The sequence below is a fragment of the Treponema porcinum genome (assembly GCF_900167145.1).
GTDB lineage: Bacteria > Spirochaetota > Spirochaetia > Treponematales > Treponemataceae > Treponema_D > Treponema_D porcinum.
In genome coordinates this window covers 1-114,671 of the sequence record NZ_FUWG01000007.1, presented here as the reverse complement: position 1 = coordinate 114,671, position 114,671 = coordinate 1, and the positions used below count along the sequence as shown (strand labels likewise).

Below are 114,671 nucleotides of genomic sequence, written 5' to 3'. Positions count from 1 at the left end.
TCCGGAGAATTGCAATTCTGACACCTGGTATATGCTTATTACCGCAGAAATGTATGCCGGAGAGTACAAGTCTGCATATCAGGACTGCGAGATGTTTCTGAAAGACTTTCCTGACAGTCCGTACCTTTCGTATGTTATGTATCACAAAGGGCGTGCCTTGTTCTGTCTTGGTGAATACGAACGTTCCGTAATTCAGCTGAGTGATTTCTGTCATTATTATCCTGACCACGAGATGTATGCATCCGCGTTGTTCTGGGTGGCAGAGTCTTTTTTTGCCGCTTACAATTATTCTGATGCGGAAATTCTTTATTCCCGTGTCGTAAGCGAATTTCCAGATGATGCAAAGGCTGCGGCGGCACAGTACCGCATAGAAACAATAGCTCAGAATGCGCGTGAAGAAAAACTTTTGTATCTTCTGAAAGAAACGGGCGAGGAATATCTTGCGGCAAAGGAAGAATATGAAAGGCAGCTGAAGCTGTCTGGTTCGGACAGTGCCGGAGAAGCGCGCCGCAGGATTATGGAACTTCAGCATGCGAATGCGGAACTTCAGAAGAAGATTACCTTGCTTGAACAGGAAAAAAATGATTTGTCTGCAAGGCTTGATGAAGAAAAACAGATGAACAGCACTATAAAAAATGAGAATGAAGATATGGTGTCTTCATTGAAGCAGAAGGCGTTGTGGACGCAGGAGCTTATGAAGGCAAGAACGCCTAAGGATGGAAAATAATGAGAGCTGGGAAAATCAGTGCAGGGCTTGCAGGAATTTTGTTTCTTTGCTGTACGGCGGCTTTTTGCGCAGCTGCGGATGAAAGTTTGCCGACAGGGGATGAATTTATAGAAATTCAGGAGCGTGTAACGAATGCTTCCTCAAAAAAGGCATTGAAAAGACAGGAAAAAGAAGCAAAACGTCAGTCTGAAAAAGCGAAAAAAGAGGCAGAGGCGGCGCTCAAGAAAGAGGAAAAAACAAAACAGAAGGAAACTGAAAAGTCAAAAAAAATAAATATTGCCGAATTGATAAGCAACGAGGGAATTTTTCAGTCAAAGACAGTTGAAAATCAGGTAGGTGACATACGCCTTCTTTTGAAAGGAAATGTCGGAAGTTTCCAAATCTATACCGTTAATAAAGAGGCGATGCGTCAGCCTCTCTTAGCCGGATATGACGAGTTTACGTCTTCGTTCTTTTCCCTGCGTGCCGGTAAAAAAGAGTACAAGCTGTCTAATAACATAGGAATCGTAATCGGAACAAGAAAAACTGATGTCGGTGCACAGATGGTATATGTCGTTCCTAAACTTGCACGCGTTCTCGTTCGTTTTGAGTGCATAAAATCCGGCGAGAACGGAAATGCCGATATTCTGAAAGTAAATGCCGTTGTCCGCAACAGAAGCAAGCGGACGGAAGTTTTCGCATTGAAGAATGTGCTTGATACGTTCCTTGGAGAGCAGAAAGGTCCTCATTTTTCTACCGCCGATGATATTGCCGTAAACAGCGAAATGCAGTACCGGAAATTTGACAGGATGAAATGGATTTGTTCTGCAAACAGCAAGGCTTCTATGCAGATTCTTCTGCACGGGGCTGACATTACGCCTCCGGAAGTCGTATCACTTGGAAACAAGGATCTTCTTGCGCTTCCGTCCTGGATTCCGCAGGTCGTTCGTTCCCGCACGTTTGATTCCGTGCTTTCGTATAATAATTCTGCGGTCTGCATAAACTGGGAAGAAAAGCGTCTTGCGCCGGAAGAGGAATTTTCCTGCACTTACTATATTGCAATGGCTTCTGACGGAGAGACGCCTGCCGGCGAAGAATTTATTGCCACTTTGGAAAAACGCCTGAAAGCGGAACAGTCTTCTTCTGCGGAAAAAGAAAAGGCGGTCAAAGACAGCATTACGTTTATAGATACGGATTCCATTTCTCTGTCTCAGCAGGATTTCGGAGTGTATGTGTCTGAAAAGACTGTTTCTGACGTGCCGGAAGTTGTTTCGGGGCAGACGGAAGCGACATCCGGTTCCGGAGAATTCGTGCCGTTTGACATTGAAACAATCGGTGCGGAAAAACTGAATTATCAGTATATTCAGAGTCTTATCGACCGGATAAATTCTCTTGAGGGCGATGATCAAAATCTTGACAGAAATGAACTTCTCAGGCTGAATGCGGAACTTGACGCAATTCTTGAGAAGTTAAGGCAGATGTGATGGCCCGAGATACGCTTGAAACCGCCGCCGGTTTTATGCGGTTCAGAAAGTTTGACAAGGCAATAAAACTTTTGGAAAGCCGCGCCTCTATTTATGAAGATAATTTTGACTACTATCTCATGCTTGGAACAGCCTGCCTGTATGCAGGTGATACTGGTTCTGCAAGTTCCTATTATCAGCGTGCGCGTTCCATAAAAATAACTGATAAAAATCTTTTGCTGGGGCAGGCGGCCTTGTATTTGCGGCGCGGCGATACGGATCGGGCAATAAATTATTATGTTGACATACTTGATAATGATCCCGGTGATAAAAGGGCGCTTTCTGCAATGGAGTTTATCAGGATGCGCGGAGATTTTAATACGATATGCCGTTGGGTCGATACAGGAAAAATCGAACAGTTTTATCCGCCTGTCGGTGCAAATCCGTATAAGGCGGCAGGAATTATTGTTCCCGTGATTGCCTGTGCTCTCGGATGTGCGCTTGTTCTTTTTCTTTCAGGCATTCATTCTCCTTCGGACGGAAACCGTGCTGATTTAAGCTCTTTGGTACTTACGGTGAACGAGCAGAAAAATGCGCAGGAAACAGATTTGTCTTCCGGGGCGTTTGCCTATATTCTTTCTGCGCAGCAGATTTCCGGTTCGTACGAAAAAGCGCAGCGTTATTTTCAGTCTTACAGGGATAATCTTGCCCAGATAGAGATAAACAGAATTCTCAATTCAAATGCGTCCGTGGCAATAAAGCAGAAAGCTCGGCTTCTTATGGAATATCTTGAGCCGCCTACGTTTGATACGCTTAGTGATAATATAAGCTATTCGCAGGTGGCAAAAGAACCTGCACTGTATCTTGACTGCTGGGTTGCCTGGTCGGGGCGCATTTCAAATGCGGTTCAGTCAGAAAAGTCTTATTCCTGTGACCTCCTTGTCGGCTATGAGTTTGGGGAAAAAGTTGACGGAATAGTTCCTGTTGTGTTTACTGTTCCGCCTGTTATTTCTGCTGATAAAGCTGTTACTGTTTTGGGGAAAATTTCTACGGAAAACGGCAGACTGTGTCTGCGCGGGAAAGCCGTTTATCAGAGCGTAAAAGAAAATAATTGATTTTTTGTGCAGAAACTTCCATTTTTGTGCAAAAAAATACTATATACTATCTGGGAGAACAGACTGCCGGATGCGGCTGTTTTTCCCGAAACAAACGAATTGTGATTTTTGGAGGAAATTATGGCTTCAAATACGCCTGTTGATAAGGCAGAGAAGGAAAAGGCTCTGGAAACTACGCGCCTTCAGATTGAAAAGCAGTACGGTCAGGGGTCGCTGATGAAACTCGGAACGCAGAGCAATACTGCCGGAATAGATGTCGTTCCGTCCGGCTCGATTATGCTTGATGAGGCGCTGGGAATCGGCGGTTATCCGCGCGGCCGTATTATTGAAATGTACGGACCTGAGAGCTCCGGAAAGACTACGCTTGCGCTTCACGCAATTGCCGAGGCGCAGAAGCTTGGAGGAATAGCCGCGTTTGTTGATGCGGAGCATGCGCTTGATCCTGTTTATGCAAAAAATCTTGGAGTTAATATAGATGACCTTTGGGTTTCTCAGCCGGACAGCGGCGAACAGGCTCTTGAAATTACGGAAAGTCTTGTAAGAAGCGGTGCCGTTGACATTATCGTCGTTGATTCCGTTGCAGCCCTTACTCCGCAGAAGGAAATTGAGGGTGATATGGGCGATGCGCAGATGGGACTTCAGGCGCGGCTTATGAGCCAGGCGTTAAGAAAACTGACTGCTATTGTCGGAAAAAGCAACTGTATCGTCATTTTTATAAACCAGATTCGTATGAAAATTGGCGTTATGTTCGGAAATCCTGAAACTACAACCGGCGGTCAGGCGCTTAAATTCTATACTTCTGTCCGCCTTGAAATCCGCCGCATTGAGTCAATTGACGGAAAGGGTGATGAAGAAGCTGTAGGAAACCGCGTACGCGTAAAAATCGTAAAGAACAAAGTTGCGCCACCGTTCAGAAAGACGGAACTTGACATTTACTTTGGAAAAGGAATTTCAAAATCCGCGAGCCTTCTTGATTCTGCGGTTAAACACGGTATTATTGACAAAAAAGGTGCCTGGTTTACGCAGGGTGATATAAAAATCGGTCAGGGACACGAAAATGCCGTTGCCTTTGTAGAGAACGATCCTGAATATGCAAAAAAACTTGAAAAGCAGCTTCGCGATATGCTCTTCCCTGGACAGGTTCTGAAAGATAAAGAAGGAAATCCTGTGAATGTTGAGCAGAAAGAAAAAGAAACGAAGAAAAAAGAGGCAAAGCCTGCTGCACCAGTTACGGAGCAGGAAGGATTGTTCTAAATGATTCGAGTTGTGCTCGGACTTGGCTCTAATGCTCCGTATGGCGCACTGGAGCCGGTGGAGCTGCTTTCCGGTGCGTGCAGGGAATTGAAGAAAATTCTTGCTGCGCCGGTGTTTTCATCGCTGTATGAAACGAAGGCTATGTACTACGAAAATCAGCAGAATTTCTATAATATGGCAGTAACGGGATTTGTTGATGATTCTGCATCTCCTTTTGAGCTTCTTGACGAAATACACCGGATTGAAGAACAGTTCGGACGTAATCGCAGTAAGGAAATTCGTTTTGGTCCGCGTTCCCTTGATATTGATATTGAAGAATTCGGAAGCCTTGTTTTAAATGTTCCTGACCTTATTCTTCCGCATCCGCGTATGAATGAAAGGGCATTTGTTTTAATTCCTGTACTTGAGATTTTAAAAAAATCTGCCGATTGTAATAAAAAGGAAGCGATTTTTTCTTCTTTGAAGAAACTTCCTGAGCAGGGCGTCGTGCAGTGCAGTAAGACGGTGCAGGAAAAGTTTTTGTCTTTAACCTGCTGATGCCTCTAGTCTGGATAAAGGTGGAATGACAGTATGGATGCAAAAGCTGTAGAAACATTAACGGTGGAATCGGAGTCTGCGGAAAGTGCAAAGCGCAGGTTTGCGGCAGGTGAATTTGAAGGACCTCTTGATTTACTGTGGTTTTTGATTCATAAAAGCGAAATCAATATTTATGATATTCCGATTGCGCAGATAACGGAGCAGTACCTTGAGTATCTGGACTATGCGGTTCAGACTGATTTGGGCGATTTGAGCGAATTTTACAAATGGGCGGCAATGCTTTTGAATATGAAAAGCAAAATGCTTCTTCCTGTTGAAATTACTTATGACGATGAAGAGATTGAAGATCCGCGGCAGGAACTTGTTGACAAGCTTATTGAATATCAGAAATTCAAAAAACTGTCTGAATTGATGGAAGAAAAGGAAGAATCTGCGGAATGGAGTTTTGAACGCAGTAAAATTCAGCGTGTCCTTCCGTTTGACGAGCGCGAAAGTGACTGGGAGCAGATTGATACCTGGGATTTGCTCCAGCAGATGCAGAAACTCTTTAAGAGTATGGTGAGTCAGTATTCAAATGAAAAAATTTTGAATATGTACGAAGAGATTTCTGTAAATGAAAAAATCACGCTGATGAACGAGCTTTTTGAGAAAAAGAATGAATGTATGTTTACGGATTTGATTACCCGTGAAGGTAATGAGATGGATATTGTATGTGCATTTATGGCTATTCTTGAAGCCGTCAAATTTAAAATGATAACAATCTTTCAGAACAAGCTGTTTGGCGATATAAAAATCTGCAAGCGGCTTGATTCTGGCGAGTCTCTGCAACCGCTGGAAATTACGATTGATAAAGCTGCTCCTGTTTCGGAAGAAAATAAATGACCTAATGCAGTTTGCGGAAAAATACTGTATATTAAATATTGTAAAATATATAGAATAAAATGTGGATGGAATAATGGAACTGGAAAAAGAAACTGCGCTTGTTGAAACGATATTGTTTTTGGAGAGCGAGCCTGCTACGGAGAAGGCGCTGTCTAATATTTCCCGCCTGTCGGAGGAAGTTGTCCGGCAGTGCATTGAAAAACTGAAGGAAAAGTATCTGGCTGAAAATTCCGGTATTGAGCTTACGATGATTACAGGCGGCTGGTCGCTTGTTCCTAAGCAGGAATTCTGGGAAGTCCTGCGTGAACGCTACGGAGAAAAGAACAGCGCCAGGCTTTCTCGTTCTGCGATGGAAACTCTTTCCATTATTGCATACTCCCAGCCTGTTACGCGCGGAGAAATTGAATCGATACGCGGAGTCAGCGCAGATAATATGATACGTTTGCTTCTGGAACGTAACTTGATAAAGGAAGTCGGACGGAAGGATGTTCCTGGAAAACCTGTTCAGTTTGGTACTACAAAGGAATTCTTAAAATTCTTTCATTTGAACAGCATTGCTGACCTTCCTAAACTTGATGAGGATGAGGAACAGAGGTTTGAACTTGCAAGATAATGATTCTAAAATACGCCTTCAGGTGTTTCTTGCACACAGCGGAGTTGCAAGCCGGCGCGCCTGCGAAAAAATTATTGAGTCAGGTCGTGTTTCTGTAAACGGTTCTGTCGTAACGGAACTTGGAACAAAAGTTTCTGCACAGGACGAAGTTCTTGTTGACGGAAAAAAAGTGTTTCCGGAAGAAACAAAACGCTACGTTCTTTTAAATAAGCCTGCCGGCTATGTCTGTACACTCTCTGATGAAAAGGGAAGACCCGTTGCCGCAGAACTTCTTAAGGAAGCGTACAATGAAAGGCTGTATAATGTAGGCCGGCTGGATATGTTCAGTCAGGGACTTATTATTTTTACAAATGACGGCGATTTTGCGGCGGCACTTTCTCATCCTTCTGCAGAAATTGAAAAAGAATATATTGTTGATACGAGCCTTCCGCTTCCGCGTAATCTTGCTGAAGAATTCCAGAGAGGAATCCGGGTGGACGGTATTTTTTACAAATGCAAGAGTGCACAGGAAATAAATGCTCGTCGTATGAAAATCGTTCTGATAGAAGGCAAAAACCGCGAAATTCGTAATGTATTTAAATCAAAGGAAATCGGCATAAAAAAACTTACTCGGGTGAGAATCGGCTCTGTTACAATAGAGGGACTTCTGTCGGGGCAGTTCCGCGAACTTTCTCAGTATGAAGTGCAGGGGCTTTTAAAACTCTGCCGCAGTAAAGCAATTTAGACAAAATGGAGTATATATTATGATTATCGCAATGGACGGACCTGCTGGAACAGGAAAAAGCACTATCGCTTCAATTATCGCAAAAAAACTGAACGTTACGTATCTGAACAGCGGCAGTTTTTACCGTGCGCTTACGCTTTCGCTTCTTGAGGCAGGCGTAAATCTTTCTGACGAGGAGGCTGTCATTTCATTTTGCAGGAAACAAAAACTTGAATATGAAAAATCCCGCCTTGTTCTGAACGGAACTGACGTTGAGGACAGGCTGCACGATGACATTGTGAGCAAGAATGTTGCGCAGGTTTCGGCTATTGTACCTGTCCGTCATCTGGTAAACGAGCGGATGCAGGAAATTACAAAAAGCCTTGACATTGTATGCGAGGGCAGGGATATGACGACAGTTGTGTTCCCGAATGCTGACTATAAATTCTACCTTGATGCGTCGCTTGACGTTCAGGCACAGCGCCGTTTTGACCAGGGCGTGAGCAATATGACTCTGGAAGAGATAAAAGAGGCGATAAGAAAACGTGATGAAATCGACAGGAATAAAGCAGAGGGTGCGCTAAAAAGAGCGCCGGATGCAGTATACATTGATACTTCTCGCTTGACCATAGATAATGTTTGTGAGATAATATTAAATCAAATTCACAGAAAAGGTTTTACAATGGAAGAAATGGAAGTGGAAAAGGAAGAAACCCAGAACTCCAAGGGTAATTTCCAGACACAATTAGAGGAATCTCTGAACAATTTTAGCAATCCTGAAGAAGGACAGATTATCGAAGGAATCGTTATTCAGGTTACAGACGAGTATGTTTTTCTTGATGTAGGCTGCAAGTCAGAGGGCAGGCTTCCCGTAACGGAGTTCGCAGGTGATCTGCCGAATGTCGGGGACAAAGTACAGGTATTCTTAGTAAAAAAATTCGGCCGCAACGGTCCGGAAGTTTCTAAGACTAAAGCAGATGCAAAACGTATGTGGAAAGACGTTTCACAGTCGTTCAAGGACAAGGCTCCTGTATCTGGTACAATTAGCAAAATCGTTAAAGGCGGATATGAGGTTAATCTTGGCGGTGACATTCATGCATTCCTGCCAATCAGCCAGTCAGACAGTCAGAAAGTTGAAAAGCCGGAAGCTTTGCTTGGCATAAAATCTCAGTTCTATATCGAGCGCCTTTATTCAGAAAATAAAGCAAATGTGGTTGTAAACCGCAGAAAATATCTTGAAGAACAGATTGATGAAAAACGCGATGCATTCTTCGAGAACGTAAAAATCGGTGATACAGTAAAAGGTACTGTGAAGAGCTTTACAAGTTTCGGTGCTTTCATCGATTTGGGCGGATTTGACGGTCTTCTTCATATAAATGATATGAGCTGGGGACACGTAGCACGTCCGAAGGACTTTGTAAAGAAAGGTCAGGAAATTGAACTTAAGGTAATCCGCCTTGATCCGGCTGAAAAAAGAATAAATCTTTCACTTAAGCATTTTACGGAAGATCCGTGGATTCACTTTGAAGAGAAATTCCATGTAAATGACATCGTAAAAGGCAAGGTTACGAAACTTACTGATTTCGGTGCATTTATTGAGCTTGAAGAAGGCATTGAAGGTCTTGTTCATATCAGCGAGTTCTCTTGGACAAAGAAAATCAACAAGCCGTCTGATATGGTCAGCATCGGTGATGAAGTTGAGTGTATGATTCTTGGCTATGATATTCAGGCAGGACGCGTTTCACTTGGAATTAAGCAGGTTACTGCAAATCCTTGGGAGTCTATTTCTGAAAAATATCCTGTCGGAACAAAAGTTACGGGAAAAGTTGTAAAACTTACCAATGCAGGAGCATTTATCTCTCTTGAAGACGGTATAGATGCATTCCTTCATGCAGATGACATTTCCTGGACAAAGAAAGTTAAACATCCGGGAAGTGAACTTGCCGTTGACCAGGAAGTTAATGCTGTTGTAATCGCCTGCGATGCTGAAAATCACCGCATAAAAGTCGGTATCAAGCAGCTTACTGACAATCCGTGGGTACAGTTTGCAGAGGAATACAAGCCGGGTTCTACCCTTGAGGGTGAAATTGCTTCCATTACTGAATTCGGTGTTTTTGTAAAGGCTCCGAACGGAATCGAGGGACTTGTAAACAAGTCAAATCTGTGTGATGACCGCGAAACTCCGTATGAAGAAGCTGTAAAGAAGTACAACGTGGGTGATAAAATCAACGTATTTGTAGTTGATGTAAATACAGAAAAAGAAAAAGTTTCTCTTTCTGTACGTGAATTCAAGAGAAAGCAGCAGCGGGATGAAATATCTCAGTATATGTCTACGTCTAACAATGAGGATGACGGTGCGTATACACTCGGTGATTTCTTGAAAAATCAGAAAAACTAATTGCTGAAGGGTTTGATGAATCAGTTTTCACCGGAAACATTGAAGACTCTCATCGAACTCGGCAATTCTATAAATTCGGATTATTCTGACAAAGGCGCATTGCTGTTTCGTATATTGCGGGCGGCAATGCGCCTTGTTAAATGCGAATTGTATTCTTTCCTTACGTATGAGCCGGGAACGAGGCGTATAAAAATCGTTGCTTCTCTGGCGGGCGGTGAGGAAAAAAAACAGGATGTCGAGCTTGACGGCAACTGCGCCGAACATGAGGTTTTTATAAAAGGCAATGTTCTGTCTGCAGAAGATATAGAAGATGATTTATACTATGCGGAACGTATAGGCGAAAGACTTTCTGTCCGCGTTTCTTCTTTTCTGTGCATTCCTGTTTTTATCGAGAAAAGACCTGTCTGCATTCTGGAACTTGTAAATAAAGATCGCGGACTGAAATTTTCTGATTACGATGTATTGATGCTTGAAAGCCTTTCGGCTGTTGCCGGAAATGCGCTGTGTTTTTGCGAAAAAAACATTTTGCAGACACGGCAGATTATGGCTTTGAAGCAGAATATTTCTTTTAATTCTGCAGGAGCGGCAAAATTCCATGAGTTTATTGCGGAATCACCGGCAATAAAAGATTTGATGGATATTGTGCGCAGGGCAGCCGTTACAAATTCTTCCGTGCTTTTGACGGGTGAAAGCGGTGTCGGTAAGGAGCTTTTTGCGGAACAGATTTATCTGAACAGCAAACGTTCTTCGATGCCGTTTGTGCGCGTAAACTGTGCATCGCTTTCGGATACCCTTATGGAAAGCGAACTATTCGGTCACATAAAAGGCGCATATACAAGTGCAGATTCTGCGCAGAAAGGGCGTTTTGAAATGGCTGACGGTGGAACGCTTTTTCTTGACGAAGTAGGTGAGATTCCGCTTGCCCTGCAGCCGAAACTGCTTCGCGTCATACAGGACAAGCAGTTTGAGAGGGTAGGTTCTTCTGAAACGATAGACGTTGACGTGCGGATTATTGCTGCTACAAACAGAAATCTTGCGGAAATGGTAGAAAAAGGTCAGTTCCGGGAAGATTTGTTTTACCGGCTGAACGTGCTGCCAATAAGAATTCCGCCGCTTCGTGCAAGAAAAGAGGATATTCTGCCGATTGCAAGGCGTTTTCTGCACAAATATTCTGTTGAGTCAGGGAAAAACTATACTGATTTTTCTGAGTCGGCAGTGGCGGCTCTGGAGTCGTATCGCTGGCCGGGAAATGTCCGGGAACTGGAAAATGCCGTTGCACGTGCTTGCATTATCGGTAATCCGCCTGTCATTCAGTCGGCGGATTTGCGCCTGTATCCGGGCGGAGATATTTCGGCATCGTGCGGTATATCGGAAGAGCAGACTGATGAACTTGCCGGCGTTGTTGCATCTGGTGCTGGCGCTGACCGTTCGTTAAAAACTGCCCAGGACATATTTAAACGGGCGTATGTCATTAAGATTCTGGAAGAATGCGGCTGGAATCAGACAAAGGCAAGTAAAATTTTGGAAATTCAGCGGACTTATCTATCTCGCTTGATGAGCGAGTTAAATATCCGTGAAAATAAATAAAGAGGTTTATAAAATGGCTACATTTGAAAAAGCAACAGTCGGCGAAAAAATTTCTAACTATGTGGAAAATCGTCAGAATGTTCTGATTGCAATTCTTGCGGTTGTTGTGGCTGCTGTCATTGCCTATACGGTTGCGGTTACAGTGACTTCAAAGGCAAATACGAAAGGGCTTGCTGCAATCGACACGATTTCCTATGTAATGACTCAGGAGTCTGCTTCACTTTCTGAAGAAGAACTTGAAATGCGAAGAAACAAGGCACTGGAAGATTTGTCTGCATATCTTGAGAAAGGCGGAATCGTTGGCGTTCGTGCTAATATGCTGGCTGGAGAAATCTACTATTCTGTCAAGGATTTTAAAAATTCTGCAAAATGCTGGACTTCTGCTGCTGCAAAAGGAAAAAAATCATATACTGCACCGCTTGCATATTTTAATGCTGCCGTTTCGTATGAGAATATAAACGATCTGGACAATGCAGAAAAATATTACAAATATGCTGTTTCTGCTAAAGATTTTCTGATGGCATCCCATGCAGAATTCAGTCTTGGACGTGTACGCGAGGCTAAGGGTGATACGGACGGTGCAATAGAAGCATACCGTTCTTTGCTTGGAAAAAATCCTGACACTTCCTGGGGAAATCTTGCAAAGACCCGCCTTATTGCTTTAGGAGCAGAGTAGACATAAACCTGTAAAAATGTTTTTCATTTTTACAGGTGAAACAGTAACTTTTTCCTGAAATTTTCATTGTTTATATAGAGGCAAATATGAGAAAGAAACGGTATATTTATATTTTTCTTTTATCTGTTTGCCTTTTTGTATTTAACTCCTGCGGTCTTGATGTTGTGTATTATTTGCAGGCACCGCAGACGGCACATAATATTCCGACTGCTTCTACAGAGTATGATAACCGCTATTTTGAGTTTACGACGAATAATTCTCAGGGAAATATTGCCGATGATTTTGATTTTCTGGGAACAGCAGTTTATTACAAGATTTATAATAATTCGTCTACGATGGCAAACAATATTTCTACGCTAAGTTCGTTAAGTTCATCGGCGAATGAGTCTGCGGCGGCGACAAAACTTATTGACGGCTTTAAGTATAAACCGCTTGGAACAAGCAATGGTACAAAAGATCCTCTGATTGGTGCTGAAAGTTATAATCAGCGTGTATACATCCGTCTTTCAAATTATCAGGAAAATGTTTCTGGTGAATACAAGGCTGTTATAAAAGTCAGGAGAAATTCTGATGGTGCGGAATGGGAAGAAATCGGCATTCCTTTGCGTACTGGTAACCGTTATACGTTTGATTTCGGGCGTGATGAGGATAAAGTTCTTGATTCTCTGGCTGCAAACAAAGTAAAAAATGCCGTTCCTGCTGAAGATGATTCATCTTCTATCGGTGACGTCACTTATTCTTCCACCTTTTCTGATTCGGATAAAAAACTTTGGTATGTAGATATGTATGCCGTTGCAGTCGGACAGGATAATTCTTTTACGCCGTATTACAGCAATATCCTGCATTTAGGTTCTGTAACGATTGACCCGAATGAAGAAAATAACTGATATTTTGTGCGTAATTTGCTTACATAAAATGGCATATTGCTTGCAAAAATTGTTCTTTTATACTATAGTATTTGCACGGTCCCTTAGCTCAGCTGGATAGAGCACATGCCTTCTAAGCATGCGGTCGACAGTTCGATTCTGCCAGGGATCAAAAGTCTGCAACTTTTTGCAGACTTTTTTTATGCCCTGAAAATTTGTGTGATTTTTTATGTAAGCTGATCAAAGGCATATCTTATAAGATTTTGAAACTGCTGCCGAAGAATAGGCGGATATGATTTTTTTTCTGCTGTTTCGTCAAAAACTGCAACCGCTTCTTCTGAATATTGGGCTGTCATTTTTTCGTTTAAAGGCAGTCGGAGTCCCAGAAGTTTGTTTTCAATGGCAATGCATCTGAATGTGATTGGTCCGCTGAATGCAATCCTTATATTTGTTATGATGTTTTTTTCAGAATCGGCAAGAAAGGCAAAGCCGGCAGAATTTTCCGTAATTTTATTTGAAGGTCCAAGCCTGTTGTAGATAGAAACGTCCCAGTCATTCAGAGGAATACGAATATTAGTGAGGACAAAATCTTTTGGAATTGACTTGAAATTTTGCAGGGAAATGTATGATGTTTCTGACGGAGAGCGTAATTCAAGCAGTGTATCAAGTGCAAGAAGCGGCGCGAACAGGGAAAGACGCTGCGGTCCGGCACAGATGTTTCCGCCGATAGTGGCAATATTGCGGACGAACGGGTTTGCAATTCCACAGACCGCCTGATAGAGAATTGACGGAATGTGCCGTTCTCCAAGAGCCATAATTTCTGCAAGAGTAACGCCTGGTCCGAATTCTATAAATCGTTCGTGTTTGTGAATTTGCCTGAGTTCCGGGATAAGAGTAGTTGAAATGGATTTTTCAGGCAGATGTTCAAGATGAGTACACGCGCCGATAACCTGAAGCGCAGAAATAGTTTTTTTCTGGTAGAAGAGTTCCTGTATATTTCGGGCAAAGAAAACTTTACGTTCTGTTTCGTTCATAATTCATTCCTTTTGTCTGCTGAGCGTTACTGACCTTTTTTATTGTGGATTTCAAACGCGTAGAGAATGCCGTTTATCAGTGTATCCTGGTCTGTACAGCAGGGAGAAAGATTTTGAGTGTATTCTGCTATTTTTGCGCGTGTAGGGCGCGCAGATGTAGAAAGAATTGCTTTTGCTGCAAAAATTTTCCCGGAATTGCAGTAGCCACACAGTTTTATTCCGGCTTTTGTAAATCCTTTCATAATGCTTATGTACATTTCGTCCTTCATAAAATGTTCAAGCGTTATTATTTCCTTGTTCATTGCGAGTGCTACAGGAATTTTGCAGGACGGGACGGGCTTGTCATTCATAAGGACTGTGCATGAACCGCATATTCCAAGTTCGCAGCCGCGTTTTACCTGTACCAGTCGCTGTTTTCTAAGTACGGAAAGAAGAGAGGCGTCTGCCGCAGACTGAACGAGTATTTTTTCATTGTTGATTATCATAGGAATGTTCATTGCTGTTCCTCCGTTTGCGCCTGATTTCCGGCGTTTTCTTCCTGCTCTTCGGCTTTGTTTTCAGTTTCTGTCAATTCGCCGGCTTCTGCGCTTTCTTTATATTCCAAAGTCGCATCAAGCTGCCGCTGCTTTTCCAGCAATGTAAAAATCTGTTCGTCCGTACACGGTACTTCTGAAATCACTTCCGAAATTGCCTGTGATGTTGCGGAGGCAAATGCGGCCGGAATAAGGTTATGGATTAGCGAGCCAAGCTGGCACGGCGGATTTGACGATTGTATGAAATAGATTTTTATCATATCGCAAGAAATGCTGTCGTCTTCCGTAAGATGCTCAAGTTCCTGCCGTATGGAAAGTTTTACCGTGTTTTCAGCGGCTTTAAATGAGAGAATTTCTCCGCAGTCAATTGCAATCCAGATACCGTTGATTTTCTGCTTGTAGGTATACGGGTGAATTTCAACTTCAACGATTGCTGTTCCGAATGATGTTGAATAGAACGGATAGCCGGAAAATTTTTCCCTGTTCCACTGGCGTTTCATTGCAGGAGTCGGGCTTTTTTTTGCGGTAATTGGCAGCGGATTTAAAAATCGTTTTTTCTGGATCTCGCCACAACATCGTTTTAAAAGCGTTGTCATAAGGCTTACGTTGCTTGAAAGACTTTCCGGCAGGGAATTCTCATCGAACTGGCTGGAATTTTCATCTGCCGTAATCGTAATGTTTGAAACATCAATCTGAAGGTTTTCCGAAACGATTTTTTTCCAGATTTCTGCTATAGAATCAGACGGTATCGGCGAATTGATTGTTACAGAACCGTCAAGTTCCAGCGTTACTTCCATTTTCTGCTCGGAAACAGAAAGCGTCGTGCCGTAAAAATACGCTCCTTCATACGCGCATGTCATAGCAATTCCGCGTTTTGGAAGGGAGGTGAAAATGCGGCCGTTTTGCAGTCCGTCATAATGCGTGGTCAGCCGGAACGTCGCATATTTTCTGGAGAAATCACTTGCCTGAACGACTGCTTTTACGGCTTCTTCGTATTTTATGTTCTTGTACTTAAAAATCGACTTTTCATTGTTCATATTGATGAAGCGAAGTTCGTCCGGGTGTATTCCTGTTAAATGCGCAATATGATTGAGATGATTTTCAACGGCAAAAAAAGCTCCGGAATCAATAGTTTCAAGGGAGATGGACGTAGGCGGATTTGGCGAGTTTTTTATCGTGGTGCAGATGTAAAGGTTTTCCGGGCAGTAAAAATTTGCACAGGCGATTGAAAGTCTGTCTGCGATTTCTTTTGCAAACGGATTTGTATATCCTGCGTCGCCTTCAATAAAGACCTGCATTGCCTTTATATGACCTTCTTTGTCCACGGCAGAGCGTTGTGTTATTGTAACGCTGATTCCAGGCGCATTGAACAGTTCCTGCTCTTTTCTTGTAAGAAGAAGTTTTACCGGGTGGTCAGAAAGAACTGCGGCAAGGGCGGACTGAACAGCAAGCGTCGTCGTGCGCCAGGTTCCGTTAAAATTCTTGCTTTGGGAAAGCGTTTTGCGTATTTCTATGCGGTTTTCGTCAATGTTCAGAGCATTTGAAAGCGTTTTCTGAAGGTGCGCCGGCCATTGCGTTGTAGAAAGAACGTTCAGCGTTGAGCCTTCCATATAGCTGAGCGCGCCGCTCGTTTCTATCCATACGGGAGATTTTTCCCTGTTTGTCCAGACATCGGAAACGTAAAAATCTGCATTCTTGAAAAAACTGTCCGTTTCTTTTTCATCGCGGACATTTTCAAAAAATCCGGTTCTTATTTCGCGTTTTGCAAGAACAGCAGATTCCGTGCGGTGCGGAGTTATGCTTTCTATTACTTTTGTAATCTGCTCAGGCGCAGTGTAGCTTGATTTTTCTGTAGGTGCCGGAAGCGAGTCGAGCGACGGCAGAATGTTCAGGTCATCTACGATGTCGGCGATGGCACTGTCTTTATCAGTAACGTAACCGGGAAGTTCAAGAAAAGGGCGTTTGTATATGCGCGAAAGATTTTTTGCTACATTTTCGATTGTACTTATGTCAAAAGTAAGCTGAATTTCAGATGCAAGTTTCCGTACTTTCTGTATGTCCGGACCTACAAGAATTCCTACCGGTTCGCCGGCGTAATGCACTTCTTCCGTGCAGAAAATCTGCGTGTCTGTGTCCAGCGTGTGAATTACGTTTTCGCCCGGAATGTCGCGCGCTGTGTAAAGATAGTAGCCTTCCGGCAGGCTTGTAATTCCGATGTTCGTAATTTTTCCGAATGACGACGGACTTCTGACCAGCGCACCGTAGTACATACTGTTCTTCGTGCAGTCAATAAGAAAATCTTTCAGAATGTATGATTTCCGCAGTTTTTTTATACGTTTTGTCTTTCGTTCAGACATGGTATTCCTTTCCTATTGCAATTACGGCATTTATCACTTCTTCTGCCATTTCGTCAGTCATATCTGGCCATAGCGGAATGCTTACAGTTCTTGACCAGGCCGATTCTGCGTTCGGAAAATTGAGCGCAGTAAAGTCAGGGTAGAGTGATTTCCAGTACGTAAAATGAAAAAGCGGAATAAAGTGAACGGAAATTCCTATGCCTTTTTTCTGGAGCGCTTTTGCAAAATCATCCCTTCCGATTTTAAGTTTTTCGGGAACAATGCGCAGAAGATAAAGATGCCAGCTGTTTCCTTCTCCGTCCGGCGGAAGCTGCACAAAATCAAGCGTAGAAAAAGCTTTGTTGTATTTTTGCACGATTTTACTGCGTTTTTCAAAAAAACTTTCTGCGCGTTTTAGCTGGCAGCAGCCGATTGCGGCAAGTACGTCAGGAAGGTTGAATTTATAGCCGGGCGCAACTATGTCATATTCCCAGCTTGCACGCGGAGATGTGTATCTGTCCCATGTCGTCCTGTCCATACCGTGCATACGCATAACAGTCATTCGTTTTGCAAGTTCCTGATCGCGCGTGCAGACCATTCCGCCTTCCGCTGTGGTGATTGTCTTTGTTACATAAAATGAAAATACGCCTATGTCGCCGATTGTTCCTGCATATCCAAGCTGTGTTTTTGACGGAAACGCGTGCGCAGAATCTTCTATTACTTTGACATTGTATTGTTTTGCAAGCGCGCACAGTTTTTGCATATTGCATACGTTTCCTGCAATATGAACGGGAACGATTGCCTTTATTCGCGGTTTAAAAGAGGCAGCATCTTTTTTTAGAAGTGACTCTACGGCAAGTACGTCTATGCTGTAGGAATTTTTTTCAATATCTGCAAAGAATACATCTGCGCCAAGGTGACGTGCGCAGGCTGCCGTTGAAACAAAAGTATATGGTGTCGTGATGACGGCTGTTCCAGGAGCAACACCGCAGGCTTCCATTGCAAGAATCATTCCGCTTGTGTTCGAGTTTACGGCAAGGCTTATTACGGGGGCTGAAGAAAGTCCTTCTTTTTCCCTGTTCTGCCTGATTTTTCCGCTCTCGTCTTTGTTCATAAAGTGCGAAAAATCGTTTTCAAACTGAAGGGCGTATTTTCCGGTTGTAAGCCAGCCGGAGCGCATGACTTCAAGGACGCATTGCTCTTCTTCCTGTGAAATTGACGGTTTTGTAAACGGTACTTTCAGTGAATCTGCATCAGACATTGTTTTCCTCGTAAAATTTTTTTAGCGACGGCACATCCCTGCAAAGAATGTCCGTCAGGTATTCTTTGTTTCTGAATACGCCGTTTTGGGCAGGATTTTCTTCCGTGCAGAAGCAGACTGGAAAAAGAGCTTCAAGCAGGGAAGAAAGGCGTTCGGAGTCGTATTCAAGGTTTTTCAGTTTAAGGATTTTAGGGTAGGCTGTTTTCTGCGGAGATTCCTGCGAAAGCCACAGCGGTTCTGTTGCGCGCTCTCCCTTTCGCTTGCCGATAATTTTTATGTCGATGTCTTTGTAAGGCTCAAGCCCGGAGAATTTGATAATCTGTTCGGCAAGGTCAACGATTTTTATCGGTTCTCCCATATCAAGCAAGTAGGACTCGCTGTTCTTTCCGACTCCGCCGGTCTGGAGTACAAGCGAACACGCTTCCGGAATTGTCATAAAATAACGCTCCATATCGCGCGACGTTACGGTTACAGGACCGCCGTTTTTTATCTGCTCCATAAACAGTGGAAGAATTGAGCCGCGAGAACCTAGAACGTTTCCGAATCGTACAAACATAAAATCTGAGCCGGCGTGTGCTTTTTTTGCCGCATCTAGCACAAGTTTTTCGCACAGCATTTTTGATACGCCGTATACGCTTACCGGTTCAACAGCCTTATCAGTAGAAATAAGGACAAAACGCTGTACGTTGTGTTTTATGCTTGCGTCAAGAAGATTTTTTGTACCGAACACATTGTTTGCAATTGCGGCGACCGGGTTTTCTTCCATAAGCGGAACGTGCTTGTATGCGGCGCAATGGAATACTACGTCGCAATGCGTATGACCGATTATGTAGTCGGTGTAGGCACGGTCAATCATATCACCTATAATCGGAACGATTGTTGCCTTTTCGCCGACGCCTTCTGACTGGAGCAGCCGCAGTTCGCGGTCTATCTGATAAATTGAATTTTCGCCGTGCCCGAAAAGATACAGCCGTTCTGCGCCGCCGGAAAGAAGCTGTCGCGCCAGCTCCGAACCGATTGAACCGCCGGCACCTGTGATAAGGACGCGTTTTCCGCGCAGATATGAAAGGCTTTCTTTTAGGGAAATGGTAACAGGTGTTCTTCCAAGAATGTCAAGCGGATCGATTTCACGCGTCTGCACCAGATGTGCGCTGCCGTTTACTACCTGCGAAATTCCCGGAAGTATTTTGATTTTCGGAACGCCGGCTTTTTTCAGCACTTCGTAAATTTTTCGTATTTTTTCTACCGGCGCGCTAGGAATTGCGATAATGGCTTCGTCCTGTTTTTTAAATCGCAGGATTGAAGCAATGTCTGCAATCGGTCCGAATACAGAAACTCCGTCTATTGAAGTTCCTATTCGTTCCTTGTCGTCATCAAGAAAAGCGGCGACCGTGCCGAATACTTTTTTTCGCTTGATGTCGTCGGCAATAGTCTGCCCTGCAAATCCAGCTCCGATAATATATAATTTTTTTTCTTCCTGTGTCATATATGCCCGATTATTTTAAACCTGTCTGGAAATAAAAATTCTTTTTTTATTATACACCAATAAACTGTTTTTTTTAACTGCTTATGCGCTTTCTTCTATAATTTGCGCTTAAAAAATGCAGGCTTATGCAGAATTGTACCGTGCAGAAAAAATATACTAAACCTGAACTTGTGAAATTCCGATGATTAGAAAGAAGTTAGAAAAATACTGAACGGGGTGGTCTATGGGGAAAAAAACATTTTGTGCGCTTCTGTGGCTTATGTGTGCAGTCAGCGGTTTCTGTGCAAGCGTTTCGTTTCAGATTGTGCAGCATAATGACAGTATGAGCAGCGTCTGTAATTCTGTGCTTGTGATTGAGGACGAGATTTTGAATTCCTTTTTTAATTCAGGATATATCGTTTCAAATTCGCCTGCGTCGATGTCTTCTTCTGCCGCACAGGATAAAAAACTGTGGAATCTTGGCTATTCAGAAGCAATTGAAGGGTCTTTTGATGATTTTATTCAAATTCATTTGTATTTTAACGAGTCTACGGCGAAGAACACGCAGACTGTAGCACTCGGTATGATAGATAAAATCGGCTGGAAAATCGTTTCGTTAAAGAACGGAAAAACAGTCGAAGAAAAAACAAAGAGTATAAAAAAAACGATGGGCGCGGACACTGAAGATAACGTAAGGCTTTTTGCAAAAGATTTTGCGGTATACATTCAGGGCGTGCTTAGAAAAAAATAATTCAGCGTACGAATTGCGTACCACTGTAAATGCGGCGCGTGATTTTAAGGAAGGAATATAATATGAAGAAAATTTTTGCGATTGTATGTACAGTGCTCTTCTGTGGATTGATTTTTACGTCATTCAGTCCTTCATTGGACGGAAGGGCTGTGGTTGCTGAAGACGGCGTTATGCCGCAGGGCGTTTTTGCACGGACGGTAGGCTATCTTCCGGGCGACAGTATCAGCGTAACGAATCTTGCAAAAAAGACGACGGTCGATATTCTTGTAATCGGCGCGCTTGATCCTTCTGAAGGCGTTGCAATTCTTCTTTCCCCGGAGGCGGCAAGTCTTCTCGGGCTGGAGAAGGGCGGAAATAACGTTGTAAAAATTACAAAGCGTTCCGGTCAGCTTGATGAAACTGTAAGCGGAACTGCGGTTATCGGAGATTCAATTGAACAGGAGCCGGCGGCGGAAGAAACTTATTCTGCTCCTGAGACTTCAGTACCGGCTGTAGAAGATGAACCTGAGGTAGAAACTGTGCCGGCTATGGAAGAAACTTCGGAAAGTCCGGAAGATTTGATTTCTAAAGAAACACCGGCAGGGGAAGAGGTCGAAGCACCTTTGGAAACTGTTTCCGAATCAGAACCTGTTTATTCACCGGTGGAGGAAGCCTCCATTTTTGTGCCGGAGGAAAATACTTCTTCTGAACCGGCAGTCGATGAGCCTTTTGAAGAAATTACGGCAACGGAAGAACCGGAGGTTGTGGAAAAACTCCAGGAAACTGAACCTTTTGAAGAAACAGTAACGGAGGAACCTGCTGAAGAAATTGAATCTGAACGTATAGATGATGAGTTCCCTGCTGATGAAATTTCTGAAGAAACTCCGGCTGAAGCAGAAGTGATTTCTGACGAAGTTCCGGCAGAAACTGTATATGAAGAGCAGGTTGAAACATCTGTTCCTGATGAGGACTGTATTTCTCTTGAACCGTATTCCGAAGAAATCCCGGACGGAGAAGAGGCGGATGTAGAAAAAGCAGAGTCAGACATTCTTTCTGATATTCCGGCTGAAAGTGCAGGTGTCTCAGAGGCACTTGAAGACGATGAAAGTCCTGTACTGGAAGAATCTGTTTCTCCTGACGAACTTTCTGAACTTGCGCCGGAAGTTGTGGTTACGGAAGAAAACGCTCAGGCAGAAGAATTGTCAGAAGAAATAGCTGAAGAATATGAACCGATTGTACTTGTTCCGTCAGAGCCGAATCCGCCTGTGCAGAAAAGTGCCGTAGAGCCAGAACCTGAAGTTAAAGTTCTTGAATCTGTGCCGGTTGAGGCAGAAATCGCTTCTCCTTCTGCAAAAACTGGAAAGAAACCAACATCAGACGGATATAATTTTGATAAATATACCGTTCCGAGCCTTAAAAATCTTAAGAGCGGAAAATATTACGTTCAGATTGGAGTTTACGGCGACAAGGCAAACATAAAGGCAATAATTGATACTTATGCAGGAAAATATCCTGTTACGCTTGTACCGCTTGCAAGCGGAAAAGCAACGCAGGTTCTTATAGGACCTTTGAGCGTTGACGAGTACGGAACTGTACTGAACCGCTTTAAGAGCTACGGCTATAAAGACGCGTTCCTGCGTAAAATAAAATAGCAGAAAATGATGTAAAAAGGTGCATCTGGAGACAGGCGCACCTTTTTTTTTGAGCGGCGTCTTATAAAAAGTCCGTGCAGCTTTTCATCTGTTTTTCCCTATTTAAACTTTTTATAAATAGTGATACATTTAAGTAAAATTAAAGCCGAGCTTAATGCGCGACTATACTGTGAGGTTTTAAAATGGGTAAGAAAAATCTTGATTGGGCGAACCTGCCGTTTGGTTACATAAAAACAGACAGGCGTTTTGTTGCGAATTACAAAGATGGTGCGTGGGATTCCGGAAAGCTTATCAAAGATGACAAGGTAAAGATTTCTGAATGTGCCTGTGTCCTTCAGTATGCGCAGACTTGTTTTGAAGGTCTTAAGGCTTATACAACAAAAGACGGAAGAATCGTAACGTTCCGCCCGGATTTGAACGCCGAGCGTATGGAAAGCAGCTGCAAGCGCCTTGAAATGCCTGTTTTTCCGAAAGAACGCTTTGTAAAGGCCGTTATTGATACTATAAAAGCAAATATCAACTGGGTTCCGCCGTTTGGAAGCGGTGCTACGCTCTATGTCCGTCCGTATATGTTCGGCTCGAATGCCGTTATCGGCGTAAAACCTGCTGATGAATATCAATTCCGCATTCTTGTTACTCCTGTAGGTCCGTATTTTAAGGGCGGCGTAAAACCAATAACTGTCCGCATTTCTGATATTGATCGCGCAGCTCCTCACGGAACTGGCGATATTAAAGCCGGACTGAACTATGCTATGAGCCTTTACAACATCGTTGATGCACACAAAAACGGATTTGCAGAAAATATGTACACTGACCCTGCGACTCATACCTATATCGAAGAAACCGGCGGCGCAAACATTCTGTTCGTTACAAAGGACGGAAAACTTGTAACTCCAAAGTCTGGAAGCATTCTTCCTTCCATTACTCGCCGCTCTCTTGTTCAGGTTGCAAAAGATTATCTGCACATCGAAGTAGAGGAGCGCCAGATTAACAAGAACGAACTTTCTGACTTTGTTGAATGCGGCTTGTGCGGAACTGCGGCTGTTATTTCTCCAATCGGAAAAATCAATGACCACGGAAAAGAAATTCTATTGCCGTCCGGAATGGAGGAAATGGGACCTGTTCTTTCAAAACTGCGTGAAACGCTCACTGGAATTCAGATGGGAGAAATCGAAGCTCCGGAAGGCTGGATTTACGAAATAAAATAATAAAATCACCTCTGTGAATTATGCGGCTGCTCAAAAGGGCGGCCGTTTTTTATCGGTGAATGATTTTCCAGTCAATCTGCCCTGTTTTTGATTTAAAGCAGCGTACTTTGCACGGAAAGCGTTTTGCGTTCTGTGCAAAAAATAAAATGTCTGCGGCATAGGGACTTATTAAATCGTCCGGGTGGAATGAAAGTTCTGCCGTCTGCTCAGTACCGTCTGATTCAACACGGCTTAACGCGCCGTTAAAAAGTATGAGTGATTTTATAACCGGTTTTGAAATTGCGCTGTCTTTTCTTACTGAAAGTTTTTCGCATATAAAGTCAATCTGCATTTTTTCTATTGCCGTATGTGCTCGGCATTCTGCGCCGTTTTCCATAGCGCGCTCCTTGTACCAGCGGTAAAAATCTGCAAGAAACTGTGACGGACGCATATGAAAATACCGGCAGACAGCATTGAACCACGGAACTGCCCTTCCGTCATTGTAAAAAATTGTGCAGGCTGTAGAAAGTTCCTTCGCTTTCTGCAGGTCTTTTTCAGAAAATGCATCAGTTTTTATGACATTATACGGCGGCACCCTGCTGAATACTGAGCCTAATGACAATGCCGTTTCATAAAGTATCGTTCCGGGAAGTACGCTCAGGCAGAACGTTTCTACATTGTTCGGATACAGTCCGAGTGCAAAATCAAGGCTTTTTTTGAATCCTTCAAGCGTATCTTTCGGAAGTCCGTATATCAGGTCAAAGCCGAATACTGCGCCTTCTTCGTTCAGTAAGTTTATGTTTTTTACGAACTTTTTTTTGTCAAGCGAACGGTGTACATACCGCAGGATTTCCGGATCTGCGCTTTGAAGTCCTATCTGGATTGCGCACGGAATTTGCGTAAAGGCGCGGGCAAGTTCCCTGTCTATGAATTCGGCGCGCGCTTCAAAATAAAAGAACATTCCGGGCGCTTTCTGCCTGATAAGGCGGAGAAGCTGAAGCGCGCGTTTTTTGTCTGCGTTGTATGTCGGATCAAGGACGAATATCTGGCGCAGCTTTTTTTTGTTGAACAGTTCCAGTTCTTTTTCTATGCGTTCCATCGGAATGTAGCGCACTGTTTTTTCGCCTTTTGACTCGTAACAGTACGAACATTTGAACGGACAGCCGCGCGCAAGTTCCCAAAGCGCACCTTCATAGGCGGAAGGATCGAGCGTGCCGTCAAGATACGGGGAAGCAAGTTTTTCAAGTTCAGGCGGAAGAGCACGTGGAACAAAATCATTTTTTTCTTTTCCGGAACTGTTTTCATTTGCGCAGAATACACCCTGCACAGGCGTCATTTCTTCCGTTCTCCCTGCCTTCTGCTTTTCCAGAAAAAACAGAAGGTCCGGCACTGCGCATTCTCCCTCTCCGGCAACGCACCAGTCAAAATTCTTGAAAGATTGCGGCGAAGCAGTTACTTCCGGTCCTCCTGCAATAGTGATTAGCGACGGAAATCTTTTTTTCAAAAGTGCCGCAGTTTCTTCAAGTTCATTCCTGTTCCAGACGTAAACGCTGAAGCATACGTAATCCGGTGCGTCATTTCCAGTAATTTTTGCGGCAATAAATTCTTCCGGCTGTTTTTCGGGATAGCCGGACTCTTCCCTGCTTAAAGTCCTCAGTTCAACGGAAAATTTATCCTTAGTACGCGCATCGTTTTTTATTGCGCTTGCAATACAGGCGGCTCCAAGCGGAAGAGCCTGTGGCGAGTTTTCTATTAAAAGGGTAGTGCAGATTACAAGCGGCTTTTTCGTATTCATAGATTTTTACCACCGTTCAGCCGCTGCCCGGCACGCTTTTTCCCCGTCCATTGCAGAAGAAACAATGCCGCCTGCATATCCGGAACCTTCTCCGCAGGGAAAAAGTCCACTCAAAAAAGGGCTTTCGTACGTGCGTTCGTCGCGCAAAATTCGTACCGGCGTACTGGTGCGCGTTTCACTTGCAATCATCAGCGCTTCCCTGCTTATAAAGCCCTTCATATTTTTTTCAAAATCAAGAAACCCTTGTGAAAGCCGTCCGCTGATTTGCTCAGGAAGCCATAAATCAAGTCTGGACGGAACAAGTCCCGGTGTGTAGCTTGAAGGAACGAGTTTTTCAGAATCTTTTCCGTCAAGAAAATCTGTCATCATCTGAGCCGGCGCTTTCTGTCCGTTTCCGGCACGTTTTGTTTCCTTTTCTATATGATGACGGAAAAAAAGTCCTGCAAGCGCACTGCAACCTTCTTCCTCTGCTTTTTTAAAAAATTCTTCAGGAATGTCCTCCTGGCGGGTTTCAACCACGAAAGCGGCATTTGACCAGTTTGAATTCCGTCCTGATGCGCTCATTCCGTTTACGACGATAGAATCTTCCTCTGTCTGTGACGGTACTACAAATCCTCCCGGACACATACAGAACGAATAGACTCCGCGTCCTTCTATCTGTGCTGTAAGTCTGTATTCCGCCGCACCCATTCCTTCTATTTTTCCGTGATATTGAATTGAGTCGATTAGTTTTCGCGGATGCTCAACGCGGACTCCTATGGCAAACGTTTTTGCTTCAAGTGCTTCCGGGCAGATACTGGCAATAAGCGTATAGATGTCACTGGCAGAATGACCTGTAGCAAGAATGACTGAGTCTGCTTTGAATTCAGCCTGTTCTCCTGTGATGACGTTTTTTGCCGTTATTCCGGTGACTTTTTTTGCGCCGTCCAGTAAAAATCCGGTGCATTTTGTATGGAAGTGAAATTCTCCGCCCATCTCAATAATAAATTCTTTCATTGCATTTATGACAGCCGGAAGTTTTTCCGTTCCGATATGCGGATGTGCATCAGTAAGAATATCGGGATTTGCGCCGAATTTGGTAAAAATCTGAAGAATTCTGGTTATATTCCCGCGTTTGTTACTTCTCGTGTAAAGTTTACCGTCGGAAAAAGTACCTGCTCCTCCCTCACCAAAGCAGTAGTTCGAGTCCGGGTTTACGATACCAGCCGTACTTATTTTAGCAATGTCTTTTCTTCGTCCGGTTGTTTCATCACCTCTTTCAATGATAATAGGGGTAATCCCATATTCAAGCAGTGTGAGCGCGCCGAATAAGCCGGCCGGTCCTGCGCCTATAATAATGATTTTTTTGCTTCCGTCTGCTTTTTTCCATACCGGAAGTTCGCTTGTCCGTGTGTCGGCCGGCGTTTCCCCGATATATGCTTTGTAACGAAGGTGGAGCTTAAGCTGTCCGTGCCGTGCGTCAATTGACTTTTTTACAAAGACAAAAACTGTGTTGTTTCTGTCTGCTGAAATTCCGTTCTTTTTTAATTCCTTCATGCAGGACGCTTCTATAAAATCTTTATTTTTTTCGTCCTTTGGAAAGACTGTTATCGTAATTTCCTTAATCATTCGTTCAGTCTAGCGTTTTTTTTGCTTCCAGGCAATGAAAAAAATAGTAAGGAAATCCGCGGAATGATGCACTGTTTCTTTTTATTGCAATCTGTTAATATGGAAAAAAGAAAAATCAGTTCTGGACTGAAAAATGCAGGATGTCTGAAAAATCTGCGTTTTCATAAGTATTAAGTGAGGTTTATATGAAAAAATACGCCTGTGTAAAAGCCTTCGCATTCTTTGCGGCAACATTTTTTTTATGCACTGTTCTTTTTTCCTGTGGAAAAACGTCTTCCGTCGGAAAAGCCACTGAAAAAGAGAAAGCTGTTTATTCAAACTCCGCACCTGTTCCGCGGACGGCAAAAATGATGTCAGCGACAGCAGATTATCCCGTATATGCTGATATGCAGAATGTTTTTTTGCCCGAAGGTCCTGAAGCGGATTTTTCATCTGACGAAGCAGCGTTTTCTGGCAGTCCGGCTGATTTACAGGAAAGAAAGCTTGTTAAAACCGGTTCTGTAACGCTTGAGGTTGAAAGTCTTTCTGCGGCAGATTCTGCCATAGAAAAGTGGTGCGCATCTTTCAACGGATACATATCAGATTCATCTTCCTGGCAGACGAATGCAAACTATACGGTGAAAATTCCTTCCGGTCGTTTTGACGATGCGATGAAAACTGCTGGCAACCTTGGAATCCTTAGGGAACACAGTATTTCTACGAAGGATGTGACCGAGCAGTTCTACGATTTGCAGACGCGTCTTTCAAATAAAAAAGTTATGCGTGATAATCTTCGGAAATATCTTTCGCAGGCAAAAGATGTAAAGGATATGCTCCAGATAGAAAAAGAACTAAATTCCGTTCTTTCTGACATTGAGTTTATGGAAGGAAGAATGAAACGGCTTTCAAATCAAATTGACTATTCTACAATATCAGTTTCCGTGCAGCTGCCGTACGGAAAGACCGAAACAGGTTTTTCTTTTCCTGATGCAGGAGAGGGAACAAGAAAATTTATTTCCAACACCGTTTCGTTCTTTTTGCTGTGCATTACCAGCCTTTTCTATGTGATTGTTTGCGGAATTCCTGTTCTTGCCGTACTAGGATTTTTATTCTGGCTTCTCTGGGGTAAAATCGGGCTTTTGAAAAAACTATATCGCTGGCTTTCAAAATAAAAAGTGCAAATTTTCACACCCTAAGGTATAATAACTGTCGGGAGGCATGCTGAAAGCGGCCAGGGAGGTGTCTTATGGGTGGAGAATTGACTCTTGATGTGCTTTACAATAATAAATTCTGTCAATATGTGAAGCATCACAACAGATTTTTTGACGTTGTCTTTAATGACCTTATTGCACAAATCCGCAAAGCTGGCAGTGACGAAAACCTGATTGCGGAAAAATGCAACGGTCATATTTTTTATGATAAAGAACCGCTGTATGATTATGATCTTGTAACCGTCTGTCTTTATGGCATAAGGTACAGTGATTTTATAGGATATCTGTCTGGATGCCAGGAAGAGGATGTAAAGGAATATCTTAAGAACCTTAGAAAAGAAGCTCTTGAGGCAATTTCTGTCGTTGAACTAGAATATTATACAATGCACAATGCTCATTATATTTCAAAGGTATTTTACTGCCTTCGTCCTGGTCAGACAGAATATTCTGCTGAGGATATCAGAGAACTTGAATCTTACGGAGTGCTGACTACTGACCGTATCAGGGAGGTTGTTTAAGGGAACTGTTGCGGATACGGACTATATCGACTGTAGAATTGTAGAATTTTTTATTTTCGGGCGACAAGAACTGCCGTTCGTGCGTGTTGATTGTACGGAGCGCCGTCAAAATCCCCGCAGATTTCTACCGTTTTAAATCCTGCTTTAAGCATCATAGTACGAAGTTCTGTTGCAGAATAAAGGCGCTGTACAAATTCGTGAGTATAGGAATTTCCTTTTTCATCTGTAACTGTCCAGTTTGAGCAAAGTCCTTCCCAAGCGCCTTCTACGTAAAAATGCGTTTTTACGTTAAGACCGTTCCGTTCGAAGTCTTCTCCTTCTGTAAAATACAGGATTGCAGTTTCCCGGCAGGTAGTTTCCAGTATGAATGTTCCGCCTTTTTTTACGGCGCGTGCAATATTCTTTAGAATGGAAAAATCTTCTTTTATTGTGCTGCAATACCCGAACGAAGTAAAAAGATTTACGGCGCAGTCGAAGCGATGCTGCGGTTTAAAATAACGCAGGTCTTTCTTCACAAGCGTTATGTGCAGTCCTTCGTCGTCTGCGCTTTCCTGTGCGGCATTAAGTTCGCTCTGGATAATATCTACACCTGTTACGTCCATTCCAAGCGCGGCAAGTGAAATAGTTATTCTTCCCGGACCGCAGCCTGCATCAAGAACAGTATTTCCTTTTTCAAGGCGTGCGATTTTTACGATATGTTCTGCAACGACAGGTGCTTCTGCCCAGCGTGAGCCGTCGAACATTACCGGAGCAAATCGCATCCAGAATTCTTCGTTTTCAAACCACTGTTTTTCAGTTTTTTTCATGAGGAAATACTACCACTTCACAAGTTTTCATTCTATACCGTAACGGCTGTCAGTATATAGTTTGAGTAAAATTCTGTGCCAGAAGGCTGTAATGCGAACTGATACGGAATTTTTCTAAGAATTAAACATTATAAAATCCGGTATTTTCATTGTAAGCGAATTGTTTATGTAAATACGTTTTTTAGGCTCGCCGGAAAGTACGATTTCGAAAGCATGTGAAACAGTCTGATAGCCAGATGCTTTTGCCTCTGCCGTAAATGTGAACTTCCGTATTTCATTTTCTTTTGAAGCAGGTATTGATTCCGGCCAGAAAGAGAACGAACCTTTTGTTGATTTGTATGTCCTGCAAGGATTAGGCCAGGAAAAATCCTGCATAATTACAACGCCGTTTTTTGATTTCAGAGTAATTTCTGCATCAATAACCGGTTCGAATGTAGAGCCGTCATAAACGCTTCCGTTAAGCACCGGAAAATTAAAGAACGGCTGCTGTTCGTTCTGACTGGACATTGCAATAAGATTTGAAGAAAGCTTATGGTACGGGCGCTGTACTGAATTTATTATTCTTATCGCTTCGACGGCAAGTGCGTCTACGTCTGCCCTGAGCTGGCTGTTATTCAGTACCTGTGATGAATAAACAGCGCCTCTTCCAGACACTACGTAGTGAGGTGCAACCCGGTTCAGAACGTAACTGATTGAATCAAGAATGCAGCTTTCGCAGCTGCAGGTAAGCCAAGGCGATTCTTTTTCCTTCAACTGCCTGTATATGTCGCGTACCCTGTCTGACACATATTCTTCCATCTGATTATGTACGTTCATAATGCACTTGCTCCTTTTATACATAGAATTAGATTTGTTTTATTATACCACTGTTTTTGAAAAATCGCATTACAGGATAAAATAATTGTTCTTAAAATGCGTAAAATATGGTATACTGTTCCGTATGCGACAGAATTTATTGATAAAAAGTATCTGTGCAGTCTTTTGCATACTGCTGTTTTTTTCCTGCTCAAATTCACAGAGCCTTGAGGCTGCTAATTTAACAGAAGAAACGCTGAAAAATGCTGCCGCACAAAAAGACAGTGAACTTCTTTGGACTCGTGAACTTGAAAGTGTCCGGCTTACGCGTGATTATTCAAAAAATGTTGCTGCTGCAAAGAATTTCAAGCTTTCTCCGGGAGCAATTTCAGTTGCGAATACAAATGCAGATTCCGTTTATCCGTGCCTTCCTGATTTCGGCAGTCTGGATAATTCTTCGCTTTCAACAGAACTGACTGCTTTTCTGGAGTCGTTTTGCAATGAAATTGCGCTGTGGAATTTAAATGCGGTGAAAATGGAACAGGATTCAGAATTTTCCCTTGTTCTATTTAAATATGACGTGGAGGGAAACTGGCTTTCTGTGTACGGAAGGCCGTTTCCGGTGGCGAAGCCTGCGGTGGCGGAAAACAGTTCGGAAGTTCCGGATGGTGGGAGTGCATCGGAAGAGAAAAAACGGCTGTTTTCAGACTGGCTTTATGGAATGCCGTTTTTTGACGGAGATTCAGTGCTTGTTCCGATTAGGTTTACAAGTTCTTTCGGAACGCTTGATGTGTCCGTGTATGTATGTACCGGTTCTGCTTTTGCCGTCCGCCAGATTGAAATACAGAAAATGCAGTAGATGAAAAAACGTTTTGCAGGACAGAAACTGTTTTTACAAAGGTGCGCTATATAAAAAACGCTGAAACGGCGCATCTTTAATATAACTGAAGTTTTCGTTGCGAACTTTAGTATCAACTGCCGCTTTCGTTGGAAACTTGCGTTGCAAGTTCATTTCTTTGCTAAGCGGCTTAAAATGGGAGATATTTTATGGAAAAGACAAAACTTTCCGGCATTGAAAGGGAACTTGTACTTCAGTATTTGATAGACGGTAATGTTCCCGTTACGATAACTCCTGTTGAAAATTCCACTGCGGAATCGGACGGAAAAATTCATCCGCTGAATTCCGCTGTTTTTCCGGTGGCTTTAAATGCGGGGCAGATATCTGTTCTGAAAGAGGGAATTATTCTCTTGAAAAATCCGCCTAAGACTGTTTCCGCATTCCTTGATAAAGAAGTAAAGGTTGAATTTTATTTTAACCGCGTCGGACTGTTTTTCATTACAAGACTGAAAGCTGTTTCTGCCGGTTCTGCGCTTGTAATTCCGGCGGAAATAAATCGTATTCAGGATGTTGAGGTTCAGCAGAAGTATGATTTTTCTGCCGTTCTTCATTATGCGGTTCAGAACGGAAGCATTCAGGAATTTTCCTGTGTTCCGGCTCAGGGATTTCAGCTTTTTTCCCGCCCCGTATGGAGTTCAATCAGCCTTGAAAATCAGAAAAAAGCAAAAGAATATCTTGAATTATTTGTATCGTCTGCAAAGGAAACCGGAAAAGCAGGAAACGGAATTCAGCTTGTAAATGTCTGCCGTTATGTTGCGGAGGAACAGCCGGAAGTTTTTGAAGCAGTGCAGGGCAGGGTGAAGCCGTTTGACATTCTTTTTGTAAATCACGAACGAATTGTGCTTGGCTTTCGCAAAAATGAAGCGGTGCAGCTCAGCGCAGGCTGTGAATATGACATAACGATGAAATTCTCCCTGAAAAGTACGCCTTCCATTACTCGGGATATTGCCGTTTCCTGTTGTGCTGATTTTGTGTATTCCGACAGTGACGGAACGAAATTCTGCGCGGACTGCTCGTATACAAAACTTCAGGAGGAAGACTGCCGCTTCCTGTATGAAAAAGCTACTAGCCTTCTTTTCATATAATGCTATAATTCCGGAACTATGACTTTTCCTGCACGCAGTTCTTTTGGATAGACAGTGATTCCCAATTTTTTTTCCAGAAGTGCGTAATTTCTCATTTCGTATTCATCTCCGATAAGAACGTTTATGCCTTTCTTTCCTGCACGGGCTGTCCGTCCTGCGCGATGGATAAAAAAGTCTGTGTCGTCCGGTAAATCCATCTGGATGATATGCGTTACGTTCTGAATGTCAAGACCGCGTGCGCTCAGGTCACTTGTAATCAGGATTTTTATTTTTCCGCTCTTAAAACGGTCTATTGCCGCCTTGCGAAGCTGCTTGTCTGTTTTTGCATGAAGAGCCGTACATTCGATTTTTTTATATTTGAGTTTTGAATAGATGTTTTCTACCTGGTCAGCGCGGCTTGTAAAAACAAGAGCCTTTGAAGGATTTTCTGCAATGATTAGTTTTCGGAGTGTTTCTATTTTGTCCCGGTTTTCTGCGTAAATTGCCCAATGCGTAATGTTCTTTGTAAGTACGTTTTCTGCAGGGAGAAGCAGCAGTTCACAGTCAGAAAAGAATTTTTTTGTGCTCGAATCGACTGTCGCCGTACATGCAATTTTCTGTACGTTCTCCGGCATTGAAAGAACCAGCGAGCGTGATTCGTCATATAGTTCCTTTTTTACAAGCCGGTCTGCTTCGTCAAAAACTATTGCAAAAATATGCTGCGTTTTCAGTTTCTTCAGCCGGATAAGCTCAAGCAGGCGAGCCGGCGTTCCGATTACAATCTGCGGTTTTTCTTTAAGAGTTTCCAGCTGTCGTTTAATCGGTGCTCCGCCAATGAAAAGTGCTGTTTTTATGTTGCTTACAGCCATTGCAGTCTGCTTTATTTGCGAAGCAAGTTCGAAAGTCGGCGCACAGATAATGACGAGTACCGGGCGCTCGTTCGGAGATGTTTCTGCATTATTTTCTATAATTCTTTGTAAAAGTGGCAGAAGATACGCAAATGTTTTTCCTGTTCCTGTTTCAGACTGAAAGACAATGTTTTTTTTTGCAGAAACAGCCGGAATTACCTGCTCTTGAACTTTTGTTGGAGTTGTAAACGAAAGCTGCTCAAGTTTTTCCTGTAGTCCGGCAGGCAGCGTATTGAACGGAGTTTTTTCTAACATATTGGTAAGTATAGCACAGGCATTTTTTTTATGCTATAATCAAACGATTATGAAAATTGGAATAGATACTTTTGGCTGTGATCACGCCCGTTCCGGTCTTGGAACGTATTTGTTTTCGTTTGCGGCTCATTTATCAGAAGCTTCTGACGTTCAGACTGAATTATTCGGTTCGCAACTTGACCGGTTCACCTATACTTCTGGAAAAGATATTTTGTATAATCCTGTGAATGTTGCAAACAGCCTTCATTCTGAACGCCTGTGGCATTTTACTTCCAGCGGGAAATTTTTTGCTTCACAAAAATATGACGCCGTTCTTTTTCCTGCACCGGAGCGCGTTCTTCCCGTTTCATTCAAGACTCCGGGTGTTGCCGTTGTGAACAGCATTCTTTCAAGTCAGATAGAAGGAAACTGTGACTGGACTCAGAAACTGCAGATAAAGCGCGGATTGTATAAAATCCAGAAAATCATTGCGGCAAGTCATTATATAGCTTCTGATTTAGTAAATCACGGAGTCAGTGCAGATAAGATTGAAGTCGTTTATAATGGAATTGACCATAAGCTGTTCTTCCCTGCCATTGATTTTGATGATGATATTGTTGACATCAAGCCGTTTGCCATCCGCCGTCCGTACTTTATTTACGGTTCGCGACTTTCCGGACCTGAAAAAAAGCACGTTGAGCTTATCAAGGCATTTTCTCTGTTCAAGGAAAAGACAAAACTTCCGCATCGCCTTGTAATCGCCGGAAGTGACGGTCCGTATTCTGCGGAAGTTCATAAAGCTGCATTTGAATCTCCGTTTGCATCTGATATTTTCCTTACCGGCTATTTTCCGCATGAAAATTTTGCGCAGCTGTATTCAGGTTCAGACGGCTGTATTTTTCCGTCCGAAGCTGAGGGAGTAGGGCTTCCTGTTCTTGAAGCTATGGCGACCGGCGTTCCTGTTGCCTGTTCGTCTGCGTGTGCGCTTCCGGAAATTGCCGGCGATGCTGCACTTTATTTTAATTCAAACAATATAGAAGAAATTGCGCTCTGTATGGAAAAAATAGTTTCTGATTCTGCACTGAAAGCTGATATGGTAAAAAAAGGTCTTGAACATTCAACCTGTTTCAGCTGGGAAAAAACAGTTTCACAAACATTTGATGTAGTGCGCCGTCTTGTCGGAATGCAATAATATTTCTGTAAGCTGTAAGATGCTGAAAAAAGGACTGCCGGACATACAAAGTATGACCCGGCAGTCCTTTTAATTTAACGTTTAATGATAAAATGATTTAAGCAATCTGCTGTACTTTTACAAGGGAATTGACGTTCAGCTTTTCTTTGGATTCAACTACCTCTTTTGTTATAGTAAGCGATTTCTTTCCTTTTATGCTTGGTATTTCGTAGGAAATGTCAAGCAGGAATTTTTCTACGATTGCACGAAGACCGCGCGCACCTGTTTTCTGCCGGATAGCTTCATCTGCAATAGCTTCGATTGCATCCGGTGTAAATTCCAGTTCAAGGTCATCAAGCGCAAATGATGCCTTAAACTGTTTGGTGATTGCATTTTTCGGTTCTGTAAGAATGGAAATCAAATCATCTTTTGAAAGTTCTTTCAGGGCAACTGTAATCGGCATACGTCCGATAAGTTCCGGAATAATTCCGAATTTTACCAGATCGTCCGGTGTAACCTGATTGAGAAGGTCCATTCTCTGTTCCTCTGTAATTTCTCCGATGTTAGAACCGAATCCCATAGAATGTTCTGCCGTGCGCTGTTCAATAATTTTATCAAGACCGACGAATGCTCCGCCTAAAATAAATAGAATGTTCGTCGTATCTATAGTAATCATTTCCTGATTAGGATGTTTTCTTCCGCCCTGCGGAGGAACGCTTGCTGTAGTTCCTTCAATGATTTTCAAAAGCGCCTGCTGTACGCCTTCTCCGCTTACGTCACGGGTGATGGACGTATTTTCGCTTTTTCTCGCGATTTTATCAATTTCGTCAATGAAAATAATTCCGCGCTCTGCCGCAGCAACGTTTCCGTCCGCAGCATTGATGAGCTTGAGAAGAACGTTCTCTACGTCTTCTCCTACATATCCGGCTTCAGTGAGCGTCGTTGCATCTGCAATGGCAAACGGAACGTTCAGTTTCTGTGCAAGCGTTTTTGCAAGCAGTGTTTTTCCAGAACCCGTAGGACCTACAAGAAGAATGTTTGATTTTTCAATCTTTACTTCCGCATTTTTCTGCTCCGCTTTAGGCACTGACATACGTTTGTAATGATTGTAAACTGCAACAGAAAGTACCTTTTTTGCAAGATCCTGACCGATAACATACTGGTCAAGATATTCCTTGAATTCTTTTGGAGTAGGAACGTCCGTCAGGTTTATCGGAGTAAGGTTAAGTTCTTCCTCGTCAAGAATGCTCTGGCAGACGGCGATACAGTTGTTGCATATATGAATGTTCCCTGACGGTCCTCCGACAAGCCGCCGTGTTGAATCAGCTGGCTTTCCGCAGAACGAGCAGTAGTTCGTATCATTGCCAAATCGTTTCATTATTTCTTTCTCCTGTCCATTACGTGGTCAACAATGCCGTAGTTCAATGCGTCCTGCGCAGTCATATAGAAATCACGCTCCATATCGGCGGCAACAACGTCGGCACTTTTGCCGGTGTGCTCGGAGAAATGGTGTATTGTAAGTTCTTTCAGACGTTGTATTTCCCGTGCCTGAACGGAGATGTCGCTTTCCTGACCTTCTACGCCGCCCCACGGCTGGTGAATCATCACTCTTGATGACGGAAGCGCATACCGTTTTCCTTTTGAACCGCCGGCAAGCAGAAATGCTCCCATTGATGCGGCCTGACCAAGGCAGATTGTCTGAACCGGACATTTTACGTACTGCATTGTATCATAAATTGCAAGACCAGCCGTTACTGAACCGCCCGGCGAATTGATGTAAATACTGATGTCTTTGTCAGGATTTTCTGATTCAAGGAAAAGAATTTGTGCAACCACAAGATCAGCCGTAGTGTCATTGATTTCACCGTCAACAAATATGATTCTGTCTTTTAAAAGCCGTGAAAATATATCATAGCTTCTTTCACCGTTTCCGCTGCGTTCCACAACATAAGGAACTAAAGTATTCATTTTTTCGTTCATATTATTTCCTACATAAAAATATAATACAAAAACATCATTGCGTCAAAAAAAGGAATGTTCCGTCCGGATACATTCCCTTTGACTTGCCTTTGCTTTTTTTTTTACCGTCAGCGCATTGCGCAGGCAGACAGGCGGGTGCAGCAGAAACGGCAGACGGTATATAAAACAGTACTGTGCTTATTTAGCGGCAAAAAGTTCTGCAAAAGAAGTTTTGTCACCCTTTGTGATTTTTACTTCTTTGTACAGTTCTTCGTACAGCTTCTGCTCTTTCGCATCGTCAATAAGGTATTCCTTTGTACGAGGATCAGCATAATGCTTTTTCACTTCTTCAACAGTGATTCCGCCTTCTTCCGCAATCTCTGCATATTTTGCTTCGATTTCTTCCGGAGTTATAGAAACGTTCCGTGCTTTTATAAGACTGTCAACGATTATTCTGCTCTTGAGCATTTTTTCGCTGTCGCCAGTCCACTGTGTAAGCATATTTTCCTTTGTCTGACCGGAAGCAAGAATCATCTGTTCAAGCTGTTCCGGTGTTGTCTGGAACTGCTGAGCCATCATTCTCCAGCGTCCGTCAAGTTCAGCTGCAAGCATTGAAGCAGGAATTTCAAACGGATTTTTTTCAACAAGCTGCTCAAGCAAAGACTGGCTCTTTATTTCCGCAATCTTGCGTTTTTTTGCAACTTCCATATTGTGCATAATGTCTTTTTTCATATCATCAAGCGTCTTGTATTTTTCGCTTACATCCTGTGCAAGTTCATCATCAATTTCCGGCAGCTGGCGTGTCTTTATGGCAGTTACAGTTACGCTGATTTTTTTTGTTTTTCCGGCAAGTTCTTCATTCGGGTCTTTCTTGTCGTATTTTTTTGTGATGACTTTTGTATCGTTCTTTTTCATACCGATAATTTCATCATCAATTTTATAGATGTTCTCGCCTGTTCCTACTGTGAATACAAAACCTTCGCGCTTTGAACCGTCGATTTCTTTTTCGGCGTCATCAAGTTCGGAGTAGTTGATTGTAACGATATTGTCTTTTTCTACGGATTCTCCGTCTTTCTTGTCCATTACAACGGCATTTCTTTCCTGAACGGCTTTCAGTTCTTCTTCAAGCTCTTTGTCGCCGATTGTTACCTGCGGTTCCTTGATTGTAATTCCGCTGAAATCTTTTACGTCGACTTTCGGGAATACGTCGTAAGTTACGGTATAGACAAAATCTTTTGCTGTGTCGAATACCGGCATTTCGTCCATTGAAGGCTGCTGGTACGGAAGAGGTCTGTTCTCTGTTTCTTTTTCAAAAACTTCGTTCAGTGATTTGTCGATGAGTTCGCTCATTGCATCAGCTTTCAGGGAGTCGCCGAATTTTCGTTCCAAAATGTTTGCAGGAACGTGTCCTTTTCGGAAGCCCGGAATCTGCGCATTTTTTACGTATTTGGAAAGTGTTGCAGAATATGTCTCCTGGACATCCTTTTTGGCTACTGTTACTGTCAATTTTACAGCTGATTTTTCAAGACTGGTGAATTCTTTTGTGAGTTTCACTCTTTGGCTCCTTAAAATGGTTTAAAAAAATAAAGCGATTTAGTTGCCCCTAAATCGCTTCTTGAATTAGAGCGGAAAACGGGAGTCGGACCCGCGACATCCACCTTGGCAAGGTGGCGCTCTACCACTGAGCTATTTCCGCAAATACTGGCGTTTTTCGGCCATTCGTTAGAGCGGAAAACGGGAGTCGGACCCGCGACATCCACCTTGGCAAGGTGGCGCTCTACCACTGAGCTATTTCCGCATAAATTATTAACCAAAGAATTGTGCGAGAGAAGGGACTTGAACCCTTACGCCGAAGCACTAGATCCTAAGTCTAGCGTGTCTGCCAATTTCACCACTCTCGCAAAACGTTTGAGCTCAAAATCAGCCGCCCAATCCATTCTTGGTTGGTATGTGCTATCTTATAGAAAACTTGTTTTTTAGTCAATACTGATTTTTCAAATAAAAAAAATAAATGCATTTTTTTTCTGTTTTTTTTTAAATTTGCTATTGACGAATGCGCCCGTTTTTTGATATAGTGCTTTTCGTCGATAACTTGGTGCCTGTAGTTCAGTGGTAGAGCGCCAGATTGTGGATCTGGTTGTCGTGGGTTCAATCCCCACCAGGCACCCTAATCCGATAGCGCTTATCCGCTGCCGGAATGCGCCCGTAGCTCATCTGGATAGAGCTCCGGACTTCGAATCCGGTGGTAGCAGGTTCGAATCCTGTCGGACGCATAGTTTGTTATCGCATAATTATATGGGCCATTAGCTCAGCTGGTAGAGCAACAGACTCTTAATCTGTGGGTCGCAGGTTCGATCCCTGCATGGCTCAAAAGGTTGTCCAAAAAGGGCAGCCTTTTTTATTTTAAAATGTTTTTCTCTTTTCCGTACATAAAAAATCCTTAAGTCTTTTTTCTATATTCCGATAAGGAAATGAGGTCAAAATTTTTTTGACGAAAGCCGGTTTTGACCTTGAATGGAGCCTTGTACAGGCGTGCAGGCGCAGACTTTTTTACGGGAGATGTCTATGAACGGTAAATATCGTGATGTTCTTGTGAGTGAAAATAAGTTGATTTCTGACGTGCTGTGCAGGCAGCAGGCACTTCGGGATGCGGTAAACAATAAGGACTGGACTGCACTTATGGATGCTGCCGGAGATGTAAATGAAATGATGGATGCGTTCAATGAACTTGACAAGGAACGTGAAGAACTTGCTCTGGGCGGACTTCAGGAAGATGCGGAAACATACGGTCTTCTTGCCGAAATCCGTGGAAAGCTTGTGAAAAGCCGCATAGAGAACAAGGCGCTTGCTGATTATATTTCAATTACGCGTGAATTTGTAAAAGGCATTATTGATACGGCTGTTCCGCAGAGCCGAAACAGGCTGTATTCCAGAAATGGATATGTCGTTCAGCCACAGCCGGAAAGTGTTGTGGTGAACACGCTTTTCTGATTTTTTTATTTATTGAGGTAACGGTATGGGATCAACATTTTCTGGAATTGAATTAGGAAAACGAAGCATAATGGCGCACACAGACGCCATTACTACAGCAGGTCATAACATTTCAAATGCAAATACGGAAGGCTATTCACGTCAGCGTGTTCAGCTTAAGGAATTTGATCCGCTTTATAAACCTGATTTAGAGCGTGCAGAACGCTCCGGAATGATAGGGCAGGGAATGGACTCCCAGAGTATAAACCGGGTTCGCGATGAACTGCTTGACCAGCGCATTACGGAGCAGCAGCACTCAGAAAGTTATTGGGAAACGCGAAGCAAATACTACACTATGATTGAGCAGATTTATAACGAGCCGGACGATGTTTCTATCCGTTCAAATATGGATAAATTCTGGGAAGGATGGCAGGAACTGTCCGTTCATCCGGAAAGTCAGGCTGCAAGACAGGCTGTTGTAACGCGCGGAGAATCCCTTGCAGATTCCATTAAGACAAAATGGGAAGCCTTGATGGGTGTAGGAAATCTTATAAATGGTGATATTGAGGCGACTGTAAAACAGGTAAATGATTATACACGGCAGATTGCATCACTGAATGCAGAGATTGTCCGTTCGCGCGGTATGGGTGATAATCCTAATGATTTGCTTGACAGGCGCGATCTGCTTGTAGACAAGCTTTCAAAAATAATAAATATCACAAGCGACATGCGTGATTCTGATGAATTTATGGTTCATTTAGATGGTCATGTGCTTGTTCAGGGCGGTGTTGCAAGAAGTTTTGATCTTGAAACGGTTGTTGACAATAACGGATACGATAAGCTTGTATGGAAAGACACTGGAAATGAGGCCGTTATAAAAGGCGGTACGCTCGGTGCGCTGATAGAGCTTCGTGATGTTGATATCCGCAGTGAAGTTCAGTCGCTGAATACAATGACAATGAATTTTTCAGATTTGGTTAATGACATCCATAGAAACGGATATGGCGCAAACAATGTAACCGGTCTTGATTTCTTTACGCAGCATTCTTTTGTAGAAAATGTGAACGGAAACTATGACCGTGACGGCGACGGAACTCTTGATCATTCGTATATTTTCAGGTTTACGGGAACTACAAAACTAAATCCGCAGGAACAGATTGGTCTTGAAGGTGTGATGACGCTGTCCGGTTCTGGCGGAAATGTTCAGGTTGCCTATCATCCTACTGACACGGTGGAAACTGTCATAAACCGTATAAATGATTCAAACGGTGAGGTGAAGGCATATCTTGACCGCAACAATAATCTTGTTCTGAAAGGAACGACTGCAAGTGCAGTGGAAAATCCTGATTTTGTCATTCGTCACGTTGAGGATTCCGGATTTTTCCTTACGGGGTATACAGGAATTCTTCAGGCAAGCGGAGCTGCTGGCGCGTATGATTATGCTCAGGCAGATGCAGTTCAGGCTCTTGCTGGTGCTCAGTTTGCGGTATCTCCGGTTTTAAATCCTGCCGGTTATATCGAAGTAAATCAGGCATTGAAAAACGATGTTATGAGCGTTGCCGCCGCCTATAAAGATAATTCCGGAAATGTGAATGCCGGAGACGGTCGCGCGGCTGTTGAGATTGCTGCAATAAGAAATACAAAAGTGATGATTGGTCATGAACGCACTTTTGACGATTATTTTGCAGATTCCGTAACGAATGTCGGTTTGAAAGGCGAACAGGCGGAAAATATGCATCTTAGTCATTCGGCAGTAATGGAAGATTTGCGTTCGCTTCGTGATTCTATAAGCGGTGTGAATATCGATGAAGAACTTGCCGACATCATAAAATTCCAGCACGGATACAATGCTGCGGCAAAGTTCGTAACGGTATGGGACAGTCTGCTTGATACGATAATAAACAGGCTGGGAGTATAAACGTCAGGTCAATTTGATGGAGTAATATATGAGAAGAATAAGTTCTGCAATGAATAATATGGATACACAGAGCGCGCTTCGCCTTCAGGAAAGCCGCCTGAACCGCGCAAACAATCAGATTGGAAGCCAGCGCAAAATTCAGCAGCTGCGAGATGATCCGATTTCCGCTGGTCATCTGGTGCGCTATCAGTCTTATTTGGGACGGGTAAACACATTTGAGAAAAATGCCGCAACTCTGACTGATCAGTTTTCCCTTCGCGAAGGTTATATGACCAATTCCCTTGAGATTATGCAGCGTGTTCGCGAACTTGCCATAACAGGGGCAAACGGCATATATACTCCTGAAGATATGAAAAATATGGCGATGGAAGTTGATGAACTTTTGAAAGAACTTGTGCAGAATGCAAATGCAATCAGTTCTGACGGCAATTCTATTTTCGGAGGAACGAATACAAAATCTACTGCATTTGAAGTTGAGATGGGAATTGTTGCCGGTTCGGGAGTTGCCCTGATAGAATCTGTCCGCTACAACGGAAATATTGATACAAACAGAATTGAAGTTGACGAAAATAAGTATATGGATCTGGATAATGCCGGAAACCGTACTTTCTGGGCAGAACAGCAGCAGATTTTCGGCGGACGTGATGCGCTTAGCTGGCAGGCTTCTGCTGATTCTGTAATAAGCGTTGACGGCGTTTCTGTTTCTGTAAATGCTGGTGATAATGTTCATTCGCTTGCCGCAAAAATCAACGAGAGTGGTGCTGCCGTCCGCGCTTCCATCGACCCTGTAACAGGCGGCTTGAATTTGGAAACAACTGATGCAAGGCAACTGTGGCTTTCTGACATAAAAGGCGGCGTTTTGAACGAGCTGGGCATTATAAAGGATTCCAGTCAGAAGCCTCCGTATAACATCGGAAATTCAGTGCGTGTTTCAGGCGGTTCACTGTTTGATACGGTGATTGCGTTTAGGGATGCGCTTTTGAAGGGTGATGTTGAATCTGTTGGCGGACGGGTACTCGGTTCTTTGGACAACGGCATCAGCAATCTTGTAACGCGCATTGCAAAATCCGGAAGCGAATACGAGCGCGCACAGCTTGCTGTTGCCCGAAACAGCGCTACTGCTCTGAACGTTACGCAGCAGGTAAGTTCCGAAGGAGATCTGGATTTTACAAAGGCTGTTACCGATATGAAAATGCTTGATTATGCATATCAGGCTACGCTGAGCAATGCCGGAAAAATGTACAATAATACGCTTCTCAATTATATGCGGTAGGACTTTGCAAGGGGATAAATAATGGATGTAATGACTAAGACAAACGGACTTGTTTCTGTTGAGGAAAAACAGCTTTTGAAATTCCCTGAGGGGATTATGGGATTCGAGGAATTTCATAACTATGCACTGATTGAGTCGGAGTACGAGCCGTTTATCTGGCTTCAGTCCGTGGATAATAAAAATCTGGCATTTCTTCTTGTAGATCCGTTTTTGATTTGCAACGAATACGAGGCTGACATAGACGATTCTGTTTTGAAAACAATCGGCGTTGAATCTCCTGAAGATATTGTCGTAATGACAATCGTAACGATTCCGCAGGACAATTCTCCTATAACAGCTAATTTTCTTGGTCCTATCGTCATAAACCGCAGGAATAATACGTGCGTTCAGGTTGTTCTTAATGACAATCGCTGGACGACTAAATTCAATATTATTGATTCACTGAAAAAGAAGGGGGAATAATATGCTTATTCTTTCCCGAAAAACAGACCAGCAGATAAAAATCGGCGATGACATTACCCTTACAATTATAGAAATCAGGGGTGATCAGGTAAAAATCGGAGTTGAAGCACCAAAAAGCATAAAGGTGTTCCGTCAGGAAGTGTTCTCTGCCATAAAATCAGAAAATACAGCTGCGCTTAACGTAAACACCGATTCTATCGGGGCACTTTCAAAAATGCTTACGCATTAAGCTTTACTTCTGCTTCGCTTGCACGCAGATATACAGGACCGTCAAAATCTTTTAATGGCGGTTCTTTTTTTTGTATTTTTTCTTCTGTGAGCGCAAAAAGTGCATCCGTAGTCATAATGGAAAACGGAACGGTGTATATTTTTCTTCCTGTAATTTTTTCTTTTAACTGCGTTTCTAAAAGCGCCGCATCAGAACCGCAGATAAGAATATCGGAGCGGCTGTTTTTCTGAATACTGTCTGCAATCTGTTCAGGTTCCCAGTCACCTTCTTCCAGTATTGTTTTATTCTGTTTCGTTGCCTTTGCATAGAAACGGTCTTTTTTTGCATCTACGGCGCACAGGACTGTGAACGGCAGTTTTTGGTAGGGGTAAGCGTATGCATCAAGCGTTGAAATTCCGTAGAGCGGCTTTTGTGATGACATTTCAATGGCTTTTAATGCGGCAAACGCAAGTCGGAGACCTGTAAAGGAACCCGGACCTTTGCATACTGTAAGATAGTCAAGTTCGTTTGCAGTAAGTTCTGCTTTTTTTAGAAGGGCATCAATTGCAGGAAGCAGGGTTTCTGACTGTTTCATTCCGATGTTGTAAACAAAAGTAACTGTATGTTCATCATTCTTTGCCGCAATCGTAAGCTGCGTGATTGCAGAATCTATTGCAAGTGCTTTCAATTTATTTCTCCATACTGCCAGTTATCAATCGTGATAATCCGTGAACCGTCATTCTGCGGCTCTATCTTCAGTATTATTGTTTTTTTTGGCAGTTCGCTCATTATTTTTTCGCTCCATTCGATTATGCAGACGCCTTCACCGTAAATCATATCGTCTGTTCCAAGGTCTGCAAAATCTTCCGCGCCGCCAAGACGGTATACGTCCATATGATAGAGCGGCATTTTTCCTGAATATTCGCTTATAAGGCAGAATGTAGGACTTGTTATATTGTCTTTTATGCCGAGCGCTTCTGCAATTCCCTTTGTGATTGTCGTTTTTCCGGCGGCAAGCGTTCCCTGCATTGCGATGACATCACCTTTTTTCAGCATAGCGCCGATTTTTTTTCCTAACCCTACAGTTTCTTCTGGTGAATGAGTTGTGAATTGCATCACGGGAGTTTTCCTTCTTTGTCTTTTTCCAATATAAAATCTGCAAGCGCTTTTTTTACCGGCAGAACCGGATAATTCAACTGTTCTCCTACATTCACGCTGATTTTCTTTGTGCCGAACGGGCTTGTTTCTATGTTAAAGGAAATCGGTGTTTGCAGCGTATCGCCCGGAATTTGTATTAGAGCAATACCCGAAAATTTCCGCATATAATATATGTATCCGTCTTCCCTGTTTAGATTTTTTAGTTCTAAAACTTTCATATAAATGCAGCTCCAGTCAAAAAAAATAATATGAATTGCCCTATAAATACGTCTATTTTAATCATAAGAATAGACTTTAGCAAGAATTTTATTCTGAACTTCAACAGAAATATTTATGAAATGAATGTGAAGGTTATATACGCCTTCCGTCAGGGATTTTCTTGTCTTGACAATTTTTCCTATAGCCGGATAGCTTCCGTCGAATAAATCGAATTCGGTATATATAACCTGTCCTTCCTTTATAGGAAGTGATGAAGAGATGCAGCAGCCGCCGCCGGAAATGTTAAGCAGTGTTGTAGAAATTTTGTTTCCGGTAGGAATGTATGCCGTTACGCCGTTCTTGTCTTTTTCAGTCTTTACGGATGCAATGCGGCAAGGTTCTTTTACAGACTTACGCTTGAATGAACGCTGCGTTTTTTTGATTAAATCAGTGGAGTGGGAGATAATCATCAGTTCTCCATCGTCCTTTTTTTCATACCTGATTATACGGGTGATGAATGCATACGGCATTCCTGTTGGTGAGTGGAACGTAAAAGCTGCTTTTTCAAGAGGTTCCGGACGTTCTTTCGAGTTAAGGAATTCCTGCGGCAAAGAAACGGCAATGTAGTCTTTTGCATTGTCTTTGACAGTTCCGCCTATTTTTGTACCGTTCTGGAGTACCAGCGACAGTTTTGTATCTGCTGAAAGTGCGGCAGTTGACGAAATGTTTACGGACTCTGCAAAAATTTTATCAAGTTTGAATTTCAGCAAAAAAAGACGGTTTATTTTCTGTTCCTGTCCGTCGATTTTAAAATCGTTGTATGCCTGTTTGAATACGCAGTCCAGCTCGTCAAAGCGTTTTATTGAATAAAACAGGTTAGGAACCTGATACGTTTTGCAGATTGCCCACAAAAGCGGAATGTCATTCTGGTTTATTGCATAAAGTTTTGAAAGCCGTATGATGTCGCTGTGTTTTGTCGGACGTTTTTTTTCTGCTTCTATCCATTCGGGATTTTCCTCTGTTTTTTTTTTCATCAACATAAGAAACCAGACAGCTGCGCATACTGCTATAATGACAAGTGCAATAAGCAGGACTGCGTAAATAATTGGATTTTGTCTGGATGATAACGGGGTCGTGCCCGCCCGAATGTCTAGACTCATACAATGTTCTCCAGTGTTTTTGCTATTGCCAGAAGACGCGGACATATTTCATATTCCGCAAGGTCACCTACGCTTACTGTGTCGTTTGCCTTAAGCGCCTGTTCAAAGTCATTCAGAACCGGCGAAAAATCTGCAAAAAATTCTTTGAACGGTTTTCCGTCTATAGTAATGTTCGAGTATGCTTCAAAAAGGGATGCAAGCGCGGCGATGCGGCAGAAATCTTCTATGCTGTCTGCAAGGTTCTTGATTACAGTATTTGCCTGCTTGTCCCTTCCAGTCTGAAGAGCAACGGGAATGTCCTGCATACGCTGGGCAAGTTCTGTAAAAAGCGAAGAAAGTTTTTTGAAAGAATCAAAAACTGCCTGTTTTGTTATGATACTGAATTCAAACTTTGCATCTGATGTCAGCGGCTTGAGGGATGCTGCGTCAAAAGAATCTGCCGTAATTTTTTCACCGTTTACAGTTATTCCGATGACAGCGGCATTATTCTCTTCACACGTCATTTCAAATGATTTAAGAACATCACCTACAGTCTTTTCGTCTTCAATCGTTGCATCTATTTTTTCGTCATTTACATAAAATTCCATTTTTTCCTGCCTTTGTTTTTATTTTTTCTATATATTACTCTTTGTTTCCCCTGTTGGAGAAGTTAGAGAGTGTTGTCTGCTGGTTTTCAAGGCTGTTCAGTGCGCCTTCCATCTGACCGTATTTATTCCGTAAATCAGCTTCTTTCTGTTCCATCTGGGACTCAAGACGCGTGATTTTCTGTTCGGAAGCTTTGATTTTTGTATCAAGACCCGATGTTTTTAAGGCAAAGATTCCGCCTGTCTGTACATACGCAGTAAGCTGCTTGTTAAGCTTGTATCCGATTCCAGAGTCTATAATCAAATCGCCGTCAGTATCATATCCAAAAATATTCTTTATGTCTTCAAGATGTTTTTCAAGTTCCGCATCGAGTTTTTTTTCGTCAATTTCAAGATAACCGCGCAGTTTGCTTGGCGTATATCCTGAATAGGAAGAAGCGTTCGTTGCAATTCCTATCTGCGAAAGCATTGTGATTTCTGCGTTTTCATTGAACGGATAGCGGGCCTGCGTTATCGCCTGTACATTTGACTTTAAAGTGTTCAGTGAAGAATCGCTCAAAAACATTCCAAGTTTTTCCCGTTGTGCTTTCTTTTCCTCATCGGTAAAATAATCCATTTCATCTATCAATTCTTGTTTATTCTGCGACAGTATATTGATCTGTCCGATTGCCTGATTGTATTTTCCTACGAACGTTATAAGCGCATCTTTTGCAGACTCTACGTCAGGCTTTACGGAAATTTTTGCGGTTTTTTCAGTTTTATCCAGAATGTTCAGCGTTACTTCCGGAACGACATCATCAATTGTGTTTTCCGGACGGCGGATTGTTATTCCCTCATATTTTATTATCGCATCTCCTGCCTTTGTTATCGGATGCTGCGGAATGAATCCAAGGTTTTCATTCGGATTAAAGGCTTCTGTTGATGAAACTGTAAATGTTTTTCCCGTGTTTCTGTTTCTGAATACAAGAGCATCAATTCCCCTGTAGTCAGAAAGATTAAGGTCGATTTTTGTTTCTGAATCAGTGAGAATGGAATCTGTCGGTATCAGTTTTTCAGAACCGTCATTCATAACGGCAAAAAGGACGGCTGATGTTTCTATTGGATCTAGCGGTTCTGGCTTTACTGCAGGTTCTGGCGGAAGGGATGCATCTACCGGCGCATTGCGGATTGTAATATCCCTGAATGATGCAGAACCGGATTCCGGAAATACAGGTGCAACCGGAGTTTTATTCAACGAAACTGTAATGTCCGGCGTGTCTTTTTGCATTATCGTAAGAGTCAGATGATAATTCGGCAGTTCTTTTACCGAATCAGGAATGGAAATTTTGTAGCCGGCCCTTGGAGGAACAGTTATTGTTTCTCCGCTTACCTGAATATCTTTCATAGAGATTGCCGGCATTCTTCTTTGTTCCGAAATTTTGTCTTCCGGCGGAGCAGAAAGTTCACTTCGTGCCGTTCCAAAAGATATTGTTTTCGGTTTTACTTTTATTATCATTCCTGTTGTTTCTGCAAAAGTCTTTGCATCATCTTCAAAGGAAAGTTTGTTTGCTTCTCCGGTTTTCAGAGATTCTATTGCCAGCGTTTTTTTTCCGCGTGTTGCACCGATAACTCTGGTTTTTATAAGGTTGTTTCCCCTGCGGTTCAGGGAATCTGAAAATTCCTGTAGTGAGCCTCCTTTCCATCTCATCGTGACTGTTTTGTCGGCAATTTTATATGTGTATGTTCCTGCCGGAACCTTTGTGTCTTCGTCAAGTTCTGCCGTTAAAAAGCGGTCGGCTGTTGCTGCCTGAATTACATCAATATTAAACGTGTCATACGCTGCATTTCTTGTTGCCGTTGCAGTAACGGCATATTCCTCGGTAGAGGAGGTGAGTTTATTATTAAAAGGATTTTCAAATGAATAGAGTGACTTTACACTGTCCCTGAGAGAAGATACTTTTCTGTTTACGTCACGCCAGGCGTCCTGCTGTTTTTTGTAGGTTTCAAGCGTCTGCTGTTCCCTTGTCAAGGGAATACGCTCAATCTGCATAAGTTTTTCTACAGTTTCATTTGTCTTGTACTTATCAGTAACGCCTGGTATGCTAATTCCTGCCATATTTGTAAGTCTGACTGAGCATACAAAACTAAATCATATCATCAAAAATAACGCCGATGGCTTTTCTAATGTTAATTTTAAGTTTCTGTATATCTGCAGACGGTATCTCCTTTATAACTTGTTCAGTGTTCGGGTCTACTATCTTTACTACGATACTTCCTAACTCTTCATTTACATTGAACCGAAGTTTCCGCCCCATAACCATATCAGATAATTTCTGAAGTTGCTGGGCGTCAGCTTTTACATCAGCCGCGTTTTGTGCAATATTTTCTGCTACTTCCGAACCTGTAGGAGCTATTAAAATTTTCTGTACATCTGAACCTGTTTTATGCAGTGAGGTTGTATAGGAAGATGCAGCATTGCGAATATTCTGGCCGTCCATGGCCGCAGCCTGTACAAATGAATTTATTGTATTCATAAGGCTTCCTCCTGGAAAAAAGAAATGGGAGAGGGGCGCACCCCTCCCATCTCACGTATTGGTTTTAAAAGATGACATCCAGAAATCTCTTAAAACCGTTGCAAATCTAGCTTAACAGTGCAAGTACGTTCTGCGACTGTGAATTAGCCTGTGAAAGCATTGCAGTTCCAGACTGTGTGAGAATCTGGTTCTTGGTATACTCTACAATTTCAGAAGCCATATCTGTATCGCGGATGCGGCTTTCTGCTGCCTGAGTATTTTCTGCTGCAATGTTTACACCTTTCGCAGCCATTTCAAAGCGGTTCTGGTATGCACCGAGATCTGCGCGCTGCTTTGTAACTGTGAGCAAAGCTGCGTCTACAGAACCAAGCGTTGCATTTGCAGTTTCCGGGTCAGCAATTGAAATTGATTCCTCGGAACCCTGTGCTCCCTTCAATCCAAGAGCCTGTGCTGTCATTGTTCCAATGAATACACGGGCACTCTGATCCATGTTTGCTCCAATTTGGAACTGCATGACTTCAGTTGAATTAGCACCAAAACGTCCTGTAAGCATATTCATTCCGTTGAACTGAGCCTGGCTTGCAATTCTGTCTACTTCAGCAACAAGCTGTGAAACTTCTACCTGAATCTGCATGCGGTCTTCATCGCTGTAGATTCCGTTTGCAGACTGTACTGCAAGTTCACGAACTCTTTGAAGAATATCTGTTGTTTCTGTCAGATAACCTTCTGTTGTCTGAATGAATGAAACACCGTTTTCGATGTTTCTGCCAGCCTGGTTCAAACCGCGGATCTGTGAGCGCATTTTTTCAGAAACTGCAAGTCCTGATGCGTCATCTCCAGCACGGTTGATTCTTTCACCGGATGAGAGTTTTTCGATGTTTTTCATGATACCGTCATTAGAAATGCCCAGTACACGATCCGCATACAAAGAACTCATGTTGTGATTAATAATCATAGTTGTGCCCTCCATGCCATTTTTAGCGGAACTTCATGTTCCGTAATTTCTGTCTGTGTGCGGGCAAGGTAAGGATTGCGCCCCCTTATCTTGTTTCAGACCCTTACAGCAGAAAAAGTAGGTTTTTTTTATGAAACCGACTTTTTCTGCCGTCACGCAGCATAACGGCATGCAGGCACTTTTTCAAAGAACAAAAGCACGTCTGAAAACGTGCTGAAATAATGCATTAGAAATGTTCGGTGAATGAGTAGAGTAGGAGAGTTGAATTGCACCGCGCATTATTTGAAGAAGCCGTAAAGCTTCTTCAAATAATTATAATACACTATCTCAGTAAAGACAAGACATTCTGTGACATTGTGTTAGCCTGAGCCAACATAGCAGTACCTGCCTGCTGAAGTACAGAATTCTTTGTGAACTCAACCATCTGGCTTGCCATATCAGCATCGCGGATGCGTGATTCTGAAGCCTGAAGGTTTTCAGAAGAAATATCAAGTCCCTTTACTGCGTATTCCATACGGTTCTGGTAAGCGCCCAGGTCTGCACGCTGTTTGTTGATTTTCTTAAGACCTTCATCAATGGTACCGATTGCGCGGTTGGCATCTTCCGGTGTTGCAAGCGAAATTTTTGTTTCAGAACCGATTTCACGGATTCCAAGTGCCGTTGATGACATTGTTCCGATGTAAATCTGCATTCTCTGATCCATGTTAGCTCCGATGTGGAACCACATAGAACCTGTAACAACATTTTCGCCAGTCGGCTGGGCAAAGCGGCCTGTAAGCATATTCATTCCGTTGAACTGGGCTGAACTTGCTATGCGGTCAACTTCTGATACAAGGGCAGAGATTTCAACCTGAATCTGCATGCGGTCTTCATCGCTGTAGATTCCGTTTGATGACTGAACTGCAAGCTCACGGATACGCTGCATAATATCAGTTGTTTCCTGAAGGTAACCTTCAGTTGTCTGAATGAAACTGATACCATTTGAAGCATTCTGAGATGCCTGGTTCAATCCGCGGATCTGTGAGCGCATTTTTTCAGAAACAGCAAGTCCTGAAGCATCATCGCCTGCGCGGTTGATTCTTTCGCCGGAGGAGAGTTTCTCCATATCCTTAGAAATTCCGAGTCCTGTAACTCCTAGCTGACGGTTGGCATACATTGCCGACATATTGTGGTTGATGACCATAGTATTCCTCCTTGGAATATATAAAAGGTAACATCCGTGCTACCTGAATTTTGCAAAAATGTGCCTATGTGTTTACAAGGCTGCATCTGCACACTTTTGCAATAGAAATGCTTGTTTTCAAACTAGAAAACAATACCACTTCTATATCTATTTTCGGCTGGAGTATAGAAAATCTTTAATTTTTTTTGAAAAAAATCTAATCTTTATTGTTTATGTATATTCTGACTTTTTGTTTATGCGGAACTTTTTTTTCCGATGCGGTTGCATCGGAAAAAAGATTATATGTTTTCAATTCCGTTTATGATGCGGACAAGCGCCCGTGTTGCCTTGCCTCTGTGGGAGATTGCGTTTTTTTCTTCTGCGGTAAGCTGTGCCGCCGTTTTGTTATACTGCGGAAGAAAAAATATAGGATCATATCCGAATCCGCCTGTTCCTGCTGCATCTTCAATTTTTTCTACTATTGTTCCTTCCATTGTTTCCTGTGATATGAACACACGGTCATTTCCGAGGTACAAAACCATTGCGCAGGTATAATGTGCTGAGCGCGGACCATTCTTAAGCCTTGAGGTATCTGCTCCTGCTGCAAGCGCATTGTTAAGCTGGGCTATGAGAAGCCTGTTCTGTTCATCCTGCGGAATTTTTGTTCCGTCGGGGCGTCCTTTCGGGAATTCCGGACCTGCATATCGTGACGAGTAAATTCCCGGAATTCCGCACAGCGCATCCGCAGTAATTCCGGAATCGTCTGCAATGACAGGGCAGTGTACGATTTCATAAAGGGCTTTTGCCTTTATTATGCTGTTTTCGTAAAAAGTCGTGCCGTTTTCGACCGGGTTAAAATCAATGCCCTCGTCTTTTGGAGTGATTATTGTGTGTCCGGAAAGAATCTGCGTCATTTCCTTCTTTTTGTTCAGGTTTCCTGTTGCCAAATATATTTTCATATAGTTATTCTATCAGATTGAAAACGACGCGTCCATACAGGAGAAATTCCTTGTAAAAGAACGCTGCTCCTTCTGAAGGACGCGTCGTCTGGCTTCTGTCTTTTTGCTTCAGGCTACTTTTTTTCTGTTTTGCGGAAAGACATTCTGCCATCTGCCACTGGATTTTCAGTCATTAGTTCCTTCGGTATGGAACAGCTGCTTTCCGAAGTGTCGTCATTTTGCCGCACGAGCTGATACAGTTTTTCCCTGGATTCTATATTTTTCAGATAATAACCGACTTGCCGCTGGCATATTCCAAGTGCCTGCGCAATCGCTTTGTTTGTAGGGCAGACAGTTCGCGTTTTTTCCTTGAGTGCATTATTAAGCTTGCGCCAGCGCTGTTCGTGGACATTAAGAAGATATGAAAAGACTTGTGTTTTTTTTGAAAATGTATTTGCCTGCAGCAGTTCCCGGAATTTTTGCATAAAAAAGTATTCCGTGTTCCTTCTTTCTTCAATCTTTTTGTATGCGGCGTATTTTTTTTCGACTGATTTTTTTAGAATTTTTATTGCATTTTCCAACCTCTTTTCCTCTGTCTGACAGAATTTACTGATTTTCTTTATCTGATTTTCAGAAAGAAAAGGACTTGATTTCAGCGTGAGTATAATGACTAGTTTTCCTTCTCTGGAATGCGGTTCGTAGAAATAGTCAAAAATAATGTTGTTTTTTGCCGAATCAGAAACAGTCTGCGTTTCTGGCTGGCGTCTTTTTCTTTGGTAAGGGGCGCATTCTGTTCTGTCAGGAATGTAGGGAGTGTAGTGTACGATTTTGTAGGAGAATTCATCCCTGCTGTATTTTTCCTGACGGTCTTCTTCGTCGAGTTTTGACAGTCCCGTATAAGTCCTGTTCTGTACGTTTTCATAGAACTTTTCACGGTGTATGGTCAGCCGCTGGTAACGAAGGTACGATATAAGATAGTTTCTGAATTTTCCGAACTCCTTTTTGTAATGGTCAAAAACAAAATAGCCGTTCTTCAGAAATCTGAATACCAGTTCGCTTTTGATTTCATCATTTTGCTTTGAAATGAGAAACAATCCGGGGTTGCGGTGAATTTCCTCTGCAATAAAATTTATTGCCTCTTTCCGCGTTAATTTTCCTTTCTCGATGAGTTCCGGCAGCTCATTGAGCTCGAATCCTGCTTTGTTCATAAAAGCCTCCTAATTTTTATCGTTTGACTTTTACAATGCAAGATTCGTGCCAAGAATTATTTTTTTTGAAAAAAAAACTAGTTGATTACCCTCGCAAATTCCTTGACGATGGCCGGTATCAGCGTATCCAGCTTTCCTTCCGTACTCAAGCCGGACGCGTTTTTGTGTCCGCCTCCGCCGAATTTTGCGGCGATTGCGCTTACGTCAATGCTGTCACGTGAACGGAAGCCTGCGGTGCAGGTTGAGTCTGTTTCCTGCCGTGCAAAAACGACTGCCTCAACGTCCTTTACCGAAAGAAGCGATGAGTACAGCAGGTCAGAATCACGTCCGTCCTGACCGTATTTTTTTGTGTCTTCCATCGTTTCGTATGTAACGATGAGCCTTCCGTTCAGATATTTTTCTGCGTGATTTAGCATAATGCCGAGCAATTTTCGTGTGTTGTACGATTTTCCGCTGGTAATGTAATCGTAAGTTTTTCGCGGATCTGCTCCTGCCTGAACAAGGCGTGCGGCTGCCGTAAGAACGTCGGCATCTTTTGAAGAAAGAAAGCGGAAGAAACCTGTGTCAGTCATAAGTCCGAAAAACAGGATTTCTGCAAGGTCTTTTGTAACTGTGCCTGAAATATTTTCATACAGCAACTGGATAAGAACGGATGCTGCCGGCGCGTCCGGGGCGATGATGCATTCTGCGTTTTCCGGACAGTCAGCCGTTTTGTGGTGGTCAATGATGAACGTATCAAGATTTTTCAAATCGCCGTCAATTTCACCAAGTCTGTGAAATTCTGAGCAGTCGCATATCAGAAGTCCCGTTTTCTTCCTCTCGTTTTCAGAAAGAAACGTCATTTCGTTTGTAAAATACGGCTCGTATTTTTGAATTTCAATCCGCTTGAACGGACCTGCGGAAAGCAACTGGTACGGCTTTTTGTAATGTTCGGCAATTGCCTTAAGTCCAAGACAGGAGGCAATGCAGTCTCCGTCCGGTTCTTTGTGTCCGATAATGTAGAAAAAATCATGCTCCTGCATAAATGTCCTGAATGCCGTGATTTTTTCAGGAGAAATTACGTTCATTGTTATTCCTTAAGTTCTGTTGTATATAGTTTTTTTATCACCTGATTATACTGATAAAAAAAAGCTGTTTCAATTGAAACAGCTTTCATTGTTTTATTTAAAAGTCGAATTTTTATAATTCGATTTCTTCAAGAACATCCTTGTCTATGCCTTCAAGTGTTTTGCCGCTTGCAACGACACCCCAGATCGCATCAGTCTTTTTAGCAGGAATAGAAAGAATGACGTTCTGGAAATTTCCGTCATCTTTTACTATTGTCATAAAAGGCTTGAGTTTTCCGCCGCTAAGATAACGGATTCTGAGCTTGCGCGGTTCTTCTTTTGAACCTTTTGCCCATTTCTTAGGAATTACTGTTTGTCCTACACCGTACTTATTTTTCTGATAGATAACGACATAGCCTTCTCTTGAATCAAGAATTTTCAGAATAGGAACATTCACATACGAAATCGAAGACCAGTTTTCTTCGTGCGTTTCATTGTGCTTTGTTGGAACTGCAAACACAGCTCCTGCAACAATAATGGCAGCAAAAAGCGCGCAGAATAGTTTTTTCATATTGTTCTCCAAAAATCAGGCAGAAATCGTATTTTTCCGGCTGATTTGCAAGCTGCTTTTCAATATCTGAAAAACAGCAGTTGATAAAAAAGTTTGCAACGCAAACTTGCGGATAAAATTCTGTTGCTGCTTCAGGCAGCATTTTTGATACGGCTGCTGTGCATTGAACTAAATCAGCCCAAGCATAATAGCCTTTATCGTATGTTTTCTATTTTCAGCCTCATCCCAGACGCGGCTTGCCGTACTTTCAAAAACGTCCTCGGTAACTTCCTGACCTTTTACAGCCGGCAGACAGTGCATAAATATCGTATTCGGCTTGCCGGTTGCATTCATCAGGTCAGCGTTAATCTGGAACGGAGAAAGCAGCTTTATGCGCTGTTCTTTAAGGTTTTCTTCACCCATAGAAACCCACACGTCCGTATACAGTGCATCCGCACCTTTTACAACATCTATTTTATCACTGATTTGAATTTTTGCACGGGAAATTTCAGCAAAAGGCTTACAAATTTCAATAATATCTTTATGAGGAAACAGTTCTTTAGGACTGTAGACGGAAAAATCTATTCCCATTTTTGCGCAGATAAGCATAAGGGAGCGCGCAACGTTGTTTCTTCCGTCACCGCAGTATGCAAGATGAAGCCCTTTGAGTTCTTCAAAACTTTCTTTTAAAGTCATAATGTCTGCAAGTGCCTGAGTAGGGTGGAAATCATCCGTCAGTCCGTTTATGACAGGAATGCCTGAGAATTCCGCAAGCTGCTCAACGTGCTCCTGCTTAAATCCTCGGAATTCGATTGCGCTGAACATTCTTCCAAGAACGCGCGCCGTGTCTTTTACTGATTCTTTTCCGCCGAGCTGTATATCGTTCGTTGACATAAATACAGGATGACCGCCTTCTTCTCCGAATGCGGTTTCAAAGGAACTTCTTGTGCGGGTAGAACGTTTTTCAAAAATAAGTGCGATTGTTTTGCCGAGAAAACGCTGGTGGATTTCGCCGCGGTGCGCTTCTGCCTTCACCTGAAAAGCAAGGTTTAATAATGTTTCTATTTCACTTGGTGTCCAGTCAATCCAGTTCAATAATGACCGGCCTTTAAATGGTGCTTTGAATGTTTCCATAGACCTATAATAATTGTTTTTCATTTCTCTGTAAATAGATCGGATGTGCTGTCCTGGCGGAAGGAAAATTAGTGTCATTTCATTTTTTTTATGAAAATTTATTGTTTTTTATATAATTTTATATTTTTTTATAAAAATTTATAAATGAAGAATGAGTGAAGTATTTTGGCGCAAAAAAAAAGCTTGCATATATATGCAAGCTTTCTAGGGACCATAGGGATTGAACCTATGACACTACGGATATGAGCCGTATGCTCTACCGACTGAGCTAGGTCCCCAAGTGATGTTTTGAATATTATCAGAGAGTTTTTTTTGTGTCAAGGGTGATTTTAAATTTTTAGCGAAAGGGTTTGTTTTTGCGAGTTTTATTTTAGCGGAGCGCCGCGTTTTGAATAAGGCTTTTTGCAATTGCTTCAAGTTCTTTAAGACGTTTGTCAGGGAAGGGTGAAATCTCATTGTAGGAAGAATTAAGGCAGCTTCCGTTCTGGAACTGCGCGAGCATCCAGCAGGCATCTTTTGGAAGAAGCTTTGATATTTCGTACAGGTCGTTTTCTTCAACAAGGCCGGGAACAAGAACCGTACGGAATTCCCTCTTATCTGCCGGATATTCTGCGATTATTCCGATCGATTTTGAAAGAAGAGAAACGGCGTCTTTTCCTTCGAAAAACGTTTTTCCGCCGCACAGTTCTGCATATCGGCCGGGTGCAGTTTTTATGTCCATAGCAATAAAGTCAGGGTGCGTTTTCGGGTTTTCTACGATATTCCGGAGCCTGTCTGGAAGCGTACCGTTCGTGTCAAGTTTTGTTTTATATCCGAGCGATTTTGCATAGGCGAGGATTTCCGGAAGCCGTGGATTAAGCAATGGCTCTCCGCCGCTTACGGCAAGTCCTGAAAGTACGTTTTTGCGTTTCTCAAGGTGGGAAAACAGTTCTTCTACCGTGATAAAACCGTCTTCCATTCCGCCGGCAGACACAAGTTCCGTATTGTAGCAGTAGGGGCAGCGCAGGTTACAGCCGCGTAGAAAAAAAGCGCAGGCAACTGTTCCCGGAAAATCAACGAGCGTTGTCTTTATAAGAATTCCGGCTTTTTCAGTACCCGCGTTTGTATGTTCTCCTGACATTGTCAGACTGTTTCTTTTACAAGAATAGAGTCAAAAATCGCCGTAAGTTCTTCTACGTTGTGACCGCGGGCAATTTCTGCTCCGTTTTCGCCGTATACAATGACTGTAGGGGAGGCAAATACGCCTTTTGACGCTGCGGAAGAAAGTCCTTCTTCCGTATCTACGTCTATTTCTGTTCCTTCAAGCGGGATTGCCTGCATAAATTCTTTTACTGGCGGACAGTTCGGGCAGGTTCTTCTTGTGAAAAGTTCGTAGCGGTTGCCTGATGATGCAGTTTCTGTATTTTCATACTGTTCCTGGCGGATGACAGCCTGTATTTCTGAGCACTGGCACGGAGAATCGGCGGAAGAAATGGTATATTCGCTGCCGTCAAGCGTAAACAGTTTGCGGTGAGAAAATTCGTCTTTCTTTCCTTTGTTCCAGTTTTTTACGGCACGGTAATAGCCTACAATCCGGGCGTACACTTCTGTTTCTGTTCCGTGAACATCCTCAAGTTCTGCCTTTGTTTTTGCAATTTCTTTTTCAATTGCTTCAATAGTTCTTTTTTCCATAAATCGTTTCTCCCATCTCTTTTTTTATAACTGTACCTTTATGTATATGCGATGTCAATAAACAGTCGTATTGTTTTTTTCCAGATTTTTTATCTGGCTGCAAGAAGCTTTGCCTTTTCTGCTTCAAGCTTTTTCAGTTTTTCCCTGAGCTTGCGTTCCTTTTCTTCCTTGCACTTCGGACATTCAAACTGCTGGCCTGAAAGATAACCGTGTACAGGGCAGATTGAATAGGTCGGCGAAATGGTGAGGTACGGGATTTTGTAGTTGCTGAAAATTGTTTTTACAAGTTCGCTGCATGCTTTCCAGTCCTTTATCTGTTCGCCCATAAATATGTGGAATACTGTTCCGCCTGTATACCTCGTTTGCAGGCTTTCCTGGTGGTCAAGCGCTTCGAATACGTCTGAAGTGAAGTCGACCGGAAGCTGCGTTGAGTTCGTGTAGTACGGGGCATCCTGTCCGCTTGTGATGATGTCCGGAAACTGCTCCTTGTCGTGGCGTGCAAGCCGGTAGGATGTACTTTCTGCCGGAGTTGCCTCAAGGTTGAACAGTTCTCCTGTCTTTTCCTGATAGTCAGCAAGGCGGTTCCGCATATAGTCAAGGACACGCTCTGCAAACTGCTTTCCTTTTTCCGTTGCTATGGAAACACCAAGGAAATTCAGGCAGCATTCATTCATACCGCACAGACCTATTGTATTAAAATGATTGTTCAGCGTTTTAAGGTAGCGGCGCGTATAAGGGAAAAGTCCGCCGTCGTACAGTTTCTGTATGACTTTCCGCTTTATGCACAGGCTTTCTTTTGCAAGATCCATAAGATAGTCAAGGCGCTTGAAAAATTCCTGTTCGTTGTCTGCAAGATAACCTATCTGCGGTAGGTTTATGGTGACGACGCCCAGAGAGCCTGTGAATTCATCAGAACCGAAAAGTCCGCCGCCGCGCTTGCGCAGTTCGCGCTTATCAAGGCGAAGGCGGCAGCACATTGAACGCACGTCGCCCGGGTTCAAGTCGGAATTTATGAAATTCTGGAAATACGGAGTGCCGTACTGGCTTGTCATTTCAAACAGAAGTTTTGCATTTTCGCTGTTCCAGTCAAAATCTTTTGTTATGTTGTAAGTAGGAATAGGATAGCCGAAGCCGCGTCCGTTTGAATCGCCTTTAAGCATTGTCTTTATGAAAACACGGTTTATTATGTCCATTTCTTTCTGACAGTCGCCGTAGGTGAAATCAAGTTCCTTTCCGCCGACGACAGCCCTTTTGTTCTTCAGGTCGTCAGGACACGTCCAGTCAAGCGTGATGTTTGTAAACGGTGCCTGAGAACCCCAGCGGCTAGGAGTGTTTATGCCGAATACATAGCTCTGTATGCACTGTTCGACTTCCTGTTCGGAAAGACTGTCTGCCTTTACGAACGGTGCAAGGTACGTGTCGAACGAGCTGAATGCCTGCGCTCCTGCCCATTCGTTCTGAAGGACGCCCAGAAAGTTTACCATCTGGTTTACGAGCGTTGAAAGATGGCTTGCCGGTTTTGATGTTATTTTGTCCGGTACTCCGCCGAGTCCTTCTGCAATCAGCTGGCGCAATGACCAGCCGGCGCAGTAGCCGGAGAACATTGACAGGTCGTGGATATGGAATGCGGCTTTTTTGTGCGCATCCGCAATTTCCTTTGTATAGATATTGTTCAGCCAGTAGTTTGCCGTGATTGTTCCTGAATTGTGCAGGATAAGTCCGCCGAGCGAGAAATTGACGTTTGCATTTTCATTTACGCGCCAGTCGCTCTGTGCAAGGTAGCCGTCCATAGTCTTGTTGATGTCGAGCATAAGCCGTTTTGTATCGCGGACTGCTTCGTGCCGGGCGCGGTACAGAATGTACGCTTTGGCAACTTCAACTTCCTTGTTTTCGATGAGTACGCTTTCCACAATATCCTGAATTTCCTCAATTGCAGGAATGGAGTGTGCACGTTTTCCTGCCATCTGGATGCGCAGGATTTCCTCAACTTTGTCGGTGAGTGCCGAGGCTCTGTCTGGGTCAGAGTGCATTTCTACGGCGGTGATTGCCTTTCCGATGGCGCTCTCGATTTTCCGGCGGTCATACGCTGCTATTTCGCCGGAGCGCTTGACGACTGACTTAATGAAAGACTTTGTTTCTTCATCAGCGCTTGAGCCTAAAAAACTTTTCCATTGCGGAAAGACAGACTGTTCATTCATTATTTGTTCCTCTCTGCATTTTTTACTTCGGTGATAAATTCGTCCAGTGTTTCAAAGTGCTTGTATGCTGACGCAAAACGGATATATGCAACTTTATCAAGCTGGTACAGGTGGGAAAGCACAAGTTCGCCAAGGTCGGAAGTAGTAATTTCCCTCGCGGACTTTCCTTTCATAATGGCTTCGTCTTCGATTTCGTTCACAAGATTTTCGATTGTGGCTGTTGCAACGGAACGTTTTTCCAGCGCCCGCTCTATGCCTTTCGCAAGCTTTGAATGGTCGAACGGCTGCCTTCGTCCGTCACGCTTCACAACCATAAACGGTTTTTCTTCAATCCGTTCGTAGCTGGTGAACCGGTAGCCGCAGGCGATGCATTCTCGTCTGCGGCGGATGCTTTCACCGTTTGCCATTGTTCTTGATTCTATAACTTTATCGTCTAGACTTCCGCAGTACGGACAGCGCATTTTCCCCTCTATATGGCGTTTTTTTTATTGCTGCTTAACTATAAAACACAAAATCTATTAAGACAAGGGAGATTGCGCAAATTCCTTAAAAATATTTTCCGGGGCGTTTGCCTGTTCACCGTATGTAAGGAATATGGAACGTCCGTTATTTTTTATGGTGCTTTTTTGTTTTTGCAAGTTTCCTGCGCTCGGAAGATACTTCTGTATTTTTGTTTCTTAGCGCCAGCATAAAAATCTCAAAGATTGTGACAAAAAGTGCCGCCGTATGCGGAAGCCAGTTTCCGAAGCGGAGGTAGACTGTTTCCTGTTTTTTATACACCGGTACTTTGCAGAACAGGGCGGCTTCTTCAAAAAGCGGCATATCGGAAAGGACGTTGCCGCGCGCATCGATGACGGCGGAGTAGCCGGAATTTGTTGAACGGACAAGCGTTGTCCTGAGTTCTATTGCGCGGAATGCGGAGATGACGAAATGCTGGTACTCGGAAGATTTTGTCTTTGACCAAGAATCGTCGGTAATGTTCATAAATACTTCCGAACCGTTCGCCGCAAGAGGACGACATACGTCCGGGAACGCATCGTCAAAGCAGATAGGCGTAGAAATGCGCACGTACGGTATTTCCTTTTCTTCTGCGGCGCGCGGTTCATCTGCAAGTGAGATGACTTTTACGGCAGGTTTTTTATATGCCGGAGAATACCGTCCGGGAACGTCGAAGAATACATACTGGTCACCGGGCGTCCATCCTGCCGAAATGCCTATTGTTTTTTTCAGGAATGCAGATACTGCCGGAATATCTGAAAAAGGCAGGACTTCTGCGCACGGTACAAGATGGTTTTTTCCGTATGCGCCGCGCATTATTCCGTCTTTGTCGAACAGCATTGCAGCGTTTATGACTTTTCGCGGAGAATGATTTTGTACATACGAGCCCCCGAGTACAAACGGAATTCCTGTTTTCTGAATGAATGGAATGAGCGGCTTTTCCGGCGGAAAGTACGTGTAGTGATTTTTTGCGTTCGGAAACGAATATTTAAGGCATCCTTCGCTCCAGACGATGAGGTCTGCCTGTTCTCCTGCTGCCTTTGCTTCTTCAAGCTTTTCTTCTGTAAGTCTTTCTGAAAGCAGGATTGTGTCGTTGTCGTTTTTTTTCTTCCACGGATCTGCGTTCTGTTGTACAAGGATTGTGTTCAGGTATTTTACCGGTTTCATTGGTTTGATATATCTGGATGCTCCGTAGCAGAACGAAAGTATGAAAAGCGCTGTCCATACGCAGCAGACGTGAAAAAATCCCTGTGCTGCACTTGTACTGCATCCGTTCATTCGTGCTTTCAGGAAAATAAAAAATCCTTCCGTCAGAACCGCGCCGAACATAACTGCAAGAAACGTTACTCCGTATGTGCCTGTAATGTCTGCAATCTGAATAAAAACATTCCATCGGTAGAACGCGCTTGAGACCGTTCCCCACGGATAGCCGAACCATCCTGTTGATTTCATCCATTCGTAAAGGACATATACCGTGCAGAACCAGAGTATGCGGAACGGAATGAATGCTCTGTATGAAGGAGATGCGTATATCCTGAGTTCCGTATGTTTTTTGTACCTGTGGAACGGCGAGTATAGGATAAGCCCTGCTACTGCGCCGATAACGCCTGTTCCGAGTGCAGATGCACCGAGCGTAAAGACTGCAAAATCCTTGAAAAATGCAAGCCAGAAACTTGACATAAGGTGAACAAGCATTGTATTCAGTCCTGTAAGCAGGGCCGCCTGTTTATAGGAAGAAAAATTTGTGTATGCAAAATAAAGCGGAATCAATGCCAGCATAGCAGCTGCTGGCGAACCGAAATGCAACAGTTCGTTTGGGATTGCAAGTGAAAGCATTGCTGCGGAAAAAAAAATATAAAAAACTTGTAAAAATCGGTTCATTCGTTTAGTATATTAACCATATTATTATAAAAACGCAATAAGTGATTCATTTTGTGCTGCTGCGTACGGAGTAGGTGGGAACGTTTTTTATGAAAGTAGTTGATGATGCTCATAAAGCTGAATATGGTATAAAGCCTGATGTTGTTGCAGCAGCTCCAGGCAGATTTCATTTAATCGGGGAACATTCCTGGTTTTTCAAGGACAAAACACTGTCGATGGCAGTCAATCTTCCTGTCTATGTTGCACTTTCAAAACGGACGGACAGTTCGTTCCGCTTTTATTTCAAACAGCTTGACGAGCGGAAACGCGCTAATCTCAATTCCCTTAAGTTTAAAAAAGAAGACCGGTGGGCAAATGCAATAAAGGCTGTAATATACGGTTTTACTTCCGGAGGATTTGATCTTGACGGCGGCGCTGACATAACTGTATACAGTGACATTCTTCCTTCGGCAGGATTTGGAATTACTACTGCCATAAAAGTTGCCGCCGCACTCGGGATACGCCGGCTGTTCGGACTTAGGTGTGACGACAATGCTTTTCTTCAGGTGATTGAGAGGGGAAACAGGCTGTTCCTCCAGCAGCAGAACTATAATTCCGATATTTTTTCTGCAATGTTTTCAAAAAAAGACTGTCTTATCGTTACCGACCATACAAAAAATTCTTATGAGAATGTTCCTGTTCCGTTTAAGGATAAAAAAGTTCTGCTTGTTGATCTAAGCGTACCGCGTGTGTCTTTATGGAACGAAGAATCGCTTTTTGAGCCGGAAAATGCGCTTCTTCTTGGTGATATGCGCGAAACGAAATCTTCTGTATTCGGTGGCTGGCAGTATATTTCGGACGTTACTGACGTGAACGAAGAACTTTCCGTTGTGAGCGAGGATACGCGCCGGAAATTACTGTGCATTATGCGCGAACATGGTGATGTTCTTGAGGCTGTGAAGGCGCTTGAAAAAAATGATTTCAGCCGTTTTGCGCGTACTGTAAATCACAGTTACGAAAGCCTGCGCGATTATTATGATTTGTCCTGCCCGGAAATAAACTGGATTTTGAAGAGGGTGGCGGAGATAGAACCTAATCTTGAGAGTATGAGGGAACCTGTTTCGTGCGGTCGCATAACAGGCAAGGGGTTCGGAAGATGCGTGTATACAGTCCTTCGGGAACAGGACGTTGATAAATTCAAGGAAAAACTTGTTGAATATGAGCATATTTTTGGTTTTCATCCGTCCTGCTACGAAGTACATTCCGCTGACGGAGCGCATATCGTTGAGGGGTAGGCATTTTTCCTGCCGGCAGAAAAGACCGTGTGGTGTTGAAAAAAATGAATGTTCTTATAACAAATGATGACGGATATGACTCGGACGGCATACAGATTCTTGGTTCTGTGCTGAAAAAAGCCGGGCATACTGTATATATGGTTGCGCCGTCGGAGAACCGTTCTGCAATTTCCAGCGGCATTACGATGACGCGTCGCCTTGACATCAAGAACGTAGGAGACAGGTACTGGTCTTGCTCTGGTACTCCTGCGGACTGCATCATTACGGGGCTGAAAAGCAATTTAATAGAAGAGTCTGTTGATGTTATCCTGTCAGGAATAAACGACGGCGGAAACATCGGAACTGACATTATTTATTCCGGAACGTGCGCGGCTGCCAGGCAGGGAGCATTGTATGGTATTCCGAGCATTGCGCTGAGCATTTCATTCGTGCACGGTAATGCGGAAAAGCGAACCTGTTTTGAGCGGCTGGCGCAGTTTGCCGCAAAGAACCTGCCGTCGCTTGTACTTCTTGCAGGGAAGAACGGATGCGCGTCTTTCGTAAATGTAAACGCGTTTTCATTCAGCAGCTGGAATGGGGTACGGCTTACAGGTTCGCTTGCGGTGAGGCATTATGATGATTCGGTGGAGATTGTGCATAAGCCGGACGGAGACGGTATGCAATCATTGTTTTACGGAAAAGAGCCTTTGTCTTCCGGAACTCAGGATTCTGACTATTCTGTTTGTGCCGAAGGATATATTTCTGTTTCCGGCGTGATGGTTGAGCCTGTTCATTCAGAACTAATAGACGGTATCAGTTTTTCATTATAATATATATCATATTTGACATAAGGCGGGTGGGAAAATGCCAGATTCAAATGTTTTGTCACAAGGAATTGAGTTTTACAATCAGAAAAAATATTCGGACGCGCTGACGTTCTTTTTGGCTTTGTCTTCTGAAACAGGCGCGGACAGTCTTGACGTTGCTTACTATCTTGGGCTGTGCTATGCAAAACTTTCCCGCTACGAGGATTCGCTTTTGTATCTGGAACAGGTCGTTACAGCAGGGAAGGATGAAGAGCGCGTCTTGCAGTGCCGCCTTATTCTTGCCGTAATATATTCGCTTTCGGGACGAAAACGCCTTGCGGCTTTTGAACTGAACAAGCTGCTTGAGGCGGAATACAAGCCGGCTTCGGTGTATGCGGCGCTTGCGTTCGTTGCGTGGGAGCAGAGCGATACTAAAAAATGCCTTGATTACTATGAAAAATCGCTTGATGCAGACCCGGAAAACGTTACTGCGCTTAACGGAATGGGCTATGTTCTTGCCTGCGAGGACAAGGATTTGACAAAAGCCCTTTCGTTCTGCAAAAAAGCAGTCAAGGCTTCTCCGAATTCTGCTGCCTGTCTTGATTCCCTCGGGTGGGTTTACTATAAGCTCGGGCTTTATGATGATGCAAAAAAATATCTTGAGATGGCAGAAGCGATTGACGGTAATAGCGAAGAAATTGCAAACCACATAAAAAGCGTTGTGCTTGACGGAGATAAAAGATGAAACACAGAACTGCTGTCCTTTTTGCCGTGTTTTTCTTATGTTCTGCTACAGGCGGATTTTTATCTGCGCAGACTGTTTCTGCGGGGCTTTATCCTACCGGAGAATACAGAAGTGCGGAAGAAAGTTTTGCCGCTCAGGAATTTCGCCGCGGCGTTCAGGCTTTTTACAGAGGTTCTTTTAATGAAGCTATCCTTCAGTTTGAAAAATCGCTTTCATATCTTCCTGAAGATAATCTGATTCTTGACTGGCTTGGAAAAGCATACTATCACTCCGGGCTTGAAGGAACGGCAATTCAGGAATGGTCTAAGGCTTCCCAGTCAGGGTACGGCGGACTTCTTCTGCTTAATAAAATTGAAGTTGTAAAGGAGCGGCGTGTTGCCGTTTCTGAGGACGAAATGGAAATCCGATATTCAGAATCGGGTAGTTTTCCCGGTGTTTTTAACGGAGAAATGATTTTTTCGGCGCCTGTTTCAGTGCTTCCGAACAGCAACGGAACTGCCTGGGTGCTTGCATACGGTTCAAATGAACTTCTGCGCCTTGACGTAAACGGCGTTGTCATTGACAGGGTTACAGGTCCTCTGAACGGTTTTGACCGTCCGGTTGACATTATACGCCTTTCAAATTCAAATATGCTTGTGAGCGAAAGTGCCGGCGACAGGCTTGCGCTTTTGAACGGTAACGGACGGTTTATCCGCTATTTCGGGGAGAAAGGGCGCAGTGCAGGGCAGATGGTAAGTCCTTTGTATCTTGCGCAGGATTCACGCAGCAATATTTTTGTTACTGATTACGGCAATATGAGGGTGGACGTGTTTGATTCCGACGGTAACGGACTGTTTTTTTTCGGACAGGAATCTGCAGGTTTTGAAGGTCTGCGCGGTCCAACCGGAATTGCCGTCATCAACGATATTGTGTATGTAGCTGACAATGTAAAAGGCTGTATCTATGAATTTGACCTTGCAGGCAATTTCCGCCGTGCGCTTGTTGAAGAAAATACGTTCCGCCACCCGGAATCTATGAAAGTGTGGCAGGATTATCTTGTTGTCTGCGACAGTAACAAAGTTTTTTCCGTTGACGTAAATACCGGTGCAGTCTATGAGAATATGAATACGGGAAATGCTCCGTCAAGGCTGACAAGCGCAGTTCCTGATATAAACGGCAATGTCCTTGTGACCGATATTCAGGCGAATGAAGTTTACGTGATGTCAAAAATGCAGGAACTTGTCGGCGGTCTTTTCGTTCAGATTGAAAAGGTGAGCGCAGAAAAATTCCCTGAAGTTACGCTTGAGGTAAAGGTTGAAAACAGGCACCGTAATCCTGTTGTCGGACTGAAAGAAACGAATTTTTATTTTACAGAGGACAAAAGACCTGTTTCAAAGTTGAAATTTAACGGTTCTTCCTATGAAAATACATATGCGGACATTACGCTGCTTATAGACAGAAGCGTTCACTCCAGAAAATTTACTGAAGACGGTGGCATTGAAACTGTCGTCCGGTCTATTGCAAAAAGTATGCAGGGAAAAGGAACGCTTCGTGTTGTCTGTGCAGGAAAAATTCCTGCCGTAGAATACGCCGGTTCTCCGGAAGGTGCGCTTCAGTTCAGCGCGGAGGGACTTCGTACGCCGTATTCTTCATCCGTCCCTATGGATCTTGCAATACGCCTTTGCGCAAATGATTTGATTAATGCGGCAAAAAAGCGTGCCGTCATCATTATAGGAGCAGGAAAAACGACGTTGAATGCGTTTGACAAATACAACCTTTCTGAAACGACGGCGTATTTGAGCAATAATTCAATTCCCTGCCTGTACGTAAAAGGTTTTGATAATTCTGACCTTGACGAAAATCTTGATTACCTTATAAGAACGACTTTCGGAAGCGAATATTTTGTATGGCAGGCAGAAGGACTTGACGGTATTGTTCAGGATATTCTTGACATTCCGTCCGGTACGTATTCATTTACGTATACTTCCGCTTTGTCTACGAATTTCGGGGAAAAATATCTTCCTGTTGAGGTGGAAACGTATCTTATGAACCGAAGCGGCAGGGATGAGACTGGCTATTTTGCTCCGCTAAAGTAATTTTTTCTTTGCTAGAATTCAAGTTTTCCGCCGATTGTCGCCGTTATTCCAAGAAGCGCTGCATTGTCCTGTACGTCTGTGTAAGAGACGGATGCGCCTAAGTATATGGAAAGATATGAAAGAATTGTTGCATCAAGCCTGTGGCTGATTTCGTATTTCTGAGTCAGTTTTTCCGTGCTGTCGGAGAATGAAAGCGAAAAATCAAGACTGTCTGTTCGCGTGAGTTTTATTGCGCTGATTTTTTCTGCCGCTTTTTGAGGACAGAACAGTTTTATAAAATACGTTACCGGGCTTGACTTGCAGCGCCGTTTCCACAATGCGGTGTACTGCGTATTCCAGGAAGTATCTGTTTCAAGCTTGAATTGCGCCGCCAGCTTAAGAACGTCGGAGTCATTCATATAAAAACCGCCCTGCGCATACGTAGAAATGCTGAAAATCGTATTTTCCGGTGAAGAAGCTGGAATTTTTACAGCGCCTGTAAGTGAGAATGCAAATTCGTCAGTCTTATACCATTTGAAAAGGCGCAGACGGCTCTGGCTTCCGAAAAGATTGAACGGCGTATTCAGTACAGTTGCTTTTAACTGGTAGATGTCGCTTTCCGTGTCCGTTATGATGATGTCGCGAGCGGCTGAAAAATCAACTGATGAAGGAATTAAAAGGTCTTTTATGCCGGCGGACAGTCCTCTTTTCCACAAAAAACTGTAAGTTCCTGAATACGAAAGCTGGTTTCCGGCAGAATTTGCGGCTGTTTTCCGCATTTCATCTGCAAGAGCCGCGCTGAATAAATCGTAGAACGGTACTGCCGAAAAATAATATGTTCTTTCGCCAAGTTTTTCAATCAAATTTTCTGCATCATTTTTATAGTCACCGCCTTGTGTGCATAACGCTTTTCCGCCGCCTTCTTTTTTGTATTTAAATGAAAAACTGTTTTTTCTTATGCGGAACGGTATTTCTGCTCCGGCTTCGGTTGTATCAGAGAAAACTGTATCGGTGGTGCAGGCGTATTTGCCTTCTGTTTGGAAATTTATGGAAGGCGATAATGCTGCCGGGCTTATTTTGGTAAGCATTTTTGCAGAAAACTTTACGTTTCGTGAGGTGGCGTCGTTTTTTCCTGCGGAAAAGGATTCCCGCCCGGCCCGGCAATATTCCTCAAAGTAGTTTTTTTTATCGGAATTTTCGCAGGAAGATGAGGCTGTTCTTTTTTGGGAAACGTCTGCATCCGCCGTAAGGCTGAAAGACCAGCTTTTTCCACCGAATTCAAGCGCAGATTTTGCCGTTCCGCTCTGTCTGTATGCCCAGCGGTCGTCGGAAAAACTGTTTGCGGCAGAAAATGCAAGCGGAATGTGAAGGCGTTTTAGGTTCAGTGCGGCTGATGACGTTTTTTCCGTAGATTGGTCTGCCGGGTAATAAAGAAATCCGTCGTCTGCGGAAAATATGCCTAAAAGTGGCGCGCTTGTTTTTACGGAATGCCCTGCCGATGAAAGTGCGTTTTTTTCTGCGGAAGAAAGCGACGCTTCCGTATGAATTTGAATTCCTGCAACAGTTACTTCTGCCTGCGTACTGTTTGTAAGAAGCTTGTCGCCAGGCTTGTTTCCGTCTGTCTGAAGGGAAATGCCTGCATCTGTACGGGAAGAAAACGAAGCGTCCTGTATGAGTGTAACTTTTCCTATTGAAATGACAGTTCCTTTTTTTTCGGCTTCGATTTTTGCCGTATTCTGAAGCAGAAAATACGGCGATGTTCCGTCAAGAATAAGCTCGTCAATGGTAAAAGTTCCTTTCTGGATTACGGAAAGCGCGTTTTCTTCTTCTCCGTCGGATTTTGAAACGGCAGGAAGAAACTCTATTTTCATTCGCGACGGAACGACATTTTTATTTATGAATACGCTTGAGTCCGACCCGGAAACTGTATTTCCGTCTATCAGGATTTTTTTATTCTGTATGTCAATTTCCATAGTGTGAAAGGAATTTCCGCGGTTTTTCAGGTACGGTTCGAACGCACTTTGCGAAAGGACTGCCTTTACCGCAATTTTTCCGTTTTCTTCAATGCTTTCTGCGTTTCGGTCAAGAATAAAAGTAAATCCGCCGTTTCCGTCTGCGTGCATAGTGTTTTCCTGCGCAGAAGAAGAGTAATCTTCCGTGTCAAAGCGGAATGAGAACTGTATTTTTTTGTAGGACGAAATGTCGGCTTCGTTCAGGTATTTTGCTGCCGTAATTCTGCCGGATTCGCCGCCGTTTCCCGTGTATGACCAGCTGACTTTCTGTACGTAATTGTCATCGTTTCTGTCGTAGGATTTTTTTATGGAGTTGTCTTTTTCCTGACTGGTTGTAAGTTCAAAATCGCTTTCTGCTTTTGCAAAAATTCCCTGACTGATAATTTCATAAGGACCGATGGAGATTGAGCCTGTTCCGTCAGAATCGCTGTTTTTCCCTGCGGCAATCAGCCTGAGTCCGCTGTAAGCAGAAAGCCTTGCCCTGTCAGAGTCTGTCAGGATTACTGTTACTGTCTGCCAGCCGTCTGCATTCGCGGAAGAACCGTCTTTCTGAAACGAAACGGAAACGTTTTCTGCGCCGGAGTCAGAAATGTTCCAGGTGGGAATGCGCGTACTGTATTCTATGTCCGGATCGTCATCCGTATCAATGCCAAGCTGAAGGTATACGTCATATTCAGTGAATGACGGATTTTCTGCCTTAAGTGCAATTCTGAATTCTGTTGCAGATGTAAGGCTGCTTCCGTCTGAAAGGTTTACGTTAATTGCTGACCATGGAGTTTCTGAATGTATGCCGGAAAAACTAAATTCAAGTGGAATTTTGTATCCGGTGATTCCGGAGTCTTTTAATCCGTCTTTTGAGGATGATTCAATCGTGCAGTTTTCTTGCGGAGAAAGCTGTTTTGAAGAAGAAAAATCGCGGCTGTTCAGGCATGGGGCTGTTCCTGACGGCAGAAAACTTCCGGCGTTCTGTCCGAGATATACTGTTTTTGGTTCTGCATCGTCAAAGGCGCACAGACGGTAAATACCTGTCGTGTTTACGGAATTTACGGAAGCCGCTGCCGCATTCGACAGCTTAAGCTGTTCTGTATTCCAGGAAACTCCGCCGGAAATTGCCGCATAGCCCGAAACTGGTTTTTCGTATTCGGCATACGTAACGTACGGAGAAAGCGGCCATACAGTTGAAACGGAAATATCCGCTGCCGCCCGGCTGTTAAAGTTGTACAGCCAGGAAATCTGCGCCGCAACAGAGCCGCTTTCCGTGCCGGCGGAGTCTTCGTTCCAGGTAATATAGATTTTGTCATAGTCAGAAACAGATGTGCTTAGCGTAACTTCTCCAGACTCCTGATTGTATGTTGCGCCGTAATCAAGAAGTCCGTTCCGGTAGACTTTTACTGAACCGGCAGAAACGTTTGTTCCGATGTCATATCGTGATACAGGCGTATATTTTTTTACGAGCAGTACAAGGTCTGTCTGTGCTGAGTTCGGGGAAATATAAACCTGCGGATTTTTGTCTGCGGCAGGAAAACGAACCTGCGGTTTTGTAAAGGAGTCCGTACCGGTCGTTTCTGCGCGTGTTATTGATGCGAACGTATGCTTTTCGTAGAAAAAATCGTCGGATACAAACGTTGTTTGCGCATCTACAGTTTGTGCGGAATAAAGGCTGCTCTGTTCTTCCGTGTACTGTGAGGCAACAATAACATCTGCATCGGAAGAAAGTCCGCAGTCGTAAATGTTTGCGCACGCAAACGGAGAAAATCCTGCGGATGACTGCAAAACAAGCACTTTTTTTCCGTCTATTGTTTCTGAAAGCGGACAGGTGTACCGCTCTAAATCAACTTCTGAAACGGAAGAAAAATAAGACTGTACTGCACCAAGAAAAGTCGTTTCGTCGCTGTAAGTTCCGCAGGCAGAAACAAAATCTTCTCCGCCGGAAAAACTGACTGCAACGGAAGGAAGTTTTCCTCCTGTGCGGTACGTCGCCGCATCTTTTGAAATGATAATCAGGTTTTGCACGGATTTTATCAGGTACTGGTCAGACGGAATTTTTTTGTAAGTCCGCCCGGAAAAATCTTTGTACGTTCCGTTTTTTGATTCAACATAAATTTCTGAAACAGCCTGTGTAAGCTCCTGCGTCGGAAGTACAAAAAACTGTCCTTCAACATAATTTGAAAGGCTGATTTTTTTTGTCTGAACGCTGTTTTTGCCGTAAAAAACTGCGTCTTTCTGTTCAGTTATATCGTAGCGGAATGCAGCGTCGCCTTTCCATTTTGGCATTTCATTTTTTGTGTCCTGAAAATGTGCCTGAAGTCCGGGTGCCTGATTTTCTCCTCCTCCTATTCCAAGATTGAACGAATCAATCGAATATCCTGACGGAACGATTATTCCGCGGTTTGCGATTTTAAATTCCCTGAGCGGATTATTGTCCTTTCCGTAAAAACCTGCGGCGACTGTGTTTTTTGTAAATTCATCTGCAAATGACGTTTTAAAATACCACTGGCGGTTCAGCATAAACCAGAGCGACAGGTCGACTTCCTGCTTTAACACCGGAACGGAACTTGAAGAGCCGGCAGAAGAACCAAAGGAAAAATTCGCCGTGTTTGAAAATTCTGCCTGCCACCAGCCTTTTGCAAGAAATTCAATGCGGCTGTCGTTTATTGTATAGTCGAACAGTGAAGCCGGCGATTCTTCAACCGGAAGCGTAAGCAGCGTTGAGGGAAGGGCGATTGTTCCGGCTCCGCCTGGAGAAACGTTTGCGGTTGAAGGAGGCGTTTCTGCCGTTGCCGTTTTATTCGAAAAAAATGAAAGCAGGAACAGAAGGAAAAGCGTGATTTTTTGTTTTTTGGGAATGTCAAGCGTCCGTGCTTTTTTTATTTTTATTTCAGGGTGCTTTTCATTCAGGAAAAGAATGGCGTTTTCCACTGCCTGTTTCTTTTTTTCTCCAAAGTCAAAAAGCGTCTGCTGTCCACCTGCTTTTTCCGTTTCGACATTCTCTGCGCCTACACCGAGCAGGCGTATTCCTTTTGTCATATCTGCTTTTTTTTCAAAAAGCGCGCAGGTCCGCCTGTACAAATCGTCCGCAGACGTAATGTATTCACCTGAAGTTTCCTGAACAGTTACGGTGGAAAAATCTTCGTATTTTATTTTTACCATTACAGTCCGGCTGTAGGATTTTTCGCGCAGAAGGCGGAAGTAAACGTTGCAGCACAGTTCCATAAGCGCAGTTTCTGCCGTGTATCTGTCCGTAAGGTCGAACGGAAATGTTGTTTCGTTACTGACAGAATGAGTCGGGGCGGAAAAAGATTCCGTTTCCAGTCCGCGGACTGCATTGTAAAGAAAAGTTCCTGTTCCCGTGCCGAACGCAATGCACAGAAGTTCTTTCTGCTTTTCAAAAATCTGTTTTGTTGTGTAAAAGCCGGCTTTGTGCAGCCGCTCAAGCGTTTTTTTTCCGATACCCCATACTTTTTCCAGCGGCAGCGTCATCATAAAATGTTCTTCCGTGCCGGGTGGCACAATAAAAAGTCCGTCCGGCTTTTTGATTTCGGATGCGATTTTTGAAAGATAACGAGTCTGTGCAATTCCGCATGAAACTGTAAGTCCTGTTTTTTTTGCGACCTGAGCTTTTATCTTTCTTGCAATTTCTTCCGGTGGTCCGAAAAGTTTTTCCGTTCCCGTGATGTCAATGCACGCTTCGTCAATGGAAAGCTGCTGTATGTCCGGCGAAAACTGCGAAAGGATTTCCATAATCTGCGCAGAAATTTCTGAATAGCGTCCCATCCTGCAATGCGTAAATATTCCCTGCGGACAAAGGCGGTATGCAGCCACCGAAGGCATTGCAGAATGAACGCCGAATTTCCGCGCTTCGTAGGAAGCCGTAGAAACAACGCTTCGCCTTTCGGCAGGAAGTCCGCCGACAATTACCGGTTTTCCCTTCCAACCCGGATGGTCGTGCTGTTCCACCGAGGCAAAAAATGCGTCCATATCGACGTGCAGAAAACACTTTCCTGTTACGTTCATAATGCTCCGCCGTTTTCCGTTCTTCCCGGAATGAAAATATCTTTTTTGTATAATTTATAGGAAAAAGTGAGCGTTTCTTCTTCCGTCTGGTACGGAATGAGCGCAGAAACTGTTATTGTAGAATCTGTCGTGTTGTCGGCAATATAGCTGAACTGCATTTTTTTCGGCGGAAAGATTGTCAGCCGGAACGAATCTGTGTTTGTTTTTGTGTCGGAAATGTACAGGTTGTCAGAATACAAAACCGGCTGCGAATTTTCGCCCTTTATGCTTACTGTGCACGATTCGCATTGTTCCGCCGTTTCTATAAAGATAATCCGCGCCGTTTCGCCGAAAAAGCGGTAGTCTGTAAAGGAAACGTCAAGCAAGTCTTCCGTTCCCTTGCGTATGAATACAGTTTCTCTGCTTTTTTTCACCGTCTTGTATTTTTCAGGAATTAGAAGGCTTACCGTAATGAGAATGACGGCGAAAATTCCTACCGCGCTTGCAACGGCGGCGATGTTCTGCTTTATGAAACGCTTTGTGTCAGCATCTGATTCCGTCCATTTTTTGTTGAGCCGCGTGAGAATTCTAAGCCAGATGAATTCAAACGGCAGAAATCCGAATGCAATAATCATATTCATAAAAAAAGAACTGTTAATGAGGCGCGGCAGTGCAGACGGACTTATGTATTTTATTAACTGGACTGAATACGGCATAAGCGGAACGAGAAGCAGCAGGAAGAAAAAAGCCAGTATATACGTTTTTTTTACCGGTCGCGAAAGATAGATTATTATATATTCCGCTGTGAACAGGTAGAAAAGCGAAATGTCTATGCAGCTGAACAGAAAAATATTTATTATTCCGGAAAGCGTGACAAAATAGGCGTATGCATTTGACACAAGAATTCCCTGAACTCTGATTATCAGCAGAAAGTAAAGCGAAGTGAGCAGGAAACCGGAGAACAGTTTTACTGCTATTTTAGTAAAGCTGTCGATGAAAAACCATTTGTACAGCAGGGAAGACAGTTCCTGACCGATAATGAATGACAGCGTGGTTGCGAGAACCGTAAGCGGAATAAGATACCACAGGTGCATTACGTCTTTCGTAATGTTATTGCGGCTTCTTTTTCTTAAAAACGAAAGTTCAGAGAGGGCAAGCAGACTTGCAAACGTGACGGCAAGAAACAGGATCGTGGTGATTTTTTCCCTTATCCAGATGATTTTGTTTCCTATTACAATCTGATTTGTGTGGCTGTCCCATTCCGTTGTGTCTGCCGGATTGTAGGACGAAACTATTTCCGAAAGAAAAGCTGCCGTTTCCTCTGCGGAAATTTTTTCCGGGTTAAGTTCTATTCCTGCCGCCGGAATTTCAGCTTTCAGAAATCTTGAAGTTTTTTCATCATTCTGGAGAAAATTAATCCTGTACAGGGAACTTATTATTCCGCCTTTCAGTTCATAGAAAATTCCCTGAGAGTAAAAGGCATTTGCCGCAAGTTCCGTAAGCCAGGACGGAGTTGTATTTCCGTCGCCGCCGGGAATTATTGCGTTTTTTCCTTTTGTAAACTTTATGCAGAGTGCGCTTGTCCTGTTTTTGTTCATTATGGATTCTAAAAGGACTTCCGTGCCGGTGATTTTATCCGGAATCTGGAGGCGCGAATAATCTCCGTAGGTGAATGCAATGCGGACGGTGCATTTTTTATGTACTTCAGAAATGGCTTTTGTAATGGCGGAAATGTATTCTTTATGGAGCAGAGCTTCTTCAACAGTAAATGAAATTATAAAGTCCGTGCGGAAATCCTGCTGTTTGTACAGTTCGGTACGGTTTTGCGCTTCGTCCGCCTTGAATTCAACGGTAATGTTGAACGGAAAATTATTTCCGTCCGCAGAAAGAAGCGGCGTTTCTATGGGAACTGCGTTCTGCTCTGAAAGAAACGCAAAAAGTTCCCGGCACATTTCATATCCTGAAAGTTCCTGCGCCGCTTCGTTTGAGTAAGAGGAAAAACAAGTAAAAAGAATAAGAAAAATGAAAAAAAAACTGTTTTTCTTCATATTTAATGATTATAATGGAAACTGTTTACATTGCAAATAGCATAACAATAGTATATAATTAAAGACACATTAGGAGAATTGTATCGAATGTGCGCATCAGGTAAAAAATTGATGTTGGAGCTTCCGCTGAAAGTCGTTTTGACGGAGGAGGGCGCTTCAAATTTTATCAGCCATAAAAAAAGGCTGCTGCGGTTCCGGCTTGCAGACAACATAGATGAATACGGCATCTCCCTAAATAAATTTTCTCCGCAGTCTATTCAGAGTATGCTCCTTCTTGATTATATTTCCAAGATTGAGATGTCAATGCCTGAATTCGTATCATCCCGTCAGGAAGTGATGGATCTTTCTAAAATCATCGTTTATTCGCTTCTGTACAAACAGTTTGACAGGGATATTTATAACGCCATTCTTCAGTGCGAGTGCGTGCGCAGCTATAACCGCAAAAATCCGGCGCATCTTATAGACGAACGGACAAAAATGAGCGAAAAGCAGCTTCGCGGTATCCTTATTAACAAGGACGACGTTATCAGCGCAATCCGCAAGGAAATTCTTGATCCTGTGTGGGAAGCAATCCGCTCTAACAAAGACTATTCAATCGAAGAAAAAAACGTATATATGCTTATGTCCGAAAAGTTTATGAACAGAATGGGACTTATGAACTGGTACATCATTACGCTTTTTCATAAGGCAGACGGTTTTTCTGATATGATAGTTTCAATCCGTAACCTGCTTTCATCTTATATGGAAAAATCAAAGGTTGCAGAATACATTTCGGTTATGGTTATGGAACTTGCGCTCAACAACGAAAACGCAAATATCCGCAAGGAAGCAAAGAATATGTTTCCGAATGTTGATGACATAAATGCGCTTCTTCTTGAACCTGAAACACGTACAAAAATCGTAAAGGAATTGCAGCGCAAGCGCGTTCTTGTATCTGTTTCCTGGAAACTTGGCGGTGGTTCTACTTCCATAGGAAAGCAGGGGCGGCTTCAGATTACGCTGTACAATAAAGACGATGAGTTTCAGGAAGTTAAGGAAAATATTGAGTCAAAGATGTCTGCCGATACGCAGAAGCGGACGCTCATTGACTTTTACCGGGAACTCCCTGACGGTCAGGAAGGTACGGATCTGGGACTGTACTATCTTTCCTATCTTGATGACGCGTGTAAAAAAGTAAACGTAAAATTTGAATCTTTGGTAAATCAGTTTTCTGCCAGTGACCTTACCGTCATCAACCTGATTTTTAACTTCTAGTATGAATGATTGTCCCGCGCTGCTAAAAATAATTTTCTCTTTCTTATGCGCGTTTTTTGCGCTTTTTGCGTCCGGCTGTTCTGACTCCGAGCCGAAGCTTTCATCCGTTGAGGGAATTGTAGTTTTTGATTTTGAAGACGAAACTTCTGCGCCGGATGCACGCCTTTCCGTGTTTGCCGAAACAGAAAGCGATGCGCACCGCGTAGAAAAAATTACAGTTTCCAGCCGCAGTACTCAGTTTGAGTGGACTGCATTTGAACCGGTAATTATTGCAAACGAAAAAAAACAGTGGGCAGGGTATACTGATTTTGTCTGTCCTGCTTTCCGAAAAATTCCTGCTGGTCTGTACCGGCTTGTATACACTGACGGCGAAGGGCGCGAAGTTGAGTCGTCCTTTTCTATTGTCTATCCGGAAAAAATTGGCGCTGCTTCAGCAGCAGATATAAAAAACGTTCTGGACGGTGAATTTTTTGAGCAGGTTGCTGTTTTTGATGAAACTGATGCGCTTTTGTATTATGGTCTGAAAAAGGAAAGCTGGGCAGAGGACAAAAAACTGTTTTCTGCAAACAAAGGTGCTTCTTATTACCGGACGTGTCTTGTGGTAAAAAATGCCACTGCCGTCTGTATTCTTCCGGCTGTTTATAAAGACCAGCGGTCTTAAAAAATACGAAAAAGGTTTATATGAGTAGTGATATAGTATATGAAAATCAAGACGATGCCGGCGCGGAAAATCCGTTTTATCGCGCGGTAAAAACGTATGTTCTCCGAAAAGGCAGGATGACTGCCGCGCAGGAGCGTGATTACAACGAACTTTCTCCGGTGTGGTGCATACCGTTTGAGAATAAAAAAATCAATTTTGTTGATATTTTCGGAAACACAAATCCTGTTGTCGTGGAAATAGGCTTTGGAATGGGAACGGCAACTGCTGAAATCGCCGGGCGCAATCCTGATATTAATTATATTGGAATTGAGGTTCATACTCCGGGAGTGGGGCGACTTTTGGGTGAAATACGTAAGCGTGACCTGAAAAATCTTTTTATAATTGAACACGATGCGCTTGAAGTTCTTGAGTGCATGATTGTTGACGGTTCAATCAGCGGTTTTCATATTTTTTTTCCTGATCCCTGGCAGAAAAAACGTCATCACAAGCGCCGTCTTGTACAGCGTCCGCATACTGATTTAATTGCAAAAAAACTTGCTCCGTCAGGATATTTGTATTTTGTTACGGATTGGTATGAATACGCCGAATTTGCGCTTTCCCAGCTTACTGATACGCCGTGTCTTCATAATAAATACGAATCATTTGCAGAAAGTCAGTCCTGGCGTCCTGAAACAAAATTCGAGCGGCGCGGACTGAATGAGGACAGACCTATTACGGAGTTGTATTTTTTGAAAGATGAGTAACAGTTTGTTTGACGTTGAAAAGCTTCAGTCTGAAAATGACAGGTCGCTCAGAATTACAGAACTTTCTGCGCTTATACAGCGCTATCAGAAGTCATATTACAACGGTGAGGGCGAAATAAGCGATGCGGAATTTGATGCATTGTGGGATGAGTTAAAATCTCTTGATCCTGACAACGCTATTCTTCATTCCGTCGGTGCTGATTCCGGTAATTTTGAGAAAATCCGGCACATTATGCCTATGGGAAGCCAGGAAAAAGCCGCCGACCCGGAGCAGTTTCTTGCCTGGGCAAAAAAACATTCGTATCCGGAATATCTTGTGGAATATAAGCTTGACGGCGCTTCTCTTGAACTTCAGTACGAACACGGACTTTTGCGCCGTGCCGTAACGCGCGGAGACGGTTCTGTCGGAGACGATATTACTGCAAACGCGAGGAAAATGAACGGCGTTCTTCCCGTGCTTCTTTGCGACGGTAAAACTGTTGACTATACAGGCGGAATTCGCGGCGAAGTGATTATGACGCATTCGGTACATAAAAAGTTTTTTTCCGACAAGGCAAACTGCCGCAATGCCGCAAACGGACTTATGAAGCGCAAGGACGGCGAGGGCTGTGAAAAACTGACTCTCATAACGTATGATGCGTTTGCTTCAGATGGAAAACAGCCGTTCAGCGACGAGGAAGAAAAAATACTCTGGCTTAATAGATGCGGTTTTACTGTCGTTCCGTTAAAAATCTGTACTGCACCGCAGGAAGTAATTGACTACCGCGCGTCCGTAATGGATATACGGAAAACCCTTGAATATGATATAGACGGTCTTGTCGTAAAGGAGCGGACGATTCGCTATGAAGATGCGGCACGCGCGCGTCCTGACAGGCAGATTGCGTTTAAATTCAGCCTTGAGGAAGCCGTTTCTGTGTTGCGGAAAGTTGAATGGAGCATAAACGGCGGAACGTACACCCCGGTTGCAGTTTTTGACGAAGTTTTGCTGAACGGAACGACTGTTCAGCGTGCGAGCCTTGCAAATCCAGACACAATGCGCGCTCTCGGCGTAAAAATCGGCTGTAAGGTCGTTGTTGTAAAGCGTGGCGAGATTATCCCGAAAATAGAAACTGCAATTCACGAAAACAGCGGAACGGAAAGCGAAATTCCAGTTCCTGAAAAATGCGAAGTGTGCGGCTCGGCTCTTTCTGACGAAGGTTCTCGCCTTTTCTGCCCGAATAAAAACTGCGGAAAACGCATTCTTCACCAGCTTTTAAAATGGGTGAATGTCGTTGACATAAGGGATTTGGGTGAATCACTTGTAGAGACGCTTTTTAAAAGCGGCCGTGTACGGTGCATAAGCGATTTTTATACGCTTACTACGGCAGAACTGACACCGTTTTTCCTGAATGAAGAAAGCATTGCCGCAGAAAAAAAATCTCTTGGCGCGGAGAAAGTAATAAAATCGATAAAAAGCAGGGTGAATATGAGTCTTTCCGTCTTTGTTGCAGGCTTTGACATTGAGGGAATAGGCGAGTCTTCCTGCGAAAAACTTGTTGCCGCCGGTTACGACACCCTTGACAAGCTGCTTTCTATGACGGAAGAACAGGCGGCAGCCGTATACGGTTTTGCCGACATTATGGCGCATATCGCCGTTGAAGGGCTAAAAGAAAACGCAGAAGAAATGAAGTCCCTTGCTTCTGGTACAATCACCATTATTGCCGCTGCGGAAGGACTTTTTTCCGGAAAAACGTTCTGTTTTACAGGTGAACTTGTTTCTATGAAACGTGCTGATGCAGAGCAGATTGTGCGGAGTCTTGGCGGTTCCTGCAAGTCTTCCGTTACAAAAGATTTGTCATATTTAGTAACGAATGATACCGAATCCGGCTCGTCTAAGAATAAAAAGGCGGCGCAGTTTGGAATTCCTGTCATTACGGAAAAAGAATTTCTTTCACTTGCTGGGAAATAGGATATGATGAGAAAATCAGCGCGTTTTTTTACCGTTCTGTTTAATGTGATTTTCTCTTTTGTCCTGTTTTTCTTTGTTCTGAATGCCGTTCTGTTCGGGCTGTGTTTTCCGGCTGGCACAATGCTTCCGTTGCCGGAATATCAGATTTTGCGTGTAAATGTTTTGAGTAAAAGCCGGTCTTTTTCAGGAAGTTCTGTGAGTGCAAGAATTGCTATTCTTGATATGCAGGGAAATGACTGTGCCGTAATCGAACGCAGCTGGAACGGCGACTATCTGTATGTAACGTTCCGGACAGCGGAATTCAACGGAAAAACGTTTTTCTTTCCTGAAAAAATATATGGCTCTGAATCGGCAGTGTTAAAAAAATCTTTCGGCTCGCACAAGCGCGGAACAAACCTTCTTTCATATTATTTGGAAAATAACCAGTGCTTTCTGACTGGAAACCGCAGTTCGTACCTGCACAGAAAAAATATGTTCATTCTTGCGCGGTTTGCGTTCAGTCCGATGGCGGCCGTTGCATCAGGTTTTTCAAGCCGGTATACCGTAAATCTTTCCGAATGTGAGCCTGAAAAAGATTACGGCGTTTTTACCGGCTCTGAAGACGGACTTGTTCTCCGCCTTCAGTAATGTTTCTGTTTTTATTTTTGTCCGTCAGATGACGAAAATGTAAAATCCCTCATGAAAAAGTCCGGCGTTACGGCCGCGGCATTAAGGCGTACTTCCCAATGCAGGTGAGGACCTGTTGCAAGTCCGGTAGAGCCGGAAAGTCCTATTTTCTGTCCCTGCCGTACAAAATCATTTTCCTGAACGTCAGGCGAACTCAAATGGTAGTAAAGGCTGTATAATCCCGGAAGATGCTCGATGACGATGCTCCAGCCTGTAGAAATTCTGAATTCTGACATAACGACCCTGCCGTCTGCGCAGGCGTAGACATCCGTTTTTTCAGGAACGCCGTAGTCGTGTCCGTAATGATATGAAGTTTCGCTTTGTCCGTCCGTGTATTTGTAGACGCGCTTGTCTCCGAAATATGCGGTCATTCGCTCGGATTTTACAGGATGTACGAACGGTTTTAGCGAATAGATGTCCTGCGGCATAACAGTTTCAAGAATATTGTTCAGTTTTTCAATCTGAGCCATACGTTCCGCCGTCATATTCTGCTTTATTCCGGAATTCCGTTCGTCAAGGTCAAGGACTTCGCTGTTGAAACTGCGCGCTTCGACTTTAAACGGAAGAATAATCTCTTTTTCCGGCGTAACGCCGGCGGTGAAAATAATTTTCAGCGAATAGTGGCTGTCAGGGACTGTCCACAGGGAAACAGGAATTGAGGCAAGCATTTCTGCCGCCGGCTGTTTCTTTGCCTTCTGATTAAAAAAATAGAACTGTGCTGAGTCGATTTTCCTGTTTCCTTTCATAAGGATTAGGGATGCCGCCGTGTCTGGCGCATTTTTTTTCTTCAGCGTTTTCGAAATCTTTACGTTCATTCTGGCAAATACTGCATCTCCTGGTCTTGCCGTTTCGTTGTATGTTACGGTTCCGGTATAATTATCGTCCTGAAATGATACCGTGTTTGAAAACGCAAGCGCGCCGTTAATCACAAGTGCTATGAAAAAAAATGTTTTTTTTGTCATTTTCGATGTCCTTCTCCTGTCTGATATAATAAGGCTTTTAGCCGGCTGTTTTACTCCGAAACGGATGATTTTTGTGCATCAAGCAAAATCATCTGCGGCGTAATCGTGCCGTTATAATAATTCCGCGTAACGTTAAAAATAACGTCAAGCCTGTCCTTTACCGAAAAATCATTATTCAGGCGCGCGGCTTCTCCCCAGAACAGCGCCGGGAATTTATATTTTCCGCAGTCAAACATAATTTTAAGGTGCTGGCGCTCTGTCTTTCCGAGAATTACGGCGTCGGAAACGGCAAGGTTTTTGGAGATAAAGCGGAGCTCAGGATTTTCCTCGCCGAACGGCTCGAATTTGTCAATCAGCGTGAGCAGTTCCGGCGTGATGTAATCGGCAGGAAGCTCCGCGTCTATGTCAAGGCTGTCGTTTTCTTCGTCCAGCGTAATTTCCGGAAGCATCGACTGTATTTTCTGAATGAAAGCATCCAGTTTTCCGGCGTTAAAACTGAATCCCGCCGCCGCATTGTGTCCGCCGTGGTTCAGGAAAAAATCCGTGCCGAAACTGTCAAGAAAATCAGTTGCAATCAGATTGCGGCAGCTTCTCATAGAGCCTATGGCAACAGTTTTGTCTTCTGAAAACGTAATTGCTATTGCCGGAACGTTATATTTCTGCATAAGTTTTGAGGCAAGAATGCCTGTAATTCCACGGTTTATCCTTGCGTCTTGTACTATGCACAATTTGTTCTGAAATCGGGCAAGGCTTTCTTCTGCCTGCCGTGCGGTGTATGATTCGCCGTCGGCAACAAACATTTTACGCTGTTCGTTCATTTCCTGAATTTGAGCGGCTTTCTGGTTCCGTTCCTGTGGACTTTCTGAAATCAGAAGTTCAAGCGATACTGTTGACTGTCCCATTCTTCCTGCCGCATTCAGTGACGGTATGATTTTCCAGGAAAGATCCGTAGAGGTGATTTTTTTTCCTGCAAGGTCGCTCCTGGCAATCAGTTCTGCAAGTCCTTTTCTGATTTTTCCTGCATTCATTGCGGCAAGACCTGTTTTTACAAAAATTCTGTTTTCATTTTTAAGCGGCATGATGTCTGCAAGGGCGGCAACAGCAACAAGCTGAAGGTCATTTTCGCTGTCGATTTTATGCTTGGGGAATATTTTTTCAGCTGATTTTTCGGCGAACGTAACGAAAAGATTGTAGAAACTGTCAAGTTCGGTAAGAGGAGAGTCGGAGTAGCGTGCGATTTTCGAAATGGTACGCAGTTCTTCAAGTGATTTTCCGAGTACGAAAGGAAGCTGTTTTGCGATCTCCGGCTGCATATCAAGCATCTGGAATTCTACGCCTGTTCCGAACAGTTCTCTCAAGTGCGTTTTCGTTTCTTTTTCGTTCCACACAAAAATCTGCTGTCCGCTTAGAAAATCCGGGAGTTTTGTATTGTATACGGACGTACTTCCCGGTATTGCAGAAAAAGTATGCCTTGCTTTTTTTACAAGGTTACGGATTTTAAGGCAGTCTACCGTATATGAGTCTTTTTCCGGTTTTACGTGCATAAGGCAGAAATCCTGACCGTACAGTTCAGTTCTGCTGAATCTCAATGCAGACACCAGCTTGAATGCAACTGCTGCACCTGAAATGTCCGTAAACGGATAGCCGGAATCTTTTGTCTTTGGGTCTACGATTACGGCTGCTGCAGGGAGAATTTCAGGCGGGTTGTGATGGTCTGTTACGATAACGTCTATTCCAAGATCGTTTGCGTGGTCAATTTCCGCATTGTTTGAAATTCCGCAGTCTACGGTAATTATAAGCGCGCTGAAACCGTTGCAATACGCTTCAAAATCGTCTACTGCTTCCATTGAAAGACCGTATGCGTCTTCACCTACAGGAAGGCGGAACTGAACGTCAGCGCCCCTGTTCTTAAGGTAGCCGTAAAGAATGGCTGTACTCGTAATTCCGTCTACGTCCTTGTCGCCGAAGATAAGGATTTTCTCTTTTTCTTCAATCGCCTGATTTATGCGCTCTACTGCGTCTTCCATTGCACTGAACAGGAACGGCTGGTGCAGGAAACGCGTGTCGCTTTCCATATAATACATAACGTCCTGTCCGCTTGTAATCCCGCGGCGTGCAAGGATAGACGCTTCAAGGTAGTCGAATTTGTATTTTTCGTGCAGCCTTACTACGTCTTCTTTTTTTACTGACTTTTTATTAAATTTTTTCAATTTGTATATATCCTGATAAAATTATTTTATTACCGTATAAATAAGCGGACTTTTCTGCGGTGCTTCCGGTGAATACGTTACCGCCCTGCCGAGTGCATCTTTTGCTTCGCCAAGACAGCCGTCGTTCTTTCCGAAAATCTCCATTATAGTTTCGCCTTTTTTTACGTATTCTCCGCTTGTGCGGTGCAGTATCATTCCTGCATCAGGGCATACAGCATCCGTCGTCTTGTTTCTTCCTACTCCGAGCGTTACGCCTGCAAGACCTGTTTTGTATGCGTCAATGAAGATAAATCCGTCCTGTTCTGCTTTAAGTTCCGTTTTGAATGCAGAACGGCGTTTTCCGCACTGTTCAAGAACTTTCTCCGGGTTTCCGCCCTGATCCTTTATGTTTTCAAGGAATTTTTCAAGCGCCGCTCCAGAGTCGACTGCGTTACGGCACATTTGCTCTGCCTCTTTGTCAGAAGCGGCTTTTCCTCCGAGCAGAACCATCTCTTTTGCAAGTGCGTACGTTTCTTCCATTACGTCAGCCGGACCTTTTCCCTTAAGGCATTCTACAGTTTCTTCAATTTCAAGGAAATTACCGATTTTCTGTCCAAGAGGCGTACTCATATTGGTGATGAGGGCGGATGCTTTCTTTCCCATAGCGTTTGCTGTTTTTACAAGGAATTCTGCAAGAAGTTTTGCATCAGGGAGTGATTTCATAAACGCGCCGGAGCCGCATTTTACGTCAAAAACAAGGCAGTCGCTTCCTTCTGCAACTTTTTTTGAAAGAATGCTCGCCGTAATCAGCGGCACTGACTCTACCGTTCCCGTAACGTCGCGCAGGGCATACAAAAGCCTGTCTGCAGGTACGATTTCTTTTGTCTGTCCTGTCATTGCGTAGCCTGTTCTGGCAATTAGGGCGCGGAATTCATCCGGTGAAAGGGATGTCCTGTAGCCTTCAATAGATTCAAGCTTGTCGAGAGTTCCGCCGGTGTGACCTAGCGCCCGTCCGCTCATCATCGGAACCTGAATGCCGCAGCAGGCGGCAATCGGGGCAAGAGGTAGGGAGATTTTGTCTCCTACTCCGCCTGTAGAATGTTTGTCTACAAAAGGACCTTTAAGTCCGTCTTTTTCATAGCCGTGAAGCTGTATTACGTTTCCGGAATGAAGCATACAGTCTGTAAGAATTCCTGTTTCTTCAAACGTCATTCCATTAAAATAAACTGCCATGAGAAATGCTGAAATCTGGTAGTCTGGAATAGTGCCGTCTACATAGCCTTTGACTAAAAATGCGATTTCTTCTGCGGAAAGCGTCGTACTTCCAGAAAGTGTCTGTCCGCCTTCTTCAGTGCGGATTTTTGTTCCGCGCTTTTTCATAATGATGTCTGTTGCTCTCATAAAATTCCCATTCCTGTTTCAAGGCACGTAAGGCGCGAGCCGCACGCGTTTTCGATAAGATAGAATAAAAACTGCTTAAGCTGACCAGCAGATTCTGCGCTCATAGGAATAAGCCGTGATTCTTTTGGTGTAAGCGAAGAAACGGCGGAAAGATACCGCACTGATTCTGCATTCAAGATAAGGCTTGAAGTTCCCGACCCGCAGGCGGAGCAGGCAAAACTGTTTTCGTTGACGTTATAGACTGCTCCGCCGAGTTTATATGATACCGTATCGCCGCCGTTTTTTCCAGTAAAAAAGGGTTCTCCGCACTGGCTGCAGCAGGATATGTCCGGCTGTACTCCAAGAATTTCAAGAAACCGCCATAAGAAGCGGATAAGCCCTAACGTACACTGTCCGTCCGTTCCGCAGAGTTCAAGACCGTCTATAAATCCGTTGAAAACAGTCCAGCACGAAGGGGAATTTCCTGCGCATTTTGTCTTAATCAAAATTTCTGCCGCCAGAGCCGCCGACCAGGATTTTATCAGGTTTTCCCGGAAAGAAAGGTGATAGCGCTTTACGTCAAAGTCGGAAAGCTTGTAGTTTTTGTACTGCGAGGATTCTGAAAGGTAGACTGTGCCTGCGTTCCAGGGGGAAGCAAGCGACTTCAGCCTGCTTTTAGGACCGCCGTACATCGTTGCGTATAATATTCCGCTTTCCTGCGTAAAAAAACAGACTGAGGCGTTGTTTTCGCCGAGCGGTTTTACTGATAGTACGATGCCTTGTTTTATACTGTTCTGTCCCATACGAATTGGTGATATTCTAGCACAAAACATAAAGTTTGACACTTGCCTGCAAAATTACTATAATGAATTCAATTTTTATACAGAGGTTTTTTTGATGGAAACAATATTCCCGCTTGAACAGCTTGCAAGTTTTGATGGCAATATTTATGAAATTACGGTAGCAGCCAGCCGCCGTGCATATCAGATGGCAAAAATCAATGATCCGGAAATTGAACGCAATGCCGGAAAGTCAGTTTCTGTAGCTGCACGCCAGCTTTTCTGCAAAAAAGTAAACTATCGTATCGAATCTCCTGCAAATAAATAAAATGCGCATACCCGTCATCGTGGTTTTTGCGCCGACTGCAACTGGAAAGACTGCCCTTGCCCTGACTGTATTCGGGCGCGGCAGTCATTCTTTTTTTAAAGATAAGGCAGAGCTTATAAGCGCAGACTCAATGCAGGTCTACCGTAAACTTGACATCGGTACTGCAAAACCGTCTTTTGAAGAGCGTCAGGAACTTGTCCATCATCTTATTGATATTCGTGATTATACGGAGCAGTATAACGCTGCCGATTTTGTTTCCGATGCCGATTTACTTTGCCGCGAAATCTGGGAGCGGGGGAAAATTCCTGTAGTCGCAGGAGGAACAGGCTTTTATATCCGTAATTTTCTTCTGGGACTTCCGGAAACTCCTGAATCTGACGAAACGCTGCGCGAAGAACTGAAATCAAGATGCAGGGAAAAAGGCGCGGAATTTATGTACCGTGAACTTTTGCGCGTAGATTCGGAGAGTGCCGCTAAAATCCATATACACGATGAGTACCGTATTCTCCGTGCGCTGGAGGTATTCTACCTGACCGGAAAACCGCGCAGCTCATTTTCCGTAAGCAATACGCTTCGTACGGAGTATGATTTTACGACCGTCATTCTGCAACGCGACCGGAATGTTCTGTACAGGCGGATAGATGAGCGTGTAGAGCAGATGTTCAGTCTCGGGCTGGAAAAGGAGGTGCGCGCTCTTATGGCAGAAGGAGCCTGCGCTGATATGCCGGGTATGAAGGCAATCGGCTACCGGGAATGGTTTTCCGGAGATATGGATAGTTCCGGCGGCATTGAGCGTATAAAAGGCGAAATTCAGCATTCAAGCCGGAAATATGCAAAAAAGCAGTATACTTTCATTCAGGGAATTCCGGGTGCTCATTTTCTTTCTGCCGATGACGAAACGGCTTTAGTCCGTGATTTTGAAGAGTGCCTTTACCGTTCATTAAAAATAATGCAGTAATATGATAAAAAACAGTAATAGCCCCTTGACGTAAAGGTGAATAAAATGGATAATAAACATCACTTTACTAGTAGAGGGGTGCCATCGTGCCTTGTGGAAAAAAAAGAAAACGCCAGAAGATGGCGACACATAAGCGTAAGAAGATGCTTAGAAGAAACAGACATAAGTCAAAGTAATTTTTGCTTTAATAATGTCTTAAGAGACCGCGAAAGTTTACAGCTGGAGCGGTCTTTTTTTTGAAAGGTAAAAAAAGATAAAATACAGTGTTCCTGCGGTTGCAGAAACCAAAAAACATACTTCTTTGACTGGGGATTTATACGTTACTTTCAAAAATTCATTCACCTGAAGATATAAAGCATTTTTCTCAAAAAGAATTGAAAGCACTTGCGGCGGAAATCCGCAGGACGATTATAGAAGTAGTCGGAAAGAACGGCGGTCATCTTGCAAGCAATCTGGGCGTAGTTGAACTTACGATTGCGCTTCACCGCGTATTCAACAGTCCTGAGGACGCAATTGTGTGGGACGTAAGCCACCAGTGCTATGCCCATAAACTTATTACGGGGCGCTATGCAGAATTTGCAACTCTCCGGCAGGCGGACGGACTTTCCGGTTTTACGAAAAAGGCAGAAAGTCCGCATGATTTTTTTGACAACGGACATTCTTCTACCTCTATTTCATCTGCACTTGGACTGATTACAGCCTGGAACCTTCAGGAGAAGGGCGGACACGTAATTGCCGTTATCGGTGACGGCGCGCTTACCGGCGGAATGGCGTTTGAGGCTCTTTCAAACGCCGGTCAGCTTGCAAAAAATCTGATTGTCATTGTAAATGACAATCAGATGTCCATCGACCAGAATACGGGCGCGCTTTCAAGCTATCTTAGCCGCCTTACGATGACTACGCACTATCAGTTTTTCCGCCATTGCATAGATAAATTTGTAAAGCACATTCCGTTTTTCGGTTCGTTCCTAACAAAATTCATTTTCCGCTTCAAGCGCGGTCTTAAAGGACTTCTTTTTTCAAATAATCTGTTTTCCGACTTCGGTTTTGAATACGTAGGTCCGCTTGACGGTCACGATGAAAAAGGTCTTGAGAACGTTCTGAATATGGTAAAGGATATGAACCGTCCTGTCGTCGTTCACGTAGTTACAAAAAAAGGAAAAGGCTACAGCCCGGCGGAAGACCATCCGGAGCGTTTTCACGGAATCGGCCCGTTCTGCATAAGCGACGGAACTGTTGAAAAATTCGATACGCTCAGTTTTACGGAAAGTTTCAGCAGTTCCCTGATGAAGCTTGCAGAAGAGAGAGGCGATATTGTCTGCATAACCGCTGCAATGGCAAAAGGTACGGGGCTAGACTCTTTTGCGCGCCACTATCCGCATCGTTTTTTTGATGTGGGAATTGCAGAAGAACACGCTGTTACGTTTGGTGGCGGTCTTGCTCGTGGAGGACTTCTTCCTGTTATATGCATTTATTCTACATTTATGCAGCGCGCCGTTGACCAGCTTATTCACGACATTTCCCTGCAAAAACTTCACGCGGTGATTGTTCTTGACCGCGCCGGAGCAGTTCCGAATGACGGAGAAACTCATCAGGGGGTGTTCGACATTGCCTTGTTCCGCCCTGTTCCGGGAATTACGATTATGAGTCCTGCAACGGCTGTTGATCTTGATATATGCCTTCGCTATGCGGTAAACGCGGAGAGTGCTGTCGTAATCCGCTATCCTAAAATGTCCTGTCCGTCCGAGCAGCCGTCTTTTTCACTACCGGCAGAAACAGGGCGGGGTGTTCTTGTAACGGCTTCGGAGTTCTGTCCGTCGCTTGAAGTATCACTTGAAGATGATGTGGCTGTGAAAAACGTTCTTTTCGTAACGACAGGCGGAATGTTCTCAGAGGTGACTGTCGCAAGCCGTTCTCTTCTTATGAAGAATATAATTGCCGACATTTACACGCTCCGATTTATAAAACCGTTTGATTCGGAGTATTTTCTTGAGATTGCGCGCCGGTACGACGGCATTGTATTTGTTGAAGACGGCGTTGTAACAGGCGGAATTGCAGAATTCCTTGCCGGACTTTGCGCGGAAAACGAAATCAGTTGCTGTGCGGTGAAGGCGTTTCCGGATTCGTTTTTCAGTCAGGGATCACGTAGCCAGATTTGCGAACAGGCAGGAATGAGTCCTGCCGATTTGCAGAAAGCGGCTGAGGACATATTAAAAAGATGAAAAAACTGTTTCTTGCGGACAGGGTGATTGAAACTTCCCGTCCGGCATTCGTAATGGGCGTTGTAAATGCGACTCCTGATTCTTTCTGGAAGGAAAGCCGCGGCGGTGCGGAAAATGCGCTCCGCCTGATTGACGAGGGCGCAGACATTCTTGATATAGGCGGCGAATCTTCCCGTCCGGGAAGCGAATATGTTTCCGAAGAAGAGGAACTCAGGCGGATTATTCCGGTAATTGAAGCTGTCCGCAGGCGGAGTTCAATTCCGGTTTCTGTAGATACGCGCAAAAAAAACGTTATGAAAGCGGCATTCGAAGCAGGCGCGGACATTCTGAACGATATTTCTGCACTTGAGGACGATGATGAGCTTGCACCCTTTGCAGCATCCGTTGCCATTCCTGTAATTCTTATGCACAAGCGTGGCATTCCAGTTACGATGCAGAACGATACGTCATATTCAGATGTTTTCAGGGAAGTTTCTGACTATCTTGAAAGCCGCGCAGACTATGCCGTCCGCTCCGGTATTTCTTCTGAAAAAATCATCGTTGATCCCGGAATTGGTTTCGGAAAAGATTTGAATGCGAACGTTACGCTTATCCGCCGGTGCGGTGAACTGTGCGGAAAAAAATACACTGTCCTTATGGCTCTTTCCAGAAAAACGTGCATCGGGCAGATGACCGGGCGCGACGTAGAGGACAGGCTTTTCGGTACGCTTGCGGCGGACATTATTTCTGTTATTAACGGTGCGCAGATTGTTCGCGTTCACGATGTAAAAGAAACAGTAGATACTTTGTCCGTGTTGAGCTATACTATATAGCATACTTGGGAAAAAACATTGAAATCTGCAGAAACTCTTATAAATATGTACAATATTCTTCGTCCGATACTCGACGTTGTGGTTCTGACGTTTCTCCTTTATAAATCCTATGCAATCGTCGTAAAGACGAACGGCATTCAGATTATAAAGGCGGCTGTCATTGTTGCCATTTCGTACGCGGTTGCTGTCCTTTTGAAACTTCAGACGGTCATCTGGATTTTCAATGCGCTTGCGCCGGTTCTCCTTATTGCATTTGCAATTGTGTTCCAGCCGGAACTGCGCAAGATGTTTCTGAAACTGGGGCAGAGCCAGTGGTTTGCGTTCGGAAGCCGCTCCAAGCATACGTATGTTGATTCTGTTCTGATTGCGGCAGAAATGCTTTCAAAGCAGAAACGCGGAATGCTTGCAGTTTTTATGCGGCATACAAAAATGGACGATATCATTCAGAGCGGAACGAAGCTCAACGCAGACCTTTCGTCAAGCCTTCTTGTAACGATTTTTGGAATGGACACGCCGCTTCACGATGGTGCCTGCTTTATCCAGGGCGGAAAGCTTATTGCGGCAGGATGTTTTCTTCCTTTGAGCGAACAGTATGATATAAAAAAGACGTTCGGAACGCGCCACCGTGCTGCACTCGGACTTTCTGAGATTTCGGATGCGGTGGTGCTTGTCGTTTCTGAGGAAACTGGCGCAATGAGCCTTGCGTACGATTCAAAGCTTCACTACGACCTTTCTGCAACGGAAATTACGAAAATTCTTGAAAATCTGCTTGAAATAACGCCAGAATCCTACAATATGGAGGATACGATAGATGAACATAAAAAAGCTGATTGAAAAGATTTCTGACAACTGGGCTGCAAAAATCATCTGCTTTGCGCTTGCCATATTCATTTATATCTTCCATCAGGTTGCGCTGCTTGATAAAAAAACGTTCTCCGTTCCGCTTAAAGTTGAATCAGAGGGACTTCTTACGCCGTCAAGTCAGATTCCGCCTTACGTAAAGGTAAGCGTCCGCACAAAATCAGACAGTATTTCTGCCGTTTCTTCTGCCGGGATAAAAGCGTATTTGTATCTTGAAGAATACACTGAGCCGGGAATTTACAGTGTTCCGGTAAGTTTAAAGCTTTCTTCAGACCTTATGCTTGTTGAACCTCTTGAAATTTCCGTAAAGCCTGAAATTCTGCGTGTTGAACTTGATGAAAAAATACAGAAATATATTCCTGTAGAACCATCTGTTTCTGGCGAAGTTGAAAAAGGATATAAAATTTCTGCGATGGAAGTAGTGCCGTCAACGGTAAAAGTTGTAGGCCCGTCACGGATTGTGAACAAAATGAAGCGTGTTTATACCGCAAAGGTGAACGTCAAGGGTGCTGCAACAGGTTTTATGCAGGAAGTTTCTCTTGACGACGTTAACCATCTTGTCAAACCGCTCCCGGAGTCTGCCTTTAAGGTTACTGTTGTTGTAGAGCCGGAGCAGGGCGAAATGAAATTTGAAAACGTAATGCCTTCCATTGTCAATCTTAATCCGCTGTTCCTTGTGGAAAATACTGTCCCGGCCGTGACGTTTACGGTTGGCGGAACTGTTCCTGTGCTTGACAAGATAAAACCGGATGACGTTTCCGTTTGCATTGACTGCATTTCGGTAGAAGCGCCGGGGGTATATGAGCTTCCTGTTGTATATTCAGTTCAGCCTCCGCTTTCTGTAACGGAAAAAAGCCTTGAAACTGTTTCCGTAACGGTGATAGAGGCTTCCGTAATGCAGGAGGAAACTGAAGCGGAGGAAGATGGTTCTAGTGAGGCGGAAGCTGAGGGAGAAGGCGTAAAGGAAATGGAAGATGCGGCGGCGGAGCTGCACGAGGAGCGCCGGTGATTTTCGGAACAGGCGTTGATATTACGGATGTCCGGCGCTTTAAAAAGTGGGTGGAACAGCCAGAGTTGATAGACCGGTTTTTTAATCCGCTGGAAAAATCATCCGGAAAATCGATAAGCGCGCAGTGCCAGCATTATGCGGCGCGTTTTGCCGCAAAAGAAGCGTTTTCCAAGGCGCTCGGCACGGGAATACGTGATTTTGAACTTAAGGATGTGTATATACAGAATGATGAATCTGGGAAGCCTGAACTGTGCGTCTGTGCCTCTGCCCGAAAAGTGCTTATGGAAAAATGCGGTGAATGTACCGTTCATATTTCCCTGAGTCACGAAAAAGAATATGCGGTCGCTTTCGTCATAATAGAGCGGGAGCGCTAAAAAATCAGTCTGTGCGGCGAATGTACGGATTTGTGCAGGACGCTGCTTTTTACGGAGGATATATGATTGCTGGAGTAAAAAAAGCTGACGCAAAAAAGAAACCTGCAATATCATACTGGTCAAAAGAAAAATGTATTTGTCCTGTATGTAAGAAAAGTTTTGACAGGGAAGTTATGCTCAGCGGAAACGGACGTATGATTGCCGGAAACCTTTCTGATGATTTGCACCGTACGTTTGAACCGTCTGCCAGATTCGGACGCATTTATCCTCTTATTTATGAAATCGGTGCCTGTCCGAACTGCTATACTGCGCTTTTGTGGAACGATTTTAAGGAACTTAAAAACAGGGATGCCGAGGAACGGATTTTTTCCCACAAGGAAGACAGAAAGAACAAGGTAAATACGATTTTTCCGCATTTTGTGCTGAACCGAGAGCGTACGATTTTTGACGGCGCGGCAATGTATTATCTTGCAATCCTGACTTACAGCGATGCAAACCCGGAACTTCTTCCGACGATGAAGTCAGCTTTCCTTACGCTGCGCCTTGCCTGGCTTACGCGAGAACTGAATGCCGCCTGTCCGGGACATAATTATGATTACGTTTCGCAGGTGTTCTACCGTAAGGCGCTGTTTTTTTATAACCAGTCAATAATAAATGAAACTGAGCGCGTTGAAAAATGTTCTACGCTTTCAAATTTCGGACCTGATATGGACAAAAACTACGGCTGGGATGGCGTTATTTATCTTCGCGGTCTGCTTGAATATAAATACGGTCAGAAAGATGATTTGCAGCTGCGCTTGAAAAGCCTGAGTGAGTCAAAAACGGCGATTGCGCGCATATTCGGTCTTGGAAAGTCGTCTAAGGACAAGCCTGGACCTCTTCTGGAAAAGGCGCGTGATTTGTATGATATGCTCAGTAAAGAAGTAAGCGACGATGATATTTAGTTTATGAAAAATATTCTTCTTACGATTTCTTATGACGGTACGGATTTCTGCGGCTGGCAGCGACAGGACTGCGGCGATGTACGGAATGCAATGCGTACCGTGCAGGGAGAAATTGAAACTGCCCTTGAAAAACTCCTTAAGCAGCCGGTTACGCTTTACGGCTCAGGAAGGACGGATTCTGGCGTTCACGCAATGGGGCAGGCGGCGAATTTTTTTTCTCCGATTGATTCAATTCCCGAAAAAAATTATATACGCGCGCTCAACTCTTTTCTGCCCGGCGACATACGCATTGTTGACGCGGAAGAAAAGCCTGAAGATTTTAATGCCCGTTTCAGCGCGACAAGCCGGACATACCGGTATTTTATTGTTTCCGGTGAAACAGTAAGCGCGGCGCAGAACCGCTTTGTGTGGACGGTGCAGTATCAGCCGGATATAGAGCGCCTTAACAAAATGGCAGAATGTCTTTGCGGTGAGATAGACTGCGCCTCTTTTGCGGCAAGCGGCGACGAAAGCCTTTCTACATACCGTTACATTGAGGGCGCGCGTTTTTTTACTGCGCCTTTATTCCCGGACGGCAGGAAAGCCCTTGTGTTTGAAATTGAGGCAAATGCGTTTTTATGGAAAATGGTGCGCACGATAACAGGAACGCTCATCTCCCTTGACAAGGCAGGCGCAGACGTTTCTTCCTTCAAAAAAATTCTTGACGTGCACGACAGGACTAAAGCCGGTGTAACGGCGCCGCCGCAGGGACTTTTTTTGTATAAAATTAATTTTGACGGCATTCGGCGGCACGTTTAGAGCAGCGACACCGGGTCAACATCACATTCAATGTATACGGACTGCGGATGGGAATAATCGTATAAAAGGTGCGCGGCGGCTTTCTGCAAAAGCGCAATATTGTTTCCGCGCAGTAAAATCTGGTAGCGGTAGTTCCCTGAGATTTTTAGAAGAGGACATTCCGCAGGTCCGATTACTTCTGCTTTTTCAGAAAGGAATTTTGAAAGAATTTCTGCTGCCTGATCCGCATTTGCTTCCGCCTGATTTTGGAATGACGAACGGAACACGAGCCGGACAAGACGGCTGAACGGCGGAAAACCGAGTATTTTTCTCTGCTGAAGTTCGTAACTGTAAAAGGCATTGATATTGTTTTCGCAGGCAAAGCGCACCGGCTCACGAAGCGGATTGTAGCTTTGTACGATGACTTTTCCGTCTGGGAAATATCGTCCGGCTCTTCCTGCAACCTGCGTTATGAGTGCGAATGTACGTTCTGCTGCCCTGAAATCAGGAAGGTGAAGCCCTGTGTCCGCAAGAATGACTCCTACAAGCTGAAGGTTTGGAAAATTAAGCCCTTTTGCGACCATCTGCGTTCCAAGCATAATGTCGTATTCTCCGTTCCTGAATGCGTCGATTTTTTCCTGAAGTTCTCCTTTTTTAGTGAGTGAATCGCGGTCTATCCTTACAATCCTGGCATTCGGAAATTTTGCGTGCGTTTCCGTTTCTATATATTCCGTTCCAAAGCCGGAGTAACCGATGTCAAGCGAACTGCACTGCGGACACGATGCCGGAGGTTCTGTTGACCAGCCGCAATAGTGACAGCGAAGGCGGTTTTCATTTTTATGATAGGTTAGGGGAACGGAACAGTTTTTGCATACCATTTCAAAGCCGCACGAATTACAGCGGAAAAAGTGGGTGAAGCCGCGCCTGTTCAAAAAAAGAATTGCCTGTTTTTTATTCCCGACGGTTTTCCTTACTTCTTCGGCAAGTTCATCGGAGATGCATCCGCTGTTTTTTGTTTTTGAAAGATCGATGCATTTTATTTCCGGCATTGCGCCGCCTGCAAGCCGTTTTGTAAGCGTGTGGCGCGTAATTTTTCCCTGCTGCATGAGGTGATACGCTTCCACCGAAGGCGTCGCGCTTCCCATCACAAGTGAAATTCCAAGAGTGGCGCACCGGTGCATTGCCGCCTGCCGTGCGTGGTATCGAGGCGTATCTCCCGATTTATAGGAAGCATCGTGTTCTTCATCTATTATGATAAGTCCTAAATCAGGTACTGGCGCAAAAACTGCACTCCGCGCTCCGATTACAATACGCGCTTTTTTCTCCATTATTTTGCGCCATTCGGACAGTTTCTGGCTTGGCGTAAGCGCAGAATGAAGGACAGCCGCCGTATTTCCAAAGCGCGCCGTAACTGCCTTTACAACCTGAGGCGTAAGACCGATTTCAGGAACAAGATAAATGACGCCTTTTCCCTCTGCCATTACTTTTTCTGCCGCCTGAAGAAACACCTCCGTCTTTCCTGTTCCGGTCGAACCATACAGGTAGTGATAGCGGTTTTTTGTTTCAGATGTTATTTCGCTTACGGCGCGCCGCTGTTCTTCAGAAAGTTCTGCCGTCGTTTTTTCGGAAAGGTCTGTTGCAAAGGAAAACCCCGGCGCATTCGTTTCTCGTCTTCCGCCTGACGGAATCATTGCAAAAACGGCTTCGCCGATGGAGCAGAGGTAATAGCTGCTTATCCAGCGCGCCGTTTCAAACAGTTCCGGCGTAAAAAGCGGCTTTTTGTCAATTATTTTTGTTACAGGACGGATTTTTTCTGCGCCCACAGGACAGGAGGCCGGAATTTCATCCGAAACAGAGGTGATGAAACCAGTCATCCTTCTGTTTCCGAACCTGACTTCTGCGCGTTTTCCTGTTTCCGGCTTTAATTCTTCATCTTCTTTTTCCGGCGGAATGAAGGAATAGGTGAACGTCTGGTTCAGCGGAAGATTAAGGACGATTTCCAGATACTGCACAATTTACCCCCGTTCGGTAAATCCTTTTGCGTAATCCGGGCGGCATTCAAGAAGTTTTGACTTGAAAAGCTTTAAATCTTCCCAGGCATAACGCTTGTTCGCCGGCTCGCGAAGGAGCGCACTCGGGTGATATGTTGCAAGAACTGGAATTCCATTGTAGTCGTAGAAAGTTCCGCGTATCCGGGAAAGAGGCGTGTCTATATGAAGAAGGTTCTGCGCAGCCGTTCTTCCGGCGCACAAAATCATTCCCGGCTTAAGCAGGTGAATTTGCGCATCAAGGAACGGACGGCACATATTTGCTTCGTCCGGATTAGGCGTACGGTTGTACGGAGGCCGGCATTTTACGATATTTGCAATGTAGCAGTTTACGTTTCTGTCAAGCTGAATGGCGGCTAGCATTTTGTCAAGAAGCTGTCCTGCAGGACCGACAAACGGAAGTCCCTGCTTGTCCTCCTGTTCGCCAGGACCTTCTCCGATAACAAGAACGTCTGGGTGTGGAACTCCCATTCCGGGAACTGTATTTGTCCTTGTAGGTGCAAGTCCGCATCGTGTACAGTTATGGATTTTCTCCGTAATTTTTTCAAGCGTAAGCGGACTCTGCTGCGGTGCGGCATCATTAACCTGTGCCTCTTCCGCCGTCTGTACGGCATCATCAGAAAAAACTGGCTTGCCGCAGAAGTCCGGAGAAGCATATCCGTAGTAATTGTCAGAGGCTTTTTTCAATAAATTGTAAATGATGGTTTTGTCGCTTGAAGTCACGCTGTAAGAATAGCACATATCTTGTAATTCATTCAATAAAGATTTATAGTAATAATCGGGTGAAGTTGATACATTGACAATATAAAAAATAGGATTTATATGAACTGTAAAAAGTGCATTGTTTTGTGCATTCTTCTGACTTTCGGGCTGTATATGCTTTCTGCACAAGTAAGTGTTTCTCCTGATGATGATTTTTATTCTGATGCAACCGGCTGGGTCTTGAAAGGTTATGTGGAAAGACTGCCGCTGATAAAGCCGTATCCTCTGAATGTAATACGTTCCGTTCTTGACGAAGTTGCAGAAAAAGGCTCTGAAACTGATCGTTTGCGCGCGGAATTCTACCTGAAAAAATATTTTTCGCACAGTTTTCGCGTTTCTGCCGCGACTTCTGCTGACGTAAAGCTCAAGCAGGTTGACTCCGGCGGAGATGACGATACGAATGAATTTGAGGCAGATTCGCTTTTTTCTGAAAGACTTTCATTTTTCTGCGACAGGCAGATTACTCCGCTTTTTGGAATCGGCGCTGATATTGGCGCAATGGTGCGGAATAATGACATTCAGCCTAAAGACGCGCTTCCGCGCTTTACTGTTAATACAGAAACAAATCTTGTCCGTCCGCTTAAAATCGAATCGTCTGATGTGGATTTTATTCTTGACCCGAATGTAATTGCAACGTTCGGAACTCAGTCTTTGTATGCATCGTTTGGAATAAATAAATCCGGTTACGGACTTTTTCCTGATGACAGCCTGATTTTAAATCCGTCTGCCTATCAGATGCTGAATGCGGCTTTCAATTATTCCGGGGAGCATTTCAGCTACTCCCAGCTGTTCGGTCTTATGGGCGCTTCAAGCTATACTGATACGGACAGTTATTCCTGCCGCAAATTCCTTTCGTTCCATTCGCTTAAAATTCCTGTTCCAAAGACAAACGTTTCTGTTGGACTGTACGAGTCCGTCGTTTTCTCAAATCCGTTTATGCCGGCGTATTTTATGCCTGTTCCGTATTTTATCATTGCAAATGTTGCCGGCTTCAACGAGAACGTTCTGAGCGGAATTCAGCTTGAATGGAAGCCGTTTCCGTGCCTTGCTCTTTCTGCAGACCTTCTGCTTGACGATTTTGACGCAAAGCAGGTGCTGAAGCTCAAGCTTAATGACGGCGGAATACGCGCAGGTTTCAAGACAGGCTTTGTCTATTCGCCGCTTGAATCTTTCTGCGATTTCATTTCGCTAAGCTACACTCTTGTAACTCCTTATGCGTACACAAAATACAACACCCTTGACGATACGTACAATTACCTTGACTACACGAATTTCGGGCAGTCACTGGGAACTGACCTTCTGCCTGATTCTGACCGCGTTTCAATGACAATTCAGTTCAAGCCGCGTCCGAATTTCAGGCTTGGAACTATAACTTCGTTTATCCGTCATGCAAATGCGTACGAGTCGCTTGATGACGAAGATGTGCTTTCCCTGCGCGGACAGTATGCGGCAGACGGAAGCATAAATATGGACACGCAAGGCATAAGTTATGCTGCGGACACGACTGATTTTTTGAAGCAGGACAATTTGATGTATGTGATACAGGCAGCTGTATTTGGAGAGTATGAATTTGTTACTGCGCGTTGTGGAAGACTTTCTCTTTCCGTGCAGTATACGTTTGAATATATAAAGAATGATGGTGTTGACAATGCGATTTTCAGCGGATCGTATGAAACGCCGGAGGCCGTAAAGGCAGATAGGGAACGGTGGGAAAATGCCCTGCACGATTCTTATAATCATTATTTTTCACTGGGAATAAAATATACGTATTGATGTATGAGCAATAAAAAATTTCTTTTCTTTTACTTAAATACCGGAGCCGGTCATATATCTGCCGCAAAAGTGCTTGCCGCCGCAATGAAGGAGCAGGAGCCAGACGTTGAGATAAAAATGCTCAATGGTTTTTGCAGCCACAAGCTGGGACATTTTATTTTTGAAAAGGGCTATAATTATTCTACCAATTATTTTAAGGGTGCATTTCCTATTGTCTATGATTTAGGAAGGTATGAATGGTTGCAGTCAGGACTGAAGCATATTCTGGGACCGGAAACACGTCCGTATCTTCGCCGGATAATCCGTAAGGAACATCCGACTGACATTGTGTGTTTCCATTTTGCCGTTACGCCTTTTTTGAAGGACGTTCTAAAAAACATTCCCTGGAAAGTTAATTTAACGGTAATAGTTACAGATCCGTTCACCGTTCCGTATCCGTGGTTTTATGAAAAAGACGTGAATTATATGGTTTATTCCGATGAGGCAAAAGCCATTGCTGTGAACGAATGTCACGTGCCGGAAAAAAACGTTCAGGTCATTCCGTTTTTGATGAATAGCAAATTCCGCGCGTCAATTACAGAGGAAGAAAAAACTGCCCTTAGAATAAAGCACGGTTTTGCTCCCGATAAAAAAATCGTTCTTCTTGTAGGAGGAGGTGAGGGGCTTCCTGGAGCAACGGAAATCGTGAACAACTGCATTCTTCACAAGGCGAAATTTGCCGTTGCCGTTATCTGCGGACGCGACAAAGTGAAGAAAAAAAATCTTTCTCTGCTAAGGCTTGCAAATCCTCATATAGACCTGCATATTTTCGGTTTTGTTGATTTTATGGACGAACTTGTAAAAATATGCGACTGCGCCGTTATAAAGGCAGGACCGGCAACACTGATGGAAGTTCTTGCCTGCCGTAAGCCTGTAATCATCTGTAAATATATTCATAATCAGGAACTTGGAAATATGCATTTTGCAGTAAGGCACAGGGTCGGTTACTTTATCCGTAAGCCGCGTGCAATTTACCGCAAAATAAATGAACTTTTGAACGACAGCACGTTTGACGAAAAAATGAAGCATCGGTTCGATTCCGTTGTCCTTGACACCGATGCTTCTAAAGTTGCTAGACTTCTTCTTTCAAAATAACTTCTTTCCCGCAGACAAACTTTTTTATCTGCCTGTTCTCAAACGCCGTTTTTATAAGTTCATCGGCTTCCAGTGAGGCAAAAATCTTTTCTGCATCTTCTATCCGTCCGCGCAAAATTGGGTGACGCGGGCTGAAAAGTACGCAGCAGTCTTCATACGGAAGAATTGAAGTATCATAAGTACCTATGAAATGCGCGTCTGCCATTATTTCTTCCTTGTCCATACCGACTAGCGGACGCAAAAGCGGATATTCTGCAAAATGTTCGGTAACGTTCATATTTTCAAGCGTCTGGCTTGCAACCTGACCAAGGCTTTCACCAGTTACAATGCAGTCTGCGTGAACTCGGAAACCAAGCATATTAGCAGCTTTCATCATACAGACGCGGAGCATAAGCGTTGACCATTCTTCCGGCGCTTTTTCCTTTATTTTCATCTGAACGTCAGTGAACGGAATTATATTTAAATATGTCTGTATTCCGTATGCAGAAAGAGTTCTGGCAAGTTCCTCGACTTTCTGCTGTGCTTCGATTGAAGTGTACGGATAGGAATGGAAATAACAGCATTCGATTTTCATACCGCGTCGCATCATACGGTAGCCGGCAACAGGAGAATCAAGTCCGCCGGAAAGGAGAAGCAGTCCTTTGTTTGAGCAGCCTACAGGAAGTCCTCGGCAGGATTTTTCTGCAACTGAATATATAAAGCAGCGTTCCCGGACTTCTACATAGATAATTACGTCTGGATTATGAACGTTTACTTCCATAAGTCCGGAATCGTAGACAAGGCTTGCTCCCTGACAGGCGATTTCGTATGAATTCAGCGGAAATTTCTTGTCGCCACGCTTTGCTTCGATTTTAAATGATTTTGCACCTTTCTGTACGGCTTCTTTTGCCGTTTCCAGAACTGTTTTCTGAATGTCCTCTATTGTTTTTTCGGATGTTTTTGTCTGTGCCCAGCCGGTTATTCCGATAAGATGCCTGAGCGTGAATTCAACCTGTTCGCTGTCTTTTTCTTCGCAGTCAATATAAAGTCTTCCTGCGTTAAGGCTGACTTTTGCTCCTGTATCTTTCAGATACTCTTTTGTGTTTTTTAAAAGCAGTTTTTCAAATGTGTGAATGTTCGAGCCTTTAAGCGTAAGCTCGCCGATTTTTCCTAAATATGTCATCATAGGAACACTATACTATTTTTTTCCTTCTATGTCTTGCGCACGAGGACCGAACGCACGCTGCCGTTCCCTGACTTCTTCGATTATTTTGTTCCCTTTTTCAAGCTGGTTTATCAAGTCCCAGTGCCAGTCAAGTTCCTTCGGTTCAAAAAGCGGCGGCGGATCCGGCTTTCTTCTTGCGTTTGCCTGACGGACAATGTTTTCAATCTCCGCCTTTGACGTTTCGTCTGCGCGCGTAAACGCCGGTTTCCCGGATACAAGAATCGTTCCTGTCCTGTCGGTAGTTATTTCTTTTGCGTATTCCGGGAATTTTTCGATGTTTCTGATAAGCGTACGTCTTCCTGTTGCGCAGGTGTAGTTTTCTCCGCCGGAAGAAATGAATTTTTTTATGGTAAAAATGCGTTCTCCGTCCGAAAAAACTGCCTGCGCCGCTTCGTCTGCGTCCATATCTGTCTGCCAGAACGTAAGCCGGTATGCAGCATCATCTGTTATGTACCAGGAAAAAAGCTGTCCGCGGTTTTTCTCCGGCGAAATGCGTATCGTGCTTTTTGCGGTTATTCCCTGCCAGAAGCCGTTTATAAAAGGTGCGGCAGTTTCTTGCGAAAAAACGCTGTTTTCGTCCGCGTTTTCTGCCGTTCCGTTAATTCCGGCGTTACTGTCCGCTGTTACACCCGCTTCTTTTTGGTCATTGCGTATCATAAAGTCAAGGTAAAGTCCGTCGTCCAGAACGGCAACAGGGATTTTTGACATCGTTTTTTTATCGTAAATGACTGTAATTTCGTATGCAGGGGCATTTTCCGAAAGCCGTTCGAATTCTACGTGAATTTCCTGCGGTTGTACAGAAGAAGCTGCGTTTTTGCGGAACGGTTTTTCCGGCTCAGAATCTGCGGCAGAATCATAATACCAGCCGTAGTACAGTTTTAAAATGACGGAAAACTGGTTTTCGCTTCCGAAAAATACAATCCTGTCATCACCCTGCCAGATTCCCTGAAGTTCCTCCGGTGTCTTGGAAAAGCAGAATGAAAGGGAAAGTACGGTTAAAAATACGGCTGAAAAAAAATGTTTCATAATTATGTATCGGAAAAAAGAGAGGTGATTGTGATGTTTTTGTAAAAAAAAGTTAGCAAAAGGTAATAAAAATAGTTGACAATTCATTTTTGTTATATTATGCTAACACTGAAAGTTAGGTAATGCTAATTAAAAGCCTCTTTTTTATAAAAGAACAGCGCGAAAGGAGGGCAGACAGTGCCATTGTCTTTATGTACGAACGGAAGCACTTTTACCGTAAAAAAAGTCGGCGGAAATCCTGCCGTAAGACAGCATCTTTCTGAACTGGGATTTTCTGTCGGATGTCCTGTAACTGTTGTTACGGCATTGAACGGCAACATCATCGTTAAGGTGAAGGAAAGCCGCATTGCGATAGACAGAATGCTTGCAAACAGGATTTTTGTCTAGCCTGAATAATTTTTGGATTTTATACGATTTTTCTCTGTATGAAGCTGCCTTGCCAGTTCTATCTGAACTTTCGGGCAGTCGCGGGGAAATCTGCGGTTTGGAGTAATATATGAAAACATTAAGGGAAGCTTCGGTCGGTGAAACGCTTAAGGTGCGCAGGCTGAACGGAGAAGGCGCGTTGAAGCGGCGTCTTATGGATATGGGGCTGACAAACGGCTGTGAAGTTTTTGTGCGGAAAGTTGCGCCGCTTGGTGATCCTGTTGAGATTACCGTTCGTGGCTATGAACTTAGCGTGCGCCGTTCAGACGCTGAATGTATCGAGGTGGAATAGTATGACTAAAATGAAAATTGCTTTGGCAGGAAATCCGAATAGCGGAAAGACGACGATGTTCAACGCGCTTACTGGCGCAAATCAGTACGTGGGTAACTGGCCTGGAGTAACTGTTGAAAAAGTTGAAGGAAAAGTAAGGGGCAGGGACGGCGTTACCGTAACTGACCTTCCTGGAATTTACTCGCTTTCTCCGTATACGCCGGAAGAAGTTGTAAGCCGTACATATCTTTTAAGCGGCGAGCCTTCTGCCGTGCTTAATATTGTTGATGGGTCCAACATCGAGCGCAACCTTTATCTGACTACACAGCTTATGGAACTTGGAAAGCCGGTTGTCATTGCGCTGAATATGATTGACGTTGTAAACAAGAAGGGCGATAAAATCGACGTTGAAAGACTTTCTTCCCTTTTAGGCTGCAAAGTCGTGGAAACGTCTGCCCTCAAGGGAAAAGGAATTGACAAGGCGTGCGAAAAAGCCTGCCGCGAAGCGGAGAAGGGAGAATCATTTGCCGTCCGTCCGTGTTTTTCTGCGGACGTAGAAGAAGCTGTTTCTGCCGTATCAGGGCTGCTTCCGTCTGAAATAAAGCCTGTTCTTCGCCGATGGTACGCAATTAAGCTGCTTGAACGCGATTCCGCCGTCCTTAAGTCACTCAGCCTGCACGAACAGGCGGCATTAAAAATAGAGTCGATTGCAGCTGACCTTGAAAAAAAGCGCGAAGATGATACGGAATCAATTATCACTAACGAGCGCTATAATTACATTTCAAAAATCGTAAGCGAGTGCGTCGTAAAAAAGAGCGGAGGTCATGTTTCATTAACGGACAAAATTGACCGTGTTGTAACGAACCGTTTTCTTGCGCTCCCGATTTTTGCCGTCGTTATGTGGCTCGTTTACTTTGTTTCTGTAACGACAGTGGGAACTGTGTTTACCGACTGGGCGAACGACGGACTTTTCGGCGACGGCTGGCATCTTTTTACGATAGGTGCCGGTTCGTATGAAGAAGCGGCCGGGGAATACTCAGATGCCTCTGCCGTACTCGATGCGTTTGTAACTTACGCAGACAGCACCGGAACAGATACTTCTGCCGTTTTGGAAGCGCCTGAAGCCGGAGAAGATGAAACATCTTCCGAAGAAGATGTCGTTTTGCGTGAAGAGGCGCTTGTTTCCTTTGCCGCGCAGTTTGATGATGATTTAGAAGTTTCATATCAGGTTACTGATGAAGAAACGCTTGATGAAACTTGCGAAACGGCAACTGGTTCGGATTTAAAAACAGCAGTTTCTATACTTTCATCGTACGGTCTTTTAGAACCAGACCCTGCCGATTACGGAATCTGGGTTCCGGGAATTCCTGTAGTTATAGAAAACGGACTTGATGTAATCGGCTGTGCGGACTGGCTTAAGGCACTTATCCTTGACGGAATTGTTGCCGGCGTCGGCGCAGTACTCGGATTTGTTCCGCAGATGCTCATTCTGTTCTTCTTTCTTGCATGGCTTGAGTCCTGCGGATATATGTCGCGCATTGCATTCATTCTTGACCGCGTGTTCCGCCGTTTCGGACTTTCCGGAAAATCGTTCATTCCTGTTCTTGTTGGAACTGGCTGCGGTGTTCCGGGCATTATGGCAAGCCGGACTATTGAAAACCAAAACGACAGGCGTATGACGATTATGACGACTACGTTTATTCCGTGCGGCGCAAAAGTTCCGTTTATCGCGATGATTGCAGGCGCAATTTTCGGTGGAGCTGGCTGGGTTGCACCAAGCGCATACTTTTTGGGAATAGGCGCAATTCTTGTGTCAGGAATTATGCTCAAAAAGACAAAGCTGTTTGCCGGAGATCCAGCGCCGTTCTTTATGGAACTTCCTTCATATCACCTTCCGACTGTTGGAAATGTCCTTCATTCAATGTGGGAACGCGGTTGGTCATTCATAAAGAAAGCAGGAACAATCATCCTTCTTGCAACAATTCTTGTATGGTTCCTGTCGTATTTCGGCTGGACGGACGGTTCGTTCGGAATGCTTGAGGAAGACCAGATGGATTCAAGCATCCTTGCGCTGATTGGAAACGCAATTGCCTGGATTTTTGCGCCGCTCGGTTTCGGAAACTGGCAGGCGACGGTTGCTTCAATTACAGGTCTTATTGCAAAAGAAAATATTGTCGGTACACTCGGAATTCTGTACAACAGCGACACGGCTACCGTCTATCAGAATATGGGTGCGGCATTCACCGGAATTACAGGTTTTGCCTTCCTTGCGTTCAACCTTTTGTGCGCGCCGTGCTTTGCGGCAATCGGTGCAATCAAGCGCGAAATGAACGATACAAAATGGTTCTGGCGCGCAATTGCCTATCAGTGCGGATTTGCTTACGTAGTTGCGCTTATCGTAAATCAGCTTGGTATGGTAATTACGGGAACGTTTGTTCTTAATCCGCTGAACGTAATCAGTCTTGTGTTTGCAGTGGCATTCCTTGTTCTGATTGTATATATGGTTGTCCGCCCTGCAAAAAAAAGGGCATAGGAGAAAGCCAATGAATATCATTGCATCGTATGCAGGAACTGTGTTTACCGGTGCGGTGGTTTTAGCCGCCGTAATCGGAGCTGTACGTCAGATTTTAAAAGACAGGAAGAACGGAACTCTGTGCGCGGCGGGCTGTACCGGCTGTCATTGCCATGGAGGATGCTCCGGCTGCGGCGGAAAATGCGGCTCTTCTTCGCGGAAGTAAAATTCCGGCTGATGCGCTTCGGAGACTTTCCGCACGAAATCGGAATTTTTCTGGGCTATCCGCAGGAAGATGTTGTTCCATTCTTACGCTGCTTGCAAACTGGCTCAAACTAGTCTGCTATAATTTTCCGTTTGCATTCTTTACGCAGCTTTTCTTTATCCAGCCGCTTGTGCGCACGCTGTTCAAGGCGATTTTCAGGCGGAAACACGAGAAGTAAGAGAATACCGGCAAATAAAGTCGTTCGCAAGTTTTTTTAGTCAGGACGACTTTGGGCAAAGCACCTTTTTAAAGAATTTATATTTTTTTTAGTTTGTAATTAGTGCTCCGTCCGCCGGCTGATTCTTTTTCAAGAATTCCTTTTTCGATTAAATCGGTAATGTCACGCAGGGCTGTATCTGTCGAGCATTTTGCAAGTTTTGCCCATTTTGATGTATTTAAAACACCAAACCATTCTGGATCCAAAAGTTTATTCAAAACACGATGCTGCCGTTCGTTTAAGGAAATATCTTCTATCTGATGTAAAAAACTGTATTTTTTTAATACACTTTCGGCTTCTGCATAACTTTCTTTTATCGCATTTAAAAGGCAATTCAAAAACCACAAAATCCATTCGGTTATATCAAGATTTCCTTTCTGTGTATTTTCCAGAATCTCATAATATGATTTTTTCTGTTTTTCAATTTGAGAAGACATACTGTAAAATCGTAAATTTGTTTTATCACTCCGGCACAAAAGCATATCAGAAATTGCTCTTGTTATACGTCCGTTTCCATCGTCAAATGGATGAATTGTTACAAACCAAAGATGGGCGATACTGCTTTTGACAAGTGAATCTCCCGGCCAGGCGTTGAACCATTCCAGAAACTTCTGCATTTCTAAAGGAACTTGTTTTGCAGACGGCGCTTCATAATGAATTTTTTCTTTGCCGATTCCGCCGCTGACAACCTGCATTTCATTCGTGCGGTATTTTCCGACATCGATTTTATACATTCCGCTGTAGCCTGTTGGAAAAAGACAGGCATGCCAGCCGAATAATCTTTCTTCTGTAAGCGGTTTTTCATAATTTTGAGTCGCATCCAGCATCATTTCAACTACAGCGTCGATGTTTCTGTCAGCATAAACAAGTCCTGCCCTTTCAATTCCAAGCCTGCGAGCAACAGAAGAACGAACCTGCTCTTTATTCAGAATAAGACCTTCTATTTCGCTGGACTTTATAATGTCTGCTGTAATCGTAGAAAGAACTTTATCTTCTTTTTCCGCAAACCCTAGGCATTCCATTTTTGAAAGCAGTTTCCCCTGCAAAATATGACATTCTTCACTTACCACGGAAATTTTATCAGAATCAAAAGTAAAATGAGGCCAGTCTTTTTGTTCCCAAATGTACATAATTAAATAATAAAACACTTGCGGTAAATATTCAATTTATTCACCGCATTTTTGCGGTAAAAGAGCGTTTTATTTACCGCAATACGATTCCTTTTGCCAGTGTTTTACACAAATTCCACAGGCACGGCCAGAGCAGTATAAACTTTCTGAAATGGACGCTGACCACGTGACTGCCTGGAGTAAGGGTGGGGCGACTGATATTTCAAACTGTCAGATGCTTTGCAAGAGTCACAACAGGGCGAAAGGGAACAGGTAAGTGGTTTTTGCGGCGGTTGGGTTTTGTGTGCGTGGGGGCGAATTTTCCCCTGTGCTTTATTGAAGATAAAAAAGCCGCTTTCAGGGCGTGTGCCTGTTTCTGCAAAAAATATGGGAAATTCCGTCTGTTTTTACGCGCAATCGTTTATCCCAGCGCAACATCGAGCACCATCATCAGGCTGAATCCTATCATAAAAAGAATTGTTCCCCAGTTTGAATGTTCTCCCTCTGACATTTCCGGGATAAGCTCCTCGATGACTACGTAAATCATTGCTCCTGCTGCAAAACTTAAAAGGTACGGAAGCACGGGAATAATCAGCGTAGAAAGAAGAATCGTAAGAAGTCCTGCAAGTGGCTCTACAATGCCGGAAAGAACGCCATACCAGCATGCTTTTGTCCTGGAAAGACCTTTAGAGCGGAGCGGCATGGAAATAATCGCGCCCTCAGGAAAATTCTGGATTGCAATTCCAATCGCAAGTGCAAGCGCGCCTGCCTCAGTAATGTCTGCCGAACCGGAAGCCCAGCCTGCATAAAGAACGCCTACAGCCATTCCTTCAGGGATATTGTGCAGCGTTACGGCAAGAACCATCATCGTTGTTTTTTTCAGCTGACTTTTCGGACCTTCCACCGTTTCGTCAAGGTGCATATGCGGCGTTACAACGTCCAGAAGAAGCAGAAACAGCATTCCTAAACAGAAACCTGTAACGGCAGGAATAAACGCAAGACGCCCCATATCAGAAGCAGAATTCATCGACGGAATAAGAAGACTCCACACAGATGCTGCGACCATAACGCCGGCTGCAAAACCTGTAAGCATTTTCTGGATTTTTACATCCAGTTCCTTTTTCATAAAAAAAACAAGCGCAGAGCCGAGCGCAGTTCCCAAAAACGGAATTAAAAGACCTTTTGCGATAATCAGATTCATATAATTTCCCTTGTTCTGTTTTAGTATAAACTTAAGCCGGCAGTTCGTTCAAGAGAAGGACTGAATGTTACTCCGTGCAAAAATTAAATTTTTTTGATTTTTATGCATTTTTATGTTATTATATAATAAGGAATTATATTTTGTTTTTTTGCAAAAATCCGTAAACAGACTGTTTACAGGTTGTAAATAGTCTGTTTACAGGTTGTAAATAGTCTGTTTGCAACTTGCAAAAAGACTGTTCACGTCTTGCAAGCAGTGGTGCTGCTGAATTTTTGAAACAATATAAAACTTTTTTTGATCTTGATAAAATAAATTTTTGTTCTGCATTAATATTTTTTTTTGCTTTAATATAAAATGAGTTTCCTGTGCTTTTTTAATGATGATTACAGACTGTAAGATTCTTTGCGATAGGTTTTCACTGTAAGTATTCTTTTGACTGGAAGCTGACGGTCCGTCATTATTCAAGATGTACAATTGACCGCTATAAAAAATGGGTTCAACTTTTTCTTGCTCAAAATATTGCATCGAACAACAAGTGTTATAATCAGTCTGCACAGAAAGAAATAAATGAATATTTAAAGTTTCTGGCACTAAAAAAGAATGTCAGTGCATCAACGCAGAATCAGGCTCTTGCAGCACTTCTTTTTTATCATAGATTTGTAAAAAATGAGCCTATGGAAAAATTAGCGAATGTTGTCCATGCAAAGAAAAAAACAAGAATTCCTGTTGTCTTTAGCCGGCAGGAAGTTTCTAAAATCATTGGAAATCTGACAGGAACAAAAAAAACTTATAGCAAAGCTTCTTTATGGAACCGGACTGAGACTAAACGAGGCTTTGTCGCTTAGAATCTTAGATTTAGACTTTGACAGAAATGAAATAATTGTTCGTCACGGAAAAGGCGACAAAGACCGCCATATAATGATTCCCCGAACGCTCATTTGCGAATTAAAATCTCATATAGAGAATTTACGAAAAATTCACAAAGAAGATTTAAAGGCTGGTTTTGGCTCCGTAAAACTTCCCCAAGCTCTTTCTGATAAGTATCAGGGCGGAAGCAAGGAATTTAAATGGCAATGGCTTTTTCCACAAAAAAATAGATGGAAAAATATCCAGACAGGAGAGGAAGACAGATGGCATTTAGATGAATCACTTATGCAGCGTGCCGTAAAACAAGCCATTTTGGAAGCTGGCATCAATAAAAACGCAAGTTGCCACACCTTTCGTCATTCTTTTGCAACTCACTTGCTGGAAAACGGATACGATATAAGGACAATCCAGGAACTTTTGGCCACAGCGATGTGAGTACAACAAGGATTTATACCCATGTCCTAAATCGCGGAGCCGGTGGTGTAATAAGTCCTCTGGATAAAATGTAAAACTTACCAACTTACCAGTATCCGTGTAAAAATCTGTATACATTCGTGAAAGTGTTGTATATTAAGGAATAAGTAAAATGATGTAAGATTTTACACTGACACTTTTTGCAGTGTAAACTTCTTATAACTGATACGGAGAAATTATGTTAGGCGGATGGGCCACTGGCCCACTTATTGTTAATAAGAAAGTCCTCCAACATTTTTTTCAAAAATCATTATTAAAATCTTAGGAGGATTTTATCATGAAAAAAATATTTTTATTAATTGGAATCATTTCTTTTGTATTAATGGGATGTCAAACTACATCTGTAACAACATCTTCATCAGATGATTGTTTTAAAACATACTATGATGAAGTTAGAGGTGTAAGTTTTATCACTCACAAAGACCTTGAACGTGGATATTTTTATAATTTAAAAGACTCTTTGTCTGGCGAAAGAGAGAATATTTCTATATATATTACCGATAAAGATTTAGTAGCATGGGCAGACTATCAAGGAAGTGATTGGATATTTATAAATGGAATCGTTTTTCTTGATTCAAATGGAAATAGATTAGCGTTGGATTATGGTTCAAGAACGGATTCAGATGTAAAATCTGGAGCACTGAAAAATGTTTACGTTAGAGAAGATTATGGCGTTAAAATAAAAAAATCCGATATAGAAAAATTAGAAGCAATATTAAATTCTTCTAAGGTTTATGTTGCTTTTTTAGGTAAAAAATCTACAGGAAAAATGGAACTAAAATCCAAATATATAAACGCAATGAAACTTACCTTTGAGAAATGGAAATCAATTAATGAATAGAATATGAAAATCCAGCCAAGTCAAGTTTGTCTGGATTTTTTAGTTTCAGTAAATTTAATTTACACTTGACTTTGTAACAGTATATTGTTACATTTTTAATGTGAATACTGATAAGAAAGAATACGTTTTATACAAAGGCGAGAAGTTCACTGTAGAATGGTACTACACTGATAAAAACAAAAGTCAGCCTTTTGAATACTTTAATTCACTTGATTCGCAACAACAGATGAAACTCTTGTATTTGGTAAAACGTATGGCAGACTTTGGAAAAATTTCGGACAAAACGAAATTTAACTTTGAAGAGGATGGTATTTGGGCATTTAAGCCTAAACCTGATAGGTTTCTTTCATTTTTTACAAGTGGAAAGAAAATAATCATAACAAATGCATTTGAAAAGAAATGCCAGAAACTTCCGCCTGCAGAAAAAGAGAAAGCTGAAAAATGCAGAGAGGATTATGAAAACAGAGTAAAAGGAGGAACATACTATGACAACATTTGATCGACTTATGCAAGATCCAAATTTCAAGGATGAATTTGAAAAGGGATATAATGAATTTTTAATCTCAGAATTCATGATTGAAAAAATGGAAGAGGAAAATATCTCAGTAAGGGAATTGGCAAAGGAAGCAAAAGTTTCTCCCACTACTATCCAGAACTTACGCAGTGGAAATGCGGAAAGTGTAAAATATAAAACCCTTTCAACTATAATGCAAAAACTAGGATATGCATTACAGCCTGTAAAAATGGCTACATTGTAATGTATAAAGAAATATCCTTGCTTGGGAAACAAGCTGTATCTCCTAACACATATAAGGCCCCAGCTTGTCAATAAGAATCTCAAAAAAAATCAACTAAGGCTGTCTTTTTCAGGCAGTCTTCTTTTTTTTGAGAAAAATGGCGTTCCCGTTCAAAATAAAAAGCAAAGCCTGTATCGCAATTCAAAAAAAGATTCCAGGAAAAGCGTCCTGAATCAAACACATATAGTCGGTCACTGTAAATCTGAAAAAACAGATTGAAGAAGTCAAAAAAATTCACCAGAAGGATTTGGACGAAGGATTCGAAGCCGTAAGCCTTCCCAATGCCCTTGACTCAAAATATCCTTCAGGCAGTAAGGAACTCAAATGGCAGTAGCTCTTTCCGCAGAAAAACCGCTGAAAGAATGAATTGACAGGTCAGGAAGGACGCTGGCATGTAGACGAATCCCTTATGCAGCGCGCCGTAAAAAACGCCATTCTCGAAGCCGGAATCAACAAAAACGCCAGCTGCCACTCTTTCGGCATTCTTTTGTAACTCACCTGCTAGAATCAGACTACGACATCCGCATCATACAGGAACTTCTTGGCCACAGCGATGTGAGTACAACAATGATTTATACCCATGTCCTAAATCGCGGAGCCGGTGGTGTAATAAGTCCTCTGGATAAAATGTAAAGCTTACCAGTATCCGTATAAAAATCTGGATATATTCGTTAAAGTGTTGTATACTAAGGAGTTAGTAAAATGATGTAAGATTTTACACTGACACTTTTTGCAGTATAAACTTCTTACAACTGATACGGAGAAATTTTGTTAGGTGGACGCCCGCACTGGGCGCTTTTGGAAGATATGAAAGAAATACTTTTAAATCGAATGTATGTTGGCAGATTTCTGGAAAACAATATTGGGCATGAAGTCATCAACTTGTTTAAAGATGACAACGGTTCAAATTACATTTATATAAATCCTTACGGTCAGTTGGATAAAAAACACAACGAAATAGAATCTATTATTTTAGTTCGAGGAATAAACGCAACAACGGTAGAAATAATTGCAAAAGCTGTAGGCTTGATTCCGATTTTGGACAATGCTTTGCCAAGAGATACAGCTAATAAAATTCAGAGAGACTACATAAGAGAAAATAAAGTAACATACGACGGCGTTTTGTTAGATGACATTTACTATCAGAATGAATCCACAAATGAAGTCACTACTGTTTATATCAGTTTTAAAGCTGAAAACATTTTTTATCCAAAACAGAAGATATATTTAACTACAGATGAAAAAACAAATTTTGCAGAAAAGTCTTTTTTATTGTCAGAAACAACATTTCCGAAACAGGCTTTGCATTGGACTTATTCAGTTGACTCAAAAGCATACTCTGTTTTATCTTCCGTAATACAAGATTCAGCTCTCTGGGAAAATAAAAACAAAACTCAGAGAATTTCAGAAATTTCAGAAACTTCATCACAACGAGATTTCAATTTCTTAAAACTGATACGAAAAGAATATGATGAACTTTGCTATTCAAATATGTTTCACTATTTCTTATCAGAAGACAAAGAATTATTCAAAGACTTTATGTCAGATGTTCTAGGTTTAAGTACAAAAGGTAAGTATTCGATTCAAAGAGAAACAGAGCATATTGATTTGCTTATACAAGATGATAAAAATATTGTCGTTATTGAGAATAAAATCAAATCTGGCATAAACGGACTTCGACACGATATTTATGGCGACTTGGTTCAGAGTCAGCTTTTAGATTATCACAAATACGCAGATGAACACGCAAGAAACAGGAAAGAGAGTTTTTATATCTTTGTACCTAACTACAATAGAATAGACCTACGGAATTATGAAAAGTCTGAGGATTACAAAATAATCAATTACAGTGTCTTGTATGATTTTTTCAGTAAACATAAAAGTGAAAACAAATACTATGATGACTTTTTGTCTGCATTGAAAATTCATGCAAAAGAAATTGACAACTCAAATTTTGAAATAATGCAGGAAAGATTCATTGAAACGATTAATTCTGTAAAGTAGGCTTTTTATGACAAAAGAAGAAATTTTGGGAATGATAACACTGGCTGTGAAATATAAAAATCCAAACTCTTTTCTGCTAAAATTGAATCTTCTTAAATATTGTCGTCTAAGTGGAAAATTGCTGAAAAACGGAAGTTTTTTGTATTCAATAAACTTCAAGAAAAGTGGTTTAATATCAGTGAGGAAGACTTGAAAAATGGCATACCTTATATTTCATTACAGCCGTCTTGATAGCTGGATAGAAGCATCAGATGAACCTTACATTACAGGAAACATTATTTCAGTCTATGATGATGGCAAAATTATAACGGAAAATGAAAATTCGCTAGAGCAAAAAGTAAATAAAAAAATTATATGCGAGGATTTGTCTGTTACAAATAGAATTTCAAAAATCATCGATGACAATAAAGTGAAAATACGAGCAATTCCCAAAAATCTTGATTTAGGAGTTCTTGACGGTTCTTGTGATAGCGTATGGTTAAAAAATCGTCATTTTCATGGAGTTTGTTTTTTATCCCAAGAAAGACTTTCAAGAAAAGAATATAAGGAATGGAAAAAATATAAAAAAGGTTATAATTTTTGGACAAGAATCAAATACAAGCGAAGGCTCAAAGGCATTTATAAATTTAGAGATATTTATGAGCAAATTAGAGAAATTCTTGTTTCTGTTGGAATGCCTAAGGATTTTATGGCATAGTGAATTGTCAATTGAGTAAGATATCACATAACACATATAAGGCCCCAAGTTGTCAATACTAATTCTAAAAAAAATACAACTTAGGGCTGTTTTTTTAGAAAAAACAGTCTTTCTTGTGAGAAAAAAATAAAGTTCCCGTTCAAAATAAAAAAGCAAAGCCTGAATCGCAATTCAAAAAAAGATTCCAGGAAAAGCGTCCTGAATCAAACACATATAGTCGGTCACGGCAAACCTGAAAAACAGATTTCCGGCACGAAGAATTTCACCGGTACCCATGCCAAGCCTGAAGCAAAAATAAGATGGTCATCATACGATGCCGATAGTTATATGGGCAGGTCAAGGCAGGGACAGTCCGCTTATTTATTTTCAACAAAAACAAAATATAAAAAGGCGCAGTGGCAGCGTCTATTCAAGGCTCAAGAAGTCACGGCATCTGGGACAGAAAGAATGACAGGCGGTCAAAGCCGCATATAATTTTCATTTTTCAAAAGTCCCGCCGTATACGCTTCAGTTATGCGAGATGCTCGCCGCCACTGTCCTTATTTTCAATTTTCTTATCCCCGTAAAACTTATCGGGATTAAAAGCTTCTTTGCGCTTGAGCATGTAATAAACCGTACGCCCGAGTTGCTGTGCAATTATGCTCATGGTGAGTTTTGTGAACTTCTATTTATAAAATAGAGCACAAAACTCAATAGCGAAGCGTACTTTTGCTTTTCCATACCGCTGCACAAGCTTATCATGCCACCTCTGGCCACGTTCATTATTACGGAGAAAAAGAACTGCACCTTCCGAGAATGCCCACTTCAGATGCGCGTTTCCGATTTTATTATGTTGCGGTCTACGCATGGCTACGACCGAGACTCGCTCAAAATGCTCCACCGGAGCATTTTGCCGGCTTTTAGCCGTCGCTCTCTACCTTTTTCTTCTTCCCTGCTGATTCATGAGAACACTTCACAAGCCGGCAGTAAGAGATAAACTTTCCGACATCTGAAAAACGATGGATGTCATCTATCTCGTAAAGAATCGTGAGAGAAAGAATAAAACCGAGTCCAGGCACCGAATTAATGATGCTGTACGAAACCGGATCCTGCACTTCCATGCTGTCCTCAATCTGAAACTCAAGTTTTGTGATTATGTCGTTGTAAGCCTGAAACATGGCAAGATCCGCATTCACCATTTTTAGTGTCGCCGGATCTGTGAACTTCTGAGGAATTGTATTTCTGTAAACTTCACTCCTCATTCGGGATGAATGTTCTGCCCAAAGTGAACTTGGACTTTTTTATAAAAGCTAATAAGGTGGTTTAAGATGGCATGATATAAAAGGCTGGGAAAAAGTGGTACTCTGGTTTGACGGAATCAGAGAGCCGGCGGAAGGTTCTAACTACTGGTGAAGAAGCCACTGCGTGAATGGCAGCCGCTTACTTCGGGTTTAAGATTAATCAAAGCCGACCGCCGTACGCCATAATGAGGCGTGGGGGCATTCCCCACGACCTCGGATAGGAGCACGGTATACCACTACCAGCGTTTACTCCTGATTCCATTTTATCATATAAGGGGTAAAAAATGGAACAGAAGAGATTTGTAGGTATCGACCTGGGGAAAAGGACTTATGAAATTAAGTTCATTCATTCGAAC

The 114,671-nt window shown here is 43.3% G+C and carries 106 protein-coding genes, 8 tRNA genes and 1 pseudogene (1 of these 115 running past the window's edge); 65 read left to right on the top strand and 50 right to left on the bottom strand.

Features of this window, described 5'->3' with window-relative positions:
- From B5D55_RS05755 to B5D55_RS05695, 13 genes are all read left to right on the top strand, one after another.
- On the top strand, nucleotides 1–727 hold the 3' portion of the coding sequence (locus B5D55_RS05755; RefSeq protein ID WP_078933049.1) for a tetratricopeptide repeat protein. Its footprint begins 185 nt before the window's first position; only the last 727 of its 912 coding nucleotides appear in the window; its start codon lies beyond the left edge, outside the window; it ends in the stop codon at nucleotides 725–727.
- Nucleotides 727–2,190, top strand: a complete 1,464-nt coding sequence (locus B5D55_RS05750; protein WP_078933048.1) for a hypothetical protein — start codon at nucleotides 727–729, stop codon at nucleotides 2,188–2,190. Before B5D55_RS05755 ends, B5D55_RS05750 begins: the two co-directional genes overlap by 1 nt.
- Nucleotides 2,190–3,284, top strand: coding sequence for a tetratricopeptide repeat protein (locus B5D55_RS05745; RefSeq protein ID WP_078933047.1), 1,095 nt, complete (start codon nucleotides 2,190–2,192; stop codon nucleotides 3,282–3,284). Before B5D55_RS05750 ends, B5D55_RS05745 begins: the two co-directional genes overlap by 1 nt.
- Before the next feature lie 120 nt (nucleotides 3,285–3,404).
- Nucleotides 3,405–4,538, top strand: a complete 1,134-nt coding sequence (gene recA, locus B5D55_RS05740) for a recombinase RecA (RefSeq protein WP_078933046.1) — start codon at nucleotides 3,405–3,407, stop codon at nucleotides 4,536–4,538.
- Nucleotides 4,539–5,075, top strand: coding sequence for a 2-amino-4-hydroxy-6-hydroxymethyldihydropteridine diphosphokinase (gene folK / locus B5D55_RS05735; RefSeq protein ID WP_078933045.1), 537 nt, complete (start codon nucleotides 4,539–4,541; stop codon nucleotides 5,073–5,075). It abuts the gene before it with no gap.
- 33 nt (nucleotides 5,076–5,108) lie between these two features.
- The gene (locus B5D55_RS05730) at nucleotides 5,109–5,957 is read left to right on the top strand and encodes a segregation and condensation protein A (protein ID WP_078933044.1); all 849 of its coding nucleotides are present in this window, start codon (nucleotides 5,109–5,111) and stop codon (nucleotides 5,955–5,957) included.
- 73 nt (nucleotides 5,958–6,030) lie between these two features.
- Entirely contained in the window at nucleotides 6,031–6,570 is a 540-nt protein-coding gene (gene scpB / locus B5D55_RS05725; RefSeq protein ID WP_200805294.1) for an SMC-Scp complex subunit ScpB, read from the top strand.
- Complete coding sequence (locus tag B5D55_RS05720; protein ID WP_078933043.1) at nucleotides 6,533–7,294, top strand: pseudouridine synthase; 762 nt, start codon at nucleotides 6,533–6,535, stop codon at nucleotides 7,292–7,294. Before scpB ends, B5D55_RS05720 begins: the two co-directional genes overlap by 38 nt.
- Nucleotides 7,295–7,313: 19 nt before the next feature.
- The gene (gene rpsA / locus B5D55_RS05715) at nucleotides 7,314–9,671 is read left to right on the top strand and encodes a 30S ribosomal protein S1 (RefSeq protein ID WP_078933042.1); all 2,358 of its coding nucleotides are present in this window, start codon (nucleotides 7,314–7,316) and stop codon (nucleotides 9,669–9,671) included.
- A gap of 15 nt (nucleotides 9,672–9,686) precedes the next feature.
- The gene (locus B5D55_RS05710; protein WP_078933073.1) at nucleotides 9,687–11,258 is read left to right on the top strand and encodes a sigma-54-dependent Fis family transcriptional regulator; all 1,572 of its coding nucleotides are present in this window, start codon (nucleotides 9,687–9,689) and stop codon (nucleotides 11,256–11,258) included.
- A 13-nt stretch (nucleotides 11,259–11,271) separates the two neighbouring features.
- On the top strand, nucleotides 11,272–11,934 hold the full coding sequence (locus B5D55_RS05705; RefSeq protein ID WP_078933041.1) for a tetratricopeptide repeat protein: 663 nt from the start codon (nucleotides 11,272–11,274) through the stop codon (nucleotides 11,932–11,934).
- 86 nt (nucleotides 11,935–12,020) lie between these two features.
- Nucleotides 12,021–12,821, top strand: a complete 801-nt coding sequence (locus B5D55_RS05700) for a hypothetical protein (protein WP_078933040.1) — start codon at nucleotides 12,021–12,023, stop codon at nucleotides 12,819–12,821.
- A gap of 77 nt (nucleotides 12,822–12,898) precedes the next feature.
- Nucleotides 12,899–12,972 (top strand) — tRNA-Arg (locus tag B5D55_RS05695).
- Nucleotides 12,973–13,027: 55 nt separating this feature from the next.
- Here the strand turns inward: B5D55_RS05695 and B5D55_RS05690 are convergent.
- The 5 genes from B5D55_RS05690 to B5D55_RS05670 are packed head-to-tail and all read right to left on the bottom strand — an operon-like array spanning nucleotide 13,028 to nucleotide 19,450.
- On the bottom strand, nucleotides 13,028–13,834 hold the full coding sequence (locus B5D55_RS05690) for an FAD binding domain-containing protein (protein ID WP_078933039.1): 807 nt from the start codon (nucleotides 13,832–13,834) through the stop codon (nucleotides 13,028–13,030).
- A gap of 26 nt (nucleotides 13,835–13,860) precedes the next feature.
- Nucleotides 13,861–14,331, bottom strand: a complete 471-nt coding sequence (locus B5D55_RS05685) for a (2Fe-2S)-binding protein (RefSeq protein ID WP_078933038.1) — start codon at nucleotides 14,329–14,331, stop codon at nucleotides 13,861–13,863.
- Nucleotides 14,328–16,724: a xanthine dehydrogenase family protein gene (locus tag B5D55_RS05680; RefSeq protein ID WP_078933037.1), complete on the bottom strand. Its 2,397-nt coding sequence runs from the start codon at nucleotides 16,722–16,724 to the stop codon at nucleotides 14,328–14,330. Before B5D55_RS05680 ends, B5D55_RS05685 begins: the two co-directional genes overlap by 4 nt.
- A complete protein-coding gene (locus B5D55_RS05675; RefSeq protein ID WP_078933036.1) occupies nucleotides 16,717–17,964 on the bottom strand; it encodes a DegT/DnrJ/EryC1/StrS family aminotransferase in 1,248 nt (415 codons plus the stop codon). The genes B5D55_RS05680 and B5D55_RS05675 overlap by 8 nt, the downstream gene beginning before the upstream one ends.
- Nucleotides 17,957–19,450, bottom strand: a complete 1,494-nt coding sequence (locus B5D55_RS05670) for a polysaccharide biosynthesis protein (protein ID WP_078933035.1) — start codon at nucleotides 19,448–19,450, stop codon at nucleotides 17,957–17,959. Before B5D55_RS05670 ends, B5D55_RS05675 begins: the two co-directional genes overlap by 8 nt.
- 223 nt (nucleotides 19,451–19,673) lie before the next feature.
- Here B5D55_RS05670 and B5D55_RS05665 point away from each other — a divergent pair, with 223 nt between their 5' ends.
- The 3 genes from B5D55_RS05665 to B5D55_RS05655 all read left to right on the top strand — a co-directional run bounded on the left by B5D55_RS05665 (nucleotide 19,674) and on the right by B5D55_RS05655 (nucleotide 23,019).
- Entirely contained in the window at nucleotides 19,674–20,180 is a 507-nt protein-coding gene (locus tag B5D55_RS05665; protein ID WP_078933034.1) for a hypothetical protein, read from the top strand.
- Nucleotides 20,181–20,242: 62 nt separating this feature from the next.
- Nucleotides 20,243–21,811, top strand: a complete 1,569-nt coding sequence (locus B5D55_RS05660; protein ID WP_078933033.1) for an SPOR domain-containing protein — start codon at nucleotides 20,243–20,245, stop codon at nucleotides 21,809–21,811.
- Between the two features lie 182 nt (nucleotides 21,812–21,993).
- Nucleotides 21,994–23,019 (top strand): branched-chain amino acid aminotransferase, encoded by a 1,026-nt coding sequence (locus B5D55_RS05655; RefSeq protein ID WP_078933032.1) that lies wholly within the window; start codon nucleotides 21,994–21,996, stop codon nucleotides 23,017–23,019.
- A gap of 49 nt (nucleotides 23,020–23,068) precedes the next feature.
- Here the strand turns inward: B5D55_RS05655 and B5D55_RS05650 are convergent, their stop codons facing one another.
- On the bottom strand, nucleotides 23,069–24,793 hold the full coding sequence (locus tag B5D55_RS05650) for a B12-binding domain-containing radical SAM protein (protein ID WP_078933031.1): 1,725 nt from the start codon (nucleotides 24,791–24,793) through the stop codon (nucleotides 23,069–23,071).
- A 6-nt stretch (nucleotides 24,794–24,799) separates the two neighbouring features.
- Nucleotides 24,800–26,401 carry an NAD(P)/FAD-dependent oxidoreductase gene (locus tag B5D55_RS05645; protein ID WP_078933030.1) on the bottom strand — a complete coding sequence of 534 codons (1,602 nt, stop codon included), beginning with the start codon at nucleotides 26,399–26,401 and terminating at the stop codon, nucleotides 24,800–24,802.
- 185 nt (nucleotides 26,402–26,586) lie between these two features.
- Here B5D55_RS05645 and B5D55_RS05640 point away from each other — a divergent pair, with 185 nt between their 5' ends.
- Together B5D55_RS05640 and B5D55_RS05635 are read left to right on the top strand one after the other, a co-directional pair.
- Nucleotides 26,587–27,552, top strand: coding sequence for a DUF4349 domain-containing protein (locus B5D55_RS05640; RefSeq protein ID WP_078933029.1), 966 nt, complete (start codon nucleotides 26,587–26,589; stop codon nucleotides 27,550–27,552).
- Nucleotides 27,553–27,626: 74 nt separating this feature from the next.
- Nucleotides 27,627–28,109 carry a hypothetical protein gene (locus B5D55_RS05635; RefSeq protein ID WP_078933028.1) on the top strand — a complete coding sequence of 161 codons (483 nt, stop codon included), beginning with the start codon at nucleotides 27,627–27,629 and terminating at the stop codon, nucleotides 28,107–28,109.
- A 50-nt stretch (nucleotides 28,110–28,159) separates the two neighbouring features.
- On the opposite strand, the gene B5D55_RS05630 is transcribed toward B5D55_RS05635, so the two are convergent.
- A complete protein-coding gene (locus B5D55_RS05630) occupies nucleotides 28,160–28,915 on the bottom strand; it encodes a class I SAM-dependent methyltransferase (protein ID WP_078933027.1) in 756 nt (251 codons plus the stop codon).
- Nucleotides 28,916–29,029: 114 nt separating this feature from the next.
- Nucleotides 29,030–29,731 (bottom strand): late competence development ComFB family protein, encoded by a 702-nt coding sequence (locus tag B5D55_RS05625; RefSeq protein ID WP_159446165.1) that lies wholly within the window; start codon nucleotides 29,729–29,731, stop codon nucleotides 29,030–29,032.
- Between the two features lie 124 nt (nucleotides 29,732–29,855).
- On the opposite strand from B5D55_RS05625, the gene B5D55_RS05620 reads away from it, so the two are divergent.
- Both B5D55_RS05620 and B5D55_RS05615 read left to right on the top strand, forming a co-directional pair.
- The gene (locus B5D55_RS05620; protein WP_143593226.1) at nucleotides 29,856–30,569 is read left to right on the top strand and encodes a hypothetical protein; all 714 of its coding nucleotides are present in this window, start codon (nucleotides 29,856–29,858) and stop codon (nucleotides 30,567–30,569) included.
- A 188-nt stretch (nucleotides 30,570–30,757) separates the two neighbouring features.
- The gene (locus B5D55_RS05615; RefSeq protein WP_078933024.1) at nucleotides 30,758–31,693 is read left to right on the top strand and encodes a hypothetical protein; all 936 of its coding nucleotides are present in this window, start codon (nucleotides 30,758–30,760) and stop codon (nucleotides 31,691–31,693) included.
- A 2-nt stretch (nucleotides 31,694–31,695) separates the two neighbouring features.
- Here B5D55_RS05615 and B5D55_RS05610 read toward each other — a convergent pair whose 3' ends face one another.
- Nucleotides 31,696–32,835, bottom strand: a complete 1,140-nt coding sequence (locus B5D55_RS05610) for a DEAD/DEAH box helicase (RefSeq protein WP_078933023.1) — start codon at nucleotides 32,833–32,835, stop codon at nucleotides 31,696–31,698.
- 49 nt (nucleotides 32,836–32,884) lie between these two features.
- Between B5D55_RS05610 and B5D55_RS05605 the strand changes: the two genes are divergently transcribed.
- A complete protein-coding gene (locus B5D55_RS05605) occupies nucleotides 32,885–34,006 on the top strand; it encodes a glycosyltransferase family 4 protein (RefSeq protein ID WP_078933022.1) in 1,122 nt (373 codons plus the stop codon).
- A gap of 97 nt (nucleotides 34,007–34,103) precedes the next feature.
- On the opposite strand, the gene clpX is transcribed toward B5D55_RS05605, so the two are convergent.
- The 6 genes from clpX to B5D55_RS05575 form a co-directional block, all read right to left on the bottom strand.
- Nucleotides 34,104–35,363, bottom strand: a complete 1,260-nt coding sequence (clpX, locus tag B5D55_RS05600) for an ATP-dependent Clp protease ATP-binding subunit ClpX (RefSeq protein WP_078933021.1) — start codon at nucleotides 35,361–35,363, stop codon at nucleotides 34,104–34,106.
- Complete coding sequence (clpP, locus tag B5D55_RS05595; RefSeq protein ID WP_078933020.1) at nucleotides 35,363–35,965, bottom strand: ATP-dependent Clp endopeptidase proteolytic subunit ClpP; 603 nt, start codon at nucleotides 35,963–35,965, stop codon at nucleotides 35,363–35,365. The genes clpX and clpP overlap by 1 nt, the downstream gene beginning before the upstream one ends.
- Nucleotides 35,966–36,142: 177 nt before the next feature.
- Complete coding sequence (gene tig, locus B5D55_RS05590; protein WP_078933019.1) at nucleotides 36,143–37,498, bottom strand: trigger factor; 1,356 nt, start codon at nucleotides 37,496–37,498, stop codon at nucleotides 36,143–36,145.
- Between the two features lie 70 nt (nucleotides 37,499–37,568).
- Nucleotides 37,569–37,640 (bottom strand) — tRNA-Gly (locus B5D55_RS05585).
- A gap of 30 nt (nucleotides 37,641–37,670) precedes the next feature.
- Nucleotides 37,671–37,742 (bottom strand) — tRNA-Gly (locus B5D55_RS05580).
- Between the two features lie 23 nt (nucleotides 37,743–37,765).
- Nucleotides 37,766–37,845: transfer RNA gene (locus tag B5D55_RS05575), tRNA-Leu, on the bottom strand.
- Nucleotides 37,846–38,039: 194 nt separating this feature from the next.
- Between B5D55_RS05575 and B5D55_RS05570 the strand changes: the two genes are divergently transcribed.
- The 8 genes from B5D55_RS05570 to csrA all read left to right on the top strand — a co-directional run bounded on the left by B5D55_RS05570 (nucleotide 38,040) and on the right by csrA (nucleotide 42,796).
- Nucleotides 38,040–38,111: transfer RNA gene (locus tag B5D55_RS05570), tRNA-His, on the top strand.
- 32 nt (nucleotides 38,112–38,143) lie between these two features.
- Nucleotides 38,144–38,217: transfer RNA gene (locus B5D55_RS05565), tRNA-Arg, on the top strand.
- 24 nt (nucleotides 38,218–38,241) lie between these two features.
- Nucleotides 38,242–38,314 (top strand) — tRNA-Lys (locus B5D55_RS05560).
- 195 nt (nucleotides 38,315–38,509) lie between these two features.
- Nucleotides 38,510–38,935 carry a hypothetical protein gene (locus tag B5D55_RS05555; RefSeq protein WP_143593224.1) on the top strand — a complete coding sequence of 142 codons (426 nt, stop codon included), beginning with the start codon at nucleotides 38,510–38,512 and terminating at the stop codon, nucleotides 38,933–38,935.
- Nucleotides 38,936–38,960: 25 nt separating this feature from the next.
- A complete protein-coding gene (gene flgK, locus B5D55_RS05550) occupies nucleotides 38,961–40,832 on the top strand; it encodes a flagellar hook-associated protein FlgK (protein WP_078933017.1) in 1,872 nt (623 codons plus the stop codon).
- 28 nt (nucleotides 40,833–40,860) lie between these two features.
- On the top strand, nucleotides 40,861–42,105 hold the full coding sequence (locus B5D55_RS05545) for a flagellar hook-associated protein 3 (protein WP_078933016.1): 1,245 nt from the start codon (nucleotides 40,861–40,863) through the stop codon (nucleotides 42,103–42,105).
- A gap of 21 nt (nucleotides 42,106–42,126) precedes the next feature.
- On the top strand, nucleotides 42,127–42,567 hold the full coding sequence (gene fliW / locus B5D55_RS05540; protein ID WP_078933015.1) for a flagellar assembly protein FliW: 441 nt from the start codon (nucleotides 42,127–42,129) through the stop codon (nucleotides 42,565–42,567).
- 1 nt (nucleotide 42,568) lies between these two features.
- A complete protein-coding gene (csrA, locus tag B5D55_RS05535; protein WP_078933014.1) occupies nucleotides 42,569–42,796 on the top strand; it encodes a carbon storage regulator CsrA in 228 nt (75 codons plus the stop codon).
- On the opposite strand, the gene tsaB is transcribed toward csrA, so the two are convergent.
- The 20 genes from tsaB to lnt all read right to left on the bottom strand — a co-directional run bounded on the left by tsaB (nucleotide 42,786) and on the right by lnt (nucleotide 61,584).
- Nucleotides 42,786–43,463 (bottom strand): tRNA (adenosine(37)-N6)-threonylcarbamoyltransferase complex dimerization subunit type 1 TsaB, encoded by a 678-nt coding sequence (gene tsaB, locus B5D55_RS05530; protein ID WP_078933013.1) that lies wholly within the window; start codon nucleotides 43,461–43,463, stop codon nucleotides 42,786–42,788. The two genes, csrA and tsaB, sit on opposite strands and share 11 nt — an antisense overlap.
- Nucleotides 43,460–43,891, bottom strand: coding sequence for a tRNA (adenosine(37)-N6)-threonylcarbamoyltransferase complex ATPase subunit type 1 TsaE (gene tsaE, locus B5D55_RS05525; protein WP_078933012.1), 432 nt, complete (start codon nucleotides 43,889–43,891; stop codon nucleotides 43,460–43,462). Before tsaE ends, tsaB begins: the two co-directional genes overlap by 4 nt.
- The gene (locus B5D55_RS05520) at nucleotides 43,891–44,151 is read right to left on the bottom strand and encodes a hypothetical protein (protein WP_078933011.1); all 261 of its coding nucleotides are present in this window, start codon (nucleotides 44,149–44,151) and stop codon (nucleotides 43,891–43,893) included. The genes tsaE and B5D55_RS05520 overlap by 1 nt, the downstream gene beginning before the upstream one ends.
- 57 nt (nucleotides 44,152–44,208) lie before the next feature.
- Complete coding sequence (locus B5D55_RS05515) at nucleotides 44,209–45,165, bottom strand: flagellar brake protein (protein WP_159446164.1); 957 nt, start codon at nucleotides 45,163–45,165, stop codon at nucleotides 44,209–44,211.
- A 122-nt stretch (nucleotides 45,166–45,287) separates the two neighbouring features.
- The gene (locus B5D55_RS05510) at nucleotides 45,288–45,878 is read right to left on the bottom strand and encodes a hypothetical protein (protein ID WP_078933009.1); all 591 of its coding nucleotides are present in this window, start codon (nucleotides 45,876–45,878) and stop codon (nucleotides 45,288–45,290) included.
- 34 nt (nucleotides 45,879–45,912) lie between these two features.
- Nucleotides 45,913–47,970, bottom strand: a complete 2,058-nt coding sequence (fliD, locus tag B5D55_RS05505) for a flagellar filament capping protein FliD (RefSeq protein ID WP_078933008.1) — start codon at nucleotides 47,968–47,970, stop codon at nucleotides 45,913–45,915.
- Between the two features lie 28 nt (nucleotides 47,971–47,998).
- Nucleotides 47,999–48,388, bottom strand: coding sequence for a flagellar protein FlaG (locus B5D55_RS05500; RefSeq protein ID WP_078933007.1), 390 nt, complete (start codon nucleotides 48,386–48,388; stop codon nucleotides 47,999–48,001).
- 106 nt (nucleotides 48,389–48,494) lie between these two features.
- Nucleotides 48,495–49,343 (bottom strand): flagellin N-terminal helical domain-containing protein, encoded by an 849-nt coding sequence (locus B5D55_RS05495; RefSeq protein ID WP_078933006.1) that lies wholly within the window; start codon nucleotides 49,341–49,343, stop codon nucleotides 48,495–48,497.
- 322 nt (nucleotides 49,344–49,665) lie between these two features.
- Nucleotides 49,666–50,526, bottom strand: a complete 861-nt coding sequence (locus tag B5D55_RS05490) for a flagellin N-terminal helical domain-containing protein (RefSeq protein WP_078933005.1) — start codon at nucleotides 50,524–50,526, stop codon at nucleotides 49,666–49,668.
- Nucleotides 50,527–50,804: 278 nt separating this feature from the next.
- A complete protein-coding gene (gene rdgB / locus B5D55_RS05485; protein WP_078933004.1) occupies nucleotides 50,805–51,464 on the bottom strand; it encodes an RdgB/HAM1 family non-canonical purine NTP pyrophosphatase in 660 nt (219 codons plus the stop codon).
- A 113-nt stretch (nucleotides 51,465–51,577) separates the two neighbouring features.
- Complete coding sequence (locus tag B5D55_RS05480; protein WP_078933003.1) at nucleotides 51,578–52,651, bottom strand: helix-turn-helix domain-containing protein; 1,074 nt, start codon at nucleotides 52,649–52,651, stop codon at nucleotides 51,578–51,580.
- Nucleotides 52,652–52,728: 77 nt separating this feature from the next.
- The gene (locus B5D55_RS05475; RefSeq protein ID WP_078933002.1) at nucleotides 52,729–53,718 is read right to left on the bottom strand and encodes a DHH family phosphoesterase; all 990 of its coding nucleotides are present in this window, start codon (nucleotides 53,716–53,718) and stop codon (nucleotides 52,729–52,731) included.
- 112 nt (nucleotides 53,719–53,830) lie between these two features.
- Nucleotides 53,831–54,268, bottom strand: a complete 438-nt coding sequence (locus tag B5D55_RS05470) for a hypothetical protein (protein WP_143593222.1) — start codon at nucleotides 54,266–54,268, stop codon at nucleotides 53,831–53,833.
- Nucleotides 54,269–54,436: 168 nt separating this feature from the next.
- Nucleotides 54,437–55,381 carry an ornithine carbamoyltransferase gene (argF, locus tag B5D55_RS05460; RefSeq protein WP_078932999.1) on the bottom strand — a complete coding sequence of 315 codons (945 nt, stop codon included), beginning with the start codon at nucleotides 55,379–55,381 and terminating at the stop codon, nucleotides 54,437–54,439.
- A gap of 205 nt (nucleotides 55,382–55,586) precedes the next feature.
- Nucleotides 55,587–55,659, bottom strand: a tRNA-Met gene (locus B5D55_RS05455).
- A 92-nt stretch (nucleotides 55,660–55,751) separates the two neighbouring features.
- On the bottom strand, nucleotides 55,752–56,501 hold the full coding sequence (locus tag B5D55_RS05450; RefSeq protein ID WP_078932998.1) for an anaerobic ribonucleoside-triphosphate reductase activating protein: 750 nt from the start codon (nucleotides 56,499–56,501) through the stop codon (nucleotides 55,752–55,754).
- 2 nt (nucleotides 56,502–56,503) lie between these two features.
- A complete protein-coding gene (gene nrdD / locus B5D55_RS05445; RefSeq protein ID WP_078932997.1) occupies nucleotides 56,504–57,052 on the bottom strand; it encodes an anaerobic ribonucleoside-triphosphate reductase in 549 nt (182 codons plus the stop codon).
- Between the two features lie 89 nt (nucleotides 57,053–57,141).
- Nucleotides 57,142–59,250 (bottom strand): ribonucleoside triphosphate reductase, encoded by a 2,109-nt coding sequence (locus B5D55_RS05440; protein WP_078932996.1) that lies wholly within the window; start codon nucleotides 59,248–59,250, stop codon nucleotides 57,142–57,144.
- Entirely contained in the window at nucleotides 59,250–59,711 is a 462-nt protein-coding gene (nrdR, locus tag B5D55_RS05435) for a transcriptional regulator NrdR (RefSeq protein WP_078932995.1), read from the bottom strand. The genes B5D55_RS05440 and nrdR overlap by 1 nt, the downstream gene beginning before the upstream one ends.
- 145 nt (nucleotides 59,712–59,856) lie before the next feature.
- Nucleotides 59,857–61,584 carry an apolipoprotein N-acyltransferase gene (gene lnt, locus B5D55_RS05430; RefSeq protein ID WP_234975388.1) on the bottom strand — a complete coding sequence of 576 codons (1,728 nt, stop codon included), beginning with the start codon at nucleotides 61,582–61,584 and terminating at the stop codon, nucleotides 59,857–59,859.
- Nucleotides 61,585–61,718: 134 nt separating this feature from the next.
- On the opposite strand from lnt, the gene B5D55_RS05425 reads away from it, so the two are divergent.
- From B5D55_RS05425 to B5D55_RS05410, 4 genes are read left to right on the top strand one after another with little or no spacing between them, the layout of a single operon-like run.
- Complete coding sequence (locus B5D55_RS05425; protein ID WP_078933072.1) at nucleotides 61,719–62,903, top strand: galactokinase; 1,185 nt, start codon at nucleotides 61,719–61,721, stop codon at nucleotides 62,901–62,903.
- A gap of 44 nt (nucleotides 62,904–62,947) precedes the next feature.
- A complete protein-coding gene (gene surE, locus B5D55_RS05420) occupies nucleotides 62,948–63,712 on the top strand; it encodes a 5'/3'-nucleotidase SurE (RefSeq protein WP_078932993.1) in 765 nt (254 codons plus the stop codon).
- Nucleotides 63,713–63,746: 34 nt separating this feature from the next.
- Nucleotides 63,747–64,433, top strand: a complete 687-nt coding sequence (locus B5D55_RS05415) for a tetratricopeptide repeat protein (protein WP_078932992.1) — start codon at nucleotides 63,747–63,749, stop codon at nucleotides 64,431–64,433.
- On the top strand, nucleotides 64,430–66,508 hold the full coding sequence (locus tag B5D55_RS05410; RefSeq protein ID WP_078932991.1) for an NHL repeat-containing protein: 2,079 nt from the start codon (nucleotides 64,430–64,432) through the stop codon (nucleotides 66,506–66,508). The genes B5D55_RS05415 and B5D55_RS05410 overlap by 4 nt, the downstream gene beginning before the upstream one ends.
- Nucleotides 66,509–66,519: 11 nt before the next feature.
- Here B5D55_RS05410 and dinB read toward each other — a convergent pair whose 3' ends face one another.
- Both dinB and B5D55_RS05400 read right to left on the bottom strand, forming a co-directional pair.
- Nucleotides 66,520–72,513, bottom strand: coding sequence for a DNA polymerase IV (gene dinB, locus B5D55_RS11995; protein ID WP_078932990.1), 5,994 nt, complete (start codon nucleotides 72,511–72,513; stop codon nucleotides 66,520–66,522).
- A complete protein-coding gene (locus B5D55_RS05400) occupies nucleotides 72,510–74,540 on the bottom strand; it encodes a hypothetical protein (protein ID WP_078932989.1) in 2,031 nt (676 codons plus the stop codon). The genes dinB and B5D55_RS05400 overlap by 4 nt, the downstream gene beginning before the upstream one ends.
- An 87-nt stretch (nucleotides 74,541–74,627) precedes the next feature.
- Here B5D55_RS05400 and B5D55_RS05395 point away from each other — a divergent pair, with 87 nt between their 5' ends.
- Genes B5D55_RS05395 through B5D55_RS05375 form a run of 5 tightly spaced genes read left to right on the top strand, consistent with a single transcriptional unit; the run spans nucleotide 74,628 to nucleotide 79,773 of the window.
- Nucleotides 74,628–75,794, top strand: coding sequence for a DUF8084 family protein (locus tag B5D55_RS05395; protein WP_078932988.1), 1,167 nt, complete (start codon nucleotides 74,628–74,630; stop codon nucleotides 75,792–75,794).
- A gap of 1 nt (nucleotide 75,795) precedes the next feature.
- Entirely contained in the window at nucleotides 75,796–76,455 is a 660-nt protein-coding gene (locus tag B5D55_RS05390; protein ID WP_078932987.1) for a hypothetical protein, read from the top strand.
- A 20-nt stretch (nucleotides 76,456–76,475) separates the two neighbouring features.
- Complete coding sequence (trmB, locus tag B5D55_RS05385) at nucleotides 76,476–77,198, top strand: tRNA (guanosine(46)-N7)-methyltransferase TrmB (protein WP_078932986.1); 723 nt, start codon at nucleotides 76,476–76,478, stop codon at nucleotides 77,196–77,198.
- Nucleotides 77,191–79,146 (top strand): NAD-dependent DNA ligase LigA, encoded by a 1,956-nt coding sequence (ligA, locus tag B5D55_RS05380; RefSeq protein ID WP_078932985.1) that lies wholly within the window; start codon nucleotides 77,191–77,193, stop codon nucleotides 79,144–79,146. Before trmB ends, ligA begins: the two co-directional genes overlap by 8 nt.
- A 3-nt stretch (nucleotides 79,147–79,149) precedes the next feature.
- On the top strand, nucleotides 79,150–79,773 hold the full coding sequence (locus B5D55_RS05375; RefSeq protein WP_078932984.1) for a hypothetical protein: 624 nt from the start codon (nucleotides 79,150–79,152) through the stop codon (nucleotides 79,771–79,773).
- Nucleotides 79,774–79,784: 11 nt separating this feature from the next.
- Here the strand turns inward: B5D55_RS05375 and B5D55_RS05370 are convergent, their stop codons facing one another.
- Genes B5D55_RS05370 through recO form a run of 4 tightly spaced genes read right to left on the bottom strand, consistent with a single transcriptional unit; the run spans nucleotide 79,785 to nucleotide 85,146 of the window.
- The gene (locus B5D55_RS05370; RefSeq protein ID WP_078932983.1) at nucleotides 79,785–80,774 is read right to left on the bottom strand and encodes a M23 family metallopeptidase; all 990 of its coding nucleotides are present in this window, start codon (nucleotides 80,772–80,774) and stop codon (nucleotides 79,785–79,787) included.
- A 50-nt stretch (nucleotides 80,775–80,824) separates the two neighbouring features.
- The gene (gene recJ, locus B5D55_RS05365) at nucleotides 80,825–82,984 is read right to left on the bottom strand and encodes a single-stranded-DNA-specific exonuclease RecJ (protein WP_078932982.1); all 2,160 of its coding nucleotides are present in this window, start codon (nucleotides 82,982–82,984) and stop codon (nucleotides 80,825–80,827) included.
- A 21-nt stretch (nucleotides 82,985–83,005) separates the two neighbouring features.
- Nucleotides 83,006–84,364 carry a thymidine phosphorylase gene (locus B5D55_RS05360; RefSeq protein WP_078932981.1) on the bottom strand — a complete coding sequence of 453 codons (1,359 nt, stop codon included), beginning with the start codon at nucleotides 84,362–84,364 and terminating at the stop codon, nucleotides 83,006–83,008.
- Nucleotides 84,361–85,146 (bottom strand): DNA repair protein RecO, encoded by a 786-nt coding sequence (recO, locus tag B5D55_RS05355; RefSeq protein WP_159446162.1) that lies wholly within the window; start codon nucleotides 85,144–85,146, stop codon nucleotides 84,361–84,363. Before recO ends, B5D55_RS05360 begins: the two co-directional genes overlap by 4 nt.
- Nucleotides 85,147–85,240: 94 nt before the next feature.
- Here recO and B5D55_RS05350 point away from each other — a divergent pair, with 94 nt between their 5' ends.
- From B5D55_RS05350 to truA, 9 genes are all read left to right on the top strand, one after another.
- A complete protein-coding gene (locus B5D55_RS05350) occupies nucleotides 85,241–85,450 on the top strand; it encodes a DNA-directed RNA polymerase subunit omega (protein WP_078932979.1) in 210 nt (69 codons plus the stop codon).
- Between the two features lies 1 nt (nucleotide 85,451).
- Nucleotides 85,452–86,408: a tRNA (adenosine(37)-N6)-dimethylallyltransferase MiaA gene (miaA, locus tag B5D55_RS05345; RefSeq protein WP_078932978.1), complete on the top strand. Its 957-nt coding sequence runs from the start codon at nucleotides 85,452–85,454 to the stop codon at nucleotides 86,406–86,408.
- Between the two features lie 305 nt (nucleotides 86,409–86,713).
- Nucleotides 86,714–88,630 (top strand): 1-deoxy-D-xylulose-5-phosphate synthase, encoded by a 1,917-nt coding sequence (dxs, locus tag B5D55_RS05340; RefSeq protein ID WP_327199042.1) that lies wholly within the window; start codon nucleotides 86,714–86,716, stop codon nucleotides 88,628–88,630.
- Nucleotides 88,627–89,442, top strand: coding sequence for a dihydropteroate synthase (folP, locus tag B5D55_RS05335; protein ID WP_078932976.1), 816 nt, complete (start codon nucleotides 88,627–88,629; stop codon nucleotides 89,440–89,442). Before dxs ends, folP begins: the two co-directional genes overlap by 4 nt.
- A 45-nt stretch (nucleotides 89,443–89,487) precedes the next feature.
- Complete coding sequence (gene cdaA, locus B5D55_RS05330; RefSeq protein WP_078933071.1) at nucleotides 89,488–90,276, top strand: diadenylate cyclase CdaA; 789 nt, start codon at nucleotides 89,488–89,490, stop codon at nucleotides 90,274–90,276.
- Nucleotides 90,254–91,312, top strand: coding sequence for a CdaR family protein (locus B5D55_RS05325; RefSeq protein ID WP_078932975.1), 1,059 nt, complete (start codon nucleotides 90,254–90,256; stop codon nucleotides 91,310–91,312). Before cdaA ends, B5D55_RS05325 begins: the two co-directional genes overlap by 23 nt.
- A complete protein-coding gene (locus B5D55_RS05320) occupies nucleotides 91,309–91,686 on the top strand; it encodes a holo-ACP synthase (RefSeq protein WP_078932974.1) in 378 nt (125 codons plus the stop codon). The genes B5D55_RS05325 and B5D55_RS05320 overlap by 4 nt, the downstream gene beginning before the upstream one ends.
- Before the next feature lie 62 nt (nucleotides 91,687–91,748).
- Nucleotides 91,749–92,630 carry a DUF2225 domain-containing protein gene (locus B5D55_RS11445; RefSeq protein ID WP_143593218.1) on the top strand — a complete coding sequence of 294 codons (882 nt, stop codon included), beginning with the start codon at nucleotides 91,749–91,751 and terminating at the stop codon, nucleotides 92,628–92,630.
- A 3-nt stretch (nucleotides 92,631–92,633) separates the two neighbouring features.
- Nucleotides 92,634–93,428: a tRNA pseudouridine(38-40) synthase TruA gene (gene truA / locus B5D55_RS11440; RefSeq protein WP_143593216.1), complete on the top strand. Its 795-nt coding sequence runs from the start codon at nucleotides 92,634–92,636 to the stop codon at nucleotides 93,426–93,428.
- Here truA and priA read toward each other — a convergent pair.
- Both priA and B5D55_RS05305 read right to left on the bottom strand, forming a co-directional pair.
- Entirely contained in the window at nucleotides 93,425–95,422 is a 1,998-nt protein-coding gene (gene priA, locus B5D55_RS05310) for a replication restart helicase PriA (RefSeq protein ID WP_078932973.1), read from the bottom strand. The two genes, truA and priA, sit on opposite strands and share 4 nt — an antisense overlap.
- The gene (locus B5D55_RS05305; protein WP_274945031.1) at nucleotides 95,423–96,214 is read right to left on the bottom strand and encodes a uracil-DNA glycosylase; all 792 of its coding nucleotides are present in this window, start codon (nucleotides 96,212–96,214) and stop codon (nucleotides 95,423–95,425) included.
- A gap of 63 nt (nucleotides 96,215–96,277) precedes the next feature.
- Here B5D55_RS05305 and B5D55_RS05300 point away from each other — a divergent pair, with 63 nt between their 5' ends.
- Nucleotides 96,278–97,990: a hypothetical protein gene (locus B5D55_RS05300; RefSeq protein WP_078932972.1), complete on the top strand. Its 1,713-nt coding sequence runs from the start codon at nucleotides 96,278–96,280 to the stop codon at nucleotides 97,988–97,990.
- Nucleotides 97,991–97,993: 3 nt separating this feature from the next.
- Complete coding sequence (locus B5D55_RS05295) at nucleotides 97,994–99,124, top strand: glycosyltransferase (protein ID WP_078932971.1); 1,131 nt, start codon at nucleotides 97,994–97,996, stop codon at nucleotides 99,122–99,124.
- Here the strand turns inward: B5D55_RS05295 and thiI are convergent.
- Nucleotides 99,102–100,289, bottom strand: coding sequence for a tRNA uracil 4-sulfurtransferase ThiI (thiI, locus tag B5D55_RS05290; RefSeq protein WP_234975385.1), 1,188 nt, complete (start codon nucleotides 100,287–100,289; stop codon nucleotides 99,102–99,104). The two genes, B5D55_RS05295 and thiI, sit on opposite strands and share 23 nt — an antisense overlap.
- A gap of 12 nt (nucleotides 100,290–100,301) precedes the next feature.
- The gene (locus tag B5D55_RS05285; RefSeq protein WP_078932969.1) at nucleotides 100,302–101,354 is read right to left on the bottom strand and encodes a hypothetical protein; all 1,053 of its coding nucleotides are present in this window, start codon (nucleotides 101,352–101,354) and stop codon (nucleotides 100,302–100,304) included.
- Nucleotides 101,355–101,531: 177 nt separating this feature from the next.
- On the opposite strand from B5D55_RS05285, the gene B5D55_RS05280 reads away from it, so the two are divergent.
- From B5D55_RS05280 to B5D55_RS12060, 5 genes are all read left to right on the top strand, one after another.
- On the top strand, nucleotides 101,532–101,741 hold the full coding sequence (locus B5D55_RS05280; protein WP_078932968.1) for a FeoA family protein: 210 nt from the start codon (nucleotides 101,532–101,534) through the stop codon (nucleotides 101,739–101,741).
- A 109-nt stretch (nucleotides 101,742–101,850) separates the two neighbouring features.
- Complete coding sequence (locus B5D55_RS05275) at nucleotides 101,851–102,072, top strand: FeoA family protein (protein ID WP_078932967.1); 222 nt, start codon at nucleotides 101,851–101,853, stop codon at nucleotides 102,070–102,072.
- 1 nt (nucleotide 102,073) lies between these two features.
- The gene (feoB, locus tag B5D55_RS05270) at nucleotides 102,074–104,584 is read left to right on the top strand and encodes a ferrous iron transporter B (RefSeq protein ID WP_200805290.1); all 2,511 of its coding nucleotides are present in this window, start codon (nucleotides 102,074–102,076) and stop codon (nucleotides 104,582–104,584) included.
- A gap of 10 nt (nucleotides 104,585–104,594) precedes the next feature.
- A complete protein-coding gene (locus B5D55_RS11850) occupies nucleotides 104,595–104,789 on the top strand; it encodes a FeoB-associated Cys-rich membrane protein (RefSeq protein WP_143593212.1) in 195 nt (64 codons plus the stop codon).
- Nucleotides 104,744–104,902 (top strand): DUF3793 family protein, encoded by a 159-nt coding sequence (locus B5D55_RS12060; RefSeq protein WP_143593235.1) that lies wholly within the window; start codon nucleotides 104,744–104,746, stop codon nucleotides 104,900–104,902. Before B5D55_RS11850 ends, B5D55_RS12060 begins: the two co-directional genes overlap by 46 nt.
- A gap of 181 nt (nucleotides 104,903–105,083) precedes the next feature.
- Here B5D55_RS12060 and B5D55_RS05260 read toward each other — a convergent pair whose 3' ends face one another.
- Nucleotides 105,084–106,175, bottom strand: a complete 1,092-nt coding sequence (locus B5D55_RS05260) for a Fic family protein (protein WP_078932966.1) — start codon at nucleotides 106,173–106,175, stop codon at nucleotides 105,084–105,086.
- Nucleotides 106,176–106,326: 151 nt separating this feature from the next.
- Between B5D55_RS05260 and B5D55_RS11970 the strand changes: the two genes are divergently transcribed.
- Nucleotides 106,327–106,431: an HNH endonuclease gene (locus tag B5D55_RS11970; RefSeq protein WP_078932965.1), complete on the top strand. Its 105-nt coding sequence runs from the start codon at nucleotides 106,327–106,329 to the stop codon at nucleotides 106,429–106,431.
- A gap of 144 nt (nucleotides 106,432–106,575) precedes the next feature.
- Here B5D55_RS11970 and B5D55_RS05250 read toward each other — a convergent pair whose 3' ends face one another.
- Nucleotides 106,576–107,355 carry a ZIP family metal transporter gene (locus B5D55_RS05250; protein WP_078932964.1) on the bottom strand — a complete coding sequence of 260 codons (780 nt, stop codon included), beginning with the start codon at nucleotides 107,353–107,355 and terminating at the stop codon, nucleotides 106,576–106,578.
- Between the two features lie 407 nt (nucleotides 107,356–107,762).
- Between B5D55_RS05250 and B5D55_RS12055 the strand changes: the two are divergent.
- The 10 genes and pseudogenes from B5D55_RS12055 to B5D55_RS05215 form a co-directional block, all read left to right on the top strand.
- Nucleotides 107,763–108,020 (top strand): annotated as a pseudogene (locus B5D55_RS12055) (phage integrase N-terminal SAM-like domain-containing protein); the annotation flags it as partial.
- Between the two features lie 9 nt (nucleotides 108,021–108,029).
- Nucleotides 108,030–108,200, top strand: a complete 171-nt coding sequence (locus B5D55_RS11840) for a hypothetical protein (RefSeq protein ID WP_234975383.1) — start codon at nucleotides 108,030–108,032, stop codon at nucleotides 108,198–108,200.
- Nucleotides 108,190–108,657 (top strand): tyrosine-type recombinase/integrase, encoded by a 468-nt coding sequence (locus B5D55_RS11720; protein WP_327198988.1) that lies wholly within the window; start codon nucleotides 108,190–108,192, stop codon nucleotides 108,655–108,657. The genes B5D55_RS11840 and B5D55_RS11720 overlap by 11 nt, the downstream gene beginning before the upstream one ends.
- 316 nt (nucleotides 108,658–108,973) lie before the next feature.
- Nucleotides 108,974–109,537, top strand: coding sequence for a hypothetical protein (locus B5D55_RS05240; protein ID WP_078932963.1), 564 nt, complete (start codon nucleotides 108,974–108,976; stop codon nucleotides 109,535–109,537).
- Nucleotides 109,538–109,637: 100 nt separating this feature from the next.
- Entirely contained in the window at nucleotides 109,638–110,036 is a 399-nt protein-coding gene (locus B5D55_RS05235; RefSeq protein WP_078932962.1) for a type II toxin-antitoxin system RelE/ParE family toxin, read from the top strand.
- On the top strand, nucleotides 110,023–110,295 hold the full coding sequence (locus B5D55_RS05230; RefSeq protein ID WP_078932961.1) for a helix-turn-helix domain-containing protein: 273 nt from the start codon (nucleotides 110,023–110,025) through the stop codon (nucleotides 110,293–110,295). The genes B5D55_RS05235 and B5D55_RS05230 overlap by 14 nt, the downstream gene beginning before the upstream one ends.
- A 406-nt stretch (nucleotides 110,296–110,701) precedes the next feature.
- Complete coding sequence (locus B5D55_RS11965; protein WP_268811099.1) at nucleotides 110,702–110,827, top strand: site-specific integrase; 126 nt, start codon at nucleotides 110,702–110,704, stop codon at nucleotides 110,825–110,827.
- Nucleotides 110,800–110,967 (top strand): tyrosine-type recombinase/integrase, encoded by a 168-nt coding sequence (locus tag B5D55_RS12100; protein ID WP_327199038.1) that lies wholly within the window; start codon nucleotides 110,800–110,802, stop codon nucleotides 110,965–110,967. The genes B5D55_RS11965 and B5D55_RS12100 overlap by 28 nt, the downstream gene beginning before the upstream one ends.
- A gap of 135 nt (nucleotides 110,968–111,102) precedes the next feature.
- The gene (locus tag B5D55_RS05220) at nucleotides 111,103–112,338 is read left to right on the top strand and encodes a PD-(D/E)XK nuclease family protein (RefSeq protein ID WP_078932960.1); all 1,236 of its coding nucleotides are present in this window, start codon (nucleotides 111,103–111,105) and stop codon (nucleotides 112,336–112,338) included.
- A 196-nt stretch (nucleotides 112,339–112,534) separates the two neighbouring features.
- Nucleotides 112,535–113,035 (top strand): hypothetical protein, encoded by a 501-nt coding sequence (locus B5D55_RS05215; RefSeq protein WP_078932959.1) that lies wholly within the window; start codon nucleotides 112,535–112,537, stop codon nucleotides 113,033–113,035.
- Nucleotides 113,036–113,546: 511 nt separating this feature from the next.
- Here B5D55_RS05215 and B5D55_RS11960 read toward each other — a convergent pair.
- Entirely contained in the window at nucleotides 113,547–113,681 is a 135-nt protein-coding gene (locus B5D55_RS11960) for a hypothetical protein (RefSeq protein WP_268811098.1), read from the bottom strand.
- A gap of 253 nt (nucleotides 113,682–113,934) precedes the next feature.
- Nucleotides 113,935–114,276 carry a transposase gene (locus B5D55_RS05205; RefSeq protein ID WP_078932957.1) on the bottom strand — a complete coding sequence of 114 codons (342 nt, stop codon included), beginning with the start codon at nucleotides 114,274–114,276 and terminating at the stop codon, nucleotides 113,935–113,937.
- Nucleotides 114,277–114,671: the final 395 nt, after the last annotated feature.

Excerpts from the sequence above, each read along its gene's own strand:
- B5D55_RS05750 (WP_078933048.1), top strand. The coding sequence starts at position 727 with ATGAGAGCTGGGAAAATCAGTGCAGGGCTTGCAGGAATTTTGTTTCTT.
- B5D55_RS05745 (WP_078933047.1), top strand. The coding sequence starts at position 2,190 with ATGGCCCGAGATACGCTTGAAACCGCCGCCGGTTTTATGCGGTTCAGA.
- recA (WP_078933046.1), top strand. The coding sequence starts at position 3,405 with ATGGCTTCAAATACGCCTGTTGATAAGGCAGAGAAGGAAAAGGCTCTG.
- folK (WP_078933045.1), top strand. The coding sequence starts at position 4,539 with ATGATTCGAGTTGTGCTCGGACTTGGCTCTAATGCTCCGTATGGCGCA.
- B5D55_RS05730 (WP_078933044.1), top strand. The coding sequence starts at position 5,109 with ATGGATGCAAAAGCTGTAGAAACATTAACGGTGGAATCGGAGTCTGCG.
- scpB (WP_200805294.1), top strand. The coding sequence starts at position 6,031 with ATGGAACTGGAAAAAGAAACTGCGCTTGTTGAAACGATATTGTTTTTG.
- B5D55_RS05720 (WP_078933043.1), top strand. The coding sequence starts at position 6,533 with ATGAGGATGAGGAACAGAGGTTTGAACTTGCAAGATAATGATTCTAAA.
- rpsA (WP_078933042.1), top strand. The coding sequence starts at position 7,314 with ATGATTATCGCAATGGACGGACCTGCTGGAACAGGAAAAAGCACTATC.
- B5D55_RS05710 (WP_078933073.1), top strand. The coding sequence starts at position 9,687 with ATGAATCAGTTTTCACCGGAAACATTGAAGACTCTCATCGAACTCGGC.
- B5D55_RS05705 (WP_078933041.1), top strand. The coding sequence starts at position 11,272 with ATGGCTACATTTGAAAAAGCAACAGTCGGCGAAAAAATTTCTAACTAT.
- B5D55_RS05700 (WP_078933040.1), top strand. The coding sequence starts at position 12,021 with ATGAGAAAGAAACGGTATATTTATATTTTTCTTTTATCTGTTTGCCTT.
- B5D55_RS05690 (WP_078933039.1), bottom strand. The coding sequence starts at position 13,834 with ATGAACGAAACAGAACGTAAAGTTTTCTTTGCCCGAAATATACAGGAA.
- B5D55_RS05685 (WP_078933038.1), bottom strand. The coding sequence starts at position 14,331 with ATGAACATTCCTATGATAATCAACAATGAAAAAATACTCGTTCAGTCT.
- B5D55_RS05680 (WP_078933037.1), bottom strand. The coding sequence starts at position 16,724 with ATGTCTGAACGAAAGACAAAACGTATAAAAAAACTGCGGAAATCATAC.
- B5D55_RS05675 (WP_078933036.1), bottom strand. The coding sequence starts at position 17,964 with ATGTCTGATGCAGATTCACTGAAAGTACCGTTTACAAAACCGTCAATT.
- B5D55_RS05670 (WP_078933035.1), bottom strand. The coding sequence starts at position 19,450 with ATGACACAGGAAGAAAAAAAATTATATATTATCGGAGCTGGATTTGCA.
- B5D55_RS05665 (WP_078933034.1), top strand. The coding sequence starts at position 19,674 with ATGGGGAAAAAAACATTTTGTGCGCTTCTGTGGCTTATGTGTGCAGTC.
- B5D55_RS05660 (WP_078933033.1), top strand. The coding sequence starts at position 20,243 with ATGAAGAAAATTTTTGCGATTGTATGTACAGTGCTCTTCTGTGGATTG.
- B5D55_RS05655 (WP_078933032.1), top strand. The coding sequence starts at position 21,994 with ATGGGTAAGAAAAATCTTGATTGGGCGAACCTGCCGTTTGGTTACATA.
- B5D55_RS05650 (WP_078933031.1), bottom strand. The coding sequence starts at position 24,793 with ATGAATACGAAAAAGCCGCTTGTAATCTGCACTACCCTTTTAATAGAA.
- B5D55_RS05645 (WP_078933030.1), bottom strand. The coding sequence starts at position 26,401 with ATGATTAAGGAAATTACGATAACAGTCTTTCCAAAGGACGAAAAAAAT.
- B5D55_RS05640 (WP_078933029.1), top strand. The coding sequence starts at position 26,587 with ATGAAAAAATACGCCTGTGTAAAAGCCTTCGCATTCTTTGCGGCAACA.
- B5D55_RS05635 (WP_078933028.1), top strand. The coding sequence starts at position 27,627 with ATGGGTGGAGAATTGACTCTTGATGTGCTTTACAATAATAAATTCTGT.
- B5D55_RS05630 (WP_078933027.1), bottom strand. The coding sequence starts at position 28,915 with ATGAAAAAAACTGAAAAACAGTGGTTTGAAAACGAAGAATTCTGGATG.
- B5D55_RS05625 (WP_159446165.1), bottom strand. The coding sequence starts at position 29,731 with ATGAACGTACATAATCAGATGGAAGAATATGTGTCAGACAGGGTACGC.
- B5D55_RS05620 (WP_143593226.1), top strand. The coding sequence starts at position 29,856 with ATGCGACAGAATTTATTGATAAAAAGTATCTGTGCAGTCTTTTGCATA.
- B5D55_RS05615 (WP_078933024.1), top strand. The coding sequence starts at position 30,758 with ATGGAAAAGACAAAACTTTCCGGCATTGAAAGGGAACTTGTACTTCAG.
- B5D55_RS05610 (WP_078933023.1), bottom strand. The coding sequence starts at position 32,835 with ATGTTAGAAAAAACTCCGTTCAATACGCTGCCTGCCGGACTACAGGAA.
- B5D55_RS05605 (WP_078933022.1), top strand. The coding sequence starts at position 32,885 with ATGAAAATTGGAATAGATACTTTTGGCTGTGATCACGCCCGTTCCGGT.
- clpX (WP_078933021.1), bottom strand. The coding sequence starts at position 35,363 with ATGAAACGATTTGGCAATGATACGAACTACTGCTCGTTCTGCGGAAAG.
- clpP (WP_078933020.1), bottom strand. The coding sequence starts at position 35,965 with ATGAACGAAAAAATGAATACTTTAGTTCCTTATGTTGTGGAACGCAGC.
- B5D55_RS05555 (WP_143593224.1), top strand. The coding sequence starts at position 38,510 with ATGAACGGTAAATATCGTGATGTTCTTGTGAGTGAAAATAAGTTGATT.
- flgK (WP_078933017.1), top strand. The coding sequence starts at position 38,961 with ATGGGATCAACATTTTCTGGAATTGAATTAGGAAAACGAAGCATAATG.
- B5D55_RS05545 (WP_078933016.1), top strand. The coding sequence starts at position 40,861 with ATGAGAAGAATAAGTTCTGCAATGAATAATATGGATACACAGAGCGCG.
- fliW (WP_078933015.1), top strand. The coding sequence starts at position 42,127 with ATGGATGTAATGACTAAGACAAACGGACTTGTTTCTGTTGAGGAAAAA.
- csrA (WP_078933014.1), top strand. The coding sequence starts at position 42,569 with ATGCTTATTCTTTCCCGAAAAACAGACCAGCAGATAAAAATCGGCGAT.
- tsaE (WP_078933012.1), bottom strand. The coding sequence starts at position 43,891 with ATGCAATTCACAACTCATTCACCAGAAGAAACTGTAGGGTTAGGAAAA.
- B5D55_RS05520 (WP_078933011.1), bottom strand. The coding sequence starts at position 44,151 with ATGAAAGTTTTAGAACTAAAAAATCTAAACAGGGAAGACGGATACATA.
- B5D55_RS05515 (WP_159446164.1), bottom strand. The coding sequence starts at position 45,165 with ATGAAAAAAAAAACAGAGGAAAATCCCGAATGGATAGAAGCAGAAAAA.
- B5D55_RS05510 (WP_078933009.1), bottom strand. The coding sequence starts at position 45,878 with ATGGAATTTTATGTAAATGACGAAAAAATAGATGCAACGATTGAAGAC.
- fliD (WP_078933008.1), bottom strand. The coding sequence starts at position 47,970 with ATGGCAGGAATTAGCATACCAGGCGTTACTGATAAGTACAAGACAAAT.
- B5D55_RS05500 (WP_078933007.1), bottom strand. The coding sequence starts at position 48,388 with ATGAATACAATAAATTCATTTGTACAGGCTGCGGCCATGGACGGCCAG.
- B5D55_RS05495 (WP_078933006.1), bottom strand. The coding sequence starts at position 49,343 with ATGATTATTAATCACAACATGAGTTCTTTGTATGCGGATCGTGTACTG.
- B5D55_RS05490 (WP_078933005.1), bottom strand. The coding sequence starts at position 50,526 with ATGGTCATCAACCACAATATGTCGGCAATGTATGCCAACCGTCAGCTA.
- rdgB (WP_078933004.1), bottom strand. The coding sequence starts at position 51,464 with ATGAAAATATATTTGGCAACAGGAAACCTGAACAAAAAGAAGGAAATG.
- B5D55_RS05480 (WP_078933003.1), bottom strand. The coding sequence starts at position 52,651 with ATGAACAAAGCAGGATTCGAGCTCAATGAGCTGCCGGAACTCATCGAG.
- B5D55_RS05475 (WP_078933002.1), bottom strand. The coding sequence starts at position 53,718 with ATGAACGTAATTTCTCCTGAAAAAATCACGGCATTCAGGACATTTATG.
- B5D55_RS05470 (WP_143593222.1), bottom strand. The coding sequence starts at position 54,268 with ATGAAAAAACTATTCTGCGCGCTTTTTGCTGCCATTATTGTTGCAGGA.
- argF (WP_078932999.1), bottom strand. The coding sequence starts at position 55,381 with ATGGAAACATTCAAAGCACCATTTAAAGGCCGGTCATTATTGAACTGG.
- B5D55_RS05450 (WP_078932998.1), bottom strand. The coding sequence starts at position 56,501 with ATGTCAGGAGAACATACAAACGCGGGTACTGAAAAAGCCGGAATTCTT.
- nrdD (WP_078932997.1), bottom strand. The coding sequence starts at position 57,052 with ATGGAAAAAAGAACTATTGAAGCAATTGAAAAAGAAATTGCAAAAACA.
- B5D55_RS05440 (WP_078932996.1), bottom strand. The coding sequence starts at position 59,250 with ATGAATGAACAGTCTGTCTTTCCGCAATGGAAAAGTTTTTTAGGCTCA.
- nrdR (WP_078932995.1), bottom strand. The coding sequence starts at position 59,711 with ATGCGCTGTCCGTACTGCGGAAGTCTAGACGATAAAGTTATAGAATCA.
- lnt (WP_234975388.1), bottom strand. The coding sequence starts at position 61,584 with ATGCTTTCACTTGCAATCCCAAACGAACTGTTGCATTTCGGTTCGCCA.
- B5D55_RS05425 (WP_078933072.1), top strand. The coding sequence starts at position 61,719 with ATGAAAGTAGTTGATGATGCTCATAAAGCTGAATATGGTATAAAGCCT.
- surE (WP_078932993.1), top strand. The coding sequence starts at position 62,948 with ATGAATGTTCTTATAACAAATGATGACGGATATGACTCGGACGGCATA.
- B5D55_RS05415 (WP_078932992.1), top strand. The coding sequence starts at position 63,747 with ATGCCAGATTCAAATGTTTTGTCACAAGGAATTGAGTTTTACAATCAG.
- B5D55_RS05410 (WP_078932991.1), top strand. The coding sequence starts at position 64,430 with ATGAAACACAGAACTGCTGTCCTTTTTGCCGTGTTTTTCTTATGTTCT.
- dinB (WP_078932990.1), bottom strand. The coding sequence starts at position 72,513 with ATGAACGTAACAGGAAAGTGTTTTCTGCACGTCGATATGGACGCATTT.
- B5D55_RS05400 (WP_078932989.1), bottom strand. The coding sequence starts at position 74,540 with ATGAAGAAAAACAGTTTTTTTTTCATTTTTCTTATTCTTTTTACTTGT.
- B5D55_RS05395 (WP_078932988.1), top strand. The coding sequence starts at position 74,628 with ATGTGCGCATCAGGTAAAAAATTGATGTTGGAGCTTCCGCTGAAAGTC.
- B5D55_RS05390 (WP_078932987.1), top strand. The coding sequence starts at position 75,796 with ATGAATGATTGTCCCGCGCTGCTAAAAATAATTTTCTCTTTCTTATGC.
- trmB (WP_078932986.1), top strand. The coding sequence starts at position 76,476 with ATGAGTAGTGATATAGTATATGAAAATCAAGACGATGCCGGCGCGGAA.
- ligA (WP_078932985.1), top strand. The coding sequence starts at position 77,191 with ATGAGTAACAGTTTGTTTGACGTTGAAAAGCTTCAGTCTGAAAATGAC.
- B5D55_RS05375 (WP_078932984.1), top strand. The coding sequence starts at position 79,150 with ATGATGAGAAAATCAGCGCGTTTTTTTACCGTTCTGTTTAATGTGATT.
- B5D55_RS05370 (WP_078932983.1), bottom strand. The coding sequence starts at position 80,774 with ATGACAAAAAAAACATTTTTTTTCATAGCACTTGTGATTAACGGCGCG.
- B5D55_RS05360 (WP_078932981.1), bottom strand. The coding sequence starts at position 84,364 with ATGAGAGCAACAGACATCATTATGAAAAAGCGCGGAACAAAAATCCGC.
- recO (WP_159446162.1), bottom strand. The coding sequence starts at position 85,146 with ATGGGACAGAACAGTATAAAACAAGGCATCGTACTATCAGTAAAACCG.
- B5D55_RS05350 (WP_078932979.1), top strand. The coding sequence starts at position 85,241 with ATGGAAACAATATTCCCGCTTGAACAGCTTGCAAGTTTTGATGGCAAT.
- miaA (WP_078932978.1), top strand. The coding sequence starts at position 85,452 with ATGCGCATACCCGTCATCGTGGTTTTTGCGCCGACTGCAACTGGAAAG.
- folP (WP_078932976.1), top strand. The coding sequence starts at position 88,627 with ATGAAAAAACTGTTTCTTGCGGACAGGGTGATTGAAACTTCCCGTCCG.
- cdaA (WP_078933071.1), top strand. The coding sequence starts at position 89,488 with ATGTACAATATTCTTCGTCCGATACTCGACGTTGTGGTTCTGACGTTT.
- B5D55_RS05325 (WP_078932975.1), top strand. The coding sequence starts at position 90,254 with ATGAACATAAAAAAGCTGATTGAAAAGATTTCTGACAACTGGGCTGCA.
- B5D55_RS11445 (WP_143593218.1), top strand. The coding sequence starts at position 91,749 with ATGATTGCTGGAGTAAAAAAAGCTGACGCAAAAAAGAAACCTGCAATA.
- truA (WP_143593216.1), top strand. The coding sequence starts at position 92,634 with ATGAAAAATATTCTTCTTACGATTTCTTATGACGGTACGGATTTCTGC.
- B5D55_RS05300 (WP_078932972.1), top strand. The coding sequence starts at position 96,278 with ATGAACTGTAAAAAGTGCATTGTTTTGTGCATTCTTCTGACTTTCGGG.
- B5D55_RS05295 (WP_078932971.1), top strand. The coding sequence starts at position 97,994 with ATGAGCAATAAAAAATTTCTTTTCTTTTACTTAAATACCGGAGCCGGT.
- thiI (WP_234975385.1), bottom strand. The coding sequence starts at position 100,289 with ATGATGACATATTTAGGAAAAATCGGCGAGCTTACGCTTAAAGGCTCG.
- B5D55_RS05285 (WP_078932969.1), bottom strand. The coding sequence starts at position 101,354 with ATGAAACATTTTTTTTCAGCCGTATTTTTAACCGTACTTTCCCTTTCA.
- B5D55_RS05275 (WP_078932967.1), top strand. The coding sequence starts at position 101,851 with ATGAAAACATTAAGGGAAGCTTCGGTCGGTGAAACGCTTAAGGTGCGC.
- feoB (WP_200805290.1), top strand. The coding sequence starts at position 102,074 with ATGACTAAAATGAAAATTGCTTTGGCAGGAAATCCGAATAGCGGAAAG.
- B5D55_RS11850 (WP_143593212.1), top strand. The coding sequence starts at position 104,595 with ATGAATATCATTGCATCGTATGCAGGAACTGTGTTTACCGGTGCGGTG.
- B5D55_RS12060 (WP_143593235.1), top strand. The coding sequence starts at position 104,744 with ATGCTCCGGCTGCGGCGGAAAATGCGGCTCTTCTTCGCGGAAGTAAAA.
- B5D55_RS05260 (WP_078932966.1), bottom strand. The coding sequence starts at position 106,175 with ATGTACATTTGGGAACAAAAAGACTGGCCTCATTTTACTTTTGATTCT.
- B5D55_RS11970 (WP_078932965.1), top strand. The coding sequence starts at position 106,327 with ATGGACGCTGACCACGTGACTGCCTGGAGTAAGGGTGGGGCGACTGAT.
- B5D55_RS05250 (WP_078932964.1), bottom strand. The coding sequence starts at position 107,355 with ATGAATCTGATTATCGCAAAAGGTCTTTTAATTCCGTTTTTGGGAACT.
- B5D55_RS11840 (WP_234975383.1), top strand. The coding sequence starts at position 108,030 with ATGGAAAAATTAGCGAATGTTGTCCATGCAAAGAAAAAAACAAGAATT.
- B5D55_RS05240 (WP_078932963.1), top strand. The coding sequence starts at position 108,974 with ATGAAAAAAATATTTTTATTAATTGGAATCATTTCTTTTGTATTAATG.
- B5D55_RS05230 (WP_078932961.1), top strand. The coding sequence starts at position 110,023 with ATGACAACATTTGATCGACTTATGCAAGATCCAAATTTCAAGGATGAA.
- B5D55_RS05215 (WP_078932959.1), top strand. The coding sequence starts at position 112,535 with ATGGCATACCTTATATTTCATTACAGCCGTCTTGATAGCTGGATAGAA.
- B5D55_RS11960 (WP_268811098.1), bottom strand. The coding sequence starts at position 113,681 with ATGAGCATAATTGCACAGCAACTCGGGCGTACGGTTTATTACATGCTC.
- B5D55_RS05205 (WP_078932957.1), bottom strand. The coding sequence starts at position 114,276 with ATGAGGAGTGAAGTTTACAGAAATACAATTCCTCAGAAGTTCACAGAT.